Origin of the sequence: Leucothrix arctica (assembly GCF_003172895.1) — a bacterium.
Classification (GTDB): Bacteria; Pseudomonadota; Gammaproteobacteria; order Thiotrichales; family Thiotrichaceae; genus Leucothrix; species Leucothrix arctica.
In genome coordinates this window covers 114,441-229,783 of record NZ_QGKL01000042.1, presented here as the reverse complement: position 1 = coordinate 229,783, position 115,343 = coordinate 114,441, and the positions used below count along the sequence as shown (strand labels likewise).

Annotated in this window: 96 protein-coding genes (2 of these 96 cut by a window edge); 51 read left to right on the top strand and 45 right to left on the bottom strand. The window is 43.7% G+C overall.

The features are described 5' to 3' along the window. A protein-coding gene (locus DKT75_RS18170; protein WP_109825443.1) for a hypothetical protein crosses the window boundary here: on the top strand, positions 1–519 show its 3' portion. Its footprint begins 72 nt before the window's first position; only the last 519 of its 591 coding nucleotides appear in the window; its start codon lies off the left edge, out of view; its stop codon occupies positions 517–519. A gap of 75 nt (positions 520–594) precedes the next feature. Here DKT75_RS18170 and DKT75_RS18165 read toward each other — a convergent pair whose 3' ends face one another. The 5 genes from DKT75_RS18165 to DKT75_RS18145 all read right to left on the bottom strand — a co-directional run bounded on the left by DKT75_RS18165 (position 595) and on the right by DKT75_RS18145 (position 3,759). After that, complete coding sequence (locus tag DKT75_RS18165) at positions 595–1,002, bottom strand: DCC1-like thiol-disulfide oxidoreductase family protein (protein WP_109825441.1); 408 nt, start codon at positions 1,000–1,002, stop codon at positions 595–597. Further along, positions 995–1,384: a GFA family protein gene (locus DKT75_RS18160; protein ID WP_109825439.1), complete on the bottom strand. Its 390-nt coding sequence runs from the start codon at positions 1,382–1,384 to the stop codon at positions 995–997. The genes DKT75_RS18165 and DKT75_RS18160 overlap by 8 nt, the downstream gene beginning before the upstream one ends. A gap of 21 nt (positions 1,385–1,405) precedes the next feature. Next, on the bottom strand, positions 1,406–2,221 hold the full coding sequence (gene pyrF / locus DKT75_RS18155) for an orotidine-5'-phosphate decarboxylase (protein ID WP_109825437.1): 816 nt from the start codon (positions 2,219–2,221) through the stop codon (positions 1,406–1,408). Positions 2,222–2,384: 163 nt separating this feature from the next. Then, positions 2,385–2,927 carry an HD domain-containing protein gene (locus tag DKT75_RS18150; RefSeq protein ID WP_109825435.1) on the bottom strand — a complete coding sequence of 181 codons (543 nt, stop codon included), beginning with the start codon at positions 2,925–2,927 and terminating at the stop codon, positions 2,385–2,387. Continuing rightward, positions 2,905–3,759 carry an HAD-IIB family hydrolase gene (locus tag DKT75_RS18145; RefSeq protein WP_109825433.1) on the bottom strand — a complete coding sequence of 285 codons (855 nt, stop codon included), beginning with the start codon at positions 3,757–3,759 and terminating at the stop codon, positions 2,905–2,907. The genes DKT75_RS18150 and DKT75_RS18145 overlap by 23 nt, the downstream gene beginning before the upstream one ends. A 409-nt stretch (positions 3,760–4,168) precedes the next feature. Here DKT75_RS18145 and DKT75_RS18135 point away from each other — a divergent pair, with 409 nt between their 5' ends. After that, positions 4,169–4,846 carry a phospholipase effector Tle1 domain-containing protein gene (locus tag DKT75_RS18135; protein WP_109825431.1) on the top strand — a complete coding sequence of 226 codons (678 nt, stop codon included), beginning with the start codon at positions 4,169–4,171 and terminating at the stop codon, positions 4,844–4,846. Between the two features lie 232 nt (positions 4,847–5,078). Here DKT75_RS18135 and DKT75_RS18130 read toward each other — a convergent pair whose 3' ends face one another. The 4 genes from DKT75_RS18130 to DKT75_RS18115 form a co-directional block, all read right to left on the bottom strand. Continuing rightward, positions 5,079–5,555, bottom strand: coding sequence for an SEL1-like repeat protein (locus DKT75_RS18130; RefSeq protein ID WP_109825428.1), 477 nt, complete (start codon positions 5,553–5,555; stop codon positions 5,079–5,081). A 121-nt stretch (positions 5,556–5,676) separates the two neighbouring features. Beyond that, complete coding sequence (locus DKT75_RS18125; RefSeq protein WP_158278913.1) at positions 5,677–6,645, bottom strand: phosphotransferase; 969 nt, start codon at positions 6,643–6,645, stop codon at positions 5,677–5,679. A gap of 106 nt (positions 6,646–6,751) precedes the next feature. Next, on the bottom strand, positions 6,752–7,645 hold the full coding sequence (locus tag DKT75_RS18120; protein ID WP_146201405.1) for a zf-TFIIB domain-containing protein: 894 nt from the start codon (positions 7,643–7,645) through the stop codon (positions 6,752–6,754). A 136-nt stretch (positions 7,646–7,781) separates the two neighbouring features. Further along, complete coding sequence (locus tag DKT75_RS18115; RefSeq protein ID WP_109825421.1) at positions 7,782–8,564, bottom strand: MipA/OmpV family protein; 783 nt, start codon at positions 8,562–8,564, stop codon at positions 7,782–7,784. A 222-nt stretch (positions 8,565–8,786) separates the two neighbouring features. Here DKT75_RS18115 and DKT75_RS18110 point away from each other — a divergent pair, with 222 nt between their 5' ends. The 3 genes from DKT75_RS18110 to DKT75_RS18100 are packed head-to-tail and all read left to right on the top strand — an operon-like array spanning position 8,787 to position 11,310. Further along, the gene (locus DKT75_RS18110) at positions 8,787–9,512 is read left to right on the top strand and encodes a response regulator (RefSeq protein WP_109825419.1); all 726 of its coding nucleotides are present in this window, start codon (positions 8,787–8,789) and stop codon (positions 9,510–9,512) included. Between the two features lie 2 nt (positions 9,513–9,514). After that, positions 9,515–11,122, top strand: a complete 1,608-nt coding sequence (locus tag DKT75_RS18105) for an ATP-binding protein (protein ID WP_109825417.1) — start codon at positions 9,515–9,517, stop codon at positions 11,120–11,122. Continuing rightward, complete coding sequence (locus tag DKT75_RS18100; RefSeq protein WP_109825415.1) at positions 11,119–11,310, top strand: hypothetical protein; 192 nt, start codon at positions 11,119–11,121, stop codon at positions 11,308–11,310. Before DKT75_RS18105 ends, DKT75_RS18100 begins: the two co-directional genes overlap by 4 nt. Positions 11,311–11,377: 67 nt before the next feature. Here DKT75_RS18100 and DKT75_RS18095 read toward each other — a convergent pair whose 3' ends face one another. After that, positions 11,378–11,557, bottom strand: coding sequence for a DUF2986 domain-containing protein (locus DKT75_RS18095; protein WP_109825413.1), 180 nt, complete (start codon positions 11,555–11,557; stop codon positions 11,378–11,380). 303 nt (positions 11,558–11,860) lie between these two features. On the opposite strand from DKT75_RS18095, the gene DKT75_RS18090 reads away from it, so the two are divergent. Then, positions 11,861–12,913, top strand: coding sequence for a sensor domain-containing diguanylate cyclase (locus DKT75_RS18090; protein ID WP_109825410.1), 1,053 nt, complete (start codon positions 11,861–11,863; stop codon positions 12,911–12,913). Between the two features lie 99 nt (positions 12,914–13,012). Further along, positions 13,013–13,780, top strand: coding sequence for a class I SAM-dependent methyltransferase (locus tag DKT75_RS18085; protein WP_109825408.1), 768 nt, complete (start codon positions 13,013–13,015; stop codon positions 13,778–13,780). 74 nt (positions 13,781–13,854) lie between these two features. On the opposite strand, the gene DKT75_RS18080 is transcribed toward DKT75_RS18085, so the two are convergent. Together DKT75_RS18080 and DKT75_RS18075 are read right to left on the bottom strand one after the other, a co-directional pair. Further along, positions 13,855–14,757: a JmjC domain-containing protein gene (locus DKT75_RS18080; RefSeq protein ID WP_109825406.1), complete on the bottom strand. Its 903-nt coding sequence runs from the start codon at positions 14,755–14,757 to the stop codon at positions 13,855–13,857. 171 nt (positions 14,758–14,928) lie between these two features. Then, positions 14,929–16,365: an aminotransferase-like domain-containing protein gene (locus DKT75_RS18075; RefSeq protein ID WP_109825404.1), complete on the bottom strand. Its 1,437-nt coding sequence runs from the start codon at positions 16,363–16,365 to the stop codon at positions 14,929–14,931. A gap of 114 nt (positions 16,366–16,479) precedes the next feature. Between DKT75_RS18075 and DKT75_RS18070 the strand changes: the two genes are divergently transcribed. Then, positions 16,480–17,361, top strand: coding sequence for an EamA family transporter (locus tag DKT75_RS18070; RefSeq protein ID WP_109825402.1), 882 nt, complete (start codon positions 16,480–16,482; stop codon positions 17,359–17,361). A gap of 313 nt (positions 17,362–17,674) precedes the next feature. Here DKT75_RS18070 and DKT75_RS18060 read toward each other — a convergent pair whose 3' ends face one another. After that, the gene (locus DKT75_RS18060; RefSeq protein WP_109825395.1) at positions 17,675–19,384 is read right to left on the bottom strand and encodes a hypothetical protein; all 1,710 of its coding nucleotides are present in this window, start codon (positions 19,382–19,384) and stop codon (positions 17,675–17,677) included. Between the two features lie 158 nt (positions 19,385–19,542). Continuing rightward, on the bottom strand, positions 19,543–20,571 hold the full coding sequence (locus DKT75_RS18055) for a DUF4124 domain-containing protein (protein ID WP_109825393.1): 1,029 nt from the start codon (positions 20,569–20,571) through the stop codon (positions 19,543–19,545). Between the two features lie 402 nt (positions 20,572–20,973). On the opposite strand from DKT75_RS18055, the gene DKT75_RS18050 reads away from it, so the two are divergent. After that, on the top strand, positions 20,974–21,561 hold the full coding sequence (locus DKT75_RS18050; RefSeq protein WP_109825391.1) for a calcium-binding protein: 588 nt from the start codon (positions 20,974–20,976) through the stop codon (positions 21,559–21,561). Between the two features lie 100 nt (positions 21,562–21,661). Here DKT75_RS18050 and DKT75_RS18045 read toward each other — a convergent pair whose 3' ends face one another. Next, a complete protein-coding gene (locus tag DKT75_RS18045) occupies positions 21,662–22,087 on the bottom strand; it encodes a CDP-alcohol phosphatidyltransferase family protein (protein ID WP_211665488.1) in 426 nt (141 codons plus the stop codon). Positions 22,088–22,294: 207 nt separating this feature from the next. On the opposite strand from DKT75_RS18045, the gene DKT75_RS18040 reads away from it, so the two are divergent. Beyond that, positions 22,295–23,170, top strand: a complete 876-nt coding sequence (locus DKT75_RS18040; protein WP_211665487.1) for a cyclase family protein — start codon at positions 22,295–22,297, stop codon at positions 23,168–23,170. 58 nt (positions 23,171–23,228) lie between these two features. Here DKT75_RS18040 and DKT75_RS18035 read toward each other — a convergent pair whose 3' ends face one another. After that, positions 23,229–23,987: an IclR family transcriptional regulator gene (locus DKT75_RS18035; RefSeq protein WP_109825389.1), complete on the bottom strand. Its 759-nt coding sequence runs from the start codon at positions 23,985–23,987 to the stop codon at positions 23,229–23,231. A gap of 218 nt (positions 23,988–24,205) precedes the next feature. Between DKT75_RS18035 and DKT75_RS18030 the strand changes: the two genes are divergently transcribed. The 9 genes from DKT75_RS18030 (at position 24,206) to kce (ending at position 31,896) form a co-directional block, all read left to right on the top strand. Continuing rightward, on the top strand, positions 24,206–24,553 hold the full coding sequence (locus DKT75_RS18030; protein ID WP_109825387.1) for a cupin domain-containing protein: 348 nt from the start codon (positions 24,206–24,208) through the stop codon (positions 24,551–24,553). Further along, entirely contained in the window at positions 24,553–25,350 is a 798-nt protein-coding gene (locus DKT75_RS18025; protein ID WP_109825385.1) for an SDR family NAD(P)-dependent oxidoreductase, read from the top strand. Before DKT75_RS18030 ends, DKT75_RS18025 begins: the two co-directional genes overlap by 1 nt. A 4-nt stretch (positions 25,351–25,354) precedes the next feature. Then, positions 25,355–26,284: a 3-hydroxyacyl-CoA dehydrogenase family protein gene (locus DKT75_RS18020; protein ID WP_109825383.1), complete on the top strand. Its 930-nt coding sequence runs from the start codon at positions 25,355–25,357 to the stop codon at positions 26,282–26,284. Between the two features lie 73 nt (positions 26,285–26,357). Beyond that, complete coding sequence (locus DKT75_RS18015) at positions 26,358–27,632, top strand: ABC transporter substrate-binding protein (RefSeq protein ID WP_109825381.1); 1,275 nt, start codon at positions 26,358–26,360, stop codon at positions 27,630–27,632. Positions 27,633–27,641: 9 nt separating this feature from the next. After that, positions 27,642–28,370 (top strand): ABC transporter ATP-binding protein, encoded by a 729-nt coding sequence (locus tag DKT75_RS18010; RefSeq protein ID WP_109825379.1) that lies wholly within the window; start codon positions 27,642–27,644, stop codon positions 28,368–28,370. After that, the gene (locus DKT75_RS18005; protein ID WP_109825377.1) at positions 28,363–29,070 is read left to right on the top strand and encodes an ABC transporter ATP-binding protein; all 708 of its coding nucleotides are present in this window, start codon (positions 28,363–28,365) and stop codon (positions 29,068–29,070) included. Before DKT75_RS18010 ends, DKT75_RS18005 begins: the two co-directional genes overlap by 8 nt. A 2-nt stretch (positions 29,071–29,072) precedes the next feature. Beyond that, entirely contained in the window at positions 29,073–29,936 is an 864-nt protein-coding gene (locus DKT75_RS18000; RefSeq protein WP_109825375.1) for a branched-chain amino acid ABC transporter permease, read from the top strand. Continuing rightward, a complete protein-coding gene (locus DKT75_RS17995; RefSeq protein WP_109825373.1) occupies positions 29,933–30,961 on the top strand; it encodes a branched-chain amino acid ABC transporter permease in 1,029 nt (342 codons plus the stop codon). Before DKT75_RS18000 ends, DKT75_RS17995 begins: the two co-directional genes overlap by 4 nt. 2 nt (positions 30,962–30,963) lie before the next feature. Beyond that, the gene (gene kce, locus DKT75_RS17990) at positions 30,964–31,896 is read left to right on the top strand and encodes a 3,5-dioxohexanoate:acetyl-CoA acetone transferase (protein WP_109825371.1); all 933 of its coding nucleotides are present in this window, start codon (positions 30,964–30,966) and stop codon (positions 31,894–31,896) included. A 41-nt stretch (positions 31,897–31,937) separates the two neighbouring features. Here kce and DKT75_RS17985 read toward each other — a convergent pair whose 3' ends face one another. Beyond that, positions 31,938–32,750 (bottom strand): metal ABC transporter permease, encoded by an 813-nt coding sequence (locus tag DKT75_RS17985; protein WP_109825369.1) that lies wholly within the window; start codon positions 32,748–32,750, stop codon positions 31,938–31,940. Next, positions 32,743–33,474: an ATP-binding cassette domain-containing protein gene (locus DKT75_RS17980; protein ID WP_109825366.1), complete on the bottom strand. Its 732-nt coding sequence runs from the start codon at positions 33,472–33,474 to the stop codon at positions 32,743–32,745. Before DKT75_RS17980 ends, DKT75_RS17985 begins: the two co-directional genes overlap by 8 nt. 159 nt (positions 33,475–33,633) lie before the next feature. On the opposite strand from DKT75_RS17980, the gene DKT75_RS17975 reads away from it, so the two are divergent. The 5 genes from DKT75_RS17975 to DKT75_RS17955 all read left to right on the top strand — a co-directional run bounded on the left by DKT75_RS17975 (position 33,634) and on the right by DKT75_RS17955 (position 38,342). Then, positions 33,634–34,593 carry a zinc ABC transporter substrate-binding protein gene (locus tag DKT75_RS17975; protein ID WP_109825364.1) on the top strand — a complete coding sequence of 320 codons (960 nt, stop codon included), beginning with the start codon at positions 33,634–33,636 and terminating at the stop codon, positions 34,591–34,593. Between the two features lie 198 nt (positions 34,594–34,791). Next, positions 34,792–35,739 carry a hypothetical protein gene (locus tag DKT75_RS17970; protein ID WP_109825362.1) on the top strand — a complete coding sequence of 316 codons (948 nt, stop codon included), beginning with the start codon at positions 34,792–34,794 and terminating at the stop codon, positions 35,737–35,739. A 60-nt stretch (positions 35,740–35,799) separates the two neighbouring features. Continuing rightward, on the top strand, positions 35,800–36,855 hold the full coding sequence (locus tag DKT75_RS17965; protein WP_109825360.1) for a PepSY-associated TM helix domain-containing protein: 1,056 nt from the start codon (positions 35,800–35,802) through the stop codon (positions 36,853–36,855). A gap of 297 nt (positions 36,856–37,152) precedes the next feature. Then, positions 37,153–37,893 carry a helix-turn-helix domain-containing protein gene (locus DKT75_RS17960; RefSeq protein ID WP_109825358.1) on the top strand — a complete coding sequence of 247 codons (741 nt, stop codon included), beginning with the start codon at positions 37,153–37,155 and terminating at the stop codon, positions 37,891–37,893. 68 nt (positions 37,894–37,961) lie between these two features. Further along, positions 37,962–38,342, top strand: coding sequence for a VOC family protein (locus DKT75_RS17955; RefSeq protein WP_109825356.1), 381 nt, complete (start codon positions 37,962–37,964; stop codon positions 38,340–38,342). Positions 38,343–38,440: 98 nt separating this feature from the next. Here DKT75_RS17955 and DKT75_RS17950 read toward each other — a convergent pair whose 3' ends face one another. Beyond that, a complete protein-coding gene (locus DKT75_RS17950) occupies positions 38,441–38,686 on the bottom strand; it encodes a peptidase (RefSeq protein WP_109825354.1) in 246 nt (81 codons plus the stop codon). Beyond that, positions 38,687–39,838, bottom strand: coding sequence for a pyridoxal phosphate-dependent aminotransferase (locus DKT75_RS17945; protein WP_109825352.1), 1,152 nt, complete (start codon positions 39,836–39,838; stop codon positions 38,687–38,689). A 236-nt stretch (positions 39,839–40,074) separates the two neighbouring features. Here DKT75_RS17945 and DKT75_RS17940 point away from each other — a divergent pair, with 236 nt between their 5' ends. Further along, positions 40,075–41,631 (top strand): Fic family protein, encoded by a 1,557-nt coding sequence (locus DKT75_RS17940; protein WP_109825350.1) that lies wholly within the window; start codon positions 40,075–40,077, stop codon positions 41,629–41,631. 42 nt (positions 41,632–41,673) lie between these two features. Here DKT75_RS17940 and DKT75_RS17935 read toward each other — a convergent pair whose 3' ends face one another. Then, positions 41,674–42,123, bottom strand: coding sequence for a hypothetical protein (locus tag DKT75_RS17935; protein WP_109825348.1), 450 nt, complete (start codon positions 42,121–42,123; stop codon positions 41,674–41,676). A gap of 36 nt (positions 42,124–42,159) precedes the next feature. Further along, complete coding sequence (locus DKT75_RS17930) at positions 42,160–43,263, bottom strand: ATP-binding protein (RefSeq protein ID WP_211665486.1); 1,104 nt, start codon at positions 43,261–43,263, stop codon at positions 42,160–42,162. Positions 43,264–43,291: 28 nt separating this feature from the next. Here DKT75_RS17930 and DKT75_RS17925 point away from each other — a divergent pair, with 28 nt between their 5' ends. Continuing rightward, on the top strand, positions 43,292–43,651 hold the full coding sequence (locus DKT75_RS17925) for a FitA-like ribbon-helix-helix domain-containing protein (RefSeq protein WP_211665485.1): 360 nt from the start codon (positions 43,292–43,294) through the stop codon (positions 43,649–43,651). A 101-nt stretch (positions 43,652–43,752) separates the two neighbouring features. Here DKT75_RS17925 and DKT75_RS17920 read toward each other — a convergent pair whose 3' ends face one another. From DKT75_RS17920 to DKT75_RS17890, 7 genes are read right to left on the bottom strand one after another with little or no spacing between them, the layout of a single operon-like run. After that, positions 43,753–45,429 (bottom strand): nuclease-related domain-containing DEAD/DEAH box helicase, encoded by a 1,677-nt coding sequence (locus DKT75_RS17920; RefSeq protein WP_109825344.1) that lies wholly within the window; start codon positions 45,427–45,429, stop codon positions 43,753–43,755. Between the two features lie 12 nt (positions 45,430–45,441). Then, positions 45,442–46,587 (bottom strand): DISARM system phospholipase D-like protein DrmC, encoded by a 1,146-nt coding sequence (gene drmC, locus DKT75_RS17915; RefSeq protein ID WP_109825342.1) that lies wholly within the window; start codon positions 46,585–46,587, stop codon positions 45,442–45,444. Beyond that, a complete protein-coding gene (gene drmB / locus DKT75_RS17910) occupies positions 46,580–48,463 on the bottom strand; it encodes a DUF1998 domain-containing protein (protein ID WP_109825340.1) in 1,884 nt (627 codons plus the stop codon). Before drmB ends, drmC begins: the two co-directional genes overlap by 8 nt. After that, positions 48,456–52,457 (bottom strand): DISARM system helicase DrmA, encoded by a 4,002-nt coding sequence (drmA, locus tag DKT75_RS17905; RefSeq protein WP_109825338.1) that lies wholly within the window; start codon positions 52,455–52,457, stop codon positions 48,456–48,458. Before drmA ends, drmB begins: the two co-directional genes overlap by 8 nt. A 36-nt stretch (positions 52,458–52,493) precedes the next feature. Beyond that, positions 52,494–56,525, bottom strand: a complete 4,032-nt coding sequence (locus DKT75_RS17900) for an Eco57I restriction-modification methylase domain-containing protein (protein WP_211665484.1) — start codon at positions 56,523–56,525, stop codon at positions 52,494–52,496. Continuing rightward, positions 56,522–59,656: a DISARM system SNF2-like helicase DrmD gene (drmD, locus tag DKT75_RS17895; protein ID WP_109825336.1), complete on the bottom strand. Its 3,135-nt coding sequence runs from the start codon at positions 59,654–59,656 to the stop codon at positions 56,522–56,524. Before drmD ends, DKT75_RS17900 begins: the two co-directional genes overlap by 4 nt. A gap of 22 nt (positions 59,657–59,678) precedes the next feature. Further along, entirely contained in the window at positions 59,679–60,728 is a 1,050-nt protein-coding gene (locus tag DKT75_RS17890; RefSeq protein ID WP_109825334.1) for a DNA cytosine methyltransferase, read from the bottom strand. Positions 60,729–61,180: 452 nt separating this feature from the next. Here DKT75_RS17890 and DKT75_RS17885 point away from each other — a divergent pair, with 452 nt between their 5' ends. After that, positions 61,181–61,456, top strand: a complete 276-nt coding sequence (locus DKT75_RS17885) for a type II toxin-antitoxin system RelB/DinJ family antitoxin (RefSeq protein ID WP_109825332.1) — start codon at positions 61,181–61,183, stop codon at positions 61,454–61,456. Then, on the top strand, positions 61,453–61,851 hold the full coding sequence (gene vapC, locus DKT75_RS17880) for a type II toxin-antitoxin system tRNA(fMet)-specific endonuclease VapC (RefSeq protein ID WP_109825330.1): 399 nt from the start codon (positions 61,453–61,455) through the stop codon (positions 61,849–61,851). Before DKT75_RS17885 ends, vapC begins: the two co-directional genes overlap by 4 nt. A 98-nt stretch (positions 61,852–61,949) precedes the next feature. Here vapC and prpF read toward each other — a convergent pair whose 3' ends face one another. From prpF to DKT75_RS17845, 7 genes are all read right to left on the bottom strand, one after another. Next, entirely contained in the window at positions 61,950–63,116 is a 1,167-nt protein-coding gene (prpF, locus tag DKT75_RS17875; protein ID WP_109825328.1) for a 2-methylaconitate cis-trans isomerase PrpF, read from the bottom strand. Between the two features lie 242 nt (positions 63,117–63,358). Continuing rightward, positions 63,359–65,959, bottom strand: coding sequence for a Fe/S-dependent 2-methylisocitrate dehydratase AcnD (acnD, locus tag DKT75_RS17870; protein ID WP_109825326.1), 2,601 nt, complete (start codon positions 65,957–65,959; stop codon positions 63,359–63,361). A gap of 395 nt (positions 65,960–66,354) precedes the next feature. Next, the gene (prpC, locus tag DKT75_RS17865; RefSeq protein WP_109825324.1) at positions 66,355–67,509 is read right to left on the bottom strand and encodes a bifunctional 2-methylcitrate synthase/citrate synthase; all 1,155 of its coding nucleotides are present in this window, start codon (positions 67,507–67,509) and stop codon (positions 66,355–66,357) included. A gap of 3 nt (positions 67,510–67,512) precedes the next feature. Next, positions 67,513–68,394: a methylisocitrate lyase gene (prpB, locus tag DKT75_RS17860; RefSeq protein ID WP_211665483.1), complete on the bottom strand. Its 882-nt coding sequence runs from the start codon at positions 68,392–68,394 to the stop codon at positions 67,513–67,515. A gap of 70 nt (positions 68,395–68,464) precedes the next feature. Then, the gene (locus DKT75_RS17855; RefSeq protein WP_281271442.1) at positions 68,465–70,369 is read right to left on the bottom strand and encodes a propionyl-CoA synthetase; all 1,905 of its coding nucleotides are present in this window, start codon (positions 70,367–70,369) and stop codon (positions 68,465–68,467) included. Positions 70,370–70,571: 202 nt separating this feature from the next. Beyond that, positions 70,572–71,207, bottom strand: a complete 636-nt coding sequence (locus DKT75_RS17850) for a class I SAM-dependent methyltransferase (protein ID WP_109825320.1) — start codon at positions 71,205–71,207, stop codon at positions 70,572–70,574. A gap of 46 nt (positions 71,208–71,253) precedes the next feature. After that, a complete protein-coding gene (locus DKT75_RS17845; RefSeq protein ID WP_109825318.1) occupies positions 71,254–71,880 on the bottom strand; it encodes a GDSL-type esterase/lipase family protein in 627 nt (208 codons plus the stop codon). A 148-nt stretch (positions 71,881–72,028) separates the two neighbouring features. Here DKT75_RS17845 and DKT75_RS17840 point away from each other — a divergent pair, with 148 nt between their 5' ends. Further along, positions 72,029–72,934 carry a hypothetical protein gene (locus DKT75_RS17840; RefSeq protein ID WP_109825316.1) on the top strand — a complete coding sequence of 302 codons (906 nt, stop codon included), beginning with the start codon at positions 72,029–72,031 and terminating at the stop codon, positions 72,932–72,934. A gap of 53 nt (positions 72,935–72,987) precedes the next feature. Here the strand turns inward: DKT75_RS17840 and DKT75_RS17835 are convergent, their stop codons facing one another. After that, on the bottom strand, positions 72,988–74,559 hold the full coding sequence (locus DKT75_RS17835; RefSeq protein WP_109825314.1) for a GTPase family protein: 1,572 nt from the start codon (positions 74,557–74,559) through the stop codon (positions 72,988–72,990). Next, positions 74,546–75,643 carry a YcjF family protein gene (locus DKT75_RS17830; RefSeq protein WP_109825312.1) on the bottom strand — a complete coding sequence of 366 codons (1,098 nt, stop codon included), beginning with the start codon at positions 75,641–75,643 and terminating at the stop codon, positions 74,546–74,548. The genes DKT75_RS17835 and DKT75_RS17830 overlap by 14 nt, the downstream gene beginning before the upstream one ends. Before the next feature lie 259 nt (positions 75,644–75,902). On the opposite strand from DKT75_RS17830, the gene DKT75_RS17825 reads away from it, so the two are divergent. The 4 genes from DKT75_RS17825 to DKT75_RS21855 all read left to right on the top strand — a co-directional run bounded on the left by DKT75_RS17825 (position 75,903) and on the right by DKT75_RS21855 (position 79,559). Then, positions 75,903–78,353 (top strand): GcvT family protein, encoded by a 2,451-nt coding sequence (locus DKT75_RS17825; protein WP_109825310.1) that lies wholly within the window; start codon positions 75,903–75,905, stop codon positions 78,351–78,353. Positions 78,354–78,451: 98 nt separating this feature from the next. Next, positions 78,452–79,042, top strand: a complete 591-nt coding sequence (locus DKT75_RS17820; protein WP_109825308.1) for a helix-turn-helix domain-containing protein — start codon at positions 78,452–78,454, stop codon at positions 79,040–79,042. A 34-nt stretch (positions 79,043–79,076) separates the two neighbouring features. Further along, the gene (locus DKT75_RS17815) at positions 79,077–79,382 is read left to right on the top strand and encodes a LysR substrate-binding domain-containing protein (protein WP_281271441.1); all 306 of its coding nucleotides are present in this window, start codon (positions 79,077–79,079) and stop codon (positions 79,380–79,382) included. 3 nt (positions 79,383–79,385) lie between these two features. Continuing rightward, positions 79,386–79,559 (top strand): hypothetical protein, encoded by a 174-nt coding sequence (locus DKT75_RS21855; protein WP_158278912.1) that lies wholly within the window; start codon positions 79,386–79,388, stop codon positions 79,557–79,559. A 92-nt stretch (positions 79,560–79,651) separates the two neighbouring features. On the opposite strand, the gene DKT75_RS17810 is transcribed toward DKT75_RS21855, so the two are convergent. Next, positions 79,652–80,224, bottom strand: coding sequence for a DUF6891 domain-containing protein (locus DKT75_RS17810; RefSeq protein ID WP_146201404.1), 573 nt, complete (start codon positions 80,222–80,224; stop codon positions 79,652–79,654). After that, on the bottom strand, positions 80,217–80,765 hold the full coding sequence (locus tag DKT75_RS17805) for a Type 1 glutamine amidotransferase-like domain-containing protein (protein WP_109825302.1): 549 nt from the start codon (positions 80,763–80,765) through the stop codon (positions 80,217–80,219). The genes DKT75_RS17810 and DKT75_RS17805 overlap by 8 nt, the downstream gene beginning before the upstream one ends. Positions 80,766–81,245: 480 nt before the next feature. Here DKT75_RS17805 and DKT75_RS17800 point away from each other — a divergent pair, with 480 nt between their 5' ends. Beyond that, positions 81,246–82,424: an alcohol dehydrogenase family protein gene (locus DKT75_RS17800; protein WP_109825300.1), complete on the top strand. Its 1,179-nt coding sequence runs from the start codon at positions 81,246–81,248 to the stop codon at positions 82,422–82,424. Positions 82,425–82,426: 2 nt separating this feature from the next. Continuing rightward, entirely contained in the window at positions 82,427–83,284 is an 858-nt protein-coding gene (locus DKT75_RS17795; RefSeq protein WP_109825298.1) for a hypothetical protein, read from the top strand. A gap of 135 nt (positions 83,285–83,419) precedes the next feature. Here DKT75_RS17795 and mqo read toward each other — a convergent pair whose 3' ends face one another. From mqo to aceK, 3 genes are all read right to left on the bottom strand, one after another. After that, entirely contained in the window at positions 83,420–84,916 is a 1,497-nt protein-coding gene (gene mqo, locus DKT75_RS17790; RefSeq protein ID WP_109825296.1) for a malate dehydrogenase (quinone), read from the bottom strand. A 119-nt stretch (positions 84,917–85,035) separates the two neighbouring features. After that, the gene (locus tag DKT75_RS17785; RefSeq protein WP_109825294.1) at positions 85,036–87,867 is read right to left on the bottom strand and encodes a 2-oxoglutarate dehydrogenase E1 component; all 2,832 of its coding nucleotides are present in this window, start codon (positions 87,865–87,867) and stop codon (positions 85,036–85,038) included. A 321-nt stretch (positions 87,868–88,188) separates the two neighbouring features. Then, on the bottom strand, positions 88,189–89,943 hold the full coding sequence (gene aceK / locus DKT75_RS17780) for a bifunctional isocitrate dehydrogenase kinase/phosphatase (RefSeq protein ID WP_109825292.1): 1,755 nt from the start codon (positions 89,941–89,943) through the stop codon (positions 88,189–88,191). A gap of 328 nt (positions 89,944–90,271) precedes the next feature. Between aceK and odhB the strand changes: the two genes are divergently transcribed. The 7 genes from odhB (at position 90,272) to pckA (ending at position 101,957) form a co-directional block, all read left to right on the top strand. After that, complete coding sequence (odhB, locus tag DKT75_RS17775; protein ID WP_109825290.1) at positions 90,272–91,447, top strand: 2-oxoglutarate dehydrogenase complex dihydrolipoyllysine-residue succinyltransferase; 1,176 nt, start codon at positions 90,272–90,274, stop codon at positions 91,445–91,447. Positions 91,448–91,455: 8 nt separating this feature from the next. After that, the gene (lpdA, locus tag DKT75_RS17770; protein ID WP_109825288.1) at positions 91,456–92,892 is read left to right on the top strand and encodes a dihydrolipoyl dehydrogenase; all 1,437 of its coding nucleotides are present in this window, start codon (positions 91,456–91,458) and stop codon (positions 92,890–92,892) included. Next, positions 92,889–94,085 (top strand): ADP-forming succinate--CoA ligase subunit beta, encoded by a 1,197-nt coding sequence (gene sucC / locus DKT75_RS17765; protein WP_281271440.1) that lies wholly within the window; start codon positions 92,889–92,891, stop codon positions 94,083–94,085. Before lpdA ends, sucC begins: the two co-directional genes overlap by 4 nt. Further along, positions 94,085–94,957: a succinate--CoA ligase subunit alpha gene (sucD, locus tag DKT75_RS17760; protein WP_109825284.1), complete on the top strand. Its 873-nt coding sequence runs from the start codon at positions 94,085–94,087 to the stop codon at positions 94,955–94,957. Before sucC ends, sucD begins: the two co-directional genes overlap by 1 nt. 108 nt (positions 94,958–95,065) lie before the next feature. Continuing rightward, positions 95,066–96,370: a citrate synthase gene (locus DKT75_RS17755; protein ID WP_109825282.1), complete on the top strand. Its 1,305-nt coding sequence runs from the start codon at positions 95,066–95,068 to the stop codon at positions 96,368–96,370. Positions 96,371–96,490: 120 nt separating this feature from the next. Further along, complete coding sequence (locus tag DKT75_RS17750; RefSeq protein WP_109825280.1) at positions 96,491–99,298, top strand: bifunctional aconitate hydratase 2/2-methylisocitrate dehydratase; 2,808 nt, start codon at positions 96,491–96,493, stop codon at positions 99,296–99,298. 1,060 nt (positions 99,299–100,358) lie between these two features. Continuing rightward, entirely contained in the window at positions 100,359–101,957 is a 1,599-nt protein-coding gene (pckA, locus tag DKT75_RS17745) for a phosphoenolpyruvate carboxykinase (ATP) (RefSeq protein ID WP_109825278.1), read from the top strand. Positions 101,958–102,044: 87 nt separating this feature from the next. Here the strand turns inward: pckA and DKT75_RS17740 are convergent, their stop codons facing one another. Then, positions 102,045–103,706 carry an AMP-binding protein gene (locus DKT75_RS17740; protein ID WP_109825276.1) on the bottom strand — a complete coding sequence of 554 codons (1,662 nt, stop codon included), beginning with the start codon at positions 103,704–103,706 and terminating at the stop codon, positions 102,045–102,047. 56 nt (positions 103,707–103,762) lie between these two features. Next, positions 103,763–104,170, bottom strand: a complete 408-nt coding sequence (locus DKT75_RS17735) for a MerR family transcriptional regulator (RefSeq protein WP_170310684.1) — start codon at positions 104,168–104,170, stop codon at positions 103,763–103,765. Between the two features lie 117 nt (positions 104,171–104,287). Here DKT75_RS17735 and DKT75_RS17730 point away from each other — a divergent pair, with 117 nt between their 5' ends. The 9 genes from DKT75_RS17730 to glgB all read left to right on the top strand — a co-directional run. Then, positions 104,288–105,136 carry a DUF1287 domain-containing protein gene (locus DKT75_RS17730; protein WP_109825274.1) on the top strand — a complete coding sequence of 283 codons (849 nt, stop codon included), beginning with the start codon at positions 104,288–104,290 and terminating at the stop codon, positions 105,134–105,136. 111 nt (positions 105,137–105,247) lie between these two features. Further along, entirely contained in the window at positions 105,248–105,898 is a 651-nt protein-coding gene (locus DKT75_RS17725) for an Lcl C-terminal domain-containing protein (protein WP_109825272.1), read from the top strand. Between the two features lie 82 nt (positions 105,899–105,980). Continuing rightward, on the top strand, positions 105,981–106,697 hold the full coding sequence (gene pgl / locus DKT75_RS17720; protein WP_109825270.1) for a 6-phosphogluconolactonase: 717 nt from the start codon (positions 105,981–105,983) through the stop codon (positions 106,695–106,697). After that, positions 106,694–108,352 (top strand): glucose-6-phosphate isomerase, encoded by a 1,659-nt coding sequence (pgi, locus tag DKT75_RS17715; protein ID WP_109825268.1) that lies wholly within the window; start codon positions 106,694–106,696, stop codon positions 108,350–108,352. Before pgl ends, pgi begins: the two co-directional genes overlap by 4 nt. Positions 108,353–108,405: 53 nt before the next feature. Next, the gene (locus DKT75_RS17710) at positions 108,406–109,362 is read left to right on the top strand and encodes a glucokinase (RefSeq protein WP_109825266.1); all 957 of its coding nucleotides are present in this window, start codon (positions 108,406–108,408) and stop codon (positions 109,360–109,362) included. 18 nt (positions 109,363–109,380) lie between these two features. Continuing rightward, the gene (gene glgC / locus DKT75_RS17705; protein ID WP_170310683.1) at positions 109,381–110,712 is read left to right on the top strand and encodes a glucose-1-phosphate adenylyltransferase; all 1,332 of its coding nucleotides are present in this window, start codon (positions 109,381–109,383) and stop codon (positions 110,710–110,712) included. Beyond that, positions 110,694–112,412, top strand: a complete 1,719-nt coding sequence (locus DKT75_RS17700; protein ID WP_109825264.1) for a glycoside hydrolase family 57 protein — start codon at positions 110,694–110,696, stop codon at positions 112,410–112,412. The genes glgC and DKT75_RS17700 overlap by 19 nt, the downstream gene beginning before the upstream one ends. Beyond that, positions 112,413–113,777: a 4-alpha-glucanotransferase gene (malQ, locus tag DKT75_RS17695; protein WP_245923260.1), complete on the top strand. Its 1,365-nt coding sequence runs from the start codon at positions 112,413–112,415 to the stop codon at positions 113,775–113,777. Beyond that, positions 113,774–115,343 carry the 5' portion of a 1,4-alpha-glucan branching protein GlgB gene (gene glgB, locus DKT75_RS17690; RefSeq protein WP_342767371.1) on the top strand. Its footprint extends 596 nt past the window's final position, so the window shows 1,570 of its 2,166 coding nt (coding positions 1–1,570); its start codon is at positions 113,774–113,776; the stop codon falls past the right edge of the window. The genes malQ and glgB overlap by 4 nt, the downstream gene beginning before the upstream one ends.

The window sequence follows — 115,343 nt, the reverse complement described above, 5'->3', positions numbered from 1 at the left end:
CCGACCGATCAATATATCGACCCCGCAAAAATAGTCGGTTTTATTGCTGGAGACTGGAACAACGATGGTGGAAAGGATCACGCGATTTTGGTTAGTCCAAACAACAACTTTGATGAAGATGTCGGGTTATACCTCTTTTTAGAGGATAATAGAAATACACCACAGTTGGCACTATTCAAACCGAACCTTGCTTGGTCAGGCTCAATGTGGGGCAACATCCCTTCTTTGGCACTAACTGCTGGGGGCTCTTTGCAAGTACTCAGTCAAAACCAAGCAATTGGCCGCAACCGATGGTCACAGATACTGACTATTGCCTACAGGAACAAAGCTTTTGTGGTTGCAGGCTATACCTATGAGTCACGCGACACGCTTGATCTTAGTTATAAGCTAGATTGCGATGTGAATTTACTGACTGGTAAAGGGGTTAAGAACAAAAAACCATTCAAGAACAAAGCACAAGCGATAAAGCTAGTTGACTGGACTGAAAAGTCTATCCCCAAACAGTGTCAGGAAGAGTAAAAATTTGGACTAACGTCTAAAGAAGTGACCAGCTTTAGTTTGACTACAACAAGTTGACGTTTTAGATCAGCACTGCTAAAACTTGTTATTGTCAGGTAAGTTGAGATTGTTAATTTTTGATTTCCCCAAAACCTTAAGCAGGCAGTTTCGGAAAAAACGCAGTACAGGGTACAACACCTTAGAAAGCCGCTTTGACTTAAACATCCAATAGTTAAGACGGTTAAGTACGCCAGAACGACTGCTTAGCAGCGATAAAGCATGAATAGCATCTGAGCCATAATAAAGCTGTCCACCCATTTTCAGTACTATGCCTTGGTCAATATCCAAACCATTGCTGGTAATCTCGTTTAAGATATCACTATTCTCTCTGGCATCAATAATCTTTAACTCACCTACACTTTCCCTAATACGTATGATTTGGCAGTAAAAATCACACGCAGGACAATCTTTGTCGTAAACGAGAAGAATCTCTTCCTTATTCATATTCTTGATATTCAGGCAGGTTGTTATTAATCTGGTACCAAGACGCTTTGTCAGACACCCAAATATGGCTCTTCTCAACAAGACCATCCGCGTTGTCTAACGAACCAAGGCGTAAAATAATATGACTCGTAGCCTCTCTTTTAGCATAAATCTGAGTGCCGCAGTTTGAGCAAAAGTATCGGTGCTTACCCTTCGAAGATTCAAAGCTTTTAAGATTCTCTTCGCCTTTTAGGGTAAAAGCATCATCTGGGACGGACGCAACGCTAGAGAAGGCAGCGCCATGCGCCTTACGACAGGTTTGGCAGTGACAGTGAATAACGTCACCGACTTTCCCTGATATTTCGTATGAAACTTGGCTGCATAGGCAGCTACCTGTGATCATTTGATGTACTCCAGTTTAAACTTAGTTACGGTGTAAATTAATTTTTTCGCGAAGATCTACAACAACAGACCTTGCTGCACTAGCGAAGTTATCACCTTCACTTGCATAGATAACACCTCTGGATGAGCTAATAATCAAGCCCGTACCGTTTGCAGTTTGTCCTGCTTTCACTAAAGCCTCAATGTCGCCACCTTGCGCACCAACACCCGGTACAAGAAATGGCATGTCGCCAACAATTTCACGTACTTCCGACATTTGTGACGGCCAAGTCGCGCCAACAACAAGCATGCAGTTCTTGTTGAAATTCCATTGCTCAGTGATCATTGAAGCCACTTTTTGGTACAGCGGCATGCCACCTACATCTAAGTCTTGCAGGTCATTAGCGCCTCTGTTAGAAGTGCGGCATAGCAATACTGTTCCCTTGTCTTTGTAGTTTAGAAATGGCTCAGCTGAGTCAAAACCAAGGTAAGGATTTATGGTTACCGCATCTGCTTTATAACGCTCGAATGCTTCTACAGCATACTTTTTAGCGGTACTGCCAATATCCCCACGTTTTGAGTCGAGGATGACTGGAATATCTGGGTATTCAGTTTGGATATATTGAATGGTTTTTTCTAACTGATCTTCTGCTGACTCCGCAGAGAAGTAAGCAATTTGTGGTTTGTAGGCACAAACTAAGTCATGAGTCGCATCGATAATTGCTTTATTAAACTGAAAAATAGCATCAGGCACGTCACGCAAACTTGATGGGAAGCGTTCTGTGTCAGGGTCTAAACCAACACATACTAATGAATTATTCTTTTCCCAAGCACAACTTAGTTTTTCTATGAAAGTCACTGATTATTCCTTCTTTGATTGTTTATATACATCGTTTTTATCCCGTCATAGTCTTCAAAAAGGCTTTCATGAGCGGATTTAGAGAATGTATCATTTGTTACCTCAACAAAGTGAGTACATATACCTAACAGCAATAAAACCTAAAACACCCACTTCTGTCGACTTATAAGTACTTACTGTAGTTGGTAATTTTAGTCTTTAGCCTTTCTGCAAGGAATGGGCTGGCCTCGCCGAGTTCATTCAATATCAAAGTTGCTTCCGTTTGATATTTAGCGATTTTAGCTTTGTTCCAATGCTTTGGCGGTGGTTGTAAGTTGGTGATTCGGTCACATAACTTAACCATCCAGACTTCTTTAGGCTGTTGCTTGATTCTATTAAGACTGTCCTTCATTTGCTCTGGTTTTGAGGGTAACTCTGTATTTTTAGTCAGTGCTAAAACGCCATCTGCAATGACTGCACCAAACACCTTTTTGATATCTTCGTAGGTGGTTGAAGTGTCTTCAATGGAATCATGCAGTAACGCACATAGCACCAGCGTATCTGGGTGATTGATCTCTTCATGAGACACCGTTGCGGTTGCCTCCATTGCCACTAGCCCAATATGATTTATATAAGGAATATCGCTTCCGGGTAAGGTTTGGCCGTTGTGAATGCTAGAGGCAAAGTTCCATGCTTCTAGATACTTATCTTGATTCCAAATTTTCATGACAGACCTCTTTAATGTAACTGATAACCGCATCTTCATTGTGATGACCGATTACGCCACTGGCAGCGTTTTGGACGGGTTCCTTGGCATTACAAACTGCCAAGGAACGGGTGGATTTCTTAAACATTGGTAGGTCATTATTGTTATCACCAAATGAGACGATATTCTCTAAACCTAAATGATCACGTAGCTTTTCGACGGCAAAACCCTTGTTCGCATCCATATGGGATATTTCGAGTAAATAGTGTCCTTCACAATAAACATCCTCAGATAGCACATGTGAGATAGTTGGTTCAGCGCTTAACTGTTGCTCATATTCCCTTAGTTGCTCGTAAGGGCCTGTCATCACTAACGAGATAACCTTGGAAGTTTCAATCTCAGAGAAATCTATGGTGACTCGGAATCGATCATCACCATTTTTGAGTCTTGAGTTTATCCACTTCACCATACTTTCGTAAGTGACTGTTTGAAAGTACACCCTTAGCTTGTCATCCTCGTCAAGGCTGTGAACGATAGGATTCAAACCATCACCAATTAGCTGCTTTAGTAATTTTGAATAAACGCCTGACTCCATATAGGAGCTGTGAATATACGCTTCTTTTTTAGGGCAATAGATCTGTGCGCCGTTGTATAAGATAACGGGGAGTTGCAACTCGAGACCTTTCAACACAAAGCCACTGGATGCAAGTGATCGAGCAGTTGCATAGGTGAAATTAAGTCCCTTTTTTGCAGCATTCACTAAATAGGATGTCGTTTCCTCAGACAAGGTCTGATCATCTTTTAACAGGGTGCGGTCTAAGTCAGATACGTACAGCGTGTCGTTAAGTTTCATAAGTTTATCTAGTTGCTGATTCCAGCAGTGCCTTTAAGTAATTTTCTATTGCTTACGTACTCTAAAAAAATAGTTAGACCCAAAAACAAAAAGCCTAGAAAGAAACTAATACCACCGAAATCAAGGTATCTAAAGTTACCGTGGATTTCATACTGCTGAGTGAAGTCAGCACCTTTTAGAGTGGGTATAAGTATATCGACTATCCACAGACCAAAACACACACTTGATATTGCGAAGGCAAAAAGCCAAGTGTATTTGCAGATAAAGTTGAATGTAATTACCGACATTAACCTGACAGGTATCTGACAAGTCACCCTTATAAGTTATCGATGTATAAAATATACTGTATTTCAAGACAAAAAAAACAGCCTGACCGCAGTATTCGTAAAAGAAAATCAAAGAGAACCCTATGGTTAAATATTTCACGACACTATTACTTTCAGTCTTCATGTCATCAGCGTTTGCAGCAGACACTGTTGTCTACGGCTTTGACGATACGGGTAAAAACATTAAGTTCGGTCAAAAAACGAATGTATTTCACTTCATCGAGCAATATAAAAAATCTAACAAAAATGGCAAAGCTTTCTATGCAGCGGGTGTTGGTTCGAGCTACGAAGGTGGAAACTTTAATCCGCTAAATTACGCTGGAAAAATGACCGGTGTAGGCGGTAGAAAAATTGTTAATGACATGTATGACGAACTCGTCAAAAACTATAAGAACGACCATAAAGGCATCGTGCTCATTGGATATAGCCGAGGAGCTGCATTAGCACGAGAATTCGCGCATATTATTGATGAGCGTGGCGACCCATTAGAGTATCAAGAAGGTCAAGAACCACAAGGCAAAGCACCCACCATTATCTTTATGGGGTTGTTTGATACCGTCTACTCTTTTGGCTTAGCGGCTGGCAAAATCGATCTTGGGTATCATAAAACTGTCCCTTCAAATGTACTTGCCGTAGCTCACGCCACTGCACAGTTAGAAAAGCGGAATATCTTTGATTTATGGTCGATTCATACCAATGAGGAACACCTCAACAAAACAACTTGCTGTACCCAGTATCAATGGCTTCAAAAGAGAGCCTGAGCAAGAAGCAGAAGGGAATGGGGTTGGTGATAGGCAAATCTATTTTCCAGAGTCTGAAGAAGCTGTCACCGTCTCAGCCGTGAAATAACTAACCTTGCTATGCTGATGAACTGTCAAAGGAGAACCTAAACAAATACTCATCAGGGTATTGAACAATAAACTATTTTTGGATAGTCGCTTGGTGCTGCAAGTGATTCTAGGCTTTCACGGATTATTTCGAGATCGAAGAGAGTTATGTTTCAGTTTTAATAACTTCAAGTTCATTTTTTGCTCCCTCCGAGCCAGCTAAGGCAGCTTCCTCTAGCAAAGCTAACCCCCGCACTCTATCGATTGGGTTATCATCGGTACCGTAATATAAACTAAAGCCAAACGTAAATTTTGTATGGGTATGCCCTTGAGAAATAGCACGCTCAAAATACTTTGCTGCTTCATTATAGCTTTGGGTCACGTCATCGCCGTAAAGATAACTTACTCCCATCCTATATGAAGCATCAGGAATTCCATGCTCTGACGCATATATTTTTAACTTGATACTTCTTTTGGCAAACACCTCGTCAGGCTCCCTAAATTCCTTCAAGCTGAAAGTAGAATACAAATTAATCGCAAATGGATCCTCAACATCAATAAAAGGTTTGATTAACTTATAAAGCTTCTTGGCTTCACCTGTTTCTGATAACTCGATAGCCAATTTCTTTAGATCATTATCCATTCTATATTCCTAGAACATGTAGTCCATTGAAAAGGTTTAAGGGCTTTTACTTTGAAAGAACGGTTGAGAAGATGTGTTGCTCTAGATGTTTGTTGTTTTCCATCGAAAAAAACCTATCGCTTTAGCTTACTTGCTTATCCAACGCCTCAAGAATAGCAAACCGTTGGTTCCAGTAACCTTCTTCCAAGTGTAAATGACCAACTTTATCTTCGTTAGCAACGCGTATTGACATCACCCAGATTGTCGCTGCTATCTCGAAATACGGAATAGCATTTTTCTCAACCGTTGAAAGCTTACGCACTGTTTCATAGCCTTTAAGAAATGCTTTCGTGAGTTGTTTTTTGTTAGGGCTTCGAAACAACGATGATGAGAATTTGCCAACCTCAAAGGCACGATAACCGTAGCCACACTGATCGAAGTCAAACACGGTGATTTGCTTTGACGTGTTTATGTGGAAGTTACTTTGATTTACATCACCAATGCATATTCCAAAATCGGCATCACTTTGAGTGATTGGTAATAATTGCTTGTGCAGTTTTTTCTGTATTTCAGTTAAAAATTCTTGTTTCTCAGCGTTAATAAATGGCGCTATGAGTTCTACAGACTCATCAAGCAGATAAGTGAGATTCAGTTCATTCCTTTTGTGGGTAGTCTTAAAGTCGCCTGTGGCACTGTGAATATTGGCTATGGTCGTTCCTAATAGCTCACTTTCTTGAGTAGATATTTCCTGAGTGAGCCCTTTACCGTCAGCATAGTTAAACAACGCTGAAAACCGCACACCTTCGGGGCTTTGAATCTCAAATGCTAGTTCATGGGCCTTTGTGTGTAACGGGGAAGCCACTGCTTGAGCTTGTTGCTTAAGGTAATTTAACAGCTCAAGCTCAAAGAATACTTCATCCGCGTTGCGCCACTGGTTTCGATAAAGACGCAGGATAAATTGCGACTCTTCCGTTTTAACCAGATAGTTATCATGCAAGCCAAATACATAAAACACACAGCTTTTAATGGGCGATAGGTCGTAATGATGCTCAAGGTGCGCTTGTACTGATTCAGGAGAAAGGCGTGAATATATGTATTGATTTAGTACCACAATTTTTACCTATTTAAAGTCTAAGGTTTTGTTAAGTAGTTAAACTGTAGCCATACACCCTAAACAACTAACCTTCATGATTAAGCGTTATTAGCTTCACCTTTGTTTATTTAAATAATTGATCTAATAGTACAAGGGCAAGGCCGAATCCTCCACCGGTATTATAAGTGTGTTTTGGGTGGCTTCGTTGGTTGGCAAGGCTCTGTCTTTCTTGTGCCAACTTGGCTTTTTGTTTTGATGGCTTAGCTTGCTGTTCGGAAAGCATGATTTTTGTTGATTTCACCATCCCTCCAGCTTGTACCCAAGTTAAAATTCGAGAGAGTTCTTCTGAGTCAAACCACTTTCCATGTTGCTTACAAGAATCAATAATCACCCCACTGTGACGAGCAAAGTTTTCACGCGCCATAAACTGGTCACAGTCGGGGCATTTACGGTATGAAAATGAGGTATTTTCTGTACTAGTTTCAAGTTTGTTAGGTTGGACTTGCTCCAGTTTTAAGGCGTTCTCACCTGCTGAAACAGCATCTTTCATGACCTTTTCAAAGTAGTCGTTCGTTAGCCAAATACCAACGCAATGGTTGCACTCCAGTATCGCTGGGTGGTCAGGTCGAAACTTGCGTGTGTGTAGGAAGTGCTCTTGATTACAACCTGGGCAGGCTTTGTCGGTTATATTTCCGATACTGTCCTCAGTTGCAATGTCTGTGCCGCAACTGTGGCAAAACTTAGCCTTGTCGCTAACTCTAGTGAAGCACTTATGGCAGGCGGTGTTGAGGTCGTAATCGTGCATCGTAAAAGAGCTACTACAAAAAGAGCATTCGCTCGCTTTGTTACTACGTGCGCCACCGCATGATGAGCATCGTATTACGCTGGCGTTTCTTACTACCTCAGGCTGAGGAACTTCTACTATTTCGCTACATTGACAACGAAACCGACTGCCAGAGGCGTGTCCGGATGCATCATAACGGCGATTACAGTGTTGGCATTGAGCGATTATTTTCACGAAGCTTTCCCATCCTTAGACTACATAATACAAAGTAATTTATTGTGTGAACGGTATTATGCTTTAGCCTCTTTGAGTACTTGCTTAATGAAACGCATGAAGTTGTAGAAACAACTTCGTGCGATTAGTAATTACCTTATCTAAACCAATAAGTAAGCCCAGCACTCACCTGCACATCGTGACCTTTATCAACAATCGGACTATCCGTAATCTCATCAGGCGCATCCATGTAAATCGCACTAGTGTTAAAGGTTAGGTTCTTAGTAATATTCCCCTGTCCAGCCACTCCAACATAAGGCGTTATTGCGGCTTTACCCTCATAAGCTGCACGGTCTGCCGTTGTTTCTGTGTCTTTAACACCATAGTAATAGTCCACAGTTTTATCACTTTGCCACTTCACTCCGCCGATAACACCAAACTCTACATTGCGAGCTTTGCCGGCACGCTCACTGTAAAAGTCTGGACCAAAACGTAGGTCGGCTTCCGCTCCGTCATGTTGGTTACTAATGTCTTTGGTTGCGTCTAAGCTCAGCAAACCAATCGCTGTTTTGTAACCTACACGCAGCCCTAGTCCAAGTGACGACTCTCGCTCATCCATGCCTGTAATCGTCGTTTCATCGGCGAAGCCATGTCCGCGCTCAGGCACTTTAGCGATGACTTCAACTTGGAACTTGTCACGATCAAAAAAGCGGTACGACGCTGAATCCTTATCCATGTTGAATTTTTCGCCACGGTACTGAAAAAATATCTGGCCGCGATAATTCTCATTATTCTCTATATAGGTTTGTACATGGTTATCAATATCTAGCGCAATACCAAAGCTACGGCTTCTTTCTTCTGTTTCAGCAGCGGTTGCGATCATTGGCACCAGTAGGCCAATTGTGGAAAGGATGAGTACTTTTCGAGTGAATGCTTTCATTAGTTTTACCCTGTGTTATGTGTTTATTTCGATGGGTAAATCGTAACTTTTAGCTTTGTAACTGTCTGTTAAGAGAGTGTTTGGCGTTTGTTGCTAATGTATCGTTTACGTTACTTTGCGATTACAAAACCTATACAAAACTCTCATTGTTGAAGTGAGTACTTTTATGAAAAACTAGACTCAGTAACAATAAGCGTTAAACACTTTAAACAGAGTCCAATTATGACTTCAGAACTACATTACCACAGCATTTTACTAGTTGAAGATGACAAGCGTCTGTCTGACTTGATGGTGGAGTATCTGGAGAAACAAGGCTTGAAAGTCGCGGTTGAGTATCGCGGTGATACTGCGGTAAAGCGCATTATTGATATGCAGCCTGACTTGGTAGTGTTGGATTTGATGTTGCCGGGTTTAGATGGTTTAGAGGTCTGCCGACAAGTCCGACCGCAATATGACGCCCCTATTCTCATGTTAACCGCTAAGGATGAAGACTTTGATCAGGTGGTTGGCTTGGAGTTGGGCGCAGATGACTATGTGATTAAACCAGTACAGCCAAGAGTGTTATTGGCGCGCGTTAGGTCTTTATTACGCCGTATTAAACCAGTATCTGTTGTTGAAAATGCCGTAGCGTCCATTCCTGATAGTTTGGTCTTTGGCCGCTTAGCGATCAACACTGCATCTCGTTCCGTGATGTTGAGTGGGAGCGTTTTGGAGCTAACTACTCAGGAATATGAGCTACTGTATTTATTGGCCAGCAACGCAGGTCAGGTGCTCAGTCGTGATGCTATTTTGACCTCATTATCAGGCATTGAATACGACGGTTTAGATCGTTCAGTTGATATTCGTATCTCTCGTTTGCGCAAGTTGTTAGAAACTGATCCTGCTAGGCCCACCGGTATTAAAACGGTTCGGGCACAAGGGTATTTATTTGTCGCAGATGGGTGGTAGTCATGATTAAGTTATTTTTTACATTAACAGTGATGGTGTTATTGCCGATCATTATTTACGTGTTGTCAATCAATGGCACGGTGAATTTTTTATTGAAAGACACCCTCAATAATTATCAACAGAGAGTGAGTAAGGGTACGGTTACTTTGTTAAATCAGTCCGTTAGGGGCTTAGACCAAAACCAACGTTTGCAAAAGCTTAATGAGTTACAAAATGAGTTTATTTACCCTTTAAAGCTAGCCCCATTCACTGATTATAACTTTGATAAACATGACTTAAAGCGGCTTGATCATGGCTTAACCGTGGGAATAGAGACCGATGATGTAACCACCTTATTTGCTAGATTACCTGAAAGTGATTTGATCTGGGTATTTGATATGGATCAGGACTACCCAACGGATGAAGCGAACACTGCTGCAGGTACTATGTATTTGATTGAGCAGCAATTACTTGAACACACTCTAGCTGTACGCCCACAGGTACTTAAAGAGATACGTGCTAACTTTGGCTTTGATTTGTTATTAGAACCAATAGAGTCTGTTACTTTTACTGAGCAGCAGCTGGCACGCTTAGAGCAAGGAAAGGTCTTACCTATTTCTGATGGTAAGGAGGAATATCATCTTTATAAAAAGGTCTCAGATAGCCCTTGGTTACTAGTGGTTCCATCGTTTCAATCACCATGGATTGCTCGTCACCTCTCTACCTTTATAATTATTTCGCTACTGATGTTTGTTTCGTTGTTTGTGTTGTTTTGGGTATGGACATTATGGCGCGATTTAGCACGTTTACAGCAAGCAGCTAAAGCCTTTGGATCGGGAGATTATGAGGCGCGTGTGCCTTATCGAAAGAGTGCCCGCTTGTCATCGCTTAACTATGCCTTTAATCAAATGGCAGCGCGTACACAGGCAAGCATCCGCTCACACAAAGAACTAACCAGTGCCGTTTCTCATGAACTACGAACACCTATTGCAAGGATGCGTTTCTCGCTAGATATGCTGGAAACAACGGATGAGCCCGCTGATCATCAACGCTATGTCGACAACATGAATCAAGACATGGAAGAGCTGGATACCTTATTAAATGAGTTACTGACCTATGCGCGTTTTGATCAAACAGATAAGCGTTTGGAGCCAAAACTACAACCGCTCAAACCTTGGTTTGAATCTACCATGCAGGGCTTTGAAGGTTTATCAGGCGGTATCGATTTAACGTGGCAATCAGAAGCTGTAAGCAATAACGAGCTTGCTAGCTTTGATGATGTGTTAATGAGCCGACTGCTGAGTAACTTGGTACAAAATAGTTTTCGTCATGCGGAAACAAAAGTGCATGCGACATTGTCATACAACACAGAGCACGTAACTTTATTGGTTGACGATGACGGTGCTGGTATTCCTGAAAGTGAGCGAGAGCGTTTGTTTGAAGCTTTCGCGATACAGGATAGTAGTCGGAATAAAAACGGCAACGGATTTGGCCTTGGTTTGGCCATTGTAAAACGAGTGGTGACGGCTCACCAAGGACAGGTGGAAATTCACGACTCGCGATTGGGCGGCGCACAATTATTAGTTCGCTGGCCCACTAATTTATCTATAGAAACGGAGAATAAGGTATGAAAAAGATTATCAGTATTATTGCGTTAGTCGCTGTAAGCGTTGTTATGACAGGCTGCCACCATAAAAACCTGAAGAAGCATGGTAAGAACCATAAAGGTAAGGTTGAGAATCGCTTACCGGGTGACCGCTCAGTGATTTCACCTAATTGTGCGGCTGATGGACCAGGTTGCCGCCAATTTAAAAGGTAATACGCCTACCCGCCCAATACTTTGTTAAATCGCTGTCATGTGTGACTAGCACCACAGCGATTCCTGATCAGGCTTGAGTATTAGAGTCGCTTGCAGTTTCTTGATCTGCTACTGCTTTTTCTTCTGCTTCCAACTTTGCACGATCAGCTTTACTCACGTAACTGCTCTTCTTCTTTGGAACTAATTTTGCATGTGCCTTCTTAGCACGTGCCTTTAAAATCAGATTACCTTTTTTACGATGATTCATGTGCCGCTTCTCTCTATATGTATGACTACATAATATCAGTTTCAAAGATGAAACCAAATCTGAAAATTTATACTCCAATCAAATCTCAACAACCTCTCTAAAGATGGGATTAAAGAGATTTATTTAAACACTACGGCGCGTCACGATGTCCAGTAAAGTGGCGTCAGCTCAGGTCGAGAGATAGGAATAAGATAAATGGTAGGACAGTCATCTGATTTTTAAACATATTGCTTGTTTTATGAACTATTATCACCTTCAAGTACACCTAAAATTGATTAGTTCACGACTTATAATTCAAAAAATATGATCAAAAAACGCAAAAATAGTATCGAAAGAATTGGTAGGCAAATATACCCACTTAGAGTATTTGGACTTATTTTATTCTCCATCAGTATCGTCTTATCACAATCAAAATTAGGCTTGGGGTTTGATGCGTGGTCTATTATCGCTATCGCAATATGCCTTATCTACCCACACATCGGCTTACTCTGGTACTTGAAAGACGAATGTCGTGAAACTGAAATTAAGCTCATGCAGATTGATATGGCATTGGTTGGTGTACTTATTGGCGTGATCAACTTTAACCCAGCAATCGCCCTGCCTTACCTAATTGCGAACTCCGCAGCGAACTACGCACTGCGGGGAATGAAACAGGTTGTCCATGGCTTATCGCTTGTGTTTATAACTACGATGTTAGTCTTTATATTCCGTGATCAACCCGCTGTAACACAAGCTGACTCTATAGAATTACTGAGCCCATTTTTGTACTTAATCATAGTCACTCATTACATGGGACACCTCTCTTACATGCGAGGCGTATCATTACTCCGCCGTAAAATAGATGCTGAAGAAACCTCAAAGTTGGACTTTCTGACTGGACTAAATAATCGACGCTCTATGTTTGACAAGGCTAGGCTTAATGACAAAGACCCTAAAGCCAATGATCATGACACCACACTCATCATGGCAGACGTTGACCACTTTAAACGTGTCAATGATACACATGGACACAACCATGGAGACGCGGTACTTATCCAAGTCAGTGAACTTATAAAAAGCAGCTTACGCGGTACTGACGTTGTAGCTCGCTGGGGTGGTGAAGAATTTTTAGTGCTGCTGACTAAAACCAATATTGAACAAGGTGTTTCTGTTGCTGAAAATATTAGAGAGACCATAGCAAACAAACCATTTATTTATGACGGAGTTGAACACAAGGTGACATTGACTTTAGGTATTGCCACTTATGGGGCTAATTCTAACTTTGAAGAGACGATACAGCGTGCGGATAAGGCGCTGTATGAGGGTAAAGAGAGTGGGCGAAATCGGGTAGTTACTTTTGACCCTGCGCTTGTTTAAGGTCTTAATTACAAAACGCTTACTAAACAGACTTATGCTAGATGCTGATTATACATACAGGTAGACTGTAAGTTATTGAATCATTAGGAAGCATCAAGGATGAGCGACCAATCGAAAAGCATGCAGGACTTTGCAAGTATCTGGGATTATCAAGCGCGAGATATTTGGGGTAAAGACTATGCCCAGACGTTAGCTGACTTACTTAAGTCGCATGATACAACAATGATACTCGACTGTGCTGGCGGTACTGGCTTCCCTGCTATTGAGTTTAAACAGCAAGGTTTAAACATTAGCTATTCCGACGGCTCAAAGGATATGCTGACGCTGTTTAATGAAAAACGATTCGAAAAAAAACTCACCATTCCCACCTATTTATCGAGCTGGCAAACATTGCCAGAGCGAGTCCCCTATACCTATGATGCGGTCTTATGCCGTGGTAACTCATTACTCTTTATGGGTGCGTACTTAGAAGAAGATCCACAAAGTCGCGAGACTGTCCTAGCTAACATGGAGCTCGCACTTGAGGGCATGTTTAGTAAAGTCGCTGATGGCGGATTATTGTATATCGACATACCCAAATTAAAGCACGCTAAACCAGAAACACCCTACACGTTTACTGGAACTGATAGCCTTACGTTTAAGGTAAAATCAACCATTTCATATGACCCGAAGACGCAACTTAGAACCACAAAAGACTGTATTACACACTTGTTGAGCGGCACTGAAAGTAACATTGTGGCTCACAACTACGCGATTGAGGAGCAGGAATTGTTTGATCTGTTAGATAAGGTTGGTTTTAAACGCGTGGAAAAGTCACCCATCAAAGAAGCCTTTTTTATAAATGCTTATATGGCGTTTAAACATTAGACTTCACGTTTATTTCACAAGACCTATGAAATCATTGCAGCTAGAGACTTGGCTTAGAAAGAAAGGCATTACGCCTATTGGATCTCTTGGTTCTCAGTAACCTCTAAGAAATCTTCCGCATTCCAATTTTTAGCATCGGCACTTAAACCATTTAGAAGTTGATTGAACTCAGTATTGTCTGCCCCACTATCATCGAAAATTGCCGACTCCCTCCACTTCTCAGAATGAGAGAGCTTTTCCCTTAAGGCCGTCGTCGCAAGGTCAATCCAAGTCGGCGGTGTAAACGTGAAATTAAACGATACAGCATCGGTCACTGCTTCGGTCATGTGCCAAACGCCTCGTGGTACGAACAGAATTGAGCCCGGCTCTAAAATATATTCAGTACAATCTTTGGGGAATGACTCTGGAAAATCCTTAGCGGTATAACTTCCTAGCTCACTATCAACAGGGTGTCCGATCACATGACGAGTCATTGGGTTATTAATGGTTGTATTATCTGCTAGCCACCACTTCTTTGTTCCTTCTAATTGAATAACAAAATTAAAATTCTGATCAAAATGAGGTGCATTACCTTTACCCGCTGGTGTTGCGTAGACTAGGTTTCTAACATAGGTCAATTCAGAAAAACCAATTTCTCTTCTAATGTCCTGATTCCACCTGTCAAACTCCGGCGTGATTCTATTGACGTCATTAAATAGAATGCAGCTTCCATACTGATATTCATGGAGCGCATCTTCAGGAGGGATTGAAGCCTTTGAAATCTCATCTGCCACTTCTGGGTTAAAGACATCCACGGTGTCTCGCCAACAGTCCGCAAGATCTTCAACAGAATTAAGAAATGGAAGACTCGTTAAACCTTTAAGAGACTCTGAATTACCATGAGATACAAAAGGTGTTCGAGACTTAAGTAACGTTAAAAATTCTTCTCTGGTGTTATCGCCAATAAGTGACTTTAGATTAATTTCAGTATTGCTCATATTTATTTTGCGTCATTTAATGGTCGATGATGCGGACTATCTCACATAATAAACAACAAGAAAATTGATAACTAAGCAGACTCCTAACCAAACGATTGTCACTTTTTTGAAGCGATTCTTTAAATTAATCGCCTCACTCAATGATATGGTTAAGAACTTTCATTTTCACCTTTAAATTTCAAATACAAACTCACCTCCATGCGAAGCATCACACGCCAAACCACATAACGCTAGTAACACCTCTTCCACGGTTCTATCACCATCATAAGCATCACCAAGCATCCACCCCGCACTGACTCTAAAATAATCTTGATACAAGTCACGTGTGGTAAAAAAACTTCCTAAGCGAATATCAATATCAGCTCGGATGACGGAGCCTCGAAATTGGTCAACATCCAAATCAGGCACTTGCACCCACAATACGAGACCGCCATGAGGCTGACTAATCGCCGCATTACTTGGGAGATTCTCTGATAGCAACACACGATAAGCACATATATTGGTAAATAATAGCGTACGTACTCGGTTCAAATGCTTGCGGTATTCCCCAGAACGAATAAAGTCAGCAAGTCCTGCTTGTACGACGATGTTTTGCCCCAGTTTACTCACGTAGCTTTGGCGAATGAGTGCCTCCTGATAACGACCCGCTGAACACCACCCCAGACGTATTCCAGCCGATAAGGTTTTCGACACCGAGCCACACCACAAGACGTAACCACCCTTATCCCAATATTTAATAGGTAAAGGAATCGCTTTTTCATAGCCTAGCTCTACGTAAATATCATCTTCGATAATCGGCATTTGATAGTGATTAGCCAACTCAGCAAGGCGTTGTTTTTGCTCAACGTGTAGGCTAATGCCGTGTGGATTCATATGAGAACTACTGAATAATCCTGCAACCACATCGCCATTTTTAATATGCACTTCCAGCTGCTCAAGATCGATGCCTTCTTTAGTGCAGGGGATCTCGACAACTTTCCGTTGCATCACAGACAGCAACTCCAGTAGACCATTAAAACACGGTGAGCTAATCGCAACCCCGTCATTGGGTTGAGTGACCACTTCTAGCGCCATACGCACCGCGTCTATACAGCCTCCACTAATCACTAACTCTTCAGACGAGATAGGTAAGCCGCTCTCAGAAAAATGGTCGGATAAGGCAACGCGCAGCGACTCCAAACCTTGTGCATCAGGATAAGCGTGAATGCCCTCACCTAAAGACTGAACACCTCGTTTCATGCTTCGCTGCAATGCTTGTGTGGGCAAGTGATGTGGAGCAAGTTGGCTGATACCAAAAGGCCCAGCACTCGGCTGCACCTCCACTGACGATTGAGAACGATAATCAGATATGACGGATAGCTTACTGCGAAAATGTGGCTGATGAGGCGCAGCTCCTTCACGAACAGGCGATGAAACAAAGAAACCTGACTGCGGACGTGCAATGATCCAACCCATCGCTTCTAAGCTGCGATAACTATTGAGTGCTGTAGTCATGCTCACACCAAACTGTGACGCTAAGGTGCGTAACGACGGCATTCGCTGACCGTATTCCAGCTTGTCCTGCTGAATATCGGTAATCACCTGCTCCACAATGGCTTTATATCTCACACACGTACTCCTTACTGACCACCAAATTGTACTCTATTTATTTATTATTTTTGTATCTGTTATTCTTTTTTTGTCTGGCGGATACTTCTAAGCCTACTCAATAGGGCATTAGTAATGACTACAAAAGACATACTCATAACCATCGCACTGATGTGTTTGTGGGGCTTCAACTTCTCTGCGATAAAACTGGGTGCTGACCAAGTAGACCCGATACTTCTGACGGCCATGCGCTTTGTTTTTGCTGTATTTCCAGCGATATTCTTTATCAAAAGACCTAATGTCGGCATCCGCTATCTACTCGCTTATGGAACAACATTTGGTGCAGGCGTTTGGGGAATGATGGTGTGGTCAATCAACCTAGGCGTGTCGGCAGGAATGGCGGGGTTACTGCTGAATATGAGCGTCGTATTTGGCCTATTGCTCGGTTACTTCGCCTTCAAAGAAACCATCACGCTTAATAAGAAAATTGGCGCAGGTTTAGCAGTACTGGGACTGGTCGCCTGTTTAACGTTAGAAGATGGCTCAGTGCCGTTAATTGGTTTACCTCTGACGCTTATTGCAGCCTTAAGTTGGAGCTTGATGGGTGTTATTGTTAAGCGCTCTAACACCACACAAATCTTTGCATTTAGTGTTTGGGGTATGTTGTTTGCACCTATCCCACTGGTATTGCTTGCATATATTTTTCATGGCGCAGAAGCCTTTAGCGCCCTGCCTGCACAAATGAATGCCGAAGTATGGTTTTCAGTGTTGTTCCAAGCTTATCCAACCACCCTACTTGGCTACTGGATATGGAATAAACTCACGCTGAAATACCCACTATCAACCATGGCGTCCTTTACGTTATTAACGCCTATCTTTGGACTCGTTGGCAGTGTGATTTTTTATAATGAAGAAGTGTCTACCGTTAAAATATTAGCCTATGTATTTGTACTAGGTGGCTTGATGATTAGTCAGTGGAAGCCCAGGCGCTTGTCTAGCCCTAAAAATCAACAATAGAATATTGCTCACAACCATATGTATGCTAATAAAGTGGCAGGGAGCAAAATTGCAAGTCCGGAAAGGCATTGATAGAGCCTATTTTTATTGCCTGATGTGATAATGCGGGCTGTGCCTACAAACCCTAGAAGCATCACCGGAAACGCGAGTGAAGTAGCGAAGTAGATCACAGGCTCAGCATGACCAAGTTTCTCTAGCGTGTAGTAGGTAGAGCACGCAAGCGTAGGCACAATGATAGCTACTCCAGCCTTTATTGTTAAAGAGGATGTGTTCATACGGCTCCTGTCTAGATTTAAACGACTCGGCTCACCAACTATTGAAGCTGAACCCTATATTTCATGGTGAAGCACGGTACATCGGCTTGGTAGTTACTATTCATCAGCCCTGATAGAGTGATCTCAAATGATCTAATCGTAGGGTCATAAGTCATCGAAGGCATGACAACATTCCCCAGCACATCTTTAAAAACAACATCACTAGGATAATCGAGAGTCAGGTCACTGTTTGTCGTAACCGTTTCGGGCGGGCAATTGTTATCAGTAAAAACAAATGGACTACCATTACCATCCAAATCTCCTGTGAATAAGGTTAACTGACTTTGCAAAGTATCCTTAATTAAGGTGGTATCAAGATCTGGTCCTAAATTACCCCTATTTTTTATCGTTAAAGTGTAATCAATTATAGAGCCAGGAATCGCTTTTGGGTTGATTCCATTATTCAAAGGGTCCTTTACCGTTTGACCGACCTTCTCCAAGGTAATATTCATAATGCCTTTTTTGCCAATGGTATAAACACCATCATCAGGTAGATGACTGAATGTAATAACACCACCTGCCATTGTGGCTGTCGCTACACTAGTGAAATTACCTGAAGTACCTACTCGGTGGAGTAATCCATATTCCGAGCCATTATCAACGGCAATACCGATATCTGTCACATTAAAGCTGAGATTGACCAAGCCATTATCACCTGTTCTATCAATATACCAACTACGATTACTTCTACTCAGATACCCAGAAGGCAGCTCACTGGAGCTAGTGCCCGTTTTAGGCGTACTCGTTAAATAATCAACGCCAGCTAAAATAAACTGTTCATTACTATTAAGAAAAGTATCATTAGTGATTGTCAGACCTTGTGACGTTCCAGATGCTTGAGTCCCAGTCAAACGCCCAATGCCGCCAACAAAATAATCATAATCGCCATTGACTGCATCATCACCGCTATATACATCAGAAAAAGTCGGGCTGGCCGCAAACGCTTTATCCCACTTCGCAGATAGGTAATTACTCAAGATGTATCTTTGAGCATCATTTAACTCTGTCTGATAAAAAATAGCCTCAAAAAAACGACCTTCATGGAAACGAGTATTATTTGCTGAGCCTAAAACAAAGTAAGAGTTTGCATAGACGTTATAGATACTCGCCCCTGTGTCACTCAAGTATGACTTTCCATCTTGCAAAATACTTTGATCATTGCTGAGGCCTATAAAGTGCCAAAAGTACTGTTCTCCCAAGCTGATTGGCACAGAACCTTGTAATCGAGTGGGTGCGCCACAGCAAATACCCTGATCAAAATAGGTAGTAGAGTTTGACCAAGGTATATGTACGCCTAACCGGTTAGTGCCGTTATGGCTTGATAGAAAGGCAAAACTTGCGCGGATTTGTTCAGTTGTAACTACCACAAAAGACTCCGAACTGGATACGGCACCAACCCAAATATCATTGTTATCAACTAAGTTATTACTAATACCATCAAAGTCCAGACCGTGGCGTTCACTCCCTAAACTATCAACAAGATACTTTGGACGAGCAACACCTGTCGCTGAAATATGATTGGCTGAGCCAGATTTATCTGACCATTGGGAGATTAGTGCGCTGTCTGCTGGATTGTCTGTATAACTGCCGTTAGCATCGACATCAACTGCATCAAACCATGCACGCTGATTAGTATTTATATCATCAGGTGCAGCAGCGTAAGCCGTAAAAGGCAAAAACAGTAATAGCGTATAAATAAATAATTTCATGGCAAAGTAAGCTAGTAACAACTACTCATTATTTTTATTAAATGCATACTAGCAGTTGATTCATTTACTCAGTATTAAGACCGAAACTTAATTCCTAGACTATTTTAAATGTAACCTTTTATAAGAATAAACACTCAAACAAGCTATGAATAGTAATCTTATCGATACAAAAAGTGCTTCTGATTCAGTCTTTTAACGTGCAACGACTTAGGATAATAGCGTTCGTCATCACGGTATTTATTAGTCGGATACTCAGAACAAAAGCGCTTCATTTCCTTCTCCTGATCCTGAATATCACGATCAGATGTTCTCATGAATGGGTGCTTTAAATCGGCTAATATCACCTTACTCACGTCACAATACTCTGAACGAATCCAATCTTCGCGCGCTTTCGCTTGCAGTTTTTTATCGAATGGCTGTTCACAGTATTGCTTGATTCCAAAGGACACTGCTTTAGTTTTTTGGGCGACCTCATTATCACTTAAGTAACGCGTCTTTTGCCTATAGAAACCTTCTACACCCCATGCAACACGCAGGTCACCCGTATCATCGTAGTAATACTCAAAGCCTTTTTCATGTAGCACCGTTAACAGTCTTTGGTTGTTCTGACACAGTGACTGCTTAACATTACTAATGACTTTCCTCTGAGGCGGCATAGGTTCGGCTTCAAATACTACTTCTGGTGCCAGCTCCGGCTTAGGCTCAGTAATCCTTTCAATGTCATAGATAGTCGCGCTTAAACTTGCTGTTAGATTAGCTGCATAATTTGATATTTCTGGACGCTGCTCATTCTCTACTAGATAAGGCCTCTTAGTTAAGACTTGCTTGGGACGCGGAGCCACCCTTTTCTGAGGTTTCTCTTTATTAGCCACGACATTGCTACGCATTTGTCTATTGATGACTTTCTTAACCACTGGCGCTTTTCTAGTACGAACAGGCTTTGCTACTCTTCGTACTTGCTTGACGGGCCGGTTAAATTGTCTTTTTGGTAAAGCTTTTCTGCGTACTTCTTTATTCACTGCTTTAGCTTTGCGAATCACATTACTAGGTCCAGACTTACGTGGTTTATCACTAAAATGTGTCATCCCATTCGCATCCACCCACTGATAGATTTCAGCATGAGCCAATGGCATATATAGCAAGATCGCAATCAATAGTAACGCGGTACGCAGACGTGTTGTGGGCATAGCAATTCCTTTGCATTCAATCACAGTGATTAAGTGTTCCCTAAACAGGCTTAACCTTTTCAAGTGCTATGAATATCACAGCTATTAGTATTTGTTCCTGTAAAGGCGCGGATATCTGGTTACGCGGTAATAAGGGGCGGATATGCATATTTTACAGCGTCGATAAGCTGTACCAACGGTAGGGGAGAAAACTTGATAAGCAACAAAGAAAACACTTAAAGACACCTAGCACTAACCCAATGAAAATCACTAACTTTAGGTCGACCAACGGTATATAAAAGCAGATAAGGTGAAAATAACTCAAAGTAATTGAGCCATATTTAGTCTATCTCGCGCTGTACAGTGTAAGAGCATTAAATGTTCTTAATCTTATATTTGTATTAGTTGTTCGGGAGAAACACTATGAAATCAATTACTTTAAAGAGCACTGCAGCTGCGATACTTCTAACATTAGTTGGAACAGCAGCTACCCTTCAAACCGTTAGCGCGGATAACCTGACGATTAGAGCGATCCCTGGTCTAAAACTTATTACCATGGAAAATTTGCGTACTATTAGACCACTTAGAATTATGACTTGCCAAGGTCGCCGCGTTACGATGTGGGGCACACCAGGCGCAGATTATATCGTCGGTACACCAGGACAAGACGTCATCTATGCTGGTGCAGGTAATGACCGTGTTGACGGCCGAGGTGGTAATGACATTATCTGTGGTGGACGTGGTAATGACACGCTAAATGGTAACCGTGGTAATGATAAAATCTTTGGCGGTAGCGGACACGACACTATCAATGGTAACCGTGGACGTGACTCTCTTTACGGACAACGAGGTGAAGACCGCATGTATGGTGGTCAAGGTCGTGACCGTTTATATGGTGGTCAAGACTACGACAGCTTGAATGGCGAGTCAGGAAGAGACTACCTAAATGGCGGTGTAGGCAATAACGGTTGTAACGGCGGACCAGGCATTGACACACTAGTTAATTGTTAATTATTCCCCTTTAGAAGGTAATTAACAGTGCTACCAGCAAGAGGCTCAACTATAACTAGTTGGGCCTCACGACTGAGTACTTGCAAAGTTTTATAATAATTTACGCTACAGATGAAAAAGAGCCCTGACTAAAAGTACTTTCAAATAAGAAGATGAATACTAAAATAATGCTGTTGTTATCCAATGCTAAACCTGTGTACTTAGCACCACCAGATAAGCCGAATGTACTGAAATAACTTAGTCTAATTGCGCTAGCTGCCAGCATAATAAATGCACCGATTAGAAACACGGGTTCAAAGTTTCCGTGGCTCATCAACAAAATAGCTGGGGTGACGCCGTAATTCACTATATCGATTAATACATCTAGCTGACCGCCAAAGATACTTTGATACCCCTTGCGACCTTTCATGCGCCTAGCAACAAGTCCATCTGCCCAATCAAATGCAACCGCCCAGATCATGCCGATCATTGCTGCGTAATAAACACCTGTGATGCTGAAATAGATTGCTAAAACGGTGCAAGCCAATCCCGCGAGTGAGCATTAGTTTGGTAAATCTTTTGCGAACGAAAGAATGGTCGGCTGTGGTTCCCGAGCGTCGGTGCTGCCAGTTAGAAACGGAAATAGCGGTAGCTTTATGGAATTTATTATTTATCACTTCAACTTTTCTGTGCTACCATAATGATACACATGTACCACAATGTGATTTATTTAAAAACCACGAGGAGAAGGAATATGCCAGGATGGGAAGAAGGCGATTGGCGCGATGAGTCTTTATGTCAGTTCGAAGAGTCAAATGACAAGAACAACATGGGTATACAGTTTTACGACTTAAGTCACCCATGGGGTCAGGGACAGCCTTGCTGGCCTTACTTTGAAGATGTAAAGATCGAACGTTTACATGGCATGGCTAAGACGGGTGGTGTACTAACACAGAAAATCACGACTGTTATGCACTCTGGAACACACATTGATGCACCAGCACACGTTGTACCGGGCGCGCCATTCATGGACGAAGTACCACTACCTTACTTCTTTGGTACCGGTGTTGTATTAGACATCCCAAAGAAAAAATGGGAAATGATTACAGCAGAAGACCTAGAGAATGCGACACCTAAAATCCGTGAAGGTGACATTGTTATCATCAATACTGGATGGCACAAATACTACGGTGACAACCAGATTTATTACGGACATGCGCCAGGCTTTGGTAAAGAAGCGGGTGAGTGGTTTGTTAAAAAGAAAGTAAAGATGGTTGGTAATGACACACAAGCATTAGACCACCCACTTGCCACTGCAATTGGCCCACACGGCCCAGGTAAACCTCACGGTCTTCTACCTAATATTTGTGAAGAATATAAAGCAGAAACTGGTCGTGATGTCATTGAGGACTTCCCTGACTGGGAGCCTTGCCATAACGCGATTCTTTCTGCAGGTATCTGTGGATTTGAAAACGTAGGCGGTGATATTGACAAGGTTACTGGCAAGCGTGTGACGTTTGCTGCATTCCCTTGGCGCTGGAAGAAAGGTGACGGTTGTATCGTTCGCCTTGTTGCGATGGTTGATCCTAGTGGTGACTATCGTATCGAAACAGGTAACGACAAGACCTAAAGCAAGATCAGAGTACCGTCCCTAATATCAGGGACGGTTACTCAAAACACAATTTTAATTAGCCAACCATCAGATGTTCTATTTCAATCTTTAATATACGCAGAGTATTACTAACATGCTCTTCAAGCTCATCAAAACGAGATGAAGGTACTGGCACAGATATTGAGTAAACCTCATTCAAGCTGTCACGAAAAGCAAAGCCAATCGCAGACACTCCACGAGAGTGATATTCCCTGTCATAGCTCAAGCCATTATCACGCGCTCGACTCACTCTTGCCAACAATGCTTCAAAGTCACCATTAATACCTTCTTTATCCCACTCTGTATGCACTAACTTAGAAACTTGTTCATCATCTAACATGGACAAACACGCAATTCCATTCGCTGTGGTGGTTAAAGGAAAGGTAGAACCTACGACGGACACGGTACGTAAACGGTGCGAACCTTGTACTTGATCCAAGAAGATCATTTTATTGTCGCGCAGTACCGATAAATCCGCTGTTTCGCCTGTTTTCGCAACCAAATCACTTAAATGAGGCTTACATAGCTCAACAATGTCATAACGAGCAGCACCTGCAAGTGCATGTAACTCAGGACCCAGACGTAAACCACCCGATGAAGAAGATGCAATCACTAATCGCTCTTCTTTAAGTGCCCCGACAATCCGCTGCACCGTTGAGCGAGGTAGCTCCAAACGTTCAGCAATCTGACCAATACTCATGCCTGAGGTATTGCCCTTCAGCTCTCTAAGCACCGCAGCTGCTCTGGCAATAACCTGAATACCACTTCTAGACTCACCTTTATCAGTATTAGCCATTTCTTTTTAAACCCTCATATAAATCGTAGCCGCGCATTCTAACGTAAATATAATGAACCACGTAGCAATACATTAAAACCACGATGCAGTTATCATTGACCGCATTACGATACAAGTGTATCATTAACTATATCATCAAGCACTACTCACCATTAACTAAAGGTGCTTAGGCTCAAAGGAGGAAATATGAATCAGAAAGGCCTTAACTGGGAGACGTCATGCTAGTTAATCGTTTCCAAGATGCTCAACCCTATATCGCACCGAATCATCGTGATGTCCTTGGCTTACGCCTACAAGGTTTCATGGAAGGTGGCCCAACCAATCAATGGGTGGGCTTATCTCAGTTCTTACCCGGTGGTGGCGCTGGCCCAGACAGCACACCCTTCGAAAAAGTCTATGTCGTCGTCGAAGGCGAAATGACCGTCATCATTGATGGCAATGAAACAACCCTCAAGAAATTTGATAGCTGCACCATTCCAGCGAATGAAGTGCGCGAAATAGAAAACCGTCGTAACGATGTTTGCATCATGATGGTCGTCATGCCCTACCCACCGGAGGCTACATAATGTCTGGAATTACTAATCCCCTATTCATGTTTGAAGTTAAAGATAAAGTAGCCGTTATTACCGGCGCATCTGGTGCTTTTGGTATGGTTGCCGCACGTATCTTAGCCGGTGCAGGCTGCAAGCTAGTATTAGCAGCGGGTAACGCAATCGCTTTAGAAGAAATTGCCAGCGAATGTCGTGAGTCAGGTGCTGACGTTACAACGGTTAATATGCGCCCCATCGAAGAAACAGCTTGTAATGCCCTCATGGAAACCGCTGTTAGTCGTTATGGCTCACTCGATATCTTAGTCGTTGCCTCTGGCATGAACAAAATCGCACTGATTAATGACATGGAGCCAGACACCTTTAAAGATGTAATGGATGCTAACGTCACACAAAGCTGGCTATTGTCACGTGCCGCAGCCGGCATTATGAAAGCCCAAGGCAATGGCGGAAAGATCGTATTAGTTTCATCTGCACGTGGCCTGCTTGGCCACCCAGCGGGATATACCGCTTACTGTGCCTCTAAAGCGGCCGTTGATGGAATGACTAAAGCGCTCGGGTGCGAGCTCGGCCCAACAGGCATCACGGTTAATGCTATTGCCCCAACTGTTTTCCGCTCACCGTTAACCGCTTGGATGTTTGAAGACACTGAAAAAGCGATCGCGGTACGTGAAGGTTTCTTGGCGCGTGTTCCGAAAGGACGCTTAGGCGAACCAGAAGATTTATCAGGCCCATTACTGTTCCTTTCTTCAAAGGCCTCTGACTTCTACACCGGTCATATCTTATATGCCGATGGCGGCTATACAGCAGGATAATACAATGAGTGAACAACGACACATTGGGATAATTGGCGCTGGATTGATGGGGCATGGTATCGCTCTAGTAATGGCTCGCGCAGGGCATACGATATCGATCACTGACCCGATGCCTGCAGCACGGGAAGCACTAATTCAACACATCGCTAAAAGTTTAACAGCACTTGGTGTTTCAGTGATCGAGCAAAAGCCCATCTTGCAGCGCATAGCCGTTTACGAAACACTGGAAGAAACGGTTAAAAATGCCGATGTGGTATTTGAAGCTGCCCCTGAAAAGCTTCCACTCAAACAACAAATTTTTGCGGATATTGAAAGATACGCGCCAGCACATTGCATCTTAGCGTCGAATACATCTGTGATTCAGATCAGCAAGATTATGATTGGTTTGAAAACTCGCCATCGTGCAGTTGGAACCCATTGGTGGAACCCACCTCATATGATCCCGCTGGTTGAAGTGATTAAAACAGAGTGGACAGACAGCACGGTTGCAGACGATATGATGGCACTGCTCACCCATGCCGAAAAAACACCTGTTATGGTAGAGAAGGATGTTCCTGGTTTTATCGGTAACCGCTTGCAACACGCACTATGGCGCGAAGCAATTAGCTTGGTTGAACGCGGCATCTGTGATGCCAAAGCCGTCGACACCGTTATCAAAGCCAGTTTTGGGCGTCGTTTAGCCGTACTAGGACCGCTAGAAAATTCTGACCTAGTAGGTACCGATTTGACCTTAGATATCCATGAAAACGTTTTATTTGATTTAGAAAGCCGCCAAGGCCCCTCTCCTTACCTGCAAAAGCTTGTAGACGAAGGAAAACTCGGCATGAAAAGTGGTGAAGGCTTTCAAAAGTGGACGGCTGAAGAAGCCGATGAAGTACGTAACAAGGTGAGTTCTCACCTAAGTAAGCTGGAAACGATTATCGATAAAAGTTAATAGACTCGAAATCTGAGTCAACATTCGTTTGAACAATCACACCAAAGCGATTTTGGTGTTTGGAGGAGGAACCATGAGTAAATCACACGGATCACGTAGAAACTTTCTAAAAGGAACTGCCGCCATTATGGCCGCGCCTGCCATTCTTAAATACACAAATGCTTATGCTGACAACCCAGTTATTAAAATTGGTCATGTTAGCCCGCGCACTGGCTCTCTAGCGGGTTTTGCCGAGGCAGACGACTATGTATTAGCAGCTATTGCTAAAGCCTTTGAAGGTGGCATTGAAAACAACGGTAAACGCTATACGGTCAAAATCATCTCAAAAGATAGCCAGTCTAACCCTAACCGCGCTGCACAGGTTGCAGCAGACCTTATTCTGCGTGATGAAGTAGACATTATTGTGGCTGCCTCAACGCCAGATACCGTAAACCCTGTCGCTGATCAGGCAGAAGCAATGGAAGTCCCTTGTATTACTACGGATTGCCCATGGCAGCCCTACTTCTTCGGTCGTAAAGGTGTCCCAGGTAAAGGCTTTGACTCGACTTACCATTTCTTCTGGGGCCTAGAAGATGTCATTGGCTCTTTCCTAGACATGTGGGGCAAGACTGGCGTTAAAAAGGTTGCTGGTGGACTATTTCCAAATGACGCGGATGGTAATGCATGGGGTCACCCTGAGCTTGGTTTACCAAAGCCATTAGCAGAAGCTGGCTATAACCTTGTTGTACCAGGTCAATACCAGCCGTTAACTGATGACTTCTCAAGTCAAATTTCAGCGTTTAAAGAAGCGGGCTGTGAAATTATCACTGGAAACATGATCCCACCTGACTTTGCAACGTTCTGGTCTCAAGCCGCACAACAGGGCCTAAAGCCAAAAGTAGTCACTATCGGTAAAGCTATCCTTTTCCCATCAGTGGTTGAGTCACTGGGTGAACGTGGCGATGGTTTGTCGTCAGAAGTTTGGTGGTCACCAAACCATCCATTTAACTCTTCACTGACAGGCGCTTCAGCCAAAGACCTTGCACACGGTTATACCGCAGCATCTGGTCGCCCATGGACACAGCCTATCGGCTTTAAACATGCGCTATTTGAAGTAGTTGCAGATGTGATCAAGCGTGCTGATGATCTTAGTGATCCAAGTGCCATCATTAAAGCGATTGCGGGTACTAAGCTTGACACTATCGTCGGTAACGTCGATTGGTCAAACGGCCCTATTAACAATGTCACCAAGACACCGCTAGTAGCAGGTCAATGGCAGCGTGAAGGCGATAAATTTGATCTTAAGATTGTGGCTAACACATCGGCCCCAGCTATTCCGCTTACTGGTGAACTAAAACTTTTAGGATAATTTAAATCCATGACTGAAATCCTAAAACTGCATAACTTAGGTAAGTCTTTCGGCGCTATCACCGTTGCTAATGAGCTCAGCTTTGGGCTAAAGCAAGGTGAGGCTCTGGGGGTTCTTGGACCTAATGGTGCAGGTAAAACGTCGATGTTTAACTTAATTACAGGGACGCTTAAAGCTGATAAAGGCACAGTGACCTTTGATGGCAAAGATGTTACTCGTATGAGCGCCGCAGACCGTTGTCGAGCAGGCATAGCAAGAAGTTTCCAAGTACCGCAGCCCTTTGTGGGCATGACCGTATTTGAAAACGCCATGGTTGCCGCCACACAAGCCGCTGATATGAAAGGTAGTGCTGCCAAGCAACACTGTTTAGAAGTACTGGAACAAACAGAGCTACTACACAGAGCTAATGCCTTGGCGGGCACCCTCACCTTGTTAGAACGTAAACGTTTAGAGTTAACACGCGCACTCTGTGCTAAGCCCAAGCTATTGCTACTCGACGAAATCGCAGGTGGCCTTACGGAAGCAGAGTGTGTCTCACTTATTTCAACCATCAAAAAGATCCACAAAAGCGGTGTTTCGATTATTTGGATCGAACACGTAGTGCATGCCCTACTCGCGGTCGTTGACCGTTTGGTGGTCATTAACTTTGGTGAACAAATTGCTGAAGGAGACCCTGATACGGTGATGAAGAGTAAGGAAGTACAAGAAATTTACCTGGGGATTGACGCTAATGGCTGACCAAGTACTTAAAACCCACAATTTATGCGCACACTACGGTGACTTTCAAGCGTTGTTTGATTTGGACCTGAGCATTGCAGAAGGTGAAGTTATTGCCATCATCGGCGCCAATGGTGCAGGTAAGACAACACTGATGCGCTCTATTGCTGGGCTTAATAGCAATAATGCAGAGCAAATTGTATACCGTGACGAGCCTATTGGTGCGCTGCGTGCTGACCAAGTAGCTACCAAAGGTATTGCATTAGTCCCTGAAGGACGACAACTATTCCCATCCTTATCCGTTGAAGAAAACTTGATTATTGGCGGACGCGTTGGACGTAAAGGGCCGTGGAACTTAAAGGCGCTTTATCAGCTATTTCCTATTTTGGAAGAGCGTCGAAACCAGCCGTCAACCTCGCTATCAGGTGGTCAACAACAGATGGTGGCTATTGGTCGCGCACTGATGGCTAACCCTGACCTTATTTTATTTGATGAAATCAGTCTTGGACTTGCCCCTGTCATTATCAAAACCATCTACGACGCCCTACCTAACATCATCGATGACGGTATGAGTGCTGTGATTGTTGAGCAAGATATTAGTAAAGCGCTAGCCGTGTCAGCACGATTCTACTGTTTGCAGGAAGGACGTGTAGCACTGGAAGGTGATTCTCAAACCGTTGAACGCGAAGCAATCAGTCGTGCTTACTTTGGAGTGCATTAAACATGGATTGGATTAACGCTCTGATACAGGGAATTCTATTAGGAGGTTTGTACGCGCTATTTGCGGCGGGGCTTTCCTTAATTTTTGGTGTGATGCGCTTAGTGAATATCGCTCATGGTGACTTGATCGTATTGGCAGCCTACCTTGGCTTATCAGTCACCATCATGTTAGGCATACACCCTTTACTCGCCATGTTCGCGGTTGTCCCGATGATGGCAGCCATTGGTTATGTACTGCAACGCGGCATACTCAACAAAACGCTAGGCGACGACCTACTACCACCACTACTAGTGACCTTTGGTTTGTCCGTCATTATCCAAAATGTACTGCTAGAGGTTTACTCGGCTGACCCTCAAAAGTTAGATGCAGGTACGCTTGAGATAGCCAGTATAAGTGTTGGTGACTTATCTATTGGTGTGCTGCCACTGCTTACTTTCGGGATTGCGGTTGCCATTATCGCAAGTTTGCACTGGATGTTTTATCACACATCACTGGGACGTTCGTTCCGTGCGGTATCTGATAATCAAGACATTGCACAACTAATGGGACTTAACCGTCGTCACATCTTTGGTTTAGCCATGGCGTTAGCACTAGCTGTCACAGCCGTTGCGGGTGTCATGCTCGGTGTACGGACGAACTTTGACCCTTCTATTGGTGGTGCACGCCTAATCTTTGGCTTTGAAGCAGTCATTATCGGTGGTCTTGGCAACCTATGGGGAACTTTAGTCGGCGGTATTATTTTGGGTGTTGCACAAACACTGGGCGCGCAGATTAACCCCGGCTGGCAGTTGCTTGCAGGTCACATCACATTCCTCTGCATTATTGCCTTTAAACCACGTGGGTTTTTCCCGAGGGTATCAGGATGAGCATCGAAAACATGCACGTAACACGACGCTCAAAAGCAAGCCTGATTGCCAGTTTTGCGGCCGTGATTATTTTAGTCATTTTGATCTCTGCGCCGCTGTGGGCAGGACGAGCAGACATGCGTTTGATGGCTGAGTTGTTCCTCTACCTATCCTTGGCAACGCTATGGAACTTAATGGCGGGTTATGCCGGCCTAGTTTCCGTAGGACAGCAAGCCTATGTGGGTTTTGGTGGCTATATGCTGTTCTCGCTGACGATGTTTGCGGGACTGAGCCCTGTGGTTGCGCTTATTGGCGTCGCGATACTAGGCGGATTGGTTTCTATTCCAATCGCTGCCTTAGTTTTTCGTTTACATGGAGCTTACTTTGCCATTGGAACATGGGTTATTGCGGAAGTCTTTCGCCTTACCTTCGCTCAAGTCTCTAGTCTTGGTGGTGGCTCGGGAACATCGTTACCGATCAGCATTATCAAGTCCATGGCCGATGGACGAGCAGCGCGTGAGTCTCTCAGTTACTGGCTAGCGCTGGGTGTGATGGTAGCGGTTATATTAGCTGTATACCTTTTCTTACGCTCACGCAAAGGTTTAGCACTGTCTGCTATTCGCGATAATGAACTGGCGGCTTCATCTTTAGGTATCAACATCTGGCGTACAAAGTTCTTGGTATATGTCATCACTGCGGCCTTAACATCGGTTGTTGGTGCTCTGATTTTCCTACAGAAACTACGTATCTCGCCTGATGCAGCATTTTCTGTTAATGACTGGACAGCCTTCGTTATTTTCATCGTGGTTATCGGTGGTATCGGTACGCTAGAAGGGCCCATTATCGGCACACTGGTTTACTTCCTAATGCGTGAAACACTGGCAGACCTTGGCACAACCTACCTGATTGCGCTGGGTGTTGTTGCTATCGTCATTATGTTGAAAGCCCCAAAAGGCCTTTGGGGAATCATCCGAGATCGTTGGGATTTACAACTCTTTCCACTGGGCTATCGCGTCCAAACTACTCAATCAAAGAAAGGAAGCTAATAATGGCTCGCCAAAAGAAAACCATTATCACCTGTGCTATTACAGGTGCTATTCACACACCAACAATGTCAGACGCATTGCCTTACACTGCTGAAGATATTGCTGCGCAAGCCGTTGCCGCATCAGAAGCAGGTGCTTCAATTTTGCACTTACATGCACGTGATCCAAAAGATGGTTCTGTATCACTAAACCCTGATCACTTTGCTGCGTTTTTGCCTAATATCAAAAGCCAAACGGATGCGGTTATCAACATTTCAACAGGCGGCAGTCTTAAAACCACTATCGAAGAACGTATTGCCCCTGCTGAGAAGTTCTCACCAGAGATGTGCTCACTGAATATGGGCTCGATGAATTTTTCATTCCACCCATTGGCTAAGCGCTATGAGTCATGGAAGCATGACTGGGAAAAGGAGTACGTTGAAAATTCGGATACTTACATTTTCCGCAATACCTTTAATGATATTGAAAAAGTTTCTAAGACGCTTGCACCTCACAACATCAAGTTTGAACATGAGTGCTACGACGTTGGTCACTTGTATAATTTGAAGTACTGTGTGGATACTGGTCTATTTAAAGCGCCTATTTTCATCCAGTTTATCTTTGGTATTTTGGGTGGTATTGGGCCAGAAGTTGAAAACCTTATTTTCATGAAGCAAACGGCGGATCGTTTGTTTGGTGATAACTATCGTTGGTCTGTACTGGGTGCAGGTGGCTCTCAGATGTCACTCGCAACAACGGCTAGCCAAATGAAAGGTAATGTCCGTGTTGGTCTTGAAGACAGCCTATTTATCTCACGTGGTGAGCTTGCTGAGAGTAATGCACAGCAGGTTGCTAAGATTCGTCGCATCATTGAAGACCTAGGTTGCGAAGTGGCTACGCCTGATGAAGCACGTGAAATACTTGATCTTAAAGGCGGCGATAATACTAACTTCTAAGCATTATCACTTAAGCGGTCTGCTTTCTTTAAGCTAGCCGCTTAAACCTTTTCACCCGTGGTAAGCACCCGATACGCTCTTGCTACAATCGTAGTAATCACAAACAACAGTGCACAAACACAAACAATCGTCGGCCCTGTCGGCGTATCAAAGTAGTAAGACGATTGAAGCCCTGCCAAACCACAAAACGCACCGATACCAGCTGCTACAATAGCCATTGTTTCCGGCGTCTGACTAAACGCCCGCGCTGTGGCAGCTGGTACAATCAACATAGCTGCTATCAACAACACCCCAACCACTTTAATAGCCACCGCAACCACAATCGCTAGGGCAATCGTTAAAATCATTTGCTCCTGCTTAGGTTTAAAACCACTGGCAAGTGCTAAGTCAGCGTTTAATGTCGATAGTAAAAGCCCCGACCATCGCCATATAATTAAGAACAGCACCGTGGCAGCCCCACCCCAGATCAATAACAGGTCGCTTTTGCCTACCGCCAAAATATCACCAAATAAATACGACATCAGATCAATCCGCACACCCGATAAAAACGACACAGCCACCAGGCCGATGGCCAAGGAAGAATGTGCCATAACACCGAGCAAAGTATCCATAGCAAAGCCACGGCCACTCAAGCTGGATACGGTAATGGCCATGATCAAGCACATAGCTAATACACCGACAAATATAGGCAATGAGAATGCCAGTGATAGCGCCACACCCAACACCGCAGCATGAGCGGTAGCATCACCGAAATAAGCCATTCGACGCCAAATCACAAAACATCCTAACGGCGCAGCGGCCAGAGCAACACCGACACTAGCCAACATGGCACGGACTAGAAAATCATCAAGCATTTGACACCTGCTTTAAGTGAGAATGAGAGTGGTGACCCTGATGTAAATAAAGCGCCGCTTCGCTTTCTTGATCAAGACCAAATAGCGCGTGGTACTCTGGTGAGTCGCTAACAACCTCTGGTTCACCCTGACAGCAGATATGACCATTTAAGCAAATCACACGATCTGTCTGTCGCATCACCACATGCAGTTCATGACTAATCATCAGAATGGCGCAACCAAGATTCTTTCTGACGCTGGCAATCTGTCGGTAAAAATCTGCTGAACCACGGTGATCCAAACCCTGCGTTGCTTCATCCAACAACAATAGATCAGGGTTACCTAGCAAAGCACGCGCTAACAACACCCGTTGAAACTGCCCACCCGATAAATCTATGATCTGCTGCTTGTCTAGCTCAGGCACACCGGCATGAGCCAAGGCATCTGCGACCGTTTTTTTGGAATGCCCACTTGGCAAATTCATAAAGCGTCTTACTGTCATAGGTAAGGTTTCATCAATATGTAAACGTTGCGGGACATAGCCAATGCGTAACCTATATTTTTTCGTCAATATACCTGAAGTAGGGGTAATCGCCCCTATCAAAGTCTTGAACAAGGTCGTTTTCCCCGAGCCATTAGGACCAAGAATCGTTACAATTTCTTTTGGACTAATCGAAAAACTAATGTCTTTCAGAATCGATTTCTTACCGATATGAACCGACAAATTGTCGCATTCAATTAACATACATGCATACCTGACAACGTTTAAAAAAGGCACTGTACAGTAAAGACTTATTTGAATATCATTTACTGAGCTAATTATGATATGTTATAACGTATCAGTTATATTTTCTATTCAAATTTCTTTTATCTCAAAATTGTAACTATACAAAGGAGAACCCAAATGCGCCGTTCTATAGTCGCCTGTGCAGCCTTACTTGGCCTATCACTCAATGCCCATGCGGCACCACCTTCCGTTGCCGTAGATATTGCTCCATTACATTCACTGGTTAGCCAAGTGATGGGCAGTGTAGCAGAACCTACACTCATCATCCCTGCTGAATCTTCCCCTCACCACTACACACTTCGCCCTTCACAAGCTAAAGCACTAGCAAGTGCAGACGTTGTTTTTTGGATTGGCGAAGGATTTACGCCTTGGCTTGAAAAGTCATTAGATAACCTTGCCAGTTCAGCACAAAAAGTCGAAGTTTTAGAGATTGAAGGCACGACAACTCACGGCTACCGTGAAGGCGCTACTTTTGAAAAACACGAACATGATGACGAGCACGAAGAAGAAGGTCATGACGATGAGAAAGAACACAAAAAAGACGAACATCATGATGAGCATGACGGCAATGACCCTCATGCATGGTTAGATCCTGAAAATGCAAAAATATGGGTAAAACACATCAGCGACGTTTTATCAAAGCAAGACCCTGAAAATGCAGCGGCTTATAGCAGTAACGCAACAGCAACAATCGCCTCATTGGATGCAATGATCGTGTCTACTCGCACGCAGATTGAAGCACTTGGACAACCTAAGTTCATTGTGTTCCACGATGCCTATCAGTATTTTGAAAAACGTTTTGGTATCTCAGCAGCAGGTTCTATTTCACTGGGTGATGCAGAAGACCCTAGCCCAGCACGTGTTAAAGAGATCCAAGAAACCGTTAAAAAACTAGGTGTTAACTGCATCTTTACCGAGCCTCAGTACAATGCTGGCTTGGTTAAAAACGTCTTTGCAGGCACTAGTATCTCGACGATTGGCGTGATGGATCCTTTAGGTGCGAGTATCTCCACTGGCAGTGGTCATTATCAAGCGTTGATACAGGCTATGATAAACAGCATCAGCCAATGTAAGTAAGTGGTTTCCTAACCCGATGGCAGTCGCTGTCGGGTTATCTACCCTACTAAGTCCATTCAGTACTCCTCCTCGGTCAATCAAATTACCCAGTTCTTGTGCAGTTTTAAGTTTTTTGTAAAGACGGCAACTTCCCCTCATAAAAACACTAGACTATAACTATCTTAAATCAGCCTAGTGCAATCACGTGGAAGTACCCTTATGAAGATTCAATCACTCTTATTTTCAGTCGCACTGCTTTCGGCAGCAGCCAATGCTGAACAACCTAGCTTTACCCTTGGCGCTGCCACGACACAACTCAATGCAGGACTTAACGACTGTGGTTCTCGCTCTCGCGTCAGTGCTGTTGGCCAAATAACGTCAGAAAACGGAAAAGTGTGGACAGTACCAGCTGCAACCAACTTTGAAACCGCTACCAAAGCAAGCGACCTATACAACGAATGTGGTGGTGAAGAACTCAGATCAACTAGCCAGCTACAGCTTGATAAAGTCCCAGTCATCGACGCTGGTGGCTCAGAAACATTCACCGCCTATATATTTGCTGACAACTACTTCGAGCTATTTATTAACGGCAAACTCATTGCTGTAGACCCGGTAGTCTTCACCCCGTTTAACTCAAATGTTGTGAGATTTAAAGCTGATCGCCCGTTTACCGTTGCTGTAAAAATGGTGGACTGGGAAGAAACGTTGGGCTTAGGAATGGAAAGTAACCGTGGTACAAGTCTTCATGCGGGGGATGGTGGACTAGTTGCTCAGATTCAAGATGCAGATGGCAAAACGATTGCAATTACTGATGGCAGCTGGAAAGCACAAACGTTTTATACAGCACCGATTGTTGATCGCTCATGTTTAGTAGTCGATGGACAAGCACGTGACAGCTCAGCTTGTGATGACCAGTCTGTAAAAAGCGCTGCAAGCACATCAGCAGCACATTGGGAAATCCCGGAAAACTGGGCAAACTCAGACTTTAATGACAGCGCATGGCCTGCTGCAACAACGTTTACTAACAACACTGTTGGCGTTAACAACAAACGATCTTATACCAACTTTACTGACCTGTTTGATGCGAAAGACGCTGATGCACAGTTCATTTGGTCTTCTAACCTTGTACTCGATAACTTAGTGCTGCTTAGAACAACGGTGAAATAAATAGCGACCTAAAATGATAAAAGCTAACGTATTGTCCAAGGAACTTGGACAATACGTTTAATGAAGATATTAAAGCTTATACACCGCTGGCTTGGGCTAATCTTGTGTCTTACGTTGTTGAGCATGAGTCTTAGCGGCACATTACTTATTTGGAAGAAGGAATATCTGTGGCTAAGCATGCAGCAAGCGCGTGCGCCACTTCAAGCGGATACAGCATCACTGGCGCTGGCTATTGATAAAATATCATCGCACTACGCTGCAAATGAGCTACTGCTTATCCAAATTCACCATGAAGGATTGGCGCTACACAAGGTGGTTCTTGATCAAAGCAAACGTGCTTTGTATAGCCAACATGGCGAACTGATTGAGCAATGGAGTGATAACGGCCGCGTTGAAGACTGGCTATTAGATCTACATCATCGCTTTTTACTCGGCAATACTATCGGTCTAAACATTGCTGGTTTTAGCGGACTATTTTTAGTCTTAGCAATGGCAATCGGGTTAATCATTTGGTGGCCACGTCGTCGTGCACTTAAACTAGGAATATTTCCATCCAAGCTCAGAGGCATTAGAAAAGGCGAACTCATTCGCAGTCATAGCAACCTTGGGTTTATGAGCTTTATTCCTATTCTGCTTATCTGTACTACAGGGACTTTTCTTACCTATCCCGACCAATCAAAAGAGCTTTTAGTAGAACCATATATCTCTGAAGGTGATTATCTTTTATCAGACGGCCCGCTCGACACACTCACAGGCAAAGAGTTTATCAGCTGGTCACAAGTGGTCACGCGTGCTCTCTCTCAACACCCAAACGCGACCGTCCGCTGGGTATCACCAGAGTCAGAAACAAGCCCCTATCGTATCATTGGCTTACAACAAGCTAATGGATGGAATAGCAGCGGTCAAACAACTGTCTATATCGACGCTCGATCAGGGGGTATGGAGCTCAATATGGATGACACTAAGCGCCCAAGTATTGAGCGCTTATATGACTTCGCTTACCCACTACATACCGCAAAACTAGGGCTGTGGTATCGGATTTTATTAACGATCTTTGGATTCAGCTTATTTACGCTGGGCCTATTAGGACTCATGTCCTACGTCAAAAAACGTTAATACGATTAATTACCGGTGCTTTTATAAAATTTCAAACAGTAGTTCCAAAACAGAATGGCTAGAGAGAACATAAAGAACCCTACAAAAGGAGCGACATGCATATATATTGCAGGAAACTCAGCCATGTCTGGCTTACGCAATATGATCCAAAAAACCCTTAGGACGTTTGTTAAGCCTGAATTCTTTTCTCATGTTTTACATTCGACCACATACGACATTTCTTAACCTTCTCTTTGAGTATCAACTGTTCGACACAACTATTATAAACATTAAGAACAGGCAACTAATGGTGGAAACATGTATGACCCAATAAAGGATGGCATAGAGAAAAGTAATCAGTCGGTAAAATACCAAGAAACCAAGCCGCCTAGTGACATTGCTAATCTCGTACACAATTTCTGGGAACTAAAGACAGATGCGCCCTTAGTAGATGACTTTCAGTATCACGCCCTGCCTGATGCCTGTGTAAACATTCTTTTTAATCTACAAGACACCGATATTGCTGGCGTCACTGCACTGAGAACCACCTATGAAACCCTAAACCTAGGAAAGGATTTTCATTATGTCGGCATTCAATTCTACCCAGGGGTATGGCAAGGAGACCTTAGTGAGACGAGTGATAGCTATGTCGGTACACCCTACCTTGGTGACTTGCCGCTCATTGAAACCAACAAAAAACTAACAAGTGTCGACTTTCTTGCTCAGCAGCCCATTTTCTCAGCGTTAGTCTCACAACTGGCCGAGCAGAAACTCGTTGCCGTCAATACTGTGACTCAAAAGCTTCTTGAAAACCTTGATGCTATCCACACTGTCACTGATATGGCTAAACTAACGCATATGTCATCGCGCCAATTACAACGCAATCTTAAGCAGTCAACAGGGTTTTCGCCTCATGATTTTTTGAAAGTCATCCGATTGCAGCAGTCATTCAAACAGCATTATCTAGATGCCTATAGTGACCAATCACACTTTATTCATTCGTTCCGTAAAATCACAGGCTACACGCCCGCTGAGTACTTCCGAAAGTATGATGTCTGATTTATACAATCCACACGATTGAAGCCTCGTTACTATGATCTCACTGACACATAAACAAGGAAAAGATCATGAAACAGAATGCAATCGGATGGTTTGATATTTACGTAAACGACATGGATAGAGCTGCGGCATTTTACCAAACAGTCTTAGAGCGAGAGCTTGAGAACATCGGTGACCCAACAGACAGTAGCGTTATTATGAAAAGCTTTGTAACGGATATGGAAAACTACGGCGCTGGTGGCGCGCTTGTCAAAAGAGAAGGCGCTGGCCCTGTTATTGGCGGCACTATCGTTTACTTTGGTACTGAAGATTGTGCGGTCGAAGAGTCACGCGTAGCAAGCGCTGGCGGAAAAGTGATTAACCCTAAAATGTCGATTGGTGAGTTTGGTTTTGTTAGCGTGTGCATGGACACGGAAGGGAATTTGTTTGGTCTTAGTTCGATGAAGTAATTAGCAGAATACCCGCCTTATGCAACTCTAGCTATAGGCGGGTTCTGTATAAAACCACATGGTTGCATCATCTAAGTATGCAGCCGGTTGCTTGGCAGTTATGCTGTCATCATGTATCTAACAATCCCGTAAATGTATAACGCGGAAAAGATAATATTGATGTACTTGAGTTGTGGCTCAGAATGAAGCCAAGCATAGCAACCCCAGATTATGCAAAAGGGTAAACTGATGAACAAGGTTAGTGGATACCAGTCTTGTACTATGCAAACCGTACTTAAAATACCCAAGACAAGTGCAGCCCACTTTAGCTTTTGTTCGTAATCAATCAGAATTCTTTCAAACATCTACAACCCCTTAAGAATCTCAGTAGCCGCCAATAACGTTTCATCATTTTTAGCAAAACAAAAACGTACCAACGTAGCGTCTGGCGGCTGCTTACAAAACACAGACACAGGAATCGCGGCTACGCCCTTTTCGTTCACAAGCCACTCACAAAACTCAGTATCACTCATGTCAGGTTGAATGGCGCGATAGTCCATCAACTGGAAATACGTGCCGCCAGATGGGATAAAGCTAAAACGACTGTCTTGCATCACATTATTGAATAAGTCGCGCTTCGCTTGGTAGAAGCCTGCCAACTCATCACAGTGCTCTGGCGCTTGTCGCATGTAATCAGCTATGGCCAACTGCAACGCGGGCGGCGTGGTGAATGTCACAAACTGATGCACTTTGCGAAACTCTGCCGTCAGCGCTGGCGGTGCAATGCAATACGCCACTTTCCAACCCGTTGCGTGATAGGTTTTTCCGAATGATGAAATGACAAAACTACGCTGAAAAAGCTCGTCGTATTTCACAAAACTCAGGTGTTGTTGGCCGTCAAACACAATGTGCTCGTAAACATCATCCGAAATCAGCAAGATGTCCGTGCCTTTGACCAAGTCACATAAGGCATCAATATCCGCTTGCGAGAACACTGATCCCGTCGGGTTGTGAGGCGAGTTCAGAATCATTAAACGCGTTTTAGGGGTAATAGCCGCTTTCACCACGTCCCAGTCGATGCCAAAGTGCGGCGCTTGTAATTGAATATGCACTGGCACACCGCCATTCAACTGCACGGCTGGCACGTAGCTGTCAAAGGCAGGGTCAAAGATAATCACCTCATCACCCGGCGATACCACGCAGGTAATCGCGTCAAACAACGCCTCGGTGCCACCGGAAGTGATGGTGATCTCGTCCTCTGCGGAAACAGTACGGCCATAATGACGCGACACCTTGTCAACAATCGCTTCCCGCAATACCGGCACGCCCGTCATGGGCGGGTATTGATTCGCACCCTGCTCAGTGTGATAGCCCACGCGATCGAGTAAATCTTTCGGGCCATTGTAGTCAGGAAAACCTTGCGACAGGTTAATCGCTTGGTGGTCAGCCGCCATTTTTGACATCACTGAGAATATCGTGGTGCCGATGTTTGGCAACTTGGAAGGTGGGTAGTTCATCGTAGTCTTACTCGTTGGCATGATAAGAAAGTGTATATCAAATTATCAAGTAATTACAAAGGTGAGGTGGTATCAAGAAGACGTGTGAATCATGCGGTGTTTATTTATTCAAGCTTGAAAAACGTCCAAAGCCTGATTAAACACAATAAGCGAATTTTGGATCGACACAATAAGCGAATAATGATACAACATAATAAGCGAATAGAAGAACAACACGATAAGCGAGAATAACCACAATGGCGACACCCTCAGAAAAGTTAGCAAACTCACTGGAAGCCCTCCACCAACTACAAACAAGGGGCCTAGTGGCTATACGCTCTGCTGAACTCTCGCGTACTCACCGCGAACGCCTTATTAAAAATGGTTTTTTAGAAGAAGTCATCAAAGGCTGGTACGTGCCTGCTCGCCCAGACGAAACACTAGGAGAGAGCACCGCTTGGTATGCGTCTTTTTGGCAGTTTTGTGCGGCGTACCTTAATCACTTAAAAGGTGAAAACTGGTGCTTGTCACCTGAGCAATCTATTGCGCTTCATACTGAGAACATGACCGTACCAAAACAGCTACTGGTTCGAGCTGCCAAAGCACGGAACAATGTCACCATGCTACCTCATGGCACGTCTCTGTTAGATATTCGCGCTGCCCTCCCAGAACCCGCTCAAGTCATCATCAAAAACGGGCTGCGCCTATACAGCCTTCCGGCTGCTTTGATCGCCTGTAACAAACACAGCTTTAGGCAAAGCCCAACAGACATGCGCGCCGCACTATCCATGATTAGTGATGCATCAGAAATCTTAGAGCAACTGTTAGAGGGAGGCCACAGTTCTATCGCTGGACGTTTAGCAGGCGCATTTAGGAATATTGGCCGCAATCAAACTGCTGACGATATTGTCAGTACGATGCAAGCCGTTGGGTATGAAGTACGAGAAGTAGATCCATTTGAAGCCAAGTCAAGTCTACGCTTTTCTCAGCGCGAGCAATCTCCCTACGTCAACCGTATACGACTGATGTGGCAAGACATGCGAGAAACAGTCATTGCACACTTCCCTGCTGCACCAACACAGACAATCGATAAAAATGCCTACATGCAGCATGTGGAAGATGTGTATATCACAGACGCCTATCACTCACTTTCTATTGAAGGTTATCGTGTTACACCAGAGCTAATCGACCGTGTCCGTGCAGGAGACTGGGACCCAGAGCAAAATGCAGATGATAAAGAAAGGTTTAATGCCTTAGCCGCCCGTGGCTATTGGCAAGCTTATCAAGCCGTACGAAACAGCATCACGCAAATACTCGATGGGAATAATGCAGGTGAAGTCGTCGGTAACGACCACCGCATCTGGTATCGCGAAATGTTTGCGCCCGGTGTCACGGCAGGTATTCACAAACCTGCTGATCTGGCAGGTTATCGAACTGCCCCCGTTTTTATCCGTCGCTCCATGCACTCACCGCCAAGTAAAGAAGCGGTTCGCGATGCAATGCCTGCTTTTTTTGAGTTATTACAAGCCGAAGAAAATGCCGCTGTTCGCGTCGTGCTGGGGCATTTTATCTTTGTTTATATACACCCTTATATGGATGGTAATGGCCGAACGGGACGCTTTTTGATGAATGCGATGTTGGCCAGTGGTGGCTACCCTTGGACTGTTGTGCCTTTGGAGAAGCGCAGTGAATACATGACGGCGCTTGAAGAGGCTAGTACTAAGCAGGATATAGAGCCTTTTGCGACGTTACTAGGGACGTTGGTTCAAGCGGTTTTAGAGGGTAAGGCGGAAACACCGCTGCCTAGTACTTAGACATAGTTAACACTAACTAGTCCTAAGCTTCATTAAACAAGCTCAATCCGAAGCCGATGCAACAAACACAACGATACAATCTTCATATCTAATATAGTATGAAAAACCCCAAAATATTGGCGGAACGAGATATGTCTCGTATGGAATATCAAACGTATAGACCTCCTCATATCTATACAATAAGCTTGAAAAAAGCTGCTGAATTAAATGAACATCCTGCTTATGATCTTCTGTGCCGAAATAAGGAGCGGGCGAATAATCTACATGAGTCAGAGCAAACTCCATTGAGTCTAAAATTTGACTTTTGCTTACCTTTTTTAAATTGGTAACGGTTACTTCTTTCTCAAATAAAGAGGTGAGGATATTTTCAAAACTACCCTTGTTACCTGTGCTTTGTAGTAACTTTATGGAGACTTCATAATCGCATGATTCGTAATTTATTTTATGAACTACATTTCTGATTAAATCGTTTATCTCTTTTGTACTAATCACTGTTTACTCCCTACACACATCTAAGTATTTGCCACTTTACTTGAAAATACGCTCAGCAAAGTTACGCCAGCCAACAACATCAACGCCATTGCGTTCGTAGTTATCATCACCACCATGCACTAACCAAGGTGTCAGAGCTTCGTCACCTGCAAACTTCGCAGCCTTCTGCCCTGCTTTTATATAGTCTCTAGTCACCGTTGCACCTGACTTAACTTCAATGGTTTGAAGCATTCCATCTTTCTCATAAAGCAGATCTGCTTCGACACCATTGTTATCTCGCCAGAAATACAAATCAGCTGGTTCACCAGCGTTATAACGAGCTTTCAGCGCCTCAGCAACGACCCACGTTTCAAACAACGCACCACGCAATGGGTGTAAGGCCAACACCTCTTCCGAGCGAATACCCAATAACCAACAAGCCAACCCTGTATCCACGAAATATAGCTTAGGTGTCTTGACCAAACGCTTACCGAAGTTCTTGTGATACGGCGGCAATAAATAAACCAGATCACTCGACTGCAATACCGACATCCAAGCCTGAGCCACTTTATTGGTAACACCCGCTTCGCCCGCCAATGCGTTTAGGTTGAGCAAACTGCCCGAGCGCCCTGCACAAAAACGCAAGAACCGCTGAAACGTTGTTAAGTCCTGAACATTTATCAATTGGCGCACATCACGCTCCACATAGGTTGCTATGTAACTGGCAAACCAATCTTGCGCGTTAATAGTCTGAGCATGAAGCGCAGGATAACCGCCCGTGATCAAAATAGAATTCAGGCTACTCGCTGATAAGTTAGGAATCTCTGACGATGCCAATGGCAATAAACGTGTTACACCCGCGCGCCCCGCTAATGACTGTGAAACACCTGCCAGTAAACTAAACTGCTGTGAACCTGTAAGAATGAAGCGCCCTACCTGACGGTCTTCGTCTACCATTCCTTGAAGATAAGAAAACAAGTCTGGCCAGCGTTGTGCCTCATCAAAAATTGCACCTTCACTAAAGCGAGCTAGAAAACCTTTTGGGTCATCTTCGGCAAATAGGCGCTCTGAAGGATCTTCTAGAGTTACGTAGGGTTTGTCAGCGAAGAGTGAGCGCACTAACGTGGTTTTACCTGATTGGCGCGGGCCTGTGATTTCCACTACTGGAAACGACTTCGCGTAGCGGTATATGGCTTTACTTATGTTTCTAGGTATCACTTTTGCCTCAAAAAAGATATATCCACTTGTTGATATGCAACCATTATGTAATCAAAATGAAACCACATTCACTTTAAGAGGTATCACTATGCCTACTATTACAATCAAGAATATTCCTGAAGAACTTTACGAAGCCCTAAAAAGCACCGCTGAAAATCATCACAGAAGTATCAATAGTGAAGTTATAATCAGACTTGAGCAAGCCTTGCTACCCCGCCTGAAAACACCAAAGGATAAGTTAACAAACATCCAAAGACTCCGCGCACAAATTTCACCAAACGTGATTTCTGCAGATGACATTGATGATATTATTAATAACGGCCGAGCATGATTATCGCTGATAAATCAGATCTTATTTACTACTCATGACATTTTACTCTGAGGTTGCTGAAGTACTCCGCCAGATTTCAAAAAGCTGAGTTTCCAACCTCCCTAAACTGCTTTATGGATAACAACAAGTAAATGCTTTGCCCTAGAACAAGCAACATAAAAGTCAGACTGCTTGAAAAAAGTTGAATCCTCCTCAGTAGGCACATCAACAATAATCACAGCATCAGACTCTAGACCTTTAAAGTTTTTCACTGTTGAAAACAGTACACCTTTGCCACTTCGCCAATCATCGATGTCTTCTATAATTTGTATGCCCTTGACAGATAACAGATCATTTAATGAGCTTCGTATTTTTCTATTCGGGCTTAGAATAGCAACCTGTGAAGTTTTTAACTTTCCTTGTTTCACCCATTCAGAAATATAACGTTCAACGCTTCTTCTAATATCAGAATCTAGTTCGAGACTTAAAACAACAGGTTTTGTACCTACTGGCGCATCATCACGTGTGAGAATATCAACATCTAATATGTCACTACACTTATCTGCTATTAACCTTGTATTACGACAGTTAGTCGGTAAATTTAGTGGCTCACCAAGTGCAGGAAGTGCTCCCTTTTCCCCAATATACAAATTTTGTCGTGGATCATAAAACACATACATAGCACCTTTATCTTCTTTAGAATTAATCATTTCTAATGGCATCCACCAATTAGGATAAAAGTCCTGTCCTTCATCCACAATCACAGCATCAAATTTCTCGGTAACCATATCAATGGCATCCATCAGCAAATCAGCAGCTTCATCTTTCCAGAACTGATCAGCGTTCTGGGTTGGTGGAGAGAAGGCCATACCAGCTTTACGAACCCAGTCTGCACATAAGCCATGAAAGTGTTTAACAACGATCTTATCTTTGTACTCAAGGGCTATAGAATCATTTATCCATTTGGCTAAGGTTTTGTTATAACAAACTAATAGCGTCCGCATGCCCTGATCAGCAAATTTTTCTGCTTGTGCCTGTGCCAACATGGTTTTACCAGAGCCAGCAACACCTTCAATACAAGCCCTTTGTTTTTGTCCTAAAAAAGCCAGTAAGTTTTGCTGCTCTTTAGTCAGGCGAAATAACTTTTCTTCCTGCTCTTCTAACTTTCGGAAAAGTACGGGCAATAGGTTAAAACTAGGGGAAATTGCTTTACTAATATTGCTAATATCGTTACTAGAAAGCGGTCTAGGTCTATCTAAGCGTGACCACTGATTTAAAGCAGTAGCGATCCGGCGATCTAAATAAGGTAAGTCACTTGCGGAAAATATTATGGCTGGTTCAGAACCTACTGGCGTGGGGCCGCTATATTCACAGTCAGGAAAAACAACGGCATAGCCAAAGGTGAATGGTAAATTTTTAGCACCAGGGTATCCCCGGAGCATTATCTTATCCTTCAAGTAATGCGTGTTTCGACGAACTTGTTCGAAAGGGTCTTGAATACCTTTTAGCCTACCGCCTCCTAATACTCTACTCCATGTTCTAGAGTGTTCATCATAAGTAATTTCGCCACCTTTAACTTCAAGTACAAGCATCCCATGGCTAGGCAAAATAATAACAAAATCGGTTTCACCTTCCTTGATTGTAGTGTTACCACGATCATTTCGATCCGTTTTAAGCCAAGGATAACTATGATAAATAATGCAGTCATTTGGTAACTGATCAACGAGGAATCGTGCTGTATCACGCTCAGATTTAACCCCTATCTCTTCTATTTCTACCTTTGGTATTAATCTAGCCATGATCTCTAAGTCCTATTTAGTCACTGCAACAGCTTTAGGGAAAAAACTCTCCCAATCAGCTTCTTCTATTTCAATCTTTGTCTTAGGCCCAAAGCCCCTTAATGTGACCAAATAGTATACACGATTAACTTCAGTTTCCTGAAGTCTTGACCAAACATACTTTCCAATAAACCACTGCTCTTGAAAACGTATCAAAACGATAGAGTTCTGTTTCGGCATATCGTCATCAGCGCCAAGAGCTTTAAAGTAGCGTTGTTCTTCAACATCAAGGATAGAATTTTTAAAGCTAATTAATTTTTCAGTACCAGCTTCCAAATTATCAGACAACTGGGTTAGCTGAGTAGCTGAAGGTTTATTGGCAGCCGTAGTGGCATTTGAATAGCGATCTCCAACATAAGGAGTAATTTCTCTTGCCCTGATCATGCCTAAAAACTGCTGATATATTGTTAGCGGTATTTTTCCACCTTTAACATGCACACCCATTTCAATATTCTTATCTAGAGCTGCAGCAGTTAAGTTTGCACTAGTTATAAATGCTGTTTTTTGATCTGCAACTACACACTTAGCATGGACTCGCGCAAAACCACCTGCAATGGTTTCTCTGTTTTCTCTAGGCCAGATATAAAGAATTAACTCTGGTATTTCAGTTTGAAGACGCTTGATAGTATCTTGAAAATTACCAGCTCCGTCTTTATCTTCTGACTCTAGCAACATACGCACATCAACATCCCTAGCAAGCGCTCGCACTATAGCTTCTTCAACAGCAGGTACCTTAACAAGGACAAAGGAAATAATATAAAGTGATGTGTGTGCAGAGTTGATCAACTCTAAAAGAATTTGCTCAGAATGCCTGATAGGAACCTGATTAAAATCTGGACCAGTCCAGACTAGCTGAACCTGTTCTCTAGCTTTTTCTGATAGATAACCATGTGACGCACCTTTTAATATTCCTGCCAGCTCATCAGATGTGCAACCAAGTCGCGACCACTCCCTAAGTACAAAAATCAGAGACTTATTCGCAGCCTCGGTAGCAAAAAAATTCTTTAGTGTTGACGCGTCCTCCAAGGAGCAAGATTTTATAGAAGACGCAAGCGCGTTAATTTTATTTGGGTGCTGATCAATGACCAACTCATAAACAGCATCAAGAAGTTTATTCATTAGTTAAATCATTAAAAAATGCTGCATGTGGATTGTCTAGAGTTGCAACGACTAAGGCCCTATCTAGATAGAGATTCCCACGTTCACAAGACGTTTCCGCTGCAAAAGCACAAGCGTGGCAGGCAGCAGCATGAAGTGTCCTATCTTTCTGAGGCTCATGCTCTGAACACAAAGGATCTGAAGAACATATTTTGGCTCGATTAATAGCCTGATCCAAAAGACGTCCCAAACTATCAGGCTTACCTAGTTCAACCAAGCCTCCAAGTGTGCCATCAGAGTCAGCCGCTGCTGTATAGATTAGAATCCCTGCCTGCGACTTACCATCACTAGTGTCCGCATAAATGCGCTCTCGAATACTGGCTGCATTGTAACCACACTCTAACGCCAGCTCCCTAATTAAAAGGTGTGATAAGGTATGCAAAAGCACATAACGTATCCCTGGGTAACCTTTATCTGGGTCAAGTTTTCTTGAGTTCCGCCAACCCTGATGACCTTCGAATAACTTTTCACTCAAGGCTTTAACGGCAGGCTTTTCTTCCCATACCTTGAGTCTATCTTCAGCAAAACGAATGAATACACCTTCACCATGTACCTGACTTGCAGGTATCCAATCCGGCGTATCATTACACAGCGCAGCCATTGGTGGCTGCTCATCAGGATCATTACTTTCTTCCGGCGCTTCTACACGTGTGAAACCAATTAACGCATTAACTTCTCGTAAACGTTTTAACAACAACACATTAGAAATTTGAGCTTTGTAACTGGCTGGCACTTCTGTACTTTCGCTTAAAAAATGAGGCCAATCCGTTGGAGGATTAGGTTCAATGAACACATCCCACTCTGGCCCTTTTATATCATCCTGTGTGACAGTGTTATCAATATCGCCATTTTGTATTGCTTCTACAACCGCCCATACTTCGTCGGGTGTGTATGCACTAATACCGGGTAAAATCGCATTTTTAACCATAACTTTGAGAATTGCTTTTACTTCAATAAGTGATTCAACATCAACAAAGTTATCCCATCCATCCTGAACCAACTGAATGATAGGATCACGAGCAAGTGGGATGGCTAAGGCGGACAAAGTAATTGGGAACCAGCTATTTGTTGCACCTAAAAGAACTCCACGAGGCTCTTCATCGCAATCACTGTCATAACGATCAAGGTGCGGATGACGACCTCGACAGGCAGGTAGGTTTTCTTTGCCTGACTTACCAAAAGCCTGAGCCATGTTTCTTTTCGCATCACAACCATCACATTTTATCCAAAGGTTCTCAGTCTGTAGTGAAGCCCCACTTTCGAAAAAACGTAATCCGGCAGTACAATCAGTTTGTCCACCATGAACATAATAACGCCAAGGAAAATCATCTAAGTGACCATTCCGACAAGCCAATAAAAAACGAGCAGGTACAGCATCTGCATCACGTGCTGGCTTATCTCCTTCTGAGCCACAACAAGACTGATGAACAAAGCGCGTGTTCTCAGGGCGGTAACGGCTTTCTTTCACCTTAAAGAGACCGGAGTCATACTCCGCTAACATTCCACATTTGACGCATCTCAACCACCTAGGAAAAGGCCTAACAGGTACGCCAACACGAGCCTCAGCCGACCAGGGGTCGACTTTATCCGCTTTAACAAACGGTGGCATCCGCATGGTCTCTACTTGCGAGCCAAGTACTTTCTGTACAGCAGCTAATAACCTAGCCTCAACAATCGGAGGGCAGCGGTCCTTCTCCCAGCGATCAATTCCTAACGTCACAACAGATAAACTAGGCATATCAATTAAAGCACCCGGCCCATAAGTCCAAAGCAACTGAGTTGGTCGCACTTCCCCTACAGGAGTAATGTTTGAGGTGTCTTTAAACTTCTTACTCATCCTCAGCTTCCTTGTTTTTTACAATCTGTGCTTTCCAATTGGGGCCAGCGTCGAGCATATTGGTATTCATTTGCAACTTAACCCCAGGCTCTACCTCTCTCATCGACATAGGGACTGTAAATCTGTCCCATTCTTCAACTCCGGGTGACTTTATCAGTCTCACCTTAGAGTCAATTTTTTTACCTCTTTTTTCATAAGCAACAGTACGACCCGCAACTGCATTTTCTTTAACCCATTCATCTATACGTTGTTTAATTGACGCCTCAGCAAGCTGTTGAGCTTCTGCACTTTCTGCCACCATTGACACTCGATCGGTAATCAATTTAGTTATCTCATTTACTATCGGGTCAGTAGTGCTTTTAAGAGCTGACGCACCATCATTAGGATTTAACTCATCATTGTTAAGCCGCATCAGGCTTAACATGGCACCAGTCAAACCTCTGTCCATCGCTCTAGGAGAGAACGGTGTGACAGACTGGGCTTCAACGTGCTTATAAAAAGTAGCGTGGTAATGCTCAAATGTTTCGTAATGTGATAAGTCACGTGGTCTTGCCCAAGTAAGCACAGTACATACCAAGCCCGGAAAACTTCTCCCTACCCGACTGGTTGCTTGAATATATTCAGCGGTACTTTTAGGCTGCCCATTAACAGCCATCACACCTAAGCGATTAACATCGACTCCTACCGATAACATATTGGTAGCGAGAACCACATCAATCGCACGACTTTCACCTTCTTTCCACTTAGTAACAAATTTTTGCTTCTCATCATCAAACTCAGCACGGAAAGGCACCTCAAGCTGGTCAAGATACTTAGGAATGTCTTGACTTGAAACACGCGAAGTTAGCTCCTTAATATTATTCACGCTGCGCTGAGATAACCCAGGTCGATCAACTAGACTCATCTGCACTCGATACGAACGTGTTTGCACATCATCCTCGGCCAGACGTTTCATACCACCCAGTTCACGCAATGAGTTAAAGTATCCAACGCTAGTCATATAGGGATCAGCCACCCTGCCGAACTGGTCAAACAACGCTTGTGAAGCCGTCAAAAACGCAGTGTATACGCGAATCAACACGGCAGGTCTTGCACTCCCTGGTGAACAAACACCGAGATAGCGACGACCATACTGTTGCTCAATTGGCCGTTGTACTGAAAAGAAGTTATCTTCAATATCTAAACCATGCGGAGGAAATATTGCGACTTTACGATTAAACACGCCACTGACCTGCTCTTTCGCTTTTCTGACAGTAGCTGTAGAGGCGATAATTTTAGGCTTAACACTTATGCCATCAAGATCCCAAGTCGTTAGCTCATCAATCGCTGTTTCATACAAGCCAACCATAGTTCCTAACGGTCCACTTATTAAGTGAAACTCATCTTGGATAATTAAGTCAGGTGGTCTTATTGGCTTTATTACCTTAGCTTTGGTAGCCGCCAAAGTAGGCGTCTTAGGATGGTTGCCGGTACAATCGCCATCAGGCCACAACAAACCATGTCGCTCGCACTCAAGACTGGCTTTGCCAAATAAAGTACGGGTTTGCCCACGCCAAGCCATCATTGCAAACTTATCAACTGTTGCAATCATCATTGAAGGTGGGCGATGGTAAATTTCTTCATCCACTACCAGTACTGGTAAACCTGGATGAGCAAATTTAGCCGTCTTAGCTTTTGAAAAATCACAACGTCCTTTTTTATCCCCGCAGTAAATCGAAGTCTGCAACTTATGGGTATTCACCTCAATGTGTTTACTTGGGTCTATCTCAGTTCCACACCAAGGGCAACTAGTCAGCTGTGCTGGTGACGAACTACCTGCATTGAATTTATCAGGGTTACGAATATCCTTGATTGACTGGTGGCTTGCATCTGTTGTACCTGGGGATACCTTATTCCCGACCCACAACCCGATAGTAAATGGCTGCTCCCCTAAACTGACATCGCCCTTAGCGATAGCATCACGTCGAATGACTTCCATTGCGCAGATTAATGCTGTCGCTCGCTGAAATTGCTGCAACGTCAATAAACGCAAGGTATAACGCATAATTACCGCTAGACCTCGGCTGGAGTCGTAGCCACCCAAACTTCCTTGAAAACGGCGAATCGACATAGTAAATGCAGCGACGCCTAAATAAGCCTCGGTTTTACCACCACCAGTAGGAAACCAAAGTAAATCAGCAAAAGCTTCGGCAGGGCTAATTCTGTCAGGATGCTTGGGGTTTGCCAGCGCTGGAATTGACAATAATAAAAAGGCTAACTGAAACGAACGCCATGAGTAATTTTTGGGATCACTCCACAGCTCATCCAGTTTAATTTTTTTACCTTGCCGTAACTTCAAAGCATAAATACTTTGTACACGTTGTTTAGCCATTGCCTGATTAGCAAAGCGAAAAGCTTTCAATGCCTCTTCGTTACTCTCGTCAGCCAATACAGCAATACCTTCTTGCAAGCGTAAGTTAATTTCCTTACAACTTGCCATTGCACGTTTAGCTGAATCATCATGGCCATTTACATCAACACCCACTCTAGCAAGCTGCTCAGCAATCCAGATAGCATAGTCGTCAGTCATTAATGTTAGAGCACTAACCAACTCATTACGCGTCATTGCCGCTAGGCGGGTCATATCTAAATAGCCATCATTAACCATGGTCTTTAGAGCGGTTCTGTCCTCAGAACGCAAGCCGGGCACCTCAGTAATAGGCACTTCGTACTCTGGCATGATGACGGTTTTGATAGTGGTTGCCAGTTCAACATTTGCACTGTCCACAGAAGCATGGACGGCTACACCATGTCCCACTGCAAACTCTACTTGCTTACGATAAATCATCTCAAGCGATGCACGTTCCCAGTCGCTTTCGTTAGTACTCATTACTGGCCGTCGGCGAAAGATAGGATCCCCATCGCTTAAAGAGCGCACAATTATTTCAGGTTGAAACAACCAAGCAGTGTCACGGTTTGATGGTGGTTCAACTTGGGTATTGACCAAAAACAACGTCACCAAGCGATCACCGTTTTCATTAGGCTCTCTTACAGTCCCTTGGACTACAACATTGGGTTGCTCTTTATCTGGGCTAAGAGGGTTAATGACGCCAGTTGTTAATGGTAGTAGAACAGTTTTTCCACAAGGTATACGCTGCCAAACTTTAACTTTCTGACCACGTTTTTCCTCTCCCGTTTCTGGGTTTTTGGTCGTTTTATACATTTCATGATCATAAAACCGCTCGTAGCACCCCCAAAGGGCTTCCACCTCAATTTGATCGACGTCTCCAGCAACACAAAAAGTCATTCCCATGCTTGAAGGTATCAATGACTGATTGCTGGCTGCATCAACTTCTTCATTTGACTCAGGGTCAGGAGAAGCATTATTGGTAGGGGTGTCAGGTTTGACGGCTTGAGCTTTTACAACCAAATCATCAGGTGCCTCGTCATCATCACTAGAGCCATCAATACCAAAACCACCGCTTTTATCAGTAGAGTCCAATGGCGCTAAGCGACCGAGCAGATAACGGTCGCGGACACTCATATCGAGAATCTGCTCTGAAGGGCCGTTAGCGGGCCCTAAGAGATCATCCATTACCGCATTCTGTAAAAGGTCACGCACATAGACGTCATCCTCTATCAACGGAATCTCTGCAATGGTTTTATGGAATAGTTTAGGGAGCGCTTCAACAAATCCAATCCACTCTAAGCGGGACATATGGCCTGATTTTGGCGGCCTAAGCTCTGCTGAACTCAATGGTATTGGCGCATCAGCCATAAAGTGCTTATCAAAAAAAATCGTGGTGGAGTCTAAGGTGCTGCGCTGACAATACACTCTCCCCACACTAATCGCTTGCAAAGCTTTATTGGTCAACAGTACCCACTCACCGGGCTTCACACTTTTATACAGCTCTTTTTGTCCTGATAGCTGATAAATATACGGCGATATATTTTCTATTTCGTGCTGAATAACTATATACGCACCATTTTCTATCCAAGGTTTTGACTCAGTCATAATAGGCCTACAAGTTGATTCGTGAAAAATATAATGCTACTCAAAAATATTAATCTGCTGGCTTGTCACTGGGGAGTTATTGTTTTTTTTATTAATTTTACTACCTTTTAATTGACCCTTTGACCTTTCCTTATTTAGCGTTAACAGTCGTGAATAAATTTCTTCACGTGCTTGGTCACAGATTGTAAACCTCATGCTTTTTCCGGTAGGTAAGTATGCCAGCCTATAAAATCCATGCTTCATTGATATATCTGACCACCCATAAGCTTTCAAGACTGCTTCATCTAATTTCACTTGTAACCGACACAATTCTTTAATTTTTGAATCCGAGCACTCCTTGTCGTGGAACAAATTATACAAGCCTGTTACGCCAATATCCCTGCTACGCATAATCACCTTCCTTAATGATTCATATTCGGCACCAATTTCATATAAAACTTCCATACCATTTATGTTCTCAGGAAACGGGAAGGTTCTTAATGAATCGGATGGGGTGTACCTTTGTGTTTCACCCAACTTTGAACTATTTGCAACTACCCATAACCAATGTGCATTAGATTGAAGACAAGCAAAAATTGCTCTAGATGAACTTGTAAACACAACCATTGGAGCGGAAAAAACTTGATTTGAAGGAACAATTGCCGGGCAAATATACTTTGATGGAGATGGGTGCACTATTACCTCATCTAAACTGGATATTTTTTTATACATTTTTTCACTTCTTTCGGCATACATCCACCACCTTAAACGCCTCGAATCCCTCTTAACTTTATGTCTTTCCGGATAAACCTTATTTTTCACATGAAGATAACAAGGCCCGTATTTTTTAGTATCTTCTTCTGTTCTATTTCCAAAGTTTATTACCATCTGGGTCGCACGCTGACTGGGTTCACTAGTGACATCCTCACCTCTTAAAATAGGTGCTATTACATCTATGCATTCGGGGCATTCTTTCAAATAGTTATCAGCCTCTAATTTCGACAGTTTAAAACCTTCACCGCTTAACTGCGAACCTATATACGCCAGTCCATCGTTTTCTGATAAAGCTGAGACTTTATATGATCCAACAATATTATCATTTTGCAAATCTAGTTTCGAGTTGTATAACGAGCCGCTCCATTTTCCTTTTCTAATCCAGATCAATGATATAATTACTGCCGCTTGGCCCGGCCAACTCAAACTCACCTCCCTATCAAATATTTTCCCCTTATTTTCGATGACACTCTCCAGCCCAACTTCTCTATTATCTCCTTCAGCAAGACTCTTTGTTCCAATTAAACCAAGATTCGATTCAACTCCAAGCAATGAAAATGCTCGCATAAAGAAATATACACAAAGATCTGCACTACCTCTCTTTTCGTCGACAATATAGTTCACTAAAAATTCTCGATAAGCCTTACCAAATACATCGGTTAATTTTTGTCCTCCTAGAAATGGAGGGTTCCCGACAACAGCATCAAACCCTTTGGCAGATCCATTAAACACCTCGGGAAATTCTAGGCACCAATGAAAAGGCTTTATAATCTTCGAGCCACTTTGTAAATTATTATTCAAGCCTTTATTCACACGTTTTTTTAAGCTAAAAACAGCATCTTTGTCACCATTAAATACTTGACCAGACTCAATGGAGAGTGTCGAAGAATTTGGAGTCTTTCCCCCTGCCTTTAGAGTCTCAACCACCAAAGCATCAGCAACTAACTCAGGCAGCTCTAGCTTCTCTCGCACTTGTTGATCTAGATTTGCCATTACATCAATATCGTGAATATCAAATATTCGTCTTTTTCTTAACTCTAAGCGCAAAGTTATGACATTTTTTACTGCCTCTTCAACTTTCTGCGAAAACAATTGTTTGCTAACACCTCCGCCCTCACTTAATTTGGTCGGGTTAAAGTTAAGGTAAGACAGCTGTTCAATATTAGTAACACCCAATAAGCTATCGCCACATTTGAGATTGTGATCTAAAAAACCAAAAGGCCTGTTTTTTGCTAAAGTAACTAGCCAAATTGAAAGTTTTGCCAGTTCTACAGCAAGGGGATTTACATCGACGCCGTAAAGGCAACGCTCGCTGATCAGGCGACGAGCAATAAGGTGACGCTCTTCTGCATCATGAGTTAAGAGTTCAATATCTTCTGAATCTTCAACAGCGATGCCATCAAGGGTAATCACCTTTCCCGTAAGTTCAGCTTGTGCCCATGACTCAAGTAAACGGTCCGACAAATAGCGACAAACTTGAACCAAAAAGGCTCCAGATCCCATTGCCAAATCGCATATCTTTAAATCAAGAAATCTATCTGGGGGGATAACTTGCCAGACTTGCCTCTCTTTCCCTTCAGAAGGGCCGATGTAAACAATCGAATCTAGGGCTTTTTTTACGATGGATTCCGTTAATAATTTTGGTGTGTAATGAGCCCCTGTTTCTCGTCTATCAGACCCCGTAGTAACAATAAATGTGTTTTTCAAATACAGAAGGGGGTTATTCCAAGCATCCATTCGCAAGAAATTATAATATGGGATAATCCGATCTCTCATATCAGTATCATTTTGACAAGCCAGAAGTAGTTTATCTGCCTCGTCCTCGGACACATTTTTTGCAAGATCATTTGAAATACGTGTAGCAGAACTGCCGGTGCGTTCTTTTAGTAATTCCTTGACAGCTACAGAACCGTCCAGCCTAGCTGATTCTAACTCCCCTAACAGTAACCAGGTTTTTTTTGCATTCTTAGTAGCTTTCAGCTCTAGGGTGACATCAGGCGAACGAATAACCGTGCGCTCCAGTAATCCCTCATAAACATAACCAATCTGCTCAACGTCTAGTGCACGGTATGAAAGCGTTCGACCTTTGAATATTTGTATTGCATCAAGAAAGAGTAAAACCGTTCGATTATCGATAGGAAGTGGGCGTGCTGCATCGACCTTCCAACTAGAACCTTTAGATCTTCCTTCAAGGAAAGGAAAGCGATCAGGATCAAATAGTGAACCACCCAAAGCAGGCATCCGCATATCTTCATGCTCCACCCCGCCATAAACAGCACGAAAGACAGCCAGTAGCCGTGCCCAAGCATTATTACGGTATGAGAGAACCTCTTCACCATGTAAACCTGCCTCATCACGCAACTTCATTCGCAAAGTCGAAACAGCGTAATTCGCTTCATAGGTTTCATCACCCAATAAGAGCAAGCCTCGCTCTTCCGCACAAAGTAAAAATACCAAGCGCATCATATAGGTTAGACCTGCTTCGTATAATTCACTGGGTTCGACCCCATCCAATAACTCACCATTTGAGTCGTTATTGATACGATCGATTGATTGAATTAGCACTTCAACGGCACGCTGTACTTGCGCACCGAGTGTTTCAGTTACTTCATCTTGGTGCTTAAGTGAGTTATCTAATAACTCAGTCAGTTTTTGGCCTTCCAAACCAAAGCCACTAAATACCGTTCTAATATTTAATAAACTGAAAAAAGCTTTTAGAGTAACTGGCTCCTGACTCCACAACCTTGCATACCAACTAGCATAACTGGTGATACCTCCCTCTGGGGCATCTACAATCATCCACTGCTCACCATTAGTTACCAAACCTAGTCGTGTGCCAGTAGCACGGCAGAGGTGACTCATCCGCTCTGCGGGAGTAGTGGACCAAGCATCTCCGACTACCACATTGTTTAGGTCAACATGAGCAGGGTAGCTAACCACTAATAAATATGGCTTGTCAGTATCGTTACCAAACAAAGCATAATCAGGTTTTAGGGTCAGGTTATGCTCTAACAGATCTAGCTTCAAACTTGGCGGCACATCCACCCCAGCTTTTAACTCCTCTCCTTCGTCATCTTCATCCCACTCAAGCCCTGTTTTTAAAACCCAGTTTATCCATTCCTCATGTAGTTTGGCTTGCAGCTCATCTTCGGTATCCAAGGCCTCACGCCACTCATCATAGGTCTGGCGGAAAGCTTGCTTTTTCGATGTTTCTAAACCCTCTAAACCCTGAGGAAACGCTTGGTCTAGAATTGGCTCTGCCAAGAAAGCACCAGAGATTTCAATAAGTGAAAGCCATTCAGCATGAATACTCATTGTGCTCCTCCAGCCATAGATTGTGGTACTAAGAATATTACTGCGACAGGGAAAGTTCGGGCGACATAATCTGCATACCTATGTTCGATAGCATGGACTTCATGCTCACGCTCTTCAGGTATTCTGCTAAGTCGCGCACTCAAGGCATCCAAATCTCGTCTTACCTGAGTACGCTCATCTTCACTAAAAAGTAATAACTGTTCGGGTTCATCGGAACTGTTTAGCTCCTTCTTAATAGCTGCCTCAAGCTCATCAAGAACTGTGGTTATATCTGCAACTTCTCTCTCTTTACGATTTTTAAGCGTGTTTTCCAGATCTTTTAATCGCTCTTTAGAGCGAGCTTCAATAGTGTTTTGAAGCGCAGACTGATTATGATCAAAACGTTTTGCTAACGCACTATGAAGGTGAGCGGGCACTTTAACCGCAGTTGATTGCTCTAACCAATCATTTATTTTAGTCACACCACGTTCTCTGTTATAACTTTTGTCTTTCAGATAACCACCTGCGTAAGTGATTTCTTCATGCAAGCGATGATGATTTCCACCTGTTATAACCAGTCTTGAAACTACAAGTACACCAATGCCATCGATTTTATCATCGGGCAAAGTACGTAAAGCTACGCGATACATCTTTTTATTTGGATCGCCTTCTTGAGCCCATACTTGTGCTCGTAATAACCTCAGACACATTTGTACTAAGCGATGATTCAGATGCACTAAGACCACGTCATCACGCCCTCTCGCAACTTTATGGTCAAAGGTTATAGGTCGAGTCTTTCCGGTAAAAGGATGATTAAGACCCCTTGTACACTCTGCCCAAGTGCCTATTAATTCAGGCATAAGAAAGATACTGCCGCTTGGAGTATCTTTTAATTCAACTGGTTTTAACGGAGGCTTTTCAGCAACCGCTAAACCTGTTTGCACTGCTGCTAAAACATGCTCAGGGGTTAAATGGAAATCTTGTTGGGTTTCTAGTAGCTGTTGATGAAGTTTATTGATTTTTTCTTTCAACTGACGCTCGGCCTTAACGTATTTTCGCGCTTTCTGTGTTTTCGCTTCTGCTTCACGTGTATCAAGCTCTTTTATAGTACCTTCTACTAGCCCTGACATCTGAGGTGCAATAACAGGGTTAACACTCCCCATATCCTCACGCATCGACTCTAATTTTCTTAGTGCACGAATGATGTCATCTTTATGACCACCGACAGATTGACCGTTTCCATCACCAGCATCAATTGGATGCCAAATCAACACTTCACTAGCCTTCTGGCCATGACGATCTATTCGACCATTACGTTGCTCCATAACGTTAGGGTTATATGGAATCTCTAAATGGATAAGACAATGACAGTGATTTTGTAAATCGATACCTTCTGAGGCAGCGTCAGTTGCAAGCAGTATTCGTACTGGAGAGTCTTCGGGAGATGTTTGAAAGGCGGCTTTTATGACTTCACGCTCGTCCTGATCCATACCACCATGAATAATATCTAGACGATCGCCGCCATAGCCATTTTCCGTAAGGATTTTTTGCAGCCATTGTTGAGTGCTACGGTACTCTGTAAACAGAATGACGCGAACCTGACTCCATTCATTATTATTTTTTAGGTTTTCCTCTATCCACTGACAAATTGCCTTAGCCTTTGAGTCAGATTGGTGCTGTGCTCGCTGGGCCCAGCCACGTAGTTGTTTGATTAACTGGCTTTGCTCTTTTGTGAAAGGGAAACTTCGCCTACTCGCTTCTTCCACAGCTTCGTTTTGTGCATCTTCATAATCTTGATCTTTGGCATAATCTTCTTCAGCTCTTAGTATGGCTTTTCTAAGAATACGTTCCTCTATTACCGTCGTTTGTTTCTTCTTACCGCCACTATGAACTGTATTAATATGCTTTTCTAAAGTGGAGGCAAAAGCAGCAGGTGAAGAGAATAAGCGCTTTTTCAATAAGCCATTAACAAACTTTGTACCGATAGCCTTTTTATCTTCACTAGTATCTGCCTCCCTGCTAGCACAATAATCATTAAGCAGTTTATGAATGTTGCGCTCTTCGTCAGTATAGTAGATCTCAAGCGCTTGTAGTTTTCGAGGAGGATAGAGAGGCTTGCCTTCAGCATCGACTAAGTCTGTTTTTAGACGACGTACCATGGCACGTTGTAGTTGCTTTTCATCTGGTAGGATATTTCGTGAAAAACGTTGATCATCTAGCAACTCTAATAGCGAGGTAAATGACTCGGTATACCCGTTATGCGGCGTAGCCGTTAGAAATAATTTATGCTGAAAGTGCGGTGCAATTTCGCGAATCATACGAGTACGCAAGCTTTCTAAAGCATAGTTGGTAGAACCTGCTGGAGCTACATTATGCGCTTCATCTACCACCAAAATATCAAACTTACGAGGGTATTTTGCATGAGCAGGGATTATTTCACGAAGCAATCGCAGTGGCTCTCCACTTTTAATCCAATCTTGGGAAGCGATCAGCCGTGGGAATGATGTCCAAGGGTTAGCATGAATACCACGGTCTCGACGTAATTGGCGAATATAGTCGGTATTAACCACTTTGAAATCCAGACCAAACTTCTCTAACATTTCATCCTGCCACTTAAGCTGCAGGGAAGCCGGACAAATGATTAATACCGAACGTGCTCTATGGCGTAAGAGTAACTCTTGTATTACCAAACCAGCTTCAATTGTTTTACCTAAACCGACGTCATCCGCAATCAGTAAGTTTGCACGAGCCATACTGATGGCACGAACCAATGGATCTAGCTGAAAGTCTTCAATGCTAACACCACTGCGAAATGGTGCTTGTAAAAAGCCACGATCAGCATTTGTAGCTGCTCCCCAACGCACAGCGTCTAGGAAAGCATCTAATCTATCGGCATCATCAAAGCCAGTGATCTCAGGAAGTCCTGATTTTTCGATAACATGCGCGCCTGGTTCAATCTCCCAAACCACTTGTAACTCTTCACCTAAACCATCTTCATCTATCGATGATAACGTCACCAGGTGTTGCTTAGGATAACCGCTATTTACAGGCTCTGATGCGACAATATCGGCAACTATCCACTGTCTACGACGCACTTCGACTAACTGACCAGATTCAGGCGTGGTCAAAACTACCTGTTCAAGACTATTCATGTCCTTACTCCCCTATATTATTTTATCTTGAAGCGGCGTGCTCGCTAATATGTTCCATTATGCTTTCCCCTATTACCTCACCCAGCCTAACTGGAACTGCATTGCCAATCAGCCGACCGATTGTCTTTATCTCGGGAGTTACTCCAGGTGGGCAGAATTTATAGTCTTTAGGGAAGCTCTGTAATATAGCCCCTTCCCGAAGAGACAAGGCTCTATCTTGTGTTGGGTGACCAAAACGACCATTTCCAAAACCAAAAAATTGAGTTGTAATAGTTGGCGAAGGTTTATTCCATTCCATTCGCCCATAAACACTTACGTAAGTTCTTCCACTATGCTTTTTATGACACTCAGATACCAAATGCACAGGCCAATCACGCCAACTTCCACCGGGTTTAGAATACTTAATTCGCTCCATATTTAAGTCGCTCAGCAAAGAACTTTTATGGAGCAGATCATTTTTTGAAGTTTTCCCTGACTGCAATTGAGGTTGAGACTTGATGGCATCTTTTACAGTATTGAAATTATCTTCTTTATGAGTTGGTTGGCTTAACTTCAGCTCACCAAGCTTTGATGCTAGAAGAACCAAACGCTTCCTTGTTTGTGGTAGCCCATACTTTACACACTCAACAACGCTATAATGTACATAGTAATTTTGTTTTTTTAAAGCTTGAACAAAGTCTGTAAATACTTCGTTCTTAACTAGCAAAGGAACATTCTCCATTGTTACTATGTCGGGTTGACTCTCAGAAATCAGTCGTTGAAACTCAAAGAGCAGCTTCCACTTATCATCTTGTGCCCCCCTTGTTCCTTGACTATAAGTCGAAAAGGGCTGGCAAGGAGCACATCCTGCCAAGACTTTAACTTCAGCCCCAGCATATAAACTCTGTAGCTCAGCTTTATTTACTTTGTCTACACTCTTCAAGATGAATCTTGAATCGTTGTTTGCTTCAAAGGCATATTCACACTTCGGATCAATATCGATCCCTGCGATTACTTTTAGACCTGCTTTTTCTAAGCCGTGAGTTAATCCTCCTACCCCACAAAATAAGTCAACCGCTACTACAGATTTCAATTAGTTCTCCTGAGAATATTAACAAGACATTGCTAACTTGGGCTTTTAAGAATACACCTTTAATCTGCATGTATTAAAAAGCGAAACAGGTATATTTCAAGCGCTAATGTTTGGCGCTGATTATTCATCTAAATGCATAATATCGCAACTTTCATTGGGTATTTAATATACTAACAGCTCTAATATAAAATAAAAAACGTACGCAGGCATCCACCCGACCACATCCCCTCAATCAATACCTTATCACTTTGACTCATAACTACCTTTCAAATCGCCAAACCACTTAGTTGCTAGTCCCCATACTTTCAACATTCCAGTATGATTTCAAACCTCGCTTAAGCTTTGCTATCCATTTAGCCCGATATTGCTATATTCCATGCAGCAACATCGCTTAACTTCTAATTTGCATACCATATGGTATACTTTGAGTATACAAAAAAGGAGATGATCCAATGTCAAAAATACAAACTAGTCTTCGCATAGAGGAAGAATCACTCAATGAAGCAAAGCAGATTTTATCTCGTCTCGGCATGAATTTTTCTGAAGCTGTCAATATGTTCACGTGCATGATTGTGGAAAAAAACGGTTTGCCGTTTCCTGTTCAATTGCCAGAAAAGCGTAATGAGCAGCAGGACTTACGAGCTATTTTAGCCGGATTCAGTGACGACTTTATGTCTAATGGACGTGAACAACCACATCTGCAGAAGCGTGAGGATCCATTCGAGTGAAATATCTGCTAGATACAAACATCTGTATTTATCTAATCAAAAGAAAGCCTGAATCTGTTATTGAGCGACTTGAGGCACTTCCCTCTACAGATATTTGCTTATCTTCCATCGCGTTTTTTGAAATGATGTATGGCGCAGCCAAAAGTCAGTTTCCGGAGCGCAACTCTCAAACAGCAGTCGACTTCTTCTCGCTCTTCGAGACGCTGACTTTCGATAATCAGGACGCCTTGGTGGCTGGGTATATACGTGCAGACCTCGCAAAAATAGGAAAAATTATTGGGCCTTATGATTTGCAAATAGCTGGACAGGCAAAGCGTCGCGGTATCACTCTGGTTACTAATAACACCAAGGAGTTTGAAAGAGTAAATGGGCTTAAGCTTGAAAACTGGGTATAAAAAACAATCTTCAATTAATCGTCTCAAAATATGAGACGATTATAAAATTAAACCGCTCATGAGAATACCCATTTGAAGTTTGGGTACATACGGTACATTTAAGTCACATCAGGAATCCGAACCCAACCTTCCATCAACACCCGCGCACTACGACTCATCACCACCTTATTAACCACCCAGCCATTCTCGCCTTCTACCGCTTCAGCCCCTACTTTCAACGTCCCTGAAGGATGCCCAAACGTTACCGCATCACGCTCGCCACCACCCGCAGCCAGATTGACCAATGTCCCCGGAATAGTCGCTGCCGTTCCAATCGCCACCGCAGCCGTGCCCATCATCGCGTGGTGTAATTTACCCATCGACAAGGCTCTAACATTCAAGTCAATATCAGACTCATTCACCTGCTTACCGCTAGATGACACGTAGCTCTTTGGCGCTCCAACAAAGGCAACCTTCGGCGTATGCTGACGTGCAGCCGCTTCGCTAATATTGCTTATCAAGCCCATACGCACCGCACCATAAGCACGAACTGTTTCAAACATGGCCAAGGCTTTGTCACTGCCATTAATCACTTCCTGCAACTCACAGCCCGTGTAACCAATCGAGTCAGCATTAAGGAATATCGTTGGTATCCCTGCATTGATCATGGTCGCTTTAAACGTACCCACCCCAGGCACCTCAAGCTCATCCACCAAGTTACCCGTTGGGAACATCGCGTCAGTCGCATCCACAGGACTCATAAACTCAACCTGCACCTCTGCCGCTGGAAAGGTCACGCCATCCAACTCAAAGTCACCCGTTTCCTGTACTTCACCATCGGTCATTGGCACATGAGCAATAATCGTTTTCTTAATATTCGCCTGCCAAATACGCACCACCGCAATCCCGTTTTCAGGAATGCGCGCAGCATCCACCAAGCCATTACTAATCGCAAACGAACCCACCGCTGCCGTTAAGTTGCCGCAGTTACCGCTCCAATCCACAAACGGCTTATCAATAGACACCTGACCAAACAAGTAATCCACATCGTGATCAGGCTGCTCGCTGTTCGACAAAATCACCGTCTTACTAGTACTCGACGTAGCGCCACCCATACCGTCCGTTTGCTTACCGTAAGGATCAGGACTACCAATCACACGCAGCAGAATATTATCGCGCACTTCGCCCGGCACCTGAGCCGCCTTCGGCAGATCGTCCAGCTTAAAGAAAACACCTTTACTAGTCCCACCACGCATATAAGTTGCCGGTATTTTTATCTGTGCCATCGTTTGTTCTCTTGGGTTGTTACATTATTTACGTATTCACATTCCTACGCCGACGCGCTAGCGCGAAAGGACTTCGGAAAGCAAATACCTAAACAATGTTGTAGTAATCTGATAGAGCGCCTTCACTAAAGGCCACCATAAAAAGTAGCCTCGTTGATTGGTAATACGCTGATCGCAGTCCTTTCGCGCAAAGCGCGTCGGCGTAGAGCAGTGTATTACCAATTACCGAGGCGGCACCAAACCTAAGATGCCTCTAAGAAGTCCTGAGCAAAACGCTGAAGTACACCACCAGCCGCATAAACAGAGACTTCTTCCGCAGTATCTAAGCGACACTTCACTGGTATCTCAAGGCGTTCACCATCCTTGCGATGCATGATCACTGTCAACGCTGCACCCGGTGAAATCTCACCTTCAACGTCAAACGTCTCAGTTCCATCAATGCCGTAAGTCTCACGCGTTTCGCCACCCGTAAACTCAAGCGGTAACACGCCCATGCCAACTAAGTTAGTACGGTGAATACGCTCAAAGCCTTCAGCAACAATCGTTTCAACACCTGCAAGACGAACACCTTTAGCCGCCCAGTCACGTGACGAACCTTGACCATAATCAGCACCCGCGATAATAATCAACGGTTGCTTGCGCTCCATGTAGGTTTCAATCGCTTCCCACATGCGACTTTCAGTGCCTTCTGGCTCAATACGCGCCAACGAGCCTTGCTTGATCTCTCCACTATCGTCACGACACATTTCATTCAACAACTTAGGGTTAGCGAATGTTGCACGCTGCGCGGTTAAGTGGTCACCACGGTGTGTTGCGTATGAGTTGAAGTCTTCTTCTGGCAAGCCCATTTTGTGCAAGTATGCACCCGCTGCACTTTCCAGCATGATCGCGTTAGATGGCGACAAGTGATCAGTCGTTATGTTGTCACCCAGCACCGCTAAAGGACGCATACCTTTCATAGTACGCTCACCGGCTAATGCACCTTCCCAATACGGCGGACGACGGATGTAAGTACTCTTCTCATCCCAGTCATACAGCGGGCTTTTCGCTTCAGTGATAACGCCTAGATCAAACATTGGGTTATAAATCTGACGGAACATCTCAGGCTTTACGCTCGCGGCTACAATCGCATCGATCTCTTCATCGGTCGGCCAGATGTCTTTCAGCGTAATTGGATTACCGTCTTTGTCGTTACCCAAGCTATCTTGCTCAATATCAAAGCGCATCGTTCCCGCAATCGCGTAAGCAACAACCAATGGTGGTGACGCTAGAAACGCTTGCTTTGCGTAAGGGTGAATACGACCGTCAAAGTTACGATTACCCGACAGTACCGCCGTCGCATATAAGTCACGATCAACAATCTCTTGTTGGATAACAGGATCAAGTGCGCCCGACATACCGTTACAGGTAGTACACGCAAAACCAACAATACCAAAACCAAGCTGCTCAAGTTCACTTAACAAACCAGCATCTTTTAGGTACAACTCAGCAACTTTCGAACCCGGTGCAAACGATGTTTTTACCCACGGCTTACGGATCAAACCAAGCTCATTCGCTTTACGTGCTACTAAACCTGCTGCAACCACGTTGCGTGGGTTTGAAGTATTCGTGCAAGAAGTGATCGCTGCGATGATAACTGCACCATCAGGCATTTTGCCGCTCGCTTCTTCGGCTTTTGCTTTGTCTAAGTCCTTCGCGATACCACTTGAAACTAAGTCAGCTGTTGCTAAACGACGGTGTGGGTTTGATGGCCCAGCCATGTTGCGCTCAACCGATGATAGATCAAACGTCAGTACACGCTCGTATTTAGCGTTAACCAAGTCATCAGCCCAAAGGCCTGTTTCTTTCGCGTACTGCTCAACCAAAGCTACTTGCTCAGGCTCGCGGCCTGTGAGTTTAAGATAGTCAATCGTTTGCTCATCAATATAGAACAAACCTGCTGACGCGCCATACTCTGGCGTCATATTAGAAATCGTCGCACGATCACCAATAGTTAAGCTCTTAGTGCCTTCACCAAAGAACTCAAGGTACGCAGACACTACTTTTTCATTTCTCAAAAACTCAGTGATCGCAAGCACAACATCCGTCGCTGTAATGCCTTCCTGACGCTTGCCCGTAAGTTCCACACCGACTATGTTTGGTAAACGCATCATCGATGGTAACCCCAACATCACCGTTTCAGCTTCCAAACCACCTACACCAATCGCCATGACACCCAGTGCATCAACGTGTGGTGTGTGCGAGTCTGTACCTACACATGTATCTGGGAATGCAACGCCACCACGCGCTTGAATCACCGGTGACATCTTTTCCAGATTGATCTGGTGCATGATGCCGTTACCCGCTGGAATCACGTCTACATTTTTAAACGAGGTTTTACACCACTCAATAAAGTCAAAACGCCCTTTGTTACGGCGGTCTTCTATTGCACGGTTTTTCTCAAATGCTTCAGGGTCAAAACCTGGCGCTTCCACTGCTAGAGAGTGATCAACAATAAGCTGAGTCGGTACGACAGGGTTCACCTTCGAAGGGTCACCACCCTGCTCAGCAATCGCGTCACGCAAACCAGCCAAATCAACCAGCGCCGTTTGACCAAGAATGTCATGGCATACCACTCGTGCAGGATACCAAGGAAAATCCAAATCCTGCTTGCGCTCAATAAGCTGCTTAAGTGAGTCAGTCAACGTCTCAGGCTTACAGCGACGAACCAATTGCTCCGCCAAAATACGCGAGGTATAAGGCAACGTTGCATAAGCACCTGCTTGGATAGCATCGACCGCTTCACGCGTATCGTAATAATCCAAGTCCGTACCATCTAATTTCTTTCTAAACAAAATATTCATTTTTTCTTTCCATTGGTGTTTGCCCTATCCGCATCTGGAACTTACTTTGCTTCGCCGACGCGCTAGGCGCGAAAGGACTGCGCAAAGTAAGTTCCAGATACTTCTATCATTCATACATCGATGTGAGTTGTTTTTGGCGGGGGGAATACGCCTGAGCTAACTACCTACCGCGAGAGCGAATCTAAATTGCTGAAAAGTCATTCCAAGCAACAATATAGACTCAGACTGTCAGCTATTAACCTCGCCCCCCACAAAAGCCGCTTGAGGATACCAACAAAAGGCACCGAACATTCCATCACCCTAAGCGATCAGATATTAACTTCACGCAGTCCTTTCAAGCGCAGCTTGTCGGCGAAGTGAAGTAAATATCTGATCGCGACCACCCAAGCAAAAACTTACCCCCGCTCAGCAAGCGGCACAAACACCTTATCTTCTGGGCCGATGTAGTTGGCTGATGGGCGAATGATCTTGCCGTCTTGGCGTTGCTCAATCACGTGCGCGCCCCAACCTGAAGTACGCGCGATAACAAACAACGGCGTAAACATATCCGTTGGTACACCCATCTGGTCATAAGACACCGCAGAGAACCAATCAAGGTTCGGGAACATCTTCTTCTCGTCCCACATGACTGTTTCCAAACGCTCTGCAATATCGAACATTTTCATGTCGCTATTAGACTCAGACAGCTGCTTTGCAACTCGTTTGATTACTTCGTTACGCGGGTCAGAAACCGTGTAAACAGGGTGTCCAAAACCAATCACGATCTCTTTACGAGACATACGCTCACGGATATCCGCTTCTGCGCCGTCTGCATCGTTGTAACGTTTCTGGATTTCAGAAGCGACTTCGTTTGCACCACCGTGCTTAGGGCCACGTAACGCGCCTATTCCAGCGGTAATGCATGAGTGCATGTCAGAACCTGTTCCAGCGACAACACGACCTGCAAATGTAGAGGCATTGAACTCATGCTCTGCATATAAAATCAATGAAACGTGCATCGCCTTAACCCACTCTTCTGATGGCTTTTCACCATGTAGAAGGTGTAGGAAGTGACCACCGATTGAGTCGTCATCTGTCTCAACTTCAATACGCTTTCCATTGATGCTGTAGTGATACCAGTACAACAACATAGAACCGAAGCTAGCCATTAAGCGATCTAAAATATCGCGTGCTTCTGCTTCAGGGTGTGCGTCTTTTTCTGTCAGGCAAGTCCCTAGTACTGAACAACCGGTACGCATCACATCCATTGGGTGTGCTGATGGTGGGATGTTCTCAAGTGTTGCTTTAACCGCTGCGGGTAAACCACGCAGCGACTTCAGCTTAGCTTTGTATTTATTAAGCTCTGCTTGGTTTGGCAGTGTGCCATGAACGATCAGGTGAGCGATTTCTTCAAACTCGGCCTGCTCTGCAAATTCTAGAATGTCGTAGCCACGATAATGTAAGTCATTACCGGTACGGCCTACGGTACATACTGCTGTATTTCCTGCGGCTGTACCTGATAGTGCGACCGACTTTTTTGGCTTAAATGCTGGTTTAGTCTGTTCAGTCATCGATTACGCCTCATCCTTAAATAGTCCGTCTAGCTTCTGCTCAAACTCGTGATAACCAAGGTAGTCATATAGATCCATACGTGTTTGCATCGTGTCTAACACGCCTGCTTGTGTACCTGTTTCACGCAACTGTGTGTAAACATTTAAAGCCGCTTGGTTAGCCGCACGGAATGCAGATAATGGATACAGTGCAATACTCACGTCAGCAGAAGCCAACTCGTCTGTAGTAAACAATGGCGTTGAACCAAACTCAGTGATATTCGCCAAGATAGGCACATTCACCGCTTCAGCAAACTTCTTGTACATGTCTAAGTCAGTGATCGCTTCCGGGAAAATCATATCCGCACCTGCTTCCACACATGCACATGCACGGTCGATTGCAGAGTTTAGACCTTCTACTGCCAATGCATCTGTACGTGCCATGATCACGAACTCAGGGTCAGTCTTAGCATCTACCGCGGCCTTGATACGGTCAACCATTTCAGACTGTGTCACGATGGCTTTGTTTGGACGATGACCACAACGCTTCTGCTGAACTTGATCTTCAATATGGACCGCTGCTGCACCACCTTTTGTAAATGCACGTACCGCACGAGCGATGTTAAATGCACCACCCCAACCTGTGTCGATATCAACCAATACTGGCAGTGTTGTGACGTCTGTAATACGACGTAAGTCGATCAGTACGTCTTCCATTGTGGTGATACCTAAATCAGGGATACCACAAGAGCCGGCTGCCACTCCGCCACCTGAAATATACAGTGACTTATAACCGCTCGCTTCTGCTAAACGTGCGTGATACGCCGTTGTTGCGCCGACACACTGTAATGGTTTTTCTGCTGCTACTGCTTGGCGAAACTTTGCGCCTGCTGATTCGATACTCAATGTCTTGTCCTCAAAATTCGTTCATAAAAGCGCTATGGCGCAATTATATAAATAGGTAATCGTTTGATCTTTATTTTTCGTCTAACGGATAACCCATACCATTCAATGTATCTGAAATTTCATCCATGATCATTGGGTTATCAATCGTCGCGGGCATGACCCACTCATCGCCATCAGCAATCTTAGCCATGCTGCCGCGAAGTATTTTTCCTGAGCGAGTTTTTGGTAATCGTTTGGTGATAGCGACCATCTTAAAGGCTGCGACTGGGCCAATCTGTTGGCGTACTCGCAATATTAACTCAGAGTGTAACTCGGCATATTCACGCTCTACGCCATCTTTCAGTACGACTAAGCCAAGTGGTAACTGACCTTTGAAACCGCACTTCACTCCAAATACAGCGCACTCTGCTACATCTTTATGGCCTGATAATGCTTCTTCGATTGCACCTGTTGACAGTCGGTGCCCTGCAACATTAATCACGTCATCGGTACGACTCATAATCCACAAGTAACCGTCAGCGTCTTTAAAGCCTGCGTCACCCGTTGTGTAGTAACCTTCGTGCTCAGTGAGGTAGGCATCAATAAAGCGTTGGTCGTTGCCCCACAACGTCGGCAAACAACCCGGAGCAAGGGGCAGTTTAATCGCTAAGTCACCCATTTCACCATCAGCCATTTCAGTACCATCCGCTGACAGTACTTGTACGTCAAACCCTGGCATCGCAACCGTTGGAGAGCCCGGCTTAACTTCTAAAGGCTCAATACCCATTGGGTTAGCGGCAATCGCCCAACCTGTTTCTGTCTGCCACCAGTGATCAACCACTGGGATTTTAAGCGTGTCGCGTGCCCAAAATAATGTATCTGGGTCACAACGTTCACCGGCTAAGAATAACGACTGCAAACAGCTTATGTCGTATTTTTTAAGCTCGTTCGCATCAGGATCTTGTTTTTTGATCGCTCTAAAAGCGGTTGGTGCTGTAAATAGAATTTTTACATTATGCGCTTCAATCACTCGCCAGAAAGCACCAGCATCGGGTGTCCCGACTGGCTTCCCTTCATACATGACGGTGGTGCAACCTTTAAGCAGTGGCCCGTAAACAATATACGAATGACCCACTACCCAACCTACATCAGAAGCAGCCCAATACACATCACCTGCTTCTACATTATATATGTTCTTCATCGACCAATTTAGCGCAACCGCATGGCCACCGTTGTCACGGATAACACCCTTTGGCTGACCTGTCGTACCTGAGGTATATAGGATGTAAAGCGGGTCAGTCGCAGACACGGTGACACAGTCTGCTGGCTCTGCATTTGCTGAAACTTCTTCCCAGTCATAGTCACGACCTGCTTGTAATGTCGCTTCTTGCTCAGGCCGTGCCTTAACGATGCAGCACTCTACTTTGTGCTTAGCAATATCCATTGCTTTATCTAATAGCGGCTTGTATTTAATAACGCCACTAGGCTCAATACCACAAGACGCACTCACAATCGCTTTTGGCTGTGAGTCATCAATACGTGTCGCTAGCTCATTAGCTGCGAAGCCACCAAATACTACGGAGTGAATTGCGCCGATACGCGCACAGGCTAACATCGCAATAGCAGCTTCCGGGATCATCGGCATATACACGATAACGCGATCACCTTTGCCCACACCTTTAGCGGCTAATGCACCGGCAAACTTAGCAACCTTGTCGGTTAGCTCTGAATAAGTGTAGTGCTTGATGGTGCCAGTGACTGGGGAATCATAAATAAGCGCGTTTTGGTCGCCTCGACCATTTTCAACATGTCTGTCTAAACAGTTGTAGCATGTATTTAGCTCAGCACCTGCAAACCAGCGTGGAACTGGCTTAGCGTCATTATCTAACACCTTGGTTGGTGGTGTTATCCAGTCAATTCCAGTGGCTGCTTCGCCCCAAAATTTCTCAGGATCATTCAGCGACTGCTGGTGTATCTCTTGGTAGTTAGACATGATGAAAACCTCCTCAAATTCTGCATCATTGACCTTATATAAAGGTCGTTACGCTTACGTTAACGTAAAGACTAACATACGAAAATAGCGTTTCCCAAGAACTAAAAAGGCCGAAACGGGGCAAAACACAGCGACATTTGATGATCTAGACTTTAGTCTAAGTTTTTTTCTTTATTTATCGTCAAAGCTATTTTACCGTGCGGCTTTAAGCACTGTTTGTGGCAACCTTAGTCGCTACACCATAGCTTATATACGCTGCAAACTTCGGTGCGCCTTTCATATAATTACTATCAGACCAATCGATAGAAAACCCATTGTTTTGGATGTTCTCAACGGCAGGTCTATTTAAATTACAGCCACCTGCAAGTTTGCTCCAGACACCATTTAAATTGTTCTGCCACTTTTGTACGGACTCATCGGGAGCTTGACCGTGCTCGCAAAAGAAGATCTTCCCATCATCCTTTAGTACTCGGTGTATTTGTTTTAGCGCCGTTTGCCAGTCAGGGATGGTGCACAGCGCGTAAGTGATTACTACCGAGTCAACTGAGTTATCTTCAAGTGGGATTTTCTCACCGGGTAAGCTTAACCACTCCACTGGAACGGGTGAATTAGCGATGTTTTTTGCGGCTTTTTGGCGCATGGCATCTGAAGGTTCTAACCCCCAAACCATGTTTACTTTGTCGGGGTCGTAGAGTGACATATTGACCGCAGAGCCAATGCCTATTTCTAAGACATTGCCGTAGGCCAAAGGTACGACTTTTTCTCTGAGTGACATGATGGGTGAGAGTGAGCAGGCACAATGAATAACGTGCGGTAGAATTTTATCTTCGTAGAAGCTCATGGTGTTTCCTTTGTGTGGTGGTCGCTATGGCGCAAGGTACGGTTTACTACAGCGCACCACTATCATCCAATAATTCATAAATTGATTCGGCCATTTTACGGTAGCCTTGTTTGTTGAAGTGAACGATATCTGACTTCATTGATGGGCTACGTTGCAAGCCACCGATTAGTGAGTCATCAAAAACCAGATCAAACTCCTCAGCTAACTCTTCATACAACGGTGCAGAATCAGAGAACAAAGACTTCTCGGGTATCCCTATGAGTACAACAGGAATACTGCGTATGTTTGCTTGCTCAATCATTCCTTTTAGATTGGCTTTTAACTGGGATTTACTCTTGTTTCGAAGAATATCGTTTCCACCTTCGATAAGGATCATTAAATCAGGTTGAGTACGGTCTAGTTCTGCCGGGAGCCTTTCAAGACCTCGGTCTGTTGTTTCGCCTGAAATACCAGAATTAATCACCGTTAAACCAGTGAGTTGAGCAAGTATGGTGGGATAGCTATTCTCTATAGATGTGCCAACACCCACCGTTAAGCTATCACCAAACGCTAAAATCTTTCCGTCACTGGCGATAACGTCTAATTTTTTACCACCACAGCTAGTCACCAATAATGCAACGATGCACACGGTAACAAGGACTTTAAACTGTTTACTAATTTGTTGAAGTAGCATGATTCCCTTTTATTATTATAGTTGTGCGCCAGAAGACGACTAGCGTATTTTAAACTAATTTATGAGTCGTCCCATTTAAATTGGATGAAAATTATACGCTGTAAAAAGTGTTACACTTCTTTGTACTCTATTACATGTCCCGCCACTAATGCCTGCTAATTTTTTAAAGTTACTTCCCCGTAAGCCAATCTTGTTATTGGCACTATTAATTGCGCTGACACTTACGATTGTTGCTGGTTGCATTTCAAACCAGAAATCTGTCAAAACAATAGAGCCAACACCAGCAATCACTGTATCAAAGCCACCAAAAGCGAAAGGTATTGATAGCATACAGTTACAGGCCATAGGACAAAAAATCTATCTTAATGAAACAGGTGGTAAACCTGAAAATCTGGTTTATTGGAACCCTAACGAAGCATTTCCATCACTGGGTATCGGTCACTTTATTTGGTTTCCAGCGGGTAGCACTATCGGGTTTACTGAGAGCTTTCCTGACATGATTCGGTTTCTTAAGGCTAACGGGGCTGATGTACCTAGTTGGTTATTAGAGCAGATCACCGTCGGTGCTTTATGGCGTGATCAGGCTGATCTTAACAAGAACAGAAGCAGCGATAAGGTTCAAGAATTACAGCAGTTCTTATCAGATACTAGCGGCTTGCAAGCGTTGTACCTATTTCAGCGTTTAGATAGCGCCTTACCTAAAATAGTTAGAGGTTTAGAGACCGACAGACAAAAACAAATCACTGAGCGGTTTAATACCGTTAAGAGCTCACCGGGTGGACTGTACCTTTTGGTTGATTATGTGAACTTTAAAGGTGAAGGTATTGTGACTTCTGAGCAGCATAACAATGTCGGTTGGGGTCTCCGCCAGGTGCTTGAAACGATGGAACCGACACAGACGGGTAACGAAGCATTGAAGGCGTTTGCGACAGCGGCTGACATTGTTTTAACGCATCGAGTGGCTAATGCACCTGTTGAGCGCAATGAGCAACGGTGGTTACCGGGTTGGCGCGTACGTTTGAAAACATATTATCAACAAGAGCTTGATGTATAGCTTTACGGACTGAATGTTTCGTTACAAAAGCTACTTTACGAACCTCGCTTTAACTAATCTTTAAGTGTGCGACGTACGAGTTTCTTGCCAACATTCACAGTCTTATGAAACTGCTTTTTAAACGACACACCACGCTTCATGGCTTCGACCCGCTGACGGTTTCTCTGCACATTATTGGCCTCGACAATCTCATCGACCAATGTTTGCTTAAGCGCCTCAACACCGAAGTGCATTTTAGTGGGTGAAATCGATAACGGCAAAGCGATATCGGTATTCATTAGCGCCTGGTTATAAGCAACAGCCTGAACGATGGTCTTCGCTTTCGCGGTATCTGGGTTTTCCAAATCATATGGCGGCTGCCATTCGGTCATTGGTTTTAAGTTATCTACTTGGTTTACCACGGCAATAACAACCGGCTTTTTATACGAGATGTTTTTAGGATCTGCATAAAATAGAGCAAGTTTATCATTGAGTTTCTTATCAAGATCACGGGCCGATTGGTTGGCTTTGAGTACCCACAAGATCAAGTCTGCCTGAGTCATCTCATTTAACATCTGCTTTTCTGTATCTGCAATGCCGTCTAAACCGCGTAAATCAACCAGTCTCACTTCAATATCATCAATAAGGGCGTCATACACCGTTGAGGTCTGTGTCGAGGGTAAGACATCAACTTCAGCGGCTAATTCATCGGTGAGCAGATTCACAATCGAAGATTTACCTGCGCCGGTCTGCCCTACTGTCACAATGCGGATTGGCTCTAAGGCAGAAGCAAAATTCCCTTCATCTGACTCAGAGGCACTGGTCACCTGAAGATCCTCAGTCTCTAAACTGAATCGCCCGCTGTACAAATCAATGGCCACCGCGGCAACTTCATCCAGTAAGGCTTCTTTGGCCATTAACTGCATGTCATCCACAAAGCCTTTAGTCATTGACGACGTAGCTTGTTCTTTAGTGAGGTCTGACACGACTTTTAACGGATTGTAGTATAGATTTTTGGCATGATTTGCCCAGATAGCCGCTTTAACTACTTTTTGTCCGACAGCACCGTATTTATCGTAAGCCTCATACCCCGCTTTGATATGCGATATTTTAATATATTCAATGCCAGGGATATTCTCTTTAACCACTAACTTGTAGCGCCGACTAACCTCTTCAAATAACTTCAACCCTTCTGGAATTGAAAACTCTAAGGGCTTTTTACCAAACTTTTGAGCGACAAGGTCCAAAACCTCAAAACCCTCGTGGTGAATATTCCCCCACTCAATACCAGCTTTAAGCTGCTTTCTCGTGTAAGTCCTAGAGTGATTCCAAATGACTAATTCTGCTTGAGACCAATCACTAGATGTTTTAACCAAACCATCTTTTATAGGGGCTAATGCTTCGTTATTAGTTTCCGACTCTGTTTGCTTGGCCTTCCGGCTAAGAAAAAACAAAGGAATCGTAACAAGCAAGGTACTGACAGTAATCGCTATCGACAGCTCAAGTATGTAGTCATATTTAATCGCTAAGAAGAAACTAAAGCCCATAATAGTCAGCACAGGAAGCAACGCTGATATCATGAAAATCAACCAACGACTGCCTGATAAGTCAGATAGTAGACGATATAAGCCCTTAATTTTTTTCATAACCCGATGCCGCCTTACCTTGTTTAAATGCGTTTTTATACAAGTCTTGCATTATCTCTGCTGGGATTTGTAACCCCTTACTCTTGTGATAAAAGTAATAACACGCTACTCGACCTAAACCATACGTCGTGCCAAAGCTCATTGTAGCGGCGGTAACCGCGCCTACCGTTTGCCCATACACAGGGACAAATTTTATTAACTCCCTCACCCCAAACTTCACCCCGTACTGCAAGGCAAAACTGCTGCCTAGTGTGCCAATAAACTCATTGAACGTGCGCTTATTCCACTCGACATCGTATTGGTTGGCTAAGCTGTGCAGTAGTTTCGCTTGGATGGCGGGCACCGTCACTAAACCTATGGCTGGAATCAAATCACTGGCCGCTGCACTCCCCGCATACCAAAGTACTTCTTTTTTGAGCGTGTCAAAGTTAGCTTCTTCAATCGTTGAGTGTTCTTTAACATCGGCTATTATCCCTATAACAGGCAGCATTTCCTCAAGCACATCGACTAGCACATCGTATTGATAAACCGAACCATCTTCAGTTTCAAAGTCAACGGCAACCGCTTTAAAGTCACTTCCCCAAATCTCTTTGACTTGTAGCTCATTAAAAGCGATTTGGCGTTCGCGATCTTTTTTATTCGACAGCAGCACTGCACTATGGATAAGTAATAAGTGTTTAATTTTATTTTTCTGTCTGATTTTTTTAAGGGCACTTAGTACCGCTGACTGTTCTGGTTCATCGACCTTCATGACGACGACTAATGCATGACCTAATTGACCAATTTCTTCTAGATCGTCCTCAGGGTCATAGTCCGCTTCACCCAGCCCTCGGGTATCTAAAAAGCGTAGCAACGGCTTGTCTTGAGGAAAGTTATAAACTTGTGCTGTCTTAGTACAAGGAGCAAAGCCGTTACCGACTTCAACCGATGATAGCCCTGTAATTGTTTGAATAAATGTCGATTTACCCGCACCCGTTTTGCCCACTAGCCATAAGGTGGGTAAGTTCTCTCGCTGAAACTCGTGTGCGTGAATAAGGTCAGGATTCTTGCCGGGATTGAAGGAGTCTTTTATTTGATCGAACATCAATAGTTCCAATTGTTTTAAGTTCTAAAGTCATCCTAAAGGGTTAGTCATGACCCAGTCAACGCCGCTTAATGGTGCTTAAGTCATTACTTAACAATATTGCTAAGTAGTTTTACAAAAACATTGACTTCAATTACTCTCTAAATAATCATAAAAATGAAATTAATTATAATACTTTCATTTATTAAAAACACTCAATACCTCTTTTTAAGCAAACTTATTAGACGCTTTGAAGCTCCAAGGCGTTCGGAGTACTAGTATGACGAAGGAATTACCCTCTTCCGCCCAAGTGGTTATTATTGGTGGCGGCGTTATCGGTTGTAGCGTTGCGTATCATTTAACAAAACTTGGTTTTACCGACGTAGTTTTACTAGAAAGACGACAGCTCACTTGCGGCACCACCTGGCATGCTGCTGGCTTAGTGCCAACATTACGAGCTAACTACAACATGTCTATGTTGGCTAACTACAGCGCAACGTTATACGAGCAACTCGAAGCTGAAACTGGCCAAGGCACTGGCTTTGTACGTAACGGCTCACTGACGATTGCGACTAACAAAGAACGCCTCTCTGAAATCAAACGTGGCGCTTCGATGGCAAAAGTTGCTGGCTTTCCTTGTGATGTAATTACCCCTGAGCAAGCTAAAGCCATGTGGCCTTTGATGAATACCGATGATGTTATCGGCGCTATTCACCTCCTCATGGACGGCATGGCTAGCCCCGTTGACGTGACACAAGCTTTGGCTAAAGGTGCACGTATGGGCGGTGCTAAGATCATCGAAGAAGTCAAAGTCTTGGATATGAAAATTAAAGACGGCAAAGCGGTTGGCGTGATCACGGAACAAGGCGATATTGATGCTGAGTTTGTTGTGAACTGCTCGGGTATGTGGGCACGTGAGTTCGGTAAAAAAGCGGGGGTGAATATCCCTTTGCATGCTGCTGAACACTTCTATGTTGTCACAGAAAGCATCCCCGAACTACAGCGTGGTTTACCCACTATGCGCGACATGGACGGCTTCTGCTATTACAAAGAAGATGCAGGTAAGTTGCTTGTTGGTATGTTTGAGCCAAATGCTAAACCTTGGGGCATGGACGGCATCCCAGGCAGTTTCTTCTTTGATCAACTGCCCGATGACTACGACCATTTAGAGCCTTATCTAGAAGCTGCAATGCACCGCCTACCGATATTAGAAGAAACGGGTCTACAACTATTTTTTAATGGTCCTGAGTCATTCACTCCTGATGACCGTTATCACCTCGGGGAAGCACCAGAGTTACATAATTACTTCATTGCTGCTGGCTTTAACTCAGTTGGGATTCAATCTGCTGGTGGTGCTGGAAAAATGCTGGCTGAGTGGATTCATAAAGGTCATGCGCCACAAGATTTATGGGACGTGGATATCCGCCGCAACATGCCATTCCAAGGGACTCAGCGTTACTTGGAAGAGCGTACCACTGAGTCTTTAGGCCTACTATATGAAACGCATTACCCATTTAAGCAATACAAAACAGCGCGTGGTGTTAGGCGCTCCGTGTTGCATGAACAGCTAAAAGCGCAAGGTGCGGTGTTTGGCAGCGAGAATGGCTGGGAGCGTGCCAACTGGTTTGCAAAAGAAGGTCAAGCAGCTGAATACGAGTACTCTTTTGGTAGACAAAATTGGTTTGAAAATAACAAACAAGAACACAGTGCAGTAAGAAACTCAGTGGGTGTGATTGACCAAAGCTCTTTCTGCAAATATAAAATCGAAGGCCCTGATGCAGAAACTTTTTTGAATCGAATCTGCTGTAACAACATCTCCGTTGCTATCGGCAAAATGGTTTACACGCAGTGGCTAAATGAACGTGGCGGTATTGAAGCTGATGTCACGGTGACACGCACCGCCAGCGATGCGTATTTAGTGGTTTCAGGTGTTGCTTGCCAAACACGCGACATGGACTGGTTACGCCGAAATAAACCAAAAGACGCGTCAGTCTTCTTTACCGATATGACATCCGCTTTCGCCGTTATTACAGTAATGGGACCTAGGTCACGTGACGTCTTATCTAAATTAACCAAAGCTGATCTTTCACACGAGGCTTTCCCGTTTGCCACGTCCCAAGAGATAGAGTTAGGTTATGCCATCGTTCGCGCATCTCGCATTACCTATGTCGGTGAGCTGGGCTGGGAGCTTTATATTCCAACCGAATACGCGCCGAGTGTCTATGAGTTGATCTTTGAAACGGGTGAAGTTTTTGATATCCGCCCTTATGGTTACCACACCATGAACTCATTGCGTATGGAGAAATGCTATCGTCACTGGGGTCATGATATAACCGACCACGACACTGTGCTTGAAGCAGGACTAGGCTTTACCTGTAACTTCGAGAAAGAAGGTGGGTTTATTGGTAAAGAAGCGGTGCTTGAACAAAAAGCTAACGGCCCACTTCCTAAGCGTTTTATTGCCTTTTTGTTTGAAGATGCTGGGCCACTTTGCTACCACGAAGAGCCAATCTACGCGAACGGTAAAATTGTCGGTCGTACCACCGCAGGTATGTTTGGGCACACGGTTGGCGCAACGGTGGCAATGGGTTATGTCGAGCATGAGGCTGGAGTCACTAAAGACTGGTTAGAGTCGACTTCGTTTGAGATAGAAGTTGAGTGTGAGCGCTATAAGGTCACACCGTCTTTACGCTCTTTCTATGACCCTTCGATGAAAAAAATTAAGTGCTAAGCAGTAAATAGTGGCAAAACTTCATGCAATAATAAAGAGCTACAATCGGCGCTTTATTATTAGCATGGAACGTTCCCCGCCATATACAATGGTCAAATATGAGTAAACAAAAACAAACTGATGCTGATTTAGAGAACTTAAGAATCGGCCGTCAAATACGTGATTTACGTAAATCAAAAAGCATCACCTTGAGCGAGATGGCTGAAAACATTGGCCGTTCACTCGGTTATGTCAGTCAAGTCGAGCGTGGTGTTTCAGCACTACCAATCCCTATTCTGCAAGCGATCGCTAAAGTGCTAGATGTGCAAGTCAGTTGGTTCTTTCATACCGACTCAGAAGCCCCTAGTGACGAGATAAATCATATTGTCCGTGGTAATGCTCGACGTAGTTTAAACTTTGCAGGGACTGGTATTCGTGAGGAGCTGTTATCACCTCAGTTATCTGGACAGCTACAAATGATTTTAACAACCTTTGCCCCAGGCTCCGGTACAGAGTCACGCGAGCGAAAAGGTGAAGAAGGCGGTTTATTACAGTCAGGTACTTTAGATATTGGCCTTGGTGAAAAGAGCTTTTCACTTAAGGCGGGTGATAGCTTTATTCTAACGGGTGATGAGCAACACTGGGTACGGAACCCATCTAAGACTGAAGATGCTGTGGTGGTTTGGACCGTTGCTGGCGGTGGCTATTAATAGATGCTTGACCCGCGATAACTAAAGTAAAGTAATCGCGAGTGATGTTCGTCAGCTTGATCTAGAGATTCGTTATGGCATGGAAAACTGGCCTGAGTTTGAATCTAATCGTCTAATTACTCCCAATTTAAGACCCTATTGCAGTCCGCAAAAGGCAAAACATTTACGTACACTCACCGACTTGAAAAGTTTACCAATACTGGATGTACTCAGAACAAAACAAGGTTGGGATGAGTGGCTACTAAAGATGGACTTATCTACGCTGAGTAAACAACCGCGTCACTATATGGACAGCCATGCATTCGCTGTTAGCATGGCTGAAAATGGCTTTGGGGTTTGAATAATGTACGACGAAATGATGCAAGAAGGTGCGTTTTCCCAGCAGTTGGTTGCCCCATTTATTGAAAGTATTGAATCAGAAGGTAGCTATTACCTTTGTCATCGACGGGGAACCGCTTTGTCACCTGCTTCAACATTATTTTATAACTGGTTACTGGACGAGTCTTCTAGTAGTTAATACCATACGCCCTAAATCAAAGTAGGATAACCCTTCCTGCACTGCCCAAAGTACTCTTAGCGAACTGTCCAAATCGGGGTTGAAACTGGAATTTATCGCTTTTTCCAAGTAATGGTGGGTAACAACATTCTGGTATTAAAAGTACCATCCCACTCCACTTCAAGACCTTGCTTTTCTAACGTCTCACGAATCACTTCGCCTATCTTTGGGCCTTCGGTGTCTTCTAGTTTTGCGTCCATAGGGCCAAAGGCAACATATAGCCCCATGCCTCGAACAGCTCTTTCTAAGTCTTGACGGTGATAAAAGCAGTATCCAATGACAGAGTCTTGATTCGGGTGTTTGTTATACAAGTCTTGGATATCACCATAAGCGTCGCTCTGTGTGCATCCAGCATTTTGCAATGAAATCATACCGACAGAGTTAAGCACTGAGAATGCTAAATCTAAACGATCACAATCTGTTACAGCAGGCCATGTCGTTTTCTCAGCTTTTATGCTTTCCATATCAGAGTCTATGATGGTCGAGACATCTTCCGGGACTACATTACAAGACTCACATATTTCATTACAAAACATATCGAGTAATTCTTGTTTGGTGTAGAAACCAGATCTAACTAAAGATCGTAGTTCACTGACTATTTGATATTCAGGCATTGTATTACTCATAGATAAGAACATCTCCGTCCTTTACTGGTTTATAACTTATCCCGTTAGCATTGCAATACGCGATCTCTTTATCGATAGCTTCGGACTCCGAGTGGTCTGACTGAAAGTGTGGCATGAAGGCAAAATTAATTAAACCCAAGCCGTCCCAATTAGCAGTACTAATACCCGAATAAGGTGTGTCGTTAGCGTCGCTGGCATACTGATATGATTTAAGTGATTTGGATAATACGCAACAGCCTGCGCTATAGCCACCATAGACAAAGACTGGGTCTTTGCTCTTCTCTATGATGAGCTGATCAAGGCCGCTAAGCATCATCGCTTGACGTAAGATAAACACATTTCCGCCACTTACCCATAAGCCTGATAGTGAACTCACAAGGCCTTCTAGTTCTTTAGGGTCAGAATCAAAGTACTGTTTTAAATCTACAACTTTCACAGCTAAACCCAGTTTTTCTAAATCCTCAACATCACTGACTCTATGAGACTTTACTTGCTCAAGATCAGCGACTGTGAAGTCTGTCGCGTTTGGAATATAGCCCACAGTGTTGCCATTTTTTTAGCAGCTGAGTGAATTTTTCTGGTGATTCCCCAAGCTTATAAGACGATAGGTAATACTTCATTGTCCGCTACCTCTTTGCTGTTTAGAGCCTTCGGTAACATGTACATCATATTTATGACTAACTACTAAATTAAATTTCATTTTTTACTCCGATATAAATAAAAAAAGCCCTCTTAGCAGTGCTGAGAGAGCTTTCTTGATGATCGGGCAAAACATCATGCAAGCAGTAACTTCCCCAGCCGAATATGGTGAGGATGATGATGAAAAATTACTATTTGGTTGATGATTAAAATTTTCATAGGTTCAGACTCTATCCAAAATTAATGACTTAAGCAACTTTGCCAAATCACCCAGTTCACATGCTTTTACATCCGTTTATGAGTATCATACTCTTTACTTTGAATGCCTGTTCTCAGACCTGATCAGCTTCACAATTCACCATCAAAATACCTCGGAGCATTCATGACCATTTCAACCCCTTCATGGGATAAGAACAGATTTAAACTAAAGGATACTCAAGTATCCATGAAAGCAGTCGTGACACTAGCAAACGGCGGTTATGAAATGCTCAGCTACCAAGATGTCGCTATCCCGACGCCAAATGACGATGAAGTCTTAGTTCAAGTACTTGCAGCGGGCGTTAATAATACTGAAATCAATACCCGCCTTGGTTGGTACTCTTCAAAAGTTACCGAAGGCACAGAAGCACTCGGTAGTAATGACGCCGAACAAGAAAACGCAGCAAGTGAGTCAGATGGTGGGTGGAACGAAGAAACGCCCTTTCCGTTTGTTCAAGGCACCGACTGCTGCGGTCGAATTGTTTCGGTTGGAGCAAACATCGATGCTAACCGAATTAATGAGCGAGTACTTATCCGTTGCAGTATTAGAAACGAAGGCTGGAATTCGCCAGAAAATATTTGGATGGCTTCTGACTTTGACGGTGCTTTTGCTCAGTTTGTAAAAATTGCTGCATCAGAAGTCTTTGCTGTTGAAAGTGACTGGACAGATGCAGAGCTGGGTACGATTCCTTGTGCATACGGTACTGCTGAAAACATGATTCACCGTGCAGATGTCAGCGCGGGTGACACGGTACTAGTCGCTGGTGCTTCAGGTGGTGTTGGCTCAGCCGTCGTTCAACTCGCTAAACGTCGTGGTGCTATCGTGACGGCTATTGTTGGTGCTAATAAAGTTGAAGAAGCCGCTATTCTAGGGGCTGATCGTATCGTGACACGTGGTACTGACCTTGTTGAAGCGCTTGGCGAAAAGTCGATGGACGTTGTCATTGATAATGTCGCAGGTGAAACATTTGGCCAAATGACACAAGTATTAAAGCGTGGTGGTCGTTATGCGTCATCTGGTGCTATCGCAGGGCCAATCGTTAGCCTAGACATGCGCAACTTATACCTAAAAGACCTGACACTTATTGGATGCACAGGTTGGGACGAGCCTATTTTTCCAAACCTGATTAGCTATATCGAGCGGGGTGAAATCAAACCGCTACTGGCTAAAACTTTCCCGTTACAAGATATCGCTCAAGCACAGCAAGAGTTCACAGAGAAAAAGCACGTGGGCAAATTTGTACTTATTCCACCCGCGCTCACTGATGAGCAAAAAACACTATTCGAGCTATCAGACGACTAAGTATGCCCCCTACCAGAAAATTAGAAAAAGCCTCTTCCATTTGGCAGAGGCTTTACAGCATTAAAGCCGACGACCCACAATTAAACGAGGAAACTTGGTCAACAGTTCAACCCTGCAAAACATATCGCATGTTTGGTAAAGACGTTTTCATTACACAGCCTAGCTCATCTTTTTGGGTGTATTTATTGGGCGTAATGACAACAATATTGGGTGTGTATTTTATAGTTGATGACCAGCAGCAAAGCTCGCGTATGCTCTGGGGTATTTCACTGATACTTTGGGGTGTTGGCGCACTTATCGCAGGTACTAGCTACCAAGCCTTTGGCTACCAACTCAAGTGTAAAGGTAGACCTAGAGCGGTTTGGACTAGTTGGTGGGAAGTCGTTTATCTCGTCTTTCAGCAAGTCAGCGTCAACGTAATGTTTGTAGCAGTCGCCTACTCTTGCTTAGAATCGTTTGGCCAATCACTATCTATTATCATCGCCACCGTCGTTAGTATCGGTTACACCCTAATGATCTGTTGGGGCGCATTTAAGCCCGTAAAGTCACTGATCACTTTTGAGCTAATGGTGCACTTCTGCACGCCTTTTATTGTGTTTTGTATTGGCTTAAATGCGTGGCGTTATTGGGAGTTTGGCAACCCACTCGACCTGGCCTTGCTTGGTACTTGGTTTGGTTTGATCTTGACCATGTGGCTATTTGAAAAGTACGCTGCATTAGACCTAACCAATAAGCTCTGGAAGGAAGGTAAATGGTTCTCAGAGAATGATGTGCTGCACGTAGCACTCGTTATTTGGGTGATTTATATCGCTATCGTACTGGAACCTTTGGTAATAGACTTACCAACTAATACGCTTTAAGCCTTAATTTCACATCAATAAAAAAGCCCCGTTGATTGCTAATACGATGATCGCAGACCTTTCGCGCAAAGCGCGTCGGCGTAGAACATTGTATTAGCAACCAGCAGGGCTGGATGCTAACTACCAAAGTTAAAACTAACTAGTGTATTCATCGTCCAACTTCAAAGTACTCAACGTATACTTACGAACACGATGCAACAACGCTGCATCCTTGTCCAAGCGCTCACCATAAGAAGGAATCATTTCCTTCAAACGACCAGCCCAATCATTCTCAGCGAACTCTTTAGCAAAGCTTTTCTCGATCACACCAACCATTGTCTGAACAGAAGTAGATGCACCCGGTGAAGCTCCAAGCAACGCAACAAGACTACCGTCAGCAGAAGAAACAACCTCTGTACCGAACTCTAGCTTACCGCCCTTATTCTCATCTTTCTTAATGATCTGAACACGTTGTCCAGCAATAGAGAGTTCCCAATCTTCAGCTTTAGCATTCTTATAAAACAGTTGAAGCGTGTCCAAACGATCATCAAATGACTGCTTAACTTCTTTAATCAAATAACGCGTCAAGTCCATATTATCTCTAGCAACCGACAACATCGGCACGAGATTATTAGGCTTAACTGACTTAATAAGGTCAAACATAGAGCCAGTCTTCAAAAACTTAGTCGTGAAGCCAGCAAATGGTCCAAACAACAACGCCTTCTTACCACCGATAATACGCGTATCAAGGTGAGGAACGGACATCGGCGGCGCACCAATAGAGGCTTTACCGTAAACTTTTGAGTCATGCTGTTCAACGATTTCAGGCTTGTGACAAACCAACCATTGACCACTAACTGGGAAACCACCGTAACCATTTGCTTCCGGTATTCCAGCCATCTGTAGTAGTGGTAATGCGCCACCGCCGCCACCTAGAAATACAAACTTAGCACGAACAATTTTTTGAATATCAGTCAGAGTGTGACGTAAGTGAACTTGCCAATCGCCCTCTTCACGCTGATGCATATCAACAACGGTGTGATTGAGCATAAGATCAAAGTTATCTTTGGTCTCTAAATCAGAAATGATATGGCGAGCGACTTGACCGAAGTCAACGTCTGTCCCGTAACGAATACGGGTTGCCGCAACCTTTTGAGTCGGGTCACGGTCTTCCATGATTAAAGGCATCCACTCAGCTAAAACCGCAGGGTCTTCTGAGTATTCCATGTCTTTAAATAGGTGATGTGTGTGCATCGCTTCATAGCGTTTACGCAAGAAGTCGACATTACCCTCACCCCAAACAAAACTAACGTGGGGAGCGGTATTAATAAATAGGTTTGGTTCTGGTAGGACTTCCTTGTTAACAAGGTAAGACCAGAATTGTAGGCTTACTTCAAAAGCAGGATTAATGGTTTCAGGCTTACCTGTATCCATACTGCCATCCGCTTTTAGTGAAGTGTAGTTCAACTCACAATAAGCTGCATGTCCTGTACCGGCATTATTCCAACCGCTGGTACTTTCTTGAGCTGGTTTGTCCAGCTTTTCAACCATTAACATGCTTAAATTAGGATCAAGCTGATTAAGTAAAGCACCAAGGGTACTACTCATTGCACCTGCACCAACTAATAATACGTCAACATTTTTTTCTATCATGGTCGATTATCACCGGAAGTTACTAAAGAAATTCTGCTGTAACAAAACAGAAACATCATCCTACCTAATAAACTAGGTAGGATGATAAGTTTTTTAAATCATGATGTTTAAGTTTCTAATCAACCAAGACCTAATGCTGTAACAATTATCTTCTCTTGAGCAATAACGTGAGCTTTATGACTTCCTTCAGCAGGAGCCGCCATAGAAGCACGAGTTACTGGCACTAGCTTAGCGTCTTCGCCTAGTACTTCACGAATAGCAGGCTGGATGCTCAACCAAGCGCCTTGATTGAACGGCTCTTCTTGAACCCAGATATGCTTTTCGATATTAGGGTACTTAGCCAAGATTTTATCAAGATCAATCGCAGGGAAAGGATAAAGCTGCTCAACACGAACGATTGCAACGTGCTCAAGTGCTTCTGAGTTACGACGATCAAGTAGCTCGTAGTAAATCTTACCACTACATAAGATAACGTCAGTTACCTTATTAACGTCCATGTCATTCACTTCATCAATCACGTTTTGGAAACCGTGCTCAGTGAAATCAGCCATTTCGTTAACAGCAGCTGGGTGACGTAACAAGCTCTTAGGCGTCATTACGATCAATGGCGTGCGGTAGTCACGACAGATTTGACGACGTAACATATGGAAGATCTGTGCAGGTGTGCTTGGTACACAAACTTGCATATTTTCCTGTGCACATAACTGCATGAAACGTTCAAGACGAGCAGATGAATGCTCAGGCCCCATACCTTCATAACCATGTGGCAGCAACATAACTAATCCACAGTGTAGTGCCCATTTCTGGTGTGCTGAACTGATGAACTGATCAATTACCATCTGTGCGCCGTTAGCGAAGTCACCAAATTGTGCTTCCCAGATAACTAGCTTGTCTGCTTCTGTTGCTGCATAACCGTACTCAAATGCTAGTACCGCTTCCTCAGACAATAGAGAGTCAATGATTGCGAACGACTTGGGATCGTTATCAATGTGCTCAAGTGGAATGTGTAACTTACCTGTATCTTGCTCATGAAATACTGCGTGGCGATGGAAGAATGTTCCACGACCAACGTCTTCTCCAGAGATACGGATTGGGTTGCCACCATCTAGAATAGAGGCATAAGCAAGGTTTTCACCGAAGCCCCAATCTGCAGGTGCTTCTAGGTTGGCCATTTGCTCGCGCTTCTTAACAACCGCTTTTACACGTGCATTAAGACGGAAGCCTTCTGGTGCTGTTGTCAGTGCCATACCTAGACGCTTATAAGCTTCTTCGGTAATGGTTGTGTCAACCTCGTCATCCCAAGAAGTGCCGCCGAAACGTGCCCAATTAATTGGGAAATCTTGCTGATGCTGACCTTCAGGAATCAGATGAGGTACTGTTGAAGCACCATCTTCCAATGCCTTACGGTAGTCAGCGATGTAACCCGCAACGTCTTCTTTAGTCACAACGCCTGCTTTGATCAAACGCTCTGCATAAAGTGATTGTGCTGTAGCGCGTGCTTTAATTTTCTTGTACATCAACGGCTGTGTTGCTGATGGCTCATCAGCTTCATTGTGTCCGTGACGACGGTAGCAAACTAGATCGATAAAGACGTCTTTACGGAACTTCGCACGATAGTCAACCGCCATACGAGTCACATTGATAACAGCTTCTGGATCATCCGCATTTACGTGAAACACTGGTGAGCCGATCATCTTAGCGATGTCAGTACAGTACTCAGTAGAACGCGCATCAGCGATTGCACTTGTTGTGAAACCAACTTGGTTATTAACAACAATGTGGATAGTACCGTGTGTGTGGTAACCACGCGTGTCAGACATGTTCAGCATTTCCATGTTAACACCCTGACCTGCTAGTGCAGCGTCACCGTGAATAACAATTGGCATTACTGAGCGACGCGCATCTTCAGGATCACGACGGTCTTGACGAGCACGAGATGCCCCGATAACAACAGGACCAACAATCTCAAGGTGAGATGGGTTAAATGCCATTGCAAGGTGAACTGGGCCACCTTTAGTTTGCATATCTGATGAGTAACCCATGTGATATTTAACATCACCTGATCGACCACCGTTATCAACACTACCGGCGAACTCGTTGAACAACATCGCTGGTGATTTACCCATGATGTTAATCAATACATTTAGACGACCACGGTGAGCCATTCCGATAACGATTTCTCGCATCCCTTGACTACCAGTGTGCTGAATTAGCTCATCTAGCATTGGAACTAAGCTATCACCACCTTCAAGTGAGAAACGCTTCTGACCTACGTATTTAGAACCTAGGTAACGCTCAAGACCTTCCGCAGCAACAAGCTGTTTTAATAGGTACTTACGACGCTCTGTATCAAATGTAGATGTCGTGTAGTTACGTGCTAACTCACCCTGAATCCAACGCTTCTCTTCAGTGTTAGAGATATACATATACTGCGCACCAGTCGTGTCGCAATAAATACCTTCTAATCTAGCAACGATATCTTTAAGCTTTAGATCATCAACGCCAGCCAAAGATCCCGTGTTAAACACTGTTTCTAAGTCAGATTTAGATAGTGAGTGGTACGCAAGTGTAAGCTCCGGAACATTAACCACTTCGCCTTCCGCTAGCGGGTTAGTTTTCGCTTTCATGTGACCAAGGAAACGATATGAGTTAATTAGCTGTAGAACTTTTACTTGCTTCTCACGGTGAGCATCATCACCGCTGACTGTTGCTGCTTGTAGCTTCATACCTAAGTTACGGAACTGGTCACGTACAACTGAGTGGTGAGCTTCGCTACCATTAGATTCACTGTCTACTGGTAACTCGTCGAAGTATCGACGCCAGTTGTCTGTGACAGAAGAAGGATCTTCCAAATATGATTCGTACATTGACTCAAGGTAAACGGCACTACTACCGTCAAGCATTGAATCCTTTCGCATTTTCTCAAACGTCGTTTGTTGTGTGGTCGCCATGATAATATTTTTGCCTAAAATAAGTGCAATCAAAACAATAATATACGTCGTTTCTTTGACGCTAGATGCAATCAGACCTGCATGATCAACGCCACTAACTGGGTATATTAGAGTTCCCTAATTTTCACATTACTGCTAAAGAGTCTATGTAACACACGCTTATCAACCCTTTGATACATTCCATAAATGCTCTATGGAATTGGTGTCGTATGATAGCACTTTCTAAAATATTAGACAGTGCTTTCCCCTCCTGAAAGACTGACTCTATGAGCCCTATAGTCACTCATACAAGGCTGACTACTATTTTTTAAATACTAGCTATTACTTTTTCGGCAAAATCCGGCCATCGTAAATATTTTGGAAGCGGTTTGTTTTGTCATAAGGAAATACATCGCCAATAACGCCAGCGCGAATCCTTTCTTGAACTGCTCGCCAATAATCAACATCAAGCAAGTCTTTATGATGCTTCATAAAAAGCTCTTTACGCTCGACTCGTGATGATACAAACAGCAAAAACTCTTCTGGGAACACGTCTTTTTCATCAACCGAATACCAAGGCTCCGATGCCATCATTTGCTGCATATTCTCAGGTGCAGGTATTTTTCTAAAGTTACAATCCTCCATAAGTTCAATCTCATCATAGTCATAAAAGATCACACGGCAGTTAGTGGTGACACCGAAGTTCTTTAATAACAAGTCGCCCGGAAAAATATTGGCTTCAGCTAGTTCCTTTATAGCATTCCCGTATTCCACAAATGCGCCTTCCAACTTGTCTCCCCTCACCTCGTCAACATATAGATTTAATGGCTCCAATCGACGCTCTATATATAGGTGTCGAATAATCAGCATGTCACCTTCAATTTTAATACTGGATGGGATGCGCTGTTTTAAGCTTTCGAGTAGGTCTTCAGAGAATCGATTAAGTGGTAGTGCTACGTGAGAAAACTCTAACGTATCCGCAAGTCTCCCAACGCGATCATGCATTTTTACCAGCTGGTATTTTTCTTTTACCAAATGAGTCGTTACACGCTTTGGTGGTGCAAAGCGGTCATTAATAACTTTGAATACAAAGGGATACGATGGAAGCGTAAATACAGTCATCACCATTCCGAGCGTGCCTTTGGATGTCACCAACTGATCAGTTGAATGACGTAAATGTGCCAGGAAGTCACGATAAAACTCGGTTTTACCTTGTTTCTGTAACCCTATAGAGGTGTATAGATCTGCCGCTGTTTTATGAGGCAGCATTTGATGAAGGAAATTTACCACTGCAGAAGGTACTTCGGTATCTGCCATAAAGTAGGCACGCGCAAAGCTAAATAAGTTGGTGATGTCTTTACTCTCAGATAGTAATGCATCCGCATACACTTCACCATTTTCATCATGTAACAAAGGAATAACAAAAGGATGAAAGTGAGCCCCGTTAAGCACTCGCCCTACAATATAAGCCGCTTTATTACGATAAAACAAAGGTGTTAAGACTTGGATTTGGTAAGAGTCAGTGTACTTACGGGTAGTCTTCAATATGTACTGGAGCTGGTCTGTTAGGTACGACACATCGCGATCAAAATTGGCGAAGTTCAAGCCCACATCACACTGACGCAGTACTTCTTGAAGACATTCAGTGAGATTGATCTTCATTGGGTAATAGCTTTTGTAAGCGGGGTTACTGCCCGTTAAATAGGCAGTAGAGAGTGCAGGCCTTACAAATAGATTGTCATTATTATAATAGCGATGGGCAAATGATCGGGTAAAGACAGAGTTGTAGAATGTCTCTGCTAGCTCTGGCTGTCTGTGTTCATATAATAAAGTAACATAAACCCGCTTTACGTTTCGCCAAAGCTCTTTATCAACATTACTTAAGTCAAATTGCTCACTAATTTGATCGCAGGCCTCATCTACTCGCTTTTGATATAACGTTATACGTTGCCTAGATGCTACCCGGTCGGCTTCCCAGTCCTGTAAAACAAAACGCTGTTTGGCTCCCCGAGTGATATCTAAAAAAATACTGTAGTGTCTATCGAACATATTTAGCACTGTTTCAGCAATTGTTTCAAAATCTACAGATGATCGCATATCCAAAACCTACCTCCCGACATTACAAAATGTATCCCAAACTGAGCCTTCTACAACGTATCAAAACTACCACACAATGAGAGCCTGTGATAATCTTCGGCGGTTGGTTAGCTAACAATCATAGTAACAATTGAAGTAGTTTATAGGCTGTCTTAATATAATCATCAGTGTGCTTGATACACACTATTGGTTATCACAGTATGTCTAAAACTCTTGCCTGCGTATAATCGTGCCGTTCTTAAAATACAGCACACCGCATTGATCGTTACCTACTTGCATTGCAACTAGCTTAGGACACACCCTTCACATATCAGGAGCACATATTTAAATGAGTGTTGAGATTAAAACTCCACAACTACCTGAATCGGTAGCAGACGCATTGGTTGTAACTTGGTTCAAAAAAGCAGGTGACACTGTTGAACAAGACGAGCCTATCGTTGAAATCGAAACAGATAAAGTTGTACTAGAAGTTCCGGCCCCAGCAAGTGGCGTTATCGAGTCAATTATTGAAGATGTAGACTCAACGGTCATTAGCGAACAGTTACTAGGTACGATCACTGAAGGCGCAGTTTCTGCTGCTCCAACTGAAGAAGCTGCTCCAGCCGCTGCTGCTCCTGCAGTAGAAGCATCTGCACCAGCTGCTGCAGGTGGACAAACTAGTCCTGCAGTACGCAAAGCTTTAGACGAGAAAGGTGTTTCTGCATCTGACGTTACAGGCTCTGGCAAGAACGGACGTATTCTTAAAGAAGACGTCGCGGCTGCTGGCAAGAAAGCTGCTCCTGAAGCAGTTATTCCTACAGGCGAGCGTGTAGAAGAGCGTGTTCCAATGACGCGTCTACGTAAGCGTATTGCTGAGCGTCTACTAGAAGCGACTCAAACGACTGCTATGTTGACTACGTTCAACGAAATAAACATGCAGCCTTTGATGGAAATGCGTTCTAAGTATAAAGAGCAGTTTGAAAAAGAGCACGATGCTCGTTTGGGCTTCATGTCTTTATTCGTTAAAGCGGCAAGTATCGCACTACAGCGTTTCCCAGAAGTTAATGCTTCTATCGACGGTGATGACATCGTTTATCACAGCTACTGTGATATCGGAATCGCGGTATCGGCTCCACGTGGTCTAGTTGTTCCTGTGTTACGTAACACAGAAAAAATGAGCATGGCTGACGTTGAGTCAACTATCGTGAACTACGCGATGAAAGCTAAAGCGAACAAGCTAGAAATGGACGACCTAACGGGTGGAACATTTACTATCACTAACGGCGGAACATTCGGTTCACTACTATCTACACCTATCTTGAACCCGCCTCAGAGTGCGATTCTTGGTATGCATAACATCGTTAAGCGTGTAATGGTTGAGAACGACGAGATGGTTATCCGTCCAATGATGTACGTTGCTCTTTCTTATGACCACAGAATCATTGATGGTAAAGGCGCTGTATTGTTCCTTCGCACAATCAAAGAATTGGTTGAAGACCCACACCGCATTCTACTAGAGATCTAGGAGTAACTATGTCTACTAACTATGATGTAATCGTAATCGGTGGTGGTCCTGGCGGCTACGTTGCTGCAATTCGTGCGGCTCAACTAGGCTTGAAAACAGCGTGTGTTGAGAAGTGGATTGGTAAAGAAGGTACTCCTGCACTAGGTGGAACTTGCCTAAACGTGGGTTGTATTCCTTCTAAAGCACTGCTTGAAAGCTCTGAGAAATACGAAGAAGCTTCTTCTCACCTAGGTACTCACGGTATCAGTACGGGTGATGTGAGCATCGACGTTGCTAAAATGATTGGTCGTAAAGATCAAATCGTTGCTGGCATGACAGGTGGTATCGCTCAGTTATTCAAAGCGAACAAGATCGATTGGCTACAAGGCCACGGTAAGTTGTTAGCAGAGCGTCAGGTTAGCGTTGCTGGCCATGACGGTGTTGAAACAACGTACCAAGCTAAGAATGTGATTATTGCAACTGGCTCTACGCCAATCAATATCCCTTCTGCTCCGTTAACAGATGAGCTTATTGTTGACAACGAAGGTGCTCTAAACTGGGAAACTACTCCGAAGCGTCTAGGCGTTATCGGTGCTGGTGTAATCGGTTTGGAAATGGGTAGCGTATGGCGTCGTTTAGGTGCTGAAGTTGTTGTTCTTGAAGCGATGGATACATTCCTTGGCGGCGTAGATCAGCAAATTGCTAAGCACTCATTGAAAGAGTTCAAAAAGCAAGGTCTTGATATTAAGACTGGCGCTCGCTTAAACAACACAGTTGTTGGTGAGAACGAACTAACGCTTGAATACAGCGATAAAGATGGCGATCAGACAGTGACTGTGGATCGTTTGATTGTTGCAGTTGGTCGTCGCGCGAACACAATAGACATTGCAGATGAGTCAGTTGGCTTAGCACTGGATGACCGTGGACGTGTAGACGTTAATGACAAGCTAGAAACAAATATCCCAGGCGTTTACGCTATCGGTGATGTGGTGCGTGGCCCAATGCTTGCACACAAAGCTGAAGAAGAAGGCGTTATCGTTGCTGAGTGTATTGCTGGTCAAAATAGCACTATGCACTACGACGCAATTCCTTGGGTTATTTATACTGACCCTGAGATCGCTTGGGTTGGTAAAACTGAAGAACAGCTTAAAGAAGAAGGTATTGCTTATAAGTCTGGTAGCTTCTCATTTGCTATCAATGGCCGCGCTCAGGCTATGGACAAAGCAAACGGCTTGGTTAAGATCCTTGCGGATGAAACAACTGACCGTATCTTAGGTATGCACTTTGTAGGCCCGATGGCTTCTGAGTTGGTTGGACAAGGCGTTATTGCCATGGAAAGCCAAAACACTGCTGAAGATCTTGCTCGTACAGTGTTTGCTCACCCTTCTCTATCTGAATGCATCCATGAAGCAGCTTTTTCTGTTGATGGACGCGCTATTCACGGCGTTAATCGCCGTAAGAAATAACAGGATCCCCCCTAAAGGAAACTCGAATGAATTTACACGAATATCAAGCTAAAGCGTTGTTCCGTGAGTACGGCATACCAACTCCTACTGGCTATATCGGCACGACTCCTGCTGAAGTTAAAGCAGCTGCTGAAAAAGTTAGTACGGCAAAGAAAGTTGTTAAAGCTCAGGTTCATGCTGGTGGCCGCGGTAAAGCAGGTGGCGTTAAGCTATTTGACACAGCTGATGAAGCTGCTGCGTTCGCTGAAAGCTTGCTAGGCACAAACCTTGTAACATTCCAAACGGATGCTAAAGGTCAGCCAATCAACACTATCTATGTTGAAGAGACTAGTGAAATCGCTCGTGAATTGTACTTAAGTGCTGTTCTTGATCGTGCTTCACGTCGTATCGTTATCATGGCGTCTACTGAAGGTGGAATGGATATTGAAGAAGTTGCAGAAGCAACTCCTGAGAAGATCCTAACTGCTGAAGTTGATCCTATTGCTGGCGTTATGCCTTACCAGTGTCGCGATATCGCGTTCCAACTTGGTCTTGAAGGCGCACAAATTAAGCAATTCACTAAGATCCTAATGGGTCTTGCTAAATTGTTTAAAGAGAAAGATCTAGCAATGGTTGAAGTTAACCCATTAGTAGTGACTACTGACGGCGACCTACTTTGTCTTGATGGCAAGATCGGCGTTGATGGAAGTGCTCTTTACCGCCACCCTGAACTAGTTGCTCTACGTGATACCTCTCAAGAAGATGCTCGTGAAGCTCGCGCTGAAGAGTGGGAACTTAACTATGTTGCACTAGATGGCAACATCGGTTGCATGGTTAACGGTGCCGGTCTTGCGATGGCTACTATGGACATAATCAAGCTACAAGGTGGTGAGCCAGCTAACTTCCTAGACGTGGGTGGTACTGCTACTGCTGAGCGTGTTGCTGAAGCCCTTAAGATCATCCTTTCTGACGAAAAAGTTGACGGTATTCTTGTGAATATCTTTGGTGGAATCGTTCGTTGTGACTTGATCGCTGAAGGTGTTATCGCAGCTGTTAAAGAAGTAAATATCAAAGTTCCTTTGGTTGTACGTCTTCAAGGTAACCGTGCTGAAGAAGGTGCTGCTTTACTAGAAGCTAGTGGCCTTGACCTAATCAGTAAGAATGATCTAACAGAAGCTGCAGATGCGATTGTTGCTGCGGTAGGAGAAAAGTAATGAGTGTTTTAGTTAATAAAGATACTAAAGTTATCTGCCAGGGTTTCACTGGTAAGCAAGGTACTTTCCACTCACAGCAAGCTATCGACTACGGTACGCAGATGGTTGGTGGTGTTACTCCTGGTAAAGGCGGTTCAACTCATCTAGACCTTCCAGTATTCAACACAGCGCGTGAAGCTGTAGAAGCTACTGGCGCTAACGCAAGTGTTATCTATGTACCGGCTCCTTTCTGTAAGGATTCAATCATCGAAGCTGCTGAGTCTGGCGTTGAGTTGGTTGTATGTATTACTGAAGGTATCCCTGCACTAGACATGCTTGATGCTAAGTATATTGCTGACAGCCTAGGCGTACGCCTAATCGGTCCTAACTGCCCAGGTATCATTACTCCTGACCAGTGCAAAATCGGTATCATGCCTGGTGCTATGCACATGGCTGGTAAAGTAGGTGTTGTTTCTCGCTCTGGTACATTGACGTATGAGTGTGTTAAGCAAACTTCTGATCTTGGTTTCGGCCAGAGTACATGTATCGGAATCGGTGGCGACCCTATCCCGGGCACAAACTTCATCGACGCACTAACGTTATTTGAAGCTGATCCACAGACTGAAGCTATCCTTATGGTTGGCGAGATCGGTGGTTCTGCTGAAGAAGAAGCAGCTGAGTTCATCAAGAGCAACATTACTAAGCCTGTTATTGCTTACATCGCAGGTGTTACTGCTCCTGCTGGTAAGCGTATGGGTCACGCTGGCGCGATCATTGCTGGCGGTAAAGGTACTGCTGATGACAAGTTTGCGGCGTTGGAAGCGGCGGGTGTTTACACAGTTCGTTCTCCAGCACAGCTAGGCCAAGGCGTGAAGATCCACACTGGCTGGTAAGTACAAGAAAGACTGTCTAATTCGTTAGATTAAGACTGACTTCCCTTTGCCTAATTTGGCGAAGGGATGTTTTGACAAGAAAGCAGATTTATACAAAACGGAGATATCATGACTACAAAAACGATGACCCTTATTAATGATGAGACTGGTGAAAAGGTTACGCTAAACGTCCTTGAGCCAACTATGGGGCCTCCTACAGTCGACATCCGTCCATTGTATAAAGAGTTGGGTTTCTTTACTTACGACCCTGGCTTTGTATCTACCGCTAGTTGCTCTAGTGACATTACCTATATGGATGGCGAAAAAGGTATCCTTGAATACCGTGGCTACCCTATCGAGCAGCTTGCTCACAGTAGTTCCTACCTAGAAACATGTTACCTACTGTTTCATGGTGAATTACCGACGCCTGAGCAGCTTGAAAATTTTGAGTCTGAGATTGATAACCGCAACATGGTGCATGAAGCACTAAAGAACTTTTATAACGGTTTCCGTCGCGATGCTCATCCGATGGCAATCATGATGGGTGTAACAGGTGCTCTTTCTGCCTTTTATCACGACCACATGGATGTCCACAATAAAGAAGACCGCGAAACTGCGATGCTTCGTCTTGTTGCCAAGATTCCAACGATTGCTGCTTGGAGCTATCGTCACGCTAAAGGCCTACCGTTTATGTATGCCGACTCTTCGATGAGTTATAGCGAAAACTTTTTGTACATGATGTTCGGCTCACCAAACAAGAAATATGTTGCTGATCCTGTACATGTAAAAGCATTTGATTTGATCTTAATTCTTCATGCTGATCACGAGCAAAATGCATCAACTTCCACAGTTCGCTTGTCTGGAAGCTCTGAAGCAAATCCATTTGCTGCAGTTGCAGCGGGTGTTGCAACGTTATGGGGCCCATCACATGGTGGCGCTAACGAAGCAGTTATCCGCATGCTTGAAGACATCATTAAGTCAGGCAAGACACTTGAGTCATTTGTTGATCGTGCTAAAGACAAGAGTGACCGTTTCCGTCTAATGGGCTTTGGTCACCGTGTTTATAAAGCGTATGACCCACGCGCACGTATCATCCGTGAAGTTTGCCACGATATTCTTCGCGACCTGCCCGCTGACTCTCCTTACAAAGAGATGCTTGATACAGCAATGAAACTAGAAGAAGTTGCGTTAAATGATGAGTACTTCAAATCTCGCAACTTGTACCCTAATGTTGATTTTTACTCTGGCGTGATTTTCCTTGCCATGGGTATCCCATTGAACATGTTCACCGTATTGTTCGCTATGGCTCGCACCATCGGTTGGATTTCTCAGTGGAACGAGATGATGGGCGATGAAGAGTCTCGCATTGGACGCCCACGTCAGCTATACACCGGTAAAGAAACGCGAGAGTACGTGGAAATGAGTGACCGCTAATAGCAGCCCTCACAAATATAACCCACCATACTGTTTATCGACCTGATAATTTGGAGTTGCAAACTATCAGGTTGGATACATACAAACTATGCAGGCAATGACTGCCTTTGAGAGGATCATATGAGTCTATATCTAGAATATATTAAAGAAATTGCAACGCGTGAAAAAGAGCTAGGACTTCACCCTAAGCCAATTGATGGCGAAGAATTGACGTCAGAAATCATTGCGCAAATCAAAGATACTGGTAATGAGTACCGTGCAGATTCACTTAATTTCTTTATCTATAACACACTGCCTGGTACGACTAGTGCAGCAGGTGTTAAAGCTGCATTTTTGAAAGAAATCATTCTTGGCGAATCAGTGGTTGCAGAAATCACACCGACTTATGCGTTTGAATTATTGTCTCATATGAAAGGTGGCCCTTCAGTTAAGGTACTTCTAGACCTTGCTCTATCTGACAATACTGACGTTGCTGCACCTGCTGCAGAAGTACTTAAAACTCAAGTATTCCTTTACGAAGCAGATATGGATCAACTTGAAGCAGCTTACAAGAGCGGCAATGCAATTGCTAAAGACGTTCTTGAGAGCTATTCAAAAGCTGAGTTCTTCACAAAGCTTCCTGAGATCGACGAAGAGATCGAAGTCGTTACATACATCGCTGGTGTAGGTGATATCTCAACTGACTTACTATCTCCAGGTAATCAAGCTCACTCTCGTTCTGACCGTGAGTTGCACGGACAGTGCATGATGACACCTAAAGAGCAGCAAGAAATTAAAGCTCTGCAAGCACAGCACCCTACTAAGAAAGTTATGTTGATTGCTGAGAAAGGCACAATGGGTGTTGGTTCATCTCGTATGTCTGGCGTGAACAACGTTGCATTATGGGCTGGTAAGCAAGCAAGTCCTTACGTTCCTTTCGTAAACTTTGCACCTGTTGTTGCGGGTACTAACGGTATCTCACCAATCTTCCTTACAACAGTAGATGTTACTGGTGGTATCGGTTTAAACCTTAAGAACTGGGTTAAAGACGTAGATGCTGCTGGAAACACAGTCGTTGATGATAACGGCGACGCTGTATTGAAAGAAGCATACTCAGTTGAGACTGGTACTGTGCTGACTATCAACACAAAAGAAAAGAAACTATACAACGCTGGTACAGAGCTATCTGACATCTCTGCTGCATTTACTCCACAGAAAGTTGAGTTCATGAAAGCTGGAAGTTCTTACGCAATCGTATTTGGTAAGAAGCTACAGACTTTTGCTGCTAAGACACTAGGCGTTGAAGCTGACGCTGTATATGCTCTTTCTAAAGAAATCTCACATGAAGGCCAAGGTTTAACGGCTGTTGAGAAGATCTTTAACAAGAACGCTGTTGGTGTAACTTCTAAAGCTGCACTACACGCTGGTTCTGACGTTCGTGTTCAAGTAAACATCGTTGGTTCTCAAGATACAACGGGCTTAATGACATCTCAAGAACTTGAGTCTATGGCTGCAACGGTTATCTCTCCAATCGTTGACGGCGCTTACCAGTCAGGTTGTCACACTGCATCTGTATGGGACTCAAAAGCTCAGGTAAACATTCCTAAGCTAATGGCGTTCATGAATAAGTTTGGTCTTATCACTGCACGTGATCCTAAAGGTGTTTACCCTGCAATGACTGACGTTATTCATAAAGTATTGAATGACATAACTGTTGACGACTGGGCTATCATCATCGGTGGTGACTCTCATACTCGTATGTCTAAGGGTGTTGCTTTCGGTGCTGACTCTGGAACAGTAGGTCTTGCACTAGCAACAGGTGAAGCAAGTATGCCTATCCCTGAGTCTGTAAAAGTAACCTTTAAAGGTGAAATGAAGGACTACATGGATTTCCGTGATGTTGTTCATGCAACACAGGCTCAAATGCTTAAGCAGTTTGGTGGCGATAACGTCTTCCAAGGCCGCATCATTGAAGTACATATCGGTACGCTACTAGCTGACCAAGCATTCACATTTACAGATTGGAGTGCCGAAATGAAGGCAAAAGCTTCTATCTGTATCTCTGAAGATAAGACACTTATTGAGTCTCTTGAGATTGCTAAGAGCCGTATCCAGATCATGATCGATAAGGGTATGGACAATGACATTCAAATGCTTAATGGTTTGATCAAGATTGCTGATAAGCGCATTGACCAAATTACAACGGGCGAGCAACCTGCACTTACACCAGACAGCAATGCTAAGTACTTTGCTGAAGTTGTTATTGATCTAGACTTGATCAGTGAGCCAATGATTGCTGATCCTGACGTTAATAACCCTGATGTATCTAAGCGTTACACGCATGACACGATTCGCCCTGTTTCTTTCTACAAAGGTGAGAGAAAGGTTGATCTAGGTTTTGTTGGTTCTTGCATGGTTCACAAAGGCGATATGAAGATCATCGCTCAAATGCTTAGAAACATTGAAGAGCAAAATGGTTCGGTTGAGTTCAAAGCACCACTAGTTATCGCTCCACCAACATACAACATCGTTGATGAGCTTAAAGCTGAAGGCGATTGGGATGTTCTTCAGAAGTATGCTGGTTTTGAGTTTAATGATGACGCTCCAAAAGAGTCTGCTCGTACTAAATACGAGAACATCATGTACCTAGAGCGTCCTGGTTGTAACCTATGTATGGGTAACCAAGAAAAAGCTGAGAAAGGTGATACTGTAATCGCTACATCAACACGTCTTTTCCAAGGTCGAGTTGTTGAAGATTCTGCTGAGAAGAAAGGTGAGTCACTTCTTTCATCTACTCCAGTCGTTGTTCTTTCTACTGTTCTTGGTCGTACTCCGACTATCGAAGAGTACAAAGCGGCAGTGAAAGGAATCAAGCTTACTGATTTCGCTCCACCGCTACATGAACTAAGCAAGGCTCCAACAGCTAAGACTATTAGCTTTTATAGCTAAAAAGCTTATCCCTAATTTAGAACGTTAAATTAGGACAAATCATGCAGGCTATTCAGGTGTAATACCAAGAGTAGCCTGCGTGTTTTTTAATGTATTTAACAAGTCAACTCTGCACTTCTTATGCTAGTTGCTTAGTTAAATGAATTATTGATTTAATGCAATACACATCAAAAACCCCAAACTGTCTCATAGAAAAACGCCCTACTACCTTGCTTAGTCAATACTAATCATTACTTTGCCATTTATGATGGTTTATTGACCGCTCATAAAAATAGCAATAAATAATTTTTATCGGTTTCTTTCCTCAATTTTACCGCCTTGTGACTAGCCAATATTTAACAAGCGTTGAGTTGTAATACCCATCTGTCTAATGGTAGCTATCAATCTTCACGCTTATATAGGTTAAAAGTTCTACTATTGAATAAGCTAACCCTTACAATTTCAAATAAAACCCTTCATCAGATTAACCATTAAAAACTCTGAAACAATTCTGCATCAAGTCTTTTCTAGACTCGTAATTCCCACCTACAACCAATGAAAAAGCTACTCTTAGCTAATTATTCATAACAAAAAACTAACACACATTAAGAAAACCTGATTGTAATTAGCGCATTAAATTAGGCTATAGAGCTCCCTCCCTTTAAATATATATACTTCAATAAGACACTTTTACATGTTGTATTACCAATATTGATTAAGCCTGCATTACTGTAAGTTGTTATACAAGTTGAGTTACATCGCTGCCAGTTATTATCGGTTTTCAGCACCTTAAAAGATGTATAAAGCCCTGTTGGTAGAGGCTGTTTACTATGTTATCTTCGCGATGTAGTCACTCGATAGAGATGCTTGCTTACCCACTACGTATTGGGTTACTAAGTACGAGTTGCGCTATGAGTAAATTGAGTATGACGCACACTTGAATACCCTAACCCACAGTGTTGACCGCCGTTAAAGAGTGGCATCAGGGTTTGACCAATTCAGTAAGCTTTGTACTCTATTCTAATGACGATTTTGCCCAGCCAAGCAGGACGTTTTAAATTTAGACGGGAACTAGAGAACCATGTCACGCATTAACGTATCAAAGTACGGAATAGAAAACGTAACTGAAGTTATTTACAATCCATCCTACAGCACGCTGTACACGGAAGAGACACGCGATGACCTTGAAGGTTATGAACGTGGTCTAGAAACGACTACGGGTGCTATCAATGTCGATACGGGTATCTTTACCGGTCGCTCACCAAAAGATAAATACATTGTCCGCGATGACATTACTCGCGATACCATTTGGTGGTCTGACCAAGGTAAGAACGACAATAAACCAATGACGACAGAAGTGTTTAATGACCTTAAAGCATTGGTCAGCAAGCAACTATCTGGCGGCAAATTATTTATTGTTGACGCATATTGTGGCGCTAATGAAAACTCTCGCTTAAAAGTTCGCTTCATCACTGAAGTTGCTTGGCAGGCTCATTTTGTTAAAAACATGTTCATCCGCCCGACTGAGGCAGAACTAGAAGGTTTCGAACCTGACTTTGTTGTGATGAACGGCGCAAAGACAAGCAACCCAAACTGGAAAGAACAAGGCCTTAACTCTGAGAATTTCGTCGCTTTCGACTTAACTCAGCGCATTCAAATCATCGGTGGGACTTGGTACGGTGGCGAGATGAAGAAAGGTTTGTTCTCTATGATGAACTACTACCTTCCGCTTCGCGGCATTGCTTCAATGCATTGCTCAGCAAACGTCGGTAAAGATGGCGACACAGCTATTTTCTTCGGTTTATCTGGCACAGGTAAAACAACACTATCTACAGACTCTAAGCGTGCGCTAATTGGTGATGATGAGCATGGTTGGGATGATGAAGGTGTCTTCAACTTTGAAGGTGGCTGCTACGCTAAAACAATCAATTTAAGTGCCGATGCTGAGCCTGAGATTTATGCGGCAATCCGCCGTAATGCACTGCTTGAAAATGTAACGGTTCGTGATGACGGCACTATTGATTTTGAAGATGGTTCTCGCACAGAAAATACCCGTGTTTCATACCCTATTGAGCACATTGAAAATATTGTTAAGCCTTACTCTCGCGGTGGCCCGGCTAAGAAAGTTATTTTCTTATCTGCAGATGCATTTGGTGTGTTACCACCAGTATCTAAGCTAACGCCTGAGCAAACTCAGTATCACTTCCTTTCTGGCTTCACGGCTAAATTGGCGGGTACTGAGCGTGGAATTACTGAGCCTACACCGACATTCTCAGCAGCGTTTGGCGCAGCTTTCCTAAGCTTGCACCCGACTACATACGCTGAGACATTAGTTAAGCGTATGCAAGACTCTGGTGCGACTGCTTACTTGGTTAATACAGGATGGAACGGTACTGGCAAGCGCATCTCTATTAAAGACACTCGCGGTATTATTAATGCAATCTTAGATGGCAGCATTGAAGAGGCTGACTCTAAAGTTGTGCCTTACTTCAACCTAGAGGTACCTACTGAGTTACCGGGTGTTGATAGCGCCATCTTAGATCCTAGCAATACTTATGCCGACCCTTCTGAGTGGAATGACAAAGCAGTAGATCTAGCAAAACTGTTCGTTAACAACTTCGAGAAGTATACGGATAACGATGCGGGTAAAGCACTCGTTGAAGCTGGCCCTCAAATTTAAGCTTTAGTTACAACGCAAACAAAAATCCCTGCTTATAAGCAGGGATTTTTTTATCTCTAAATTGTCTATTTGAATATCATAGCGCTATTAGATTTTACGCAACTCACGTCGCAGTATCTTTCCAACATTACTCTTAGGCAACTCGTCAATAAACTCAATGTGACGAGGACGCTTGTAGCCTGTCAACTCTTCTCGACAATAAGCACGTAACTCATCTTCAGTCAGGCTCTCATCACCTTTAACAACAAACAGCTTTACGGCTTCGCCAGACTTATCATCAACAACACCCACAACACCTGCTTCCAATACTTTAGGGTGTAGCGTCACAACATCTTCAATCTCATTTGGATAGACATTAAATCCAGAGACGATAATTAAGTCCTTCAAGCGATCGACAATCTTTAAAAAGCCTTGCTCATTTATCTCAGCAACATCACCCGTCTTTAGCCAACCATCTTTCGACAATACATTGGCAGTCTCATCTGGACGATTCCAATACTCAAGCATGACCTGAGGGCCTTTAACACACAACTCACCAGGCTCATTAATACCCAACTCATTACCATCAGCATCACGAATACTCACGTCGGTAGAGGGTAGCGGTAGGCCAATAGCACCATTAAATTTAGCGAGTTTAACTGGATTAATCGTCACTGCAGGTGCTGTTTCTGTAAGACCATAAGCCTCAACCAAAGTACAACCAGTGATACGTTTCCACTCTTCAGCCACATAACGCTGAACAGCCATTCCACCACCTAGCGACAACTTCAAGTTTGAAAAGTCTAACTGATCAAAACCCGGCGTATGAACGAGACCGTTGAACAACGTGTTAACGCCCGTAATATAGGAGAAACGACGCCCTTTAAGTGTTTTTACAAACCCAGGCATATCTCTCGGGTTAGTAATTAACAATGCATGAGCACCTAACTTCATTGTAAATAGTGCGTTAGCGGTCAGTGCGAAAATATGATAAAGCGGCAACGCCGTGACTACCAATTCAACACCTTCATTGAGATCTTCACTTGCCCAAGAATGCGCCTGCAATAAGTTCGCAATCATATTTCGATGCGTTAATGCCGCACCTTTAGCAACACCCGTTGTTCCACCTGTGTATTGAAGGAACGCAATATCATCGTGAGAAACCTCAACAGGAGTAAACGTATGTTGCTTACCCTGACTCAATGCTTCTTTAAACTTAACCGCAGTTGGTAAGTTAAATGATGGCACCATTTTTTTGACGTACTTAACAATACTATTGATAAGTAGTGACTTAGGAAAGTCAACGATGTCAGCAACTTGGGTAGTAATGATGTGCTTAACATCTGTTTTATCCACCACACTAGCCAATGTATGTGCAAAATTTTCTAGTATAACAATGGCTTTAGCACCCGAGTCTTTCAACTGGTGCTCTAATTCGCGGTCGGTATATAAAGGATTGGTGTTAACGACGATCAGCCCTGCTCTCAACGCACCAAATAGCGCAATAGGATATTGCAGTAAGTTTGGTAGCATAATGGCAATTGCATCGCCTTTTTTAAGACCAAGAACGTTGGTTGTGTAAGATGCAAACTGCTTAGTTAGCTCATCAAGCTCCCCATAGCTCAACACTTTACCTAGATTTTCATAAGCAGGTCGCGTTGCAAACTTTTTGACACTTATTTCTAGAACCTCATTCAACGATGAGTATTCATTAACGTCTATTTCAGCATTAATGTGCTCTGGGTAACTTTCCAGCCAGATTTTCTCCATTTTCCACCTCTTAAATCATGATTTACTATAGCGCTGAGTTAGTGCTTTGGAACGAGTTAGCCACTATCACTTGAGTCTTCCATGCCGGACATTTGGTCCATGCATATCGTCTCTAATGCTTCCAATTCACTAATCGTTGTCGCTATGTCTTTTTGCTGTTGAATCAACTCTTTTTTACGGACAGACAACTTGGATAGCAGTACTTGAATTTGCTCTCTATGATCGGGGTCAGCATCATAAAGTCCTATATATTCATGTATATCTGCTAAGGAAAAGCCAAGCCTTTTTGCACGTAATATCAGTTTCAACCTAACTCTATCGCTGTTGTTGTAAACCCTGTTTCCGCCAACACGCTGAGGATTAAGTAATTGTTTAGTCTCATAAAAACGAATCGCACGAGTACTTATACCAAACAATACTGAGAGCTCTGAAATTGTATAAAGCTGTTCATCTATCTTTTCCATTTAATAAGAGTAAACCATAGTTTACGTATACGTCAACCAATTTACTATTGGGTCAATTGTAATCTAATAGTAATGGCTCACACTTGACTCCCTCCTGAATCTGTTTAAATTATACTAATGAAAATCAGTCCCCCAATACAGCAAAAGTTAACCGTACTAAGCACCCTTTTAAGCCTTGTATTGACTGGCTGTGTCGGTTCTTCAGATAAAACTGAGACACATGTTTCAGAAGTACTCACAATACCCCCGATTGATTCGACGGTTACAGAATCCCCCTCTTTAGCGCTTTTAAACAAGCACCAGATATATCCGTTAGATACTAAGGAAGACCCTTACTCACCTATTGAGAAAGCTCCGCCGATAATCGTTGAAGTACCCTTAACCTTTGAAGAAGAATTAGCGCAAGCGGCATTATCAAGAACCATGCACCGTGTTCGCTATGATGGCAGTTACTTAAAAATAGCGTATCCGATGGGCGATGTCCCTCCTGAAATAGGTGTTTGTACCGATGTCGTTATTCGCGCGTATCGTGAGTTAGGAATCGACTTGCAGAAAAATGTTCACGAAGACATGCGTCGTAACTTTAGTCGCTATCCAAGCCGTAAACGCTGGGGTTTACGTAAGCCGGATACTAATATCGACCATCGTCGGGTCTACAACCTACAAGCTTTTTTCGAGCGTAATGGTCGATCTCTCGAAGTTACTAACAACCCAAAAAACTATAAACCGGGTGACCTTGTAACCTGGCAGCTAAACCCAAAAATGCCACACATTGGTGTCGTACTTGAAATGACGAGTGACGAAGATCCAGACCGTCATTTAATCGCTCATAATATTGGTAACGGCCCTGTCATTGAAGACATGTTGTTTGACTTCAAAATTTCGGGACACTATCGCTATCAGCCCAAGCAACAATTAAAACAAGCAAAGGCACAAAAAAATTCAACACTTGGTAAATCTTTATGACCGCTAGTCTTCATAGAACGACCTTTTAACTTAGTTCATAAGAAGACTGAGACGGCAGTTGTTATTTTATAACCACGTCTAATGCGCTGCCCCGAATAAAAGGATTTTTTCATGTCAGCCACACCAGAAAAACGCACGACAAGCTTTTTAGTTACACTACTCCTGACATGCACAAGTACCTTCTATGCTAATGCAGCACACTCATCAAAACAGCAGCTATTTAAGCTAGACTCAAATGGTTTGAGACTCGCTAAGAGTGCGATTGAATGGGCTTGCGTGGAGGACTTCAGCACTGGTCTATTTTGGCAAAAGCGCGATCCGAGTACCTCACTACATAACCACGCATCTTACACATGGTTTGAACCTCAACAAACTAACACTGGTAGTCAACTTGCCTACCCAGCAAGCTCTCCGCTAAATGTCACTTGTGACGGATACCACCATAATGAGCCGACAAGCTATTGTAATACTCACGCCTATATTGAGCGTGTCAACCAACAGAACTACTGTGGTCATAGTGACTGGCGTTTACCATCTGCGGGGGAGCTGACTAGTCTTGCTCCGATGCAGAGCATTGCCCAACCTTACATAGCAGCAATTAACCTTGACTACTTTCCCTTTTATGACCGCTTTGTATACTGGACACAGTCAATAAATAATGATGGTAATGTACTAACGATTGCTGAGGAAATGCGGGTACTATCAAACGCTGAACGAAGTGATCAACTTTCGGTTCGCCTAGTTCGCGGAGGACAGTATTAGATAATAGGCTAAATGGGTATAGAATCTCATCCAAACTAGTGCGAAGATCTTTGTTTTGAAACAAACATTCGAGACTTCGCCTATGTCCACTCAAGCACCCCTTTCAGATAACACCATCACTCCTCGCTGGCATTTATTTCAAACGGCCAACCAACTGGCTGAACAAGCGACACAGGACATTTTAGACGCGGCTAGAATGGCTATTGCAGACAAAGGTGCATTCCATATTGTGTTAGCAGGCGGAACAACACCTAAGGTCATCTACAAACTACTTGCCGAAGCGGGTAGTGATTGGCAGCACTGGCATATTTATTTAGGTGACGAGCGCTGCCTTCCTGCCAATGATCCTGAACGTAACAGTGTCATGGCTACTGAGTGTTTACTTGATCACGTCAGTATCCCACAAGAACACGTTCACTTTATGCCTACAGAGCTAGGCTCAGAGGCGGCGGCTGCTTCATACCGTAAAACACTAGAAGGCGTTTCAAGCTTTGATGTGGTGCTACTTGGTATGGGTGAAGATGGTCATACTGCAAGCTTATTCCCCGGCCATATTCATGATTTAAGCGACACTGTTCATGCCGTTAGTAATTCTCCTAAACCTCCTGCTGACCGAGTAAGCCTAAGTTCAGAATGTCTTAGCAATAATGCTAAAATATTAATCTTAATTACAGGACAATCCAAACATGATCGAATCATCGATTGGATTAGTGGCATTAACATGCCAATTACCTCTATAACCTCTAATAAATCGGCAGCTGTATATTGCGATATGGCGGCCTGGGTCGGAGATTCATGACTAAAAGCACCGCTTCCCGTTTTACCTCACTAAAGGCGTATAAGCAGCTACAAGATCATTTTGAGTATTGTAGTGAACTCCATATGCGCCGTTTGTTTAGTATTGACCCCGAGCGACATAAACGTATGTCGCTCGAGTTCGACTGGTTACTTTTAGACTATTCGAAAAATAGAATCACTGATACAACGCTAAAACTGTTATTTGAATTAGCACGCGAAGCAAAGCTAGATGACGCTATTCAAGCTATGTTTAAGAGTGGCAAAGAAACCGGCCACTCTTCACTACATACCGCCATTCGCAATCGTGACTCTGACTCACAAAACACCGAAGTCGAGCTCACGCTGAAACGCATGAGTAGTTTCACCGAGCAAGTACATAACCACGAAGTTAAGGGTTACTCTAATAAAGCGATTACCGATATTGTGAATATTGGTATTGGTGGTTCTGAACTGGGCGTTCAAAGTGTCTGCTGCGCTTTGCGCCCTTATCACCAACCTAATGCATTAGACATGCACTTTGTATCTAATGTTGATGGGGCTAATATTGAAGAAACGCTGGCTCAACTAAACCCAGAAACAACCTTATTCATTATCTCTAGTAAAAGGTTTTCAAACGCTGAAACGGTTACAAACGCACAGACTGCAAAGCGATGGTTACTCGCTAAAAGTAATAATATTAGCAGTGTTGCCAAGCACTTTATTGCTATTACAACACAACATGAAGCCGCTCGATCTTTCGGTATTACAGAGGACTACACATTCAAATTATGGGACTGGGTGGATGACCGCTTTGCGATTTGGTCAGCGACAGGCTTACCCATTATGTTGTCCATTGGTATTAAACACTTCAACGACTTCCTTGATGGTGCTTACGAGATGGATGAGCATTATAAGACGGCACCGCTTGAAGAAAATATGCCCGTCATCATGGCACTTATAGGGGTTTGGTATAATAACTTCTTCAAGGCTGAGTCACAGGCCATTCTTACCTACGACTATCACCTGAGTGACTTACCTAAATATATCGAGCAGATTGATATGCAAGGTAATGGTAAGTCGGTTGATCGTGAGGGTAATACAGTAGACTACCCTACTGGCCCTATCATTTGGGGTGGTAATGGACTTCATACACAGCACGCATTTTACCAAATGCTACATCGCGGTAAGAAAATCATCCCTGCTGATTTTATTGTCTCAATGCGAACCCACAGCGTTTATCAAGAACAACACAACCAGCTATTCTCTAATGCAATTGCACAAGCAGAAGCACTGATGCGTGGTCGAAACTTACAAGAAACAATCACTCATATAGAGCACACACCCGGCGGTTTTGACCAGAACGATATTGACGCGTTACCCCACCGAGTTTATGGCGGAAACAACCCAAGCAATATGCTACTTATGCAACGACTCACACCAAAGTCTCTCGGTATTATTCTTGCTTTATATGAGCACAAAACGTTTACTCAGGGCGCAATTTGGGGTTTAAACTCATGTGATCAACGAGATATTGAGCTTGGTAACTCAATAAGCAGTATGATTATGAACGACCTAAGAAATGACACCATACCAGCAGGTCAACATGACGCTTCCACTAACGCTTTAATCAAACACTACAAAAAAACAGTTTACCCGGAGTGCAAACACTCTGTATAATTAGTGCACAATAAAAAATAATACTCAAATAATAATAATAACGAGTAAATACAATGAAAATAATTGCTGCCGATATTGGTAACGATCATGCTGCATTGTCATTATTGAAAATATCAATTGATGGCACCCGTAATATATTGTTCCAAAAAAACTATACACCTCAAGATTTCACTACTGCTAGGTTGCTTTTTGAACATTTTTTGCATGATGCTGACGCTAAATCCACACTAATTGAAAGGTTATGTATCTCTGTTGCAGAAAAAGTTGAAGGCAACAAATGCACGCTACAGCATTTAGGGTGGAAAATTGATTCACTCCAACTCGCACAACATTTTTATATTAGTGAAGTTTCACTAATTAGCGATTTTGATGCTGCGGCAAGAGGCATTAGTACCACTAAAAAAAGTGACATTATCACACTAAATGAAGGAGTTACGCGTGAACGAGGGATTCGTGTGGTAACAGGTGCAGGACATGGGTTAGGAATGACTTGGATGGATCATACTCAAGATGCTTTTAATAAGCGGGATAGTGAAGGCGGGCATGTTGACTTTGCTCCAACAAACAAAGAGCAGATTGAATTGTTAGAGTATTTAATGAAACGCTTCAACCACGTGTCATACGAGCGTATTCTTTCTAATGATGGTCTCAAAGAGTTGTACGCTTTCTGCAAGCAGAAAGATCCGTCACAGACTAACCATTTAACTGTTAAAGAGATTATCCAAAGAGCCTCATCTGAAGAGGCCGCACAAAAAGCGATTGAGTTGTTTGCGACAACTTATGGTGCTTATGTAGGAAATCTTGCACTACTTTACCAACCAATGGGCGGCATATACGTTTGTGGACGTGTTGCAGCAGAGTTACAGCATTGGATTCAGTCATCTCAATTTTTAAATGCGTGTCTTAAAAAGGGCCGTATGAGTCATATTGTTCAGCAAACTCCGATTTACTTGGTCACGAGTTCTGCCATCAATCTACAAGGAGCAGTCGAGACCGCCACTTACCATTAGCACAATCGAGGAGGATCAATGCTAAAAGATACAAAAGGCGATGGAGATTTGAAGAAGTATTATGTTGAACCCAACATGATTACTGAGTTAACAAGAAATACATTAGTACTTATCCTAGCTGGAGGGGAAGGATCAAGACTAAAAGATTTGACCAAATGGAGAGCTAAACCAGCGGTACCTTTTGGTGGAAAATATCGAATTATAGACTTTGCTCTATCTAACTGTGTCAACTCTGGACTCCGTAAAATCGGAGTTTTAACACAGTACAAATCACACTCACTATTAAGACACCTACAGCGCGGATGGGGATTTATGCGCGCTGAGATTGGTGAATTTGTTGAGCTATTACCAGCACAGCAGCGAACCAGTGAAAAGGCATGGTACAAAGGTACTGCCGATGCCCTATTCCAAAATATGGACATCATGCAACGTCACAATACTGAATACGTAATTGTACTAGGTGGTGATCATATCTATACGATGGATTATGCAAAAATGCTGCTACAACACGTACAGTCAGGTGCTGACTTTACAGTAGGCGCTATTGAAGTACCCGTGGCAGAAGCAACTGATTTTGGTGTACTAGCCGTCAGTGATGACATGCGCATCACCAGCTTTGACGAAAAACCTGCACAGCCTAAAGAAATCCCAGGAAAGCCAGGTGTGGCACTTGCTTCTATGGGCATTTATGTTTTTTCGAAACGTTTCTTATACGAGTCGTTAAGTGAAGATGCAATTGATCCGAACTCATCACATGACTTTGGTAAAGACATCATTCCAGATCGAATTAAAGACTCCGTAGCAATGGCCTACTCTTTTAAAGATGAGAAGACAGGTCTTCCAGCTTATTGGCGTGATGTAGGAACCCTAGAGTCCTATTGGAAAGCCAATATGGAACTTTGTGCGGTAGAACCAGAACTAAACCTTTATGACCGCAGTTGGACAATTTGGACCTATCAAACCCAAAACCCACCCGCTAAGTTCGTATTTGATGAGGACGGTCGTCGTGGTGAGGCAATTGATTCGCTAATTTCAGCAGGTTGCATCGTATCTGGCGCTAGCGTCAAACGATCAGTATTATCCTTTGCGACAACGATAGACAGTCATAGTATTATCAGAGATAGCGTGATCTTACCTAAAGTGGTGATTGGTAAGAACTGTCGCATTACGCGCGCGATCATTGATAAAGAGTGTGAAATACCAGATAACACCATAATTGGTGAAAACCTAGAAGATGACAAGGCACGTTTTCATGTGTCGCCGGAGGGGATCGTCTTAATAACACCTGAAATGCTCGGGCAATATACATTCCCTTTAGATGGATTATCACGATGGCGAGAAAAAAGCTAAAATTTGTTCTAGGTTGGCATATGCACCAACCTCATTACAGAGAAGGCGAAAACGGTTCGTATCACTTACCTTGGGTGTATTTACATGCACTCAAGGATTACACCGACATGGCGGCTCATTTTGAAAATGAGCCTGCTATGCGTGCTGTTGTTAACTTTGCTCCAACGTTATTGGAGCAACTTGACGACTATGCACAACAAATTGATGCGCTTATTAATAAACAACAACCCTGTGCTGACGAGCTAATTAATTTAGTCGCTGGCAGCAGTGCTATTCCTGATGACATTGGTGCTCGCAGAAAAATTATTAGTGACTGTCAACGTTGTCATGCACCACAACTGATTGAGCCTTACCCTGCTTTCGCTGCTTTAATCAGCAAACTAGGCGAAGACGCAAGTAAACCTACTGATGAATTGATTGCACAGTTAGATAAGCAATACTTTGTTGATCTACTGGTTTGGTACCACATTGCTTGGTTAGGTGAGTCACTTAAAAGTCACCCTACTGCTAAAGCGTTAATGACTAAGCAGACGGACTTTAACTCAAGTGATCAAACAGCACTAATAACGCTAATGTATGAGGCTATTAACGGCATCATTCCACGTTATAAAAAGCTAGCTGACTCTGGGCAAGTTGAGTTATCAATGACACCTTATGCTCATCCTATCGTTCCTTTATTGAACGATTTTGAGAACATGCAGTGCGCTCAACCAGAAGCACCTCGTCCTTCAGAAAGTCACTATCCTGACGGCAATGCACGTAACCATTGGCACATGCGTGAAGGCTTAGACACTTACCGTCACTATTTTGATGCAACACCCACGGGTGTTTGGTTATCAGAAGGTGGGATCAGTGATGACGCGCTGGATGTACTGACTGAGTACAACATCAAGTGGACTGCATCAGGACAAGGCGTCTGGGGTAACACCTGTCACCGATCTGATATGGATAAAGAAATCATTTATAACAAGAAGGCACTATTTTCGCCTTTTAAATTAAATGATTTAGATATTAATGTTTTCTTCCGTGACGATGGTTTATCTGACTTCATTGGCTTTGAGTACAGCCACTGGGATGCTCAGCAAGCGGCTAATGACTTTGTGAAACACTTGGAAAACATTCACGGTTTCTTAGGTGAAAACGTCGACGAGCATGTGATTAGCGTAGTGCTTGATGGTGAGAATGCATGGGAATACTACCCGCATAATGGTTCTCACTTCTTAAGTAAGCTATACGAAAAACTTGCAAACCACCCTCTTATTGAAGCAACAACATTTGCTGATGTGTGCAGCGATGAAACGATTAAGCCAATCAGTGTCAATCAGTTATGTGCTGGAAGCTGGGTTTACGGCTCGTTCTCTACATGGATTGGCCAAGACGACAAAAATCGCGCTTGGGACTACCTTGTTGCGGCCAAAAGAGCTTTTGATGAAGTAGTTGCGACTAACACATTAAGTAAGGACATCCTCAAACAAACCGAGCGACAGTTAGCCATCTGTGAAGGATCAGATTGGTTTTGGTGGTTTGGGGATTACAATTCAAGCGATAGCGTGCGTGACTTTGATCTATTATTTAGAACACAGCTTAAGCGACTCTACACGCTACTTGGTAAAGCCTCACCCGATTATCTTAATCAACCCATTTCAGTGGGTGGTGGTGATGCCGAGAACTCAGGAACCATGCAACGCGGAGTAAATTGATTGAACAATCCACTGCATCAACGACGTGCGGGAATCTTATTGCATCCAACATCACTTCCTTCGGGAAAAATGGATGACGATGCTATTAACTGGCTCAACTTCATGCAAGACGCAGGTTTAAGCGTCTGGCAGGTGTTGCCACTAGGTTTCCCCCAATTAAGTTTATCGCCCTACCTCTGCAACTCAGCGTTTGCGATGAATCCTGCATTGCTCGATGATTATCCCGAGTTAGTAGCAGATGATCCGTCGTTTTTACAGTGGATTGACGATCAATCCTATTGGTTAGAAGACTTTGTGCTTTATTGCATTCTGCGCCAAGAGAACCAGGAAAAAGCATGGTTTGATTGGCCTGAGCCACACAAACACCGTGAGTTAGCAGCGCTTAAACTAGCCAAAGAGACTAATCATGCTTATTTCGTCGCTATTTGTTGGGAGCAGTATCAACTCGACACACGCTGGCAGTATGTAAAACAGCAGGCGGCAGAGCGCGATATTGCTATATTTGGTGATATGCCCATATTTGTAGCTCATGACAGTGCGGATGTTTGGGCAAATCGCGAATGTTTTTTATTAGACGAAGACGGTCAACCAGAGCTTGTCGCAGGTGTTCCACCAGACTACTTTTCAGAAACAGGACAGCGCTGGGGTAACCCGCACTACAACTGGGAGCACATAAAAGCGACTGGTTTTGAGTGGTGGATTGAGCGCATGAAACATCATTATCGCTTATACGACATTGTACGTATTGATCACTTCCGTGGCCTTCAAGCTAGTTGGATGATCCCAGCGTCTTGCGAGACAGCTATCGATGGCTACTGGCAAGAAGTCCCAGGCGCTGAACTCCTGACTACCCTAATGGAGTCACTGGGTGATGTCAGCATGGTTGCAGAGGATCTTGGGATGATTACCCCTGAAGTCACCAAGCTACGAGATCAATTTGAATTACCTGGTATGTCTGTACTACAATTCTCATTCGATGGATTTGAAGATAACCCGCACAAACCTGAAAACATCCACCAAAACCGTATTGTCTACACAGGTACACACGACAACGACACCACACTTGGTTGGTATAACTCACTCGAACAGCACCAACAAGATTTTGTATACGAGCGACTCGGTAAATCCCATGACACCCCTATTTGCCCTGCGCTTATTGAGTCAGCGATGGCAACTGAGGCTTGTTTAGCCGTTGTTCCGCTGCAAGATTTTTTACAGCTTGATACCGAGTCTCGTATGAATACGCCGGGTACGGTTGAGAATAATTGGCTATGGCGTTTTGACTGGCAACAGATACCTGAAACATTAGCGAGTGAGATAAAACACACGGTAGTCACCCACCAGCGTCTAAAGGAGTCAAATTGAACCCACAAATGACCGCACTCGCTAAAGGCGAGCTATACGACCCTTTTTTAGCACTGGGCTACCAAAAAGATACAAAAGGTAAGCATTTAATTAGAGCCTATTTACCCTCTGCTGAAACAGTTTTGTTTGATGGTAAAAATGCAATGACGCGCGTTGAAGGCACAGACTTTTTTGAAGTTGTACTTCCAATCAGTTTTAAGATCGGCAGCCATTATCAGTTGAAGTGGCAGGAAAAAGGTTCCAGAAAATGGGCTGAGGCTTATTCCCCTTACTCCTTTTTGCCTCAAGTCGGTGAAATGGATATTCACCTATTTAATGAGGGCAAGCATCACCACGCCTATCGTTTTATGGGCTCTCACCTTAAAACAGTAGATGATATTGAAGGCTGTTTATTTGTTATCTGGGCACCAAACGTTAAGCGTGTCAGTCTAGTTGGGGACTTTAATAGCTGGGATGGCCGTCGTCACCCGATGCGTGCTGCAGGTGGTTCAGGACTGTGGGAATTGTTTATTCCAGGTCTGAAACACGGCGAACACTACAAATACGAAATACTCTCTCAGAAAGACCAACTGCTGCTTAAAACTGACCCTTATGCACGCCAAATGGCGCTTCGTCCTGAGACTGCTTCTCGAATTGTCGAAGACGATACCTATGAGTGGAAAGACAAAGCATGGCAAAAGAGTCGAGCGTCGTTTGACTGGCAGCATAAACCTATCAGCATTTATGAAGTGCATGCAGGTTCATGGCAGCGCCCTGCTCCTGACGAGTTTTTCAACTGGGATGAGTTAGGCGATCGCCTTATTCCTTACGTTAAAAATATGGCTTACACCCATATCGAGTTAATGCCTGTATCTGAGCACCCTTTAGATCAATCTTGGGGCTATCAAGTGACTGGCTTCTACGCGCCAAGCGCTAGACAAGGGACGCCTGATCAGTTCCGTGCTTTTATCGAACGTTGCCACCTTGAGAACATTGGTGTGATTATTGATTGGGTACCGGCTCATTTTCCAAAAGATAGCTTTGCTCTAGCACGTTTTAATGGCGACGCGCTCTACGAACATGCCGACCCACGTAAAGGCGAACATAAAGAATGGGGAACATTGATCTTCAACTATGGCCGTAATGAAGTTAAAAACTTCCTACTAGCTAACGCCCTGTACTGGCTGGAAGAGTTCCATATTGACGGGCTGCGTGTCGATGCTGTTGCCTCCATGCTTTACCTAGACTATGACCGTGATCCGGGTGAATGGATCCCTAATAAATACGGTGGTCGTGAAAATCTAGAAGCGGTAGAGTTTTTGCGTGAAATGAATCAAGTCGTTCACCAACGTGTACCCGGTGCAGTCACCATGGCTGAGGAGTCAACCTCTTGGCCAATGGTCTCTCGTCCTGTAGAGCTTGGTGGGCTAGGTTTTACTATGAAGTGGAATATGGGTTGGATGAACGACAACCTCAGCTACATAAAACAAGATCCAATACATCGTAAGTATCACCACAACAAGCTTACCTTTAGCCAAATGTATGCTTACAGTGAAAACTTTGTATTGCCACTATCCCATGACGAAG

Excerpts from the sequence above, each read along its gene's own strand:
- DKT75_RS18135 (WP_109825431.1), top strand. The coding sequence starts at position 4,169 with ATGGTTAAATATTTCACGACACTATTACTTTCAGTCTTCATGTCATCA.
- DKT75_RS18015 (WP_109825381.1), top strand. The coding sequence starts at position 26,358 with ATGAGTAAATCACACGGATCACGTAGAAACTTTCTAAAAGGAACTGCC.
- DKT75_RS17740 (WP_109825276.1), bottom strand. The coding sequence starts at position 103,706 with ATGGAGAAAATCTGGCTGGAAAGTTACCCAGAGCACATTAATGCTGAA.
- DKT75_RS17730 (WP_109825274.1), top strand. The coding sequence starts at position 104,288 with ATGAAAATCAGTCCCCCAATACAGCAAAAGTTAACCGTACTAAGCACC.
- DKT75_RS17925 (WP_211665485.1), top strand. The coding sequence starts at position 43,292 with ATGGCTTTACTTATGTTTCTAGGTATCACTTTTGCCTCAAAAAAGATA.
- DKT75_RS17985 (WP_109825369.1), bottom strand. The coding sequence starts at position 32,750 with ATGCTTGATGATTTTCTAGTCCGTGCCATGTTGGCTAGTGTCGGTGTT.
- DKT75_RS17950 (WP_109825354.1), bottom strand. The coding sequence starts at position 38,686 with ATGTTTGAAAGAATTCTGATTGATTACGAACAAAAGCTAAAGTGGGCT.
- DKT75_RS18000 (WP_109825375.1), top strand. The coding sequence starts at position 29,073 with ATGGATTGGATTAACGCTCTGATACAGGGAATTCTATTAGGAGGTTTG.
- DKT75_RS18110 (WP_109825419.1), top strand. The coding sequence starts at position 8,787 with ATGACTTCAGAACTACATTACCACAGCATTTTACTAGTTGAAGATGAC.
- DKT75_RS17850 (WP_109825320.1), bottom strand. The coding sequence starts at position 71,207 with ATGAGCTTCTACGAAGATAAAATTCTACCGCACGTTATTCATTGTGCC.
- DKT75_RS17885 (WP_109825332.1), top strand. The coding sequence starts at position 61,181 with ATGTCAAAAATACAAACTAGTCTTCGCATAGAGGAAGAATCACTCAAT.
- prpC (WP_109825324.1), bottom strand. The coding sequence starts at position 67,509 with ATGACTGAACAGACTAAACCAGCATTTAAGCCAAAAAAGTCGGTCGCA.
- DKT75_RS17700 (WP_109825264.1), top strand. The coding sequence starts at position 110,694 with ATGGCGAGAAAAAAGCTAAAATTTGTTCTAGGTTGGCATATGCACCAA.
- DKT75_RS17785 (WP_109825294.1), bottom strand. The coding sequence starts at position 87,867 with ATGGCGACCACACAACAAACGACGTTTGAGAAAATGCGAAAGGATTCA.
- DKT75_RS17955 (WP_109825356.1), top strand. The coding sequence starts at position 37,962 with ATGAAACAGAATGCAATCGGATGGTTTGATATTTACGTAAACGACATG.
- DKT75_RS18060 (WP_109825395.1), bottom strand. The coding sequence starts at position 19,384 with ATGAAATTATTTATTTATACGCTATTACTGTTTTTGCCTTTTACGGCT.
- DKT75_RS18030 (WP_109825387.1), top strand. The coding sequence starts at position 24,206 with ATGCTAGTTAATCGTTTCCAAGATGCTCAACCCTATATCGCACCGAAT.
- DKT75_RS18005 (WP_109825377.1), top strand. The coding sequence starts at position 28,363 with ATGGCTGACCAAGTACTTAAAACCCACAATTTATGCGCACACTACGGT.
- DKT75_RS18095 (WP_109825413.1), bottom strand. The coding sequence starts at position 11,557 with ATGAATCATCGTAAAAAAGGTAATCTGATTTTAAAGGCACGTGCTAAG.
- DKT75_RS17920 (WP_109825344.1), bottom strand. The coding sequence starts at position 45,429 with ATGGCTAGATTAATACCAAAGGTAGAAATAGAAGAGATAGGGGTTAAA.
- DKT75_RS18105 (WP_109825417.1), top strand. The coding sequence starts at position 9,515 with ATGATTAAGTTATTTTTTACATTAACAGTGATGGTGTTATTGCCGATC.
- DKT75_RS17970 (WP_109825362.1), top strand. The coding sequence starts at position 34,792 with ATGAAGATTCAATCACTCTTATTTTCAGTCGCACTGCTTTCGGCAGCA.
- DKT75_RS18010 (WP_109825379.1), top strand. The coding sequence starts at position 27,642 with ATGACTGAAATCCTAAAACTGCATAACTTAGGTAAGTCTTTCGGCGCT.
- DKT75_RS17940 (WP_109825350.1), top strand. The coding sequence starts at position 40,075 with ATGGCGACACCCTCAGAAAAGTTAGCAAACTCACTGGAAGCCCTCCAC.
- DKT75_RS17845 (WP_109825318.1), bottom strand. The coding sequence starts at position 71,880 with ATGCTACTTCAACAAATTAGTAAACAGTTTAAAGTCCTTGTTACCGTG.
- DKT75_RS18165 (WP_109825441.1), bottom strand. The coding sequence starts at position 1,002 with ATGAATAAGGAAGAGATTCTTCTCGTTTACGACAAAGATTGTCCTGCG.
- kce (WP_109825371.1), top strand. The coding sequence starts at position 30,964 with ATGGCTCGCCAAAAGAAAACCATTATCACCTGTGCTATTACAGGTGCT.
- DKT75_RS18115 (WP_109825421.1), bottom strand. The coding sequence starts at position 8,564 with ATGAAAGCATTCACTCGAAAAGTACTCATCCTTTCCACAATTGGCCTA.
- DKT75_RS17800 (WP_109825300.1), top strand. The coding sequence starts at position 81,246 with ATGACCATTTCAACCCCTTCATGGGATAAGAACAGATTTAAACTAAAG.
- DKT75_RS18040 (WP_211665487.1), top strand. The coding sequence starts at position 22,295 with ATGCCAGGATGGGAAGAAGGCGATTGGCGCGATGAGTCTTTATGTCAG.
- DKT75_RS17960 (WP_109825358.1), top strand. The coding sequence starts at position 37,153 with ATGTATGACCCAATAAAGGATGGCATAGAGAAAAGTAATCAGTCGGTA.
- DKT75_RS17810 (WP_146201404.1), bottom strand. The coding sequence starts at position 80,224 with ATGAGTAATACAATGCCTGAATATCAAATAGTCAGTGAACTACGATCT.
- DKT75_RS18085 (WP_109825408.1), top strand. The coding sequence starts at position 13,013 with ATGAGCGACCAATCGAAAAGCATGCAGGACTTTGCAAGTATCTGGGAT.
- odhB (WP_109825290.1), top strand. The coding sequence starts at position 90,272 with ATGAGTGTTGAGATTAAAACTCCACAACTACCTGAATCGGTAGCAGAC.
- DKT75_RS18160 (WP_109825439.1), bottom strand. The coding sequence starts at position 1,384 with ATGATCACAGGTAGCTGCCTATGCAGCCAAGTTTCATACGAAATATCA.
- DKT75_RS17830 (WP_109825312.1), bottom strand. The coding sequence starts at position 75,643 with ATGTTCGATCAAATAAAAGACTCCTTCAATCCCGGCAAGAATCCTGAC.
- DKT75_RS17965 (WP_109825360.1), top strand. The coding sequence starts at position 35,800 with ATGAAGATATTAAAGCTTATACACCGCTGGCTTGGGCTAATCTTGTGT.
- DKT75_RS17750 (WP_109825280.1), top strand. The coding sequence starts at position 96,491 with ATGAGTCTATATCTAGAATATATTAAAGAAATTGCAACGCGTGAAAAA.
- DKT75_RS17795 (WP_109825298.1), top strand. The coding sequence starts at position 82,427 with ATGCCCCCTACCAGAAAATTAGAAAAAGCCTCTTCCATTTGGCAGAGG.
- glgC (WP_170310683.1), top strand. The coding sequence starts at position 109,381 with ATGCTAAAAGATACAAAAGGCGATGGAGATTTGAAGAAGTATTATGTT.
- DKT75_RS17995 (WP_109825373.1), top strand. The coding sequence starts at position 29,933 with ATGAGCATCGAAAACATGCACGTAACACGACGCTCAAAAGCAAGCCTG.
- acnD (WP_109825326.1), bottom strand. The coding sequence starts at position 65,959 with ATGAATATTTTGTTTAGAAAGAAATTAGATGGTACGGACTTGGATTAT.
- DKT75_RS17725 (WP_109825272.1), top strand. The coding sequence starts at position 105,248 with ATGTCAGCCACACCAGAAAAACGCACGACAAGCTTTTTAGTTACACTA.
- DKT75_RS18080 (WP_109825406.1), bottom strand. The coding sequence starts at position 14,757 with ATGAGCAATACTGAAATTAATCTAAAGTCACTTATTGGCGATAACACC.
- drmD (WP_109825336.1), bottom strand. The coding sequence starts at position 59,656 with ATGAATAGTCTTGAACAGGTAGTTTTGACCACGCCTGAATCTGGTCAG.
- DKT75_RS18130 (WP_109825428.1), bottom strand. The coding sequence starts at position 5,555 with ATGGATAATGATCTAAAGAAATTGGCTATCGAGTTATCAGAAACAGGT.
- DKT75_RS17975 (WP_109825364.1), top strand. The coding sequence starts at position 33,634 with ATGCGCCGTTCTATAGTCGCCTGTGCAGCCTTACTTGGCCTATCACTC.
- DKT75_RS17835 (WP_109825314.1), bottom strand. The coding sequence starts at position 74,559 with ATGAAAAAAATTAAGGGCTTATATCGTCTACTATCTGACTTATCAGGC.
- DKT75_RS18070 (WP_109825402.1), top strand. The coding sequence starts at position 16,480 with ATGACTACAAAAGACATACTCATAACCATCGCACTGATGTGTTTGTGG.
- DKT75_RS18025 (WP_109825385.1), top strand. The coding sequence starts at position 24,553 with ATGTCTGGAATTACTAATCCCCTATTCATGTTTGAAGTTAAAGATAAA.
- aceK (WP_109825292.1), bottom strand. The coding sequence starts at position 89,943 with ATGCGATCATCTGTAGATTTTGAAACAATTGCTGAAACAGTGCTAAAT.
- pgi (WP_109825268.1), top strand. The coding sequence starts at position 106,694 with ATGACTAAAAGCACCGCTTCCCGTTTTACCTCACTAAAGGCGTATAAG.
- DKT75_RS18050 (WP_109825391.1), top strand. The coding sequence starts at position 20,974 with ATGAAATCAATTACTTTAAAGAGCACTGCAGCTGCGATACTTCTAACA.
- DKT75_RS17710 (WP_109825266.1), top strand. The coding sequence starts at position 108,406 with ATGAAAATAATTGCTGCCGATATTGGTAACGATCATGCTGCATTGTCA.
- drmB (WP_109825340.1), bottom strand. The coding sequence starts at position 48,463 with ATGAGTAAGAAGTTTAAAGACACCTCAAACATTACTCCTGTAGGGGAA.
- DKT75_RS17820 (WP_109825308.1), top strand. The coding sequence starts at position 78,452 with ATGAGTAAACAAAAACAAACTGATGCTGATTTAGAGAACTTAAGAATC.
- DKT75_RS18145 (WP_109825433.1), bottom strand. The coding sequence starts at position 3,759 with ATGAAACTTAACGACACGCTGTACGTATCTGACTTAGACCGCACCCTG.
- sucD (WP_109825284.1), top strand. The coding sequence starts at position 94,085 with ATGAGTGTTTTAGTTAATAAAGATACTAAAGTTATCTGCCAGGGTTTC.
- DKT75_RS21855 (WP_158278912.1), top strand. The coding sequence starts at position 79,386 with ATGTACGACGAAATGATGCAAGAAGGTGCGTTTTCCCAGCAGTTGGTT.
- DKT75_RS18020 (WP_109825383.1), top strand. The coding sequence starts at position 25,355 with ATGAGTGAACAACGACACATTGGGATAATTGGCGCTGGATTGATGGGG.
- prpF (WP_109825328.1), bottom strand. The coding sequence starts at position 63,116 with ATGGCACAGATAAAAATACCGGCAACTTATATGCGTGGTGGGACTAGT.
- pckA (WP_109825278.1), top strand. The coding sequence starts at position 100,359 with ATGTCACGCATTAACGTATCAAAGTACGGAATAGAAAACGTAACTGAA.
- DKT75_RS17735 (WP_170310684.1), bottom strand. The coding sequence starts at position 104,170 with ATGGAAAAGATAGATGAACAGCTTTATACAATTTCAGAGCTCTCAGTA.
- pgl (WP_109825270.1), top strand. The coding sequence starts at position 105,981 with ATGTCCACTCAAGCACCCCTTTCAGATAACACCATCACTCCTCGCTGG.
- DKT75_RS18150 (WP_109825435.1), bottom strand. The coding sequence starts at position 2,927 with ATGAAAATTTGGAATCAAGATAAGTATCTAGAAGCATGGAACTTTGCC.
- lpdA (WP_109825288.1), top strand. The coding sequence starts at position 91,456 with ATGTCTACTAACTATGATGTAATCGTAATCGGTGGTGGTCCTGGCGGC.
- DKT75_RS17980 (WP_109825366.1), bottom strand. The coding sequence starts at position 33,474 with ATGTTAATTGAATGCGACAATTTGTCGGTTCATATCGGTAAGAAATCG.
- DKT75_RS17945 (WP_109825352.1), bottom strand. The coding sequence starts at position 39,838 with ATGAACTACCCACCTTCCAAGTTGCCAAACATCGGCACCACGATATTC.
- DKT75_RS18035 (WP_109825389.1), bottom strand. The coding sequence starts at position 23,987 with ATGGCTAATACTGATAAAGGTGAGTCTAGAAGTGGTATTCAGGTTATT.
- DKT75_RS18055 (WP_109825393.1), bottom strand. The coding sequence starts at position 20,571 with ATGCCCACAACACGTCTGCGTACCGCGTTACTATTGATTGCGATCTTG.
- DKT75_RS17755 (WP_109825282.1), top strand. The coding sequence starts at position 95,066 with ATGACTACAAAAACGATGACCCTTATTAATGATGAGACTGGTGAAAAG.
- DKT75_RS17900 (WP_211665484.1), bottom strand. The coding sequence starts at position 56,525 with ATGAGTATTCATGCTGAATGGCTTTCACTTATTGAAATCTCTGGTGCT.
- DKT75_RS18100 (WP_109825415.1), top strand. The coding sequence starts at position 11,119 with ATGAAAAAGATTATCAGTATTATTGCGTTAGTCGCTGTAAGCGTTGTT.
- mqo (WP_109825296.1), bottom strand. The coding sequence starts at position 84,916 with ATGATAGAAAAAAATGTTGACGTATTATTAGTTGGTGCAGGTGCAATG.
- drmC (WP_109825342.1), bottom strand. The coding sequence starts at position 46,587 with ATGAATAAACTTCTTGATGCTGTTTATGAGTTGGTCATTGATCAGCAC.
- drmA (WP_109825338.1), bottom strand. The coding sequence starts at position 52,457 with ATGACTGAGTCAAAACCTTGGATAGAAAATGGTGCGTATATAGTTATT.
- DKT75_RS18090 (WP_109825410.1), top strand. The coding sequence starts at position 11,861 with ATGATCAAAAAACGCAAAAATAGTATCGAAAGAATTGGTAGGCAAATA.
- DKT75_RS17825 (WP_109825310.1), top strand. The coding sequence starts at position 75,903 with ATGACGAAGGAATTACCCTCTTCCGCCCAAGTGGTTATTATTGGTGGC.
- DKT75_RS17840 (WP_109825316.1), top strand. The coding sequence starts at position 72,029 with ATGCCTGCTAATTTTTTAAAGTTACTTCCCCGTAAGCCAATCTTGTTA.